The organism is Methylobacter marinus A45, from assembly GCF_000383855.1.
GTDB classification, from domain to species: domain Bacteria; phylum Pseudomonadota; class Gammaproteobacteria; order Methylococcales; family Methylomonadaceae; genus Methylobacter; species Methylobacter marinus.
This window is the reverse complement of record NZ_KB912877.1, coordinates 3850822-3966164: the sequence shown is the minus strand read 5'-3', so window position 1 is coordinate 3966164 and position 115343 is coordinate 3850822. Positions and strand designations below refer to the sequence as shown.

Sequence of the window (115343 nt, the reverse complement as noted above, 5' to 3'; positions counted from 1 at the left end):
GAGCTGATCGCGTTTCTGGATGCCGACGACACCTGGCATGCCGAATGTCTCGAGAAACTGTATCAGGCTTTATGCGCGGCTCCGTCGGCGGCGCTGGCCTATTGCGGCTGGCAGAATATCGGACTGCCCGGCGGACAGGGCGAACCCTACGTGCCGCCCGACTATGAAACAGCCGACAAGCTGGCGTTATTGTTCGAAAATTGCTGCTGGCCCATTCATGCCTGCCTAAGCAAAAAAGCATTGATTTTCGAGGCCGGCCTGTTCGATGAAAGCCTGGTCACGTCGGAGGATTTTCTGTTATGGCTGAAAATCGGCACCCGCTACCCTATCCAGCGGGTGCCGGAAGTGCTGGCGTTCTATCACTTCCATGACGGCCTGCAAGCCACGCGCAACAAGGAAAGAGCCGCTCTCAACCACTGGAACGCGCAACGGGTTTTCCTCGATCGGCACCCCCTGGCCGCCGATAAGCTGGGCGCCCGAAGGATCAGGCGCTTGATGCATGGCGAGCTGCTGCGCCGCGGTTTTGAATGTTACTGGAAACGCGACATCCGCTCGGCCCGCATCATTTTCAGGAAAGTCATGCGCCATGGCTATGGTTCGATACGGGACTGGAAATACATGCTGCCGTCGCTGCTGCCATTGCCCCTTCATCAAACCCTGCTGCAAAAATTCAGCCAATGAATGCTCCGGCCGCCGTCAAAGACCAGATTACCGTCGCGATATGCAGTTACAATGCCGCGCACTATCTGCCGAATCTGCTCGAAAAGCTGATCGCTCAGGACTGCCCCATGCCGTTTGAAATCCTGATCGTCGATAACAACAGCACCGATCATACCCAGGCGCTGGTGCTTGGCTTCTCCCCAGCCAACGGCATACCGATCCGTTATGTCAACGAGCCTGAGCAAGGCATCGCGTTTGCCCGCAACCGGGCGATCGAGGAAAGCCTGTCCAGCCGCTATCTGGCCTTTATCGATTCGGACGAGATGCCGGCGCCAAACTGGCTGAAATCGGCGCTAAAACAATTGGGCGATCAAGACATCGATTGCGTCGGCGGCAAAATATCCATTGCCCTGCCCCATCGCCCCGCCTGGCTCAGCGATGATCTGTTGCCGTTCTATGGCGAAGTCGACCACAGCGACCGGGCATTTCGAATCACCGACGCCGCCACCCCCATCTGGAGCGGCAACATTGCCTATAACACGCGCGTATTCCGGCAAGGATTACGCTTTGATACGCGCTATAACCGCAGGGGAAAAGGCATCGGCGGCGGCGAGGACGCCAGGATGCTCGACATGTGCCTGGCGCGCGGCTTCAGCCTGGTATACGAACCGGACATGGAAATTCTGCATCTGATCCCGGCGGAAAAAATCAGACGCTCGTATTTTTTGAAGCTGCATTATCTCAGCGGCAAAAAAGCAGGCCTGCATGAAATACCCGATTTCAATCGAAGCATCCTGGGCGTTCCGCCTTTTATGATTCTTCAGTTCATGCGGCATTTTCTGCTGGCTGTCGACATGGCCGTCAAGGAGCAATCCGGATCTCTGCGGCAGGCGATGAATGCCTCGCATGCGTTAGGCAGCATCTGGGGCAAGTTTCTTTGCTGGAAAAATCAACCTCTCAAATCCTGACAAGTGGCTATTATGACTAAAATATTTTTTATCCTAATCATAGCAGCATCGATCACACTTTCTAAACCAGGCATGGCCATTACCATCTGGCCCAAGAGCGACAAAGACTGGAGCATGCTTCCGCCTTTTTGCAAGGCAAGATCATACTCCGATAAACATCCGACTTATAAAAGTTGGCAAAGAAGGCTGGGCGGTGACTTTATTCATGTCCATCACTACTGCGCGGCGCTGCTTACCTTTAACGACGCGCATCGCTATACCAAAAGAGTGGATATTGCCGAACAATTAAACGCGGCCATGAGTGAAATAGATTATGTCGAGCACAGTTCACACCCCAATTTCCGTCTCTTGCCCCATATCTTCAAGACTAAGGCTGATATTTTCCTCGAATTGAAAAACGTTACCCATGCAGTGATGTATCTCAATAAAGCGATTCAACTGAATCCGAAATTTGTACCCGCTTATACCCGATTAGCCGATATCTATTATGAGCGGGGACAAAACGACGAGGCCCTGAAAGTGGTCAATCAAGCCCTGAAAATCAAGCCCCATTCGAGAGCATTGAACAAGCGCTTGAAAAAACTGCAGGCGAAAAAATAGAGCCAGAACCCGGGCAATAAGCCGGCCTGTCTTTTTCAACACTTCATGCCGGCTTAGCTCATTAACTAGAGTCATTAACCCTCGAGGACTGACCAGGATTGGCGCAATAATGAAACTGACCGTCATTATCTGTACACATAATCGTTTTCAACTGCTTGCCTCGGCAATTGATTCGCTTAACGCGGCCCATAAACCGGATCATTGCGAAATCAATATTCTGGTGATTGCAAACGCCTGCACGGACGAAACCGTAAGCAAACTTCAGCAGTACCGGGAGCTGCAACCGGAATACAATTTATTACCGCTGTCTTTTGCCGAAGAGCCGAAAGCAGGGAAATCCTATGCATTAAACCGTGCCGTAAACCAGGTGCGGGAAGGTTATCTGTGTTTTATCGATGACGACCACCGGGTTGACCTGAACTATTTTGCCGCTATCGCCAAGGCTATAAATAACTTTCCTGATACCGCGCTGTTTTGCGGTCCTATCTTTCCCGACTGGCAGGGCGATGAACCCGATTGGATACATGACACCAGCAAATACAAAATATACCCCTTGCCCATTCCGTATTTCGATCTGGGTCAGCAGCCCTTGCGATTAACGGAAAAATCCCATGCGCCGCTGCCGGGCGGCGGCTGGGTCGTCATCCATAGAGACGTGTTTAAGCGGGTGGGACTGTTTTCCGAAAAGCTGGGGCCTACGGGGCACAACCTGGTAGGCAGCGAGGACACCGATTTCTTTCTCAGGGCGTTAAGAAAAGGCGAAACCTTCTACTATATCCCCGATATCGTTCAATACCATTATGTTGATAAAAAACGCCTGCGGCTGAATTATTTAATGGCCAACTGCTTCCAGCGCAACCGCTCTTTCACCCTGACCTGTAACCCGATGCGCCGCGCCGTGCCCTTATATTTATGGCGCCAATTATTCAATCATATGATCGGGACTGTTTTTTCCTTATCCCTCAACAGAACCCGGTTTTATCTGATGCGGTGCGCCTCTACTTTAGGGGAAATTTTCGGCCTGCTTCAGACCAGAAAGCTATAACGAATGACTTTATTAGATGATGGCATTTTATGAATCCGATGCTCCGTAACATTTAAAACCCTATAACGATTATGCGTGATATCGTCGTACTCATATTCTTAACCGGCTGTATTGTCGCCGCCCTGAAAAAGCCATGGTGGGGCGTTTTATCGCTTGCCATTTTCAGCTATTTAAATCCTCATGCTTATGCCTGGGGATTTGTCAGAAGCCTGCCGGTTTATTATGTGCTTTTTTTGGTGGTCTCGGTCAGCGCCTTTCTGACCAAGGATAAGCAACCCCTTCCCAGGGACTGGCGTATTCCCGTATTCCTGATGCTCTGGTTTTATTACATTATCAGCTCCTGGCAGGCCTACTTGCCCGATATTGCCTGGAGTCGATTCTGGGTTATCACGAAAATCTACCTGCCGTTCATTTTTACCCTGATTCTTATCAATACGCGCCAAAAGTTGTATTACCTAATCGTGACTATCGGCGCTTCCATTGCCCTGGTTGCGGTCAAAGGCGGCATCTTCGCTATTTTGACCCGTTTTTCCTATCGCGTTTACGGTCCGCCCTCCACTCAGTTCGAAGAGAATAATTTATTTGCCCTGGCCGTACTGATGACAGTGCCGCTGTTGTTGATCTGGCGCAGAGAAACGGCGAACCGCTGGATTAAACTGGGAATCTACATGGCAATTCCCTTCATCTATACCGCTTCGTTGAGTTCCTGGTCGCGCGGCGCCCTGCTGTCCCTGGTCGCCCTGGGCTTCATATTGATCTGGCATAGCCGGCGCAAGTACCTTGTGGTTCCCATGATGATGATCGGGGCTTTTTTCGTTAAGGATTATTTGCCTGAAGAGTGGTTCAGCCGCATGCAAACCCTTGAAACCTATAATCAGGATGCCTCGGCAATGGGTAGAATCATTGTCTGGAAGGATGGCTGGAATCATACGCTCGACCATCCTTTTACCGGCACTGGATTCGATGGCTGGATCTATCTCACCGAACGCGACTGGCACAGTTCCTATGTCGAGATGTTCTCCGAACATGGCTTTATCGCTTTCGGCCTTTGGCTGGCGCTCATCCTGGGCACTTTAATAACCTTGACCTTGCTGCCGCGCAAAACGCGCCATGTCGAAGGCATGGAATGGGTAGCGAATTACTGCTACATGATACGCGCATCCTTGCTCTGTTTTATGGTCGGCGGCGCTTTTTTAGGGCTCGCTTATTTCGATTTTCTCTACCATCTGATCTTTATCACCGTGCTGGTTAAAAAATTTGCCCTGGAGGAATTGGCAAGCAAGCAGGAAGAAACCGTCAGGTTTCCCCTGGGCGTGCCTCAGAGCACGTGAGTATCCATAACCGGTCTGCGCCGCTTATGGTCATTATCAATAAACTGTAAATAAAAGGCATGTAGAACAATACGTTTTAGGATTTTCTCTTAAACAGTGCGTTATCAACGGACCTAGAGTTTACTATGAATTTTCGACGCCTATGTTTCAACACATTCGCTTGCTTATCGTTGATTTGCTTCATTGGTTCATCGGTTTGTTACCTGAGCTATAAAAACGATCTGGCATACCTGAAATCAGTCATACAGTCTCAAATTGGTAAGGAGCATTCGCCGCATTTATTTGCCGCCATCAATCATTGGGTTTATCAAAATCAGGGCTTCAGGAAAAATCACGACTTTTTCCTGTTCAAGTCGCTTGGTCCCACGCCCATCCAGGTTCTGGAGCGGGGCGGCGATTGCTCCGATAAATCCCGCTTGCTGATGGCCATGCTCGACTCGATCGACGTGGATTCCACACTGGTCATGTTATATGACGCGGACAATAAAACGCCGACTCACACTACCCTTGAGGTGCGTAACAAACAACTGAAAGCGGTTGCCGACCCTGTTTTCGATCTTGTTTTCCCGAACCCGGCTAACGGATTCTATGGCTTGCAAGACTTACGGGACAACCCGGCGATTTTACCTGACAGGCTGGATGAATTAATCCGATTACGGGGGCCATCGAACAAGATCGCTTTCTATAAAAGGGAACAGGAATCCTACCAGTACGCCACGACCATCAATTGGAATAAAAATGGTTTTTTACGGTTTATCGCCGACGGCTTAAAAAAAGCCGGCATTGAACCCAGGAATATCCGCAGGCCGCATTTTCTGGACGAACCCAAGCTGTTAATCAGCCTGATGCTGTTGTTGACGGGCAGCCTCTTGTTAATGCCGGTGTTAATGATCGGCAGGAAAACGCCCGTCCCGGCATATACGCCCGGCTCCGCCCGGGTGATGCCTGAACAGCCCCGGCATCCGCTGCGGGGATAAAAACCGACGTCTGACTAGCAAGCCAAATAAGTCTGTCAATGGTTAACCCGGATATTTCATGAAACCACAGAGAACACGAAGAACACGAAGAAAATCATGGCATTATCATTTCTCACAGATAACTTCATGAGCTCATTATGAAATATTTGCAAGTAATTGAATTGAAAAGCCTTCGTGTGCTCGATTGCCGTTCCAGACGCAATTCTACCGCCTCCATCCCTGGAGGCGTTCGTGTCCTTCGTGGTGAAATATTCAGGTTAAGGGTCACTGATTTTTTTACCAAGGGGATACTATGAAAGATATCTGGATGTATTGGGAAAACATGGGCAAAACCAGGCCGGAGTATATCAATTTGTGCATACAAAGCATCATGACTCATAAAGGCAATCTGCGGCTCAACTTACTGGATCAGGACAGCATCAATCAATACATACCCGATTTGCGCCCCGAATGGCACCGGCTAAAAAAGGCCGCCCACAAAGCCGACTATGTCAGAACCCGGCTGGTTTATGCCTATGGCGGCATGTGGATCGATTGCGACATGGCGGCCCTGGACAGCATCGAGCCGTTATTCGATTTTCCCGATTGCTATGATTATGCCTGCCAGGATATCGGCCAGAGCATCGGCTGTTTTATCGCCCGTCCCGGCTGCGCATTGTTAAAAAATGTCATCGAAGCGCAAGACCAGGTCCTGGATGAAAATTGCAGCGATTTTCAATGGAACGGCATCGGCAATGAGCTGCTGGCCAAATACGGAAAAGACTACGATTATTTTCAATGGCCCAAATGGACCCTGGACGAAATCCCCGGCAATGCCATCGCCAAATTGCTGTCCCCTCGTGAGTCCTTTGAGGATAATATCGATCACAATGCCGTGATCTTTCATTTCTGCAATGAATCCATAGGCCCGTTGATCCAGAAACACGTGAAAAGCCGCCGGCTTACCACATCGAACAAGCTGATTTCCAAAATTTTCAGAAAAGCCCTGAAAATCGATGAGCCCGTTGCTGAAGAAGACGCCAGACTCTTTCCCTTTTTAAGAAGAATCCTTCGGCAGCCCTGAAACAGACCTTTAGTTCAATCCAACATTAAAATTCACGGCGGGACCTACGATGAGCTCTATTTACGGCTGGCTGTCAACAACGAACACCAACGGCTTGGCGCGCGCGATCAACGCCCAGCGAGCGGCTGACCCCTGTTTAACCGCAAACGCCCAGCAGGTTTCCTGCCTGCGGCCGGCTACCGAGATCGCCGGCCACGGCTCCACCGTGGCGCCATGTATTTACCAATCGGAGTCATTACTGGCAATGATCGAAGGCTCGCCGCGCTGGCAGGACAGCGCGCTGGCCGGGATTGCCGAACGCCATGGCCCGGCCCAGGCGCTGGCCGAGGGCTTCCAGCGTCACGGACGTGCGGTGCTAGGCAGGATACGCGGGGCCTTTGCCTGCTATGTGTCGGAGCCCGGACGGCATTACGCCTTGCTGGCGAATGACCGGTTCGGCATCCGGCCGCTGGCTTTTTATGCCCGGAAAGACTTGCTGGTATTCGGTTCGCAGCTTGATCACATCATCGCGCACCCTGGCGTTCAAACCGGCCTCGATCCGCAGGCGATCTTCGATTATTTGTATTTTCACATGATTCCGAGCCCTGGCAGCATCTATGCCGGCGTTTCCAAACTGCAGCCCGGCGAGTTCGTCGAATTCAACGACGGGCATATCCAGCGCGATTTTTACTGGCAAATCAGCTACGCCGACAGCCCCGATCCGGAAAAGGACCTGCGCGCGCAACTGCACGACCAGTTGACCCGATCCGTCTCAGCCTGCGCCCCGGATAGCCACACCGGCGCCTTCCTGAGCGGCGGTCTGGACAGCAGCACCGTGACCGGCGTGTACCAGACATTATCGTCCGACCCGATCGACGCGTTTGCCATCGGTTTCGATGCCGAAGGCTACGATGAAATGGCCTACGCCCGCGCCACGGCCCGGCATTTCAAGGTCAACCTGCACGAATACTATGTCACGCCCGCGGACGTGCTCCAGGCGATTCCGTTGATCGCGCGGACCTATGATGAACCGTTCGGCAATGCCTCGGCGATCCCGGCCTATTACTGCGCCCGATTCGCCCGCGAGCATGGCATGCGGCAACTGTTGGCCGGCGATGGCGGCGACGAGATATTCGCCGGCAACACCCGCTACGCCAAGCAAAAACTGTTCGACCTGTACCGCCATGTGCCGCTGGCGCTCAAAAGCGGCCTCATCGAACCGGTCGCCCAAATCACCCCGCTGCTTGGCAAGGTCAGAAGCTATATCGAACAGGCCGGAATCACCATGCCCGCGCGCATGGAAACCTATAATTTTCTGCACCGGACGCCGCTCGCCGATATTTTCACCGCCGATTTCCTGGCCCAGGTCGATGCCTCGGCGCCGCTGGCCAGTCTGCAGCGGACTTACGACCGCGCCGGCACCGATGACCTGGTCAAGCAAATGCTGTTTCTGGACGCCAAAATCACCTTGGCCGATAACGACCTGCGCAAGGTGAACCGCATGTGCGACCTGGCCGGCGTCGGCGTGCACTATCCGCTGCTGCAGGACAATCTGGTGGAATTCGCCGCCAGCATCCCCTCCGGCTTGCTGATGCAGCGCTTTCAGTTGCGTTCTTTTTACCGGAAATCGATGGCCGGCTTTCTGGCGCCGGAAACCCTGAGCAAAAGCAAGCATGGCTTCGGCCTGCCGTTCGGCCTCTGGATGAGCGCCGATCCGGGACTTCGGGAATTCGCCGACGTGAATCTGCGCGGCATGGCGAACCGGGGCATCATCCATCCGGACTACATCAAGACCATCATCAAGGCGCAGCAACAAGGCCATGCCGCCTATTACGGCGTGATGATCTGGATCCTGATGATGCTGGAGCAGTGGCTGATTTCACATAACCAGTAAAGGCTCATGGCGCGACATGGCTGACGACATAGCGGTACTTGCCGGATTTTTCCCTGGCAATTTCATCGTGGTACTCTATGCCGACGCTGACTCCCGCGCCCAGGCGTTTTTTGAATTCACGCGCGATGATCGCTTCGGCATCGGGCCGGTAACCCCGGTTCCGGACGATCTGGACCGTCGTGCTGTCAGGGCTGTTCTGTATGATCTTGAAAGAGGCAATCCCCGGCAAATCGCGCAGCACGTAAATCAGCGCCAATCCGTGCAGCACCGTGCCATCCTGGGCGATCACGAAATCGGTCGCGCGCCCCTGGATTTCCCGCAGCAACGGCAAGCCCCTTCCGCACGGGCAAAGCTCATCGCCCAGCACGCCGACATCGCCGGTCCGGTAGCGTATGAACGGGAAATCGCGCGTGGCCAGATGCGTGACCACGATTTCCCCGGCCTGCCCGTTCGGCAACACCCGGCCATCCCTGTCGATGATTTCCACGATGATGTCCTCGGCCGTGATGTGCATGCCGCCGGCCGGGCATTGATGGGCAATAAAGCCGGCATCGCGCCCGCCGTAACCGTTGGCGACGGGACAGCCGAACGCGGTCTCGATTTTCTCGCGCTGATGGTCGTACAGCCGCTCGGAGGTCACGAAAGCCACTTTAATCCCTAAATCGTCGAGTTTTTCACCGGTTTTGCCGGCATGGTCGGCAATATGCGCCAGCGCCGACGGATAGCCGAACAGCATGCGCGGCCGCCGGGTGCGGATGTCGCGGATAAAACCGTCGAGCTTGGCCGGCGACATTTCAAAGGCCGGCAACAAACGCGTGCGCAACAGCTGGTCACGGATCAGCTTGATCCTGTCCTGTGCCCCGAGCTCTATCGGCGAGCCCCAGATCACCATTTCCGGATCGCCGATATCGACCCCCCACCAGCGCGTGGCCCGCCACTTTGCCGCGACATCGTGGCTGACCCTTTGTTTGCCGATATGGAAAATCAACGGCTCGCCGCTGGAGCCGCCGGTATTGAACCGCGACAGCCCCACGGCGTTGTCGGCTTTTAACGCCTCGGTATGGGCGCGGATGTCCGGCTTTCCCATCAGGGGCAGCCGGCGCAGATCGGCCAGCGAATCCAGCTCGGCCGGCACGAAGCCGAGTCTGCGAAACAGCTGCCGGTAATAAGGCACATGCCGCTCGACGTCGCTCAGGAAGCGTTTTAAATTCTGTAGCCGCAGTTCCCGGAGCGGTTCCGGCGCCAGCCACTGCGTCCGCTCCATGTCCCTGTGCACGTCGACGGTCGTGTGCCGCTTGAGCCGCTCGTGCAGGGGAAAAATCACATTGGCTGTCAGCCGCGTATAAAAATCCATCCGCTTCTCCTCGACGATTGGTATAAATCCAGCCACAGGTTTTTAACCTCCGGCCAGGCGTATTGCCTGACTTCCCGCTGTCCGTTTTCGATCAGCGCCTGATAAAGCCCGGGCTCATTCAGCAGCCGGCGGATCTGTTCCGCCATCGAGCCGGCATTGCCGGCCTCGGCAAATAACGCCGTCCTGTCATGCTCGACAACATAAGGGATGCCGCCGACGCTGGTCGTCACCACGGCCACGCCGCAGGCCATGGCTTCGAGCACGGAATTGGGCATGTTGTCGACGGTGGTGGGATTGAGCATGATGTCGGCCTGCCGGTATAGCCGGGCGATTTCGTCCGGCGTCAGCTTGCCCGTGAACACCACGTTGCGCTCCAGGTTTTCCGCTGCCACCAGCTGCTGCAACGCGGCTTTTTCAGGGCCGCTGCCGGCGATCGTCAAAGTGATGCCGGGCACTGTCCGGCGCAGCAGCGCCAGCGCTTCAATGGCCGTCGCTATGCCGTAGATGGCTTCGAGATTACGCGTTATGACCAGTTTCGGGCTGTCGGCATTGAGGCGCCGGTCTTTTTCCGCCGCAACAAAACGCTGCAAATCGATGATATTGGGGATCACCCGCGCTTCTATGCCGAAATCGGCAAACACCTGCTTCAGGTAACCGGAGGGCACGACGACCGCGGCGGCTTTCCTGATCGAGGGACGGACCCAGCGCATGGACTGGTTGAAATAGCGCCGGGCTTCTCCGCCGCGGTAATTGATGATGACCGGCGTGCTCCTGAGCCAGCCTATCCATAAGGCCGGCGTCGCGAACAGTTGCCAGGACCAGCCCGAATTCGCCAGCACATGCATGACGTCGACCTGGCCGGCCAGCCGCCACAACCTGACCAGATAGGGCAGCAGGCGAAACAGCGCCCTGACGCCCCGGAGCTTTTCGATCCATTTCGCGCCATAAGGCGCGTTGGTCCGCACCAGACTCACTTGCAGGCCTTCCCGCGACAGCAGCCGGTGCAGCTGCTGCGTCTGATTGGCCATGCCGCCATAGGGCGGCGGCATGGGGCCGACCAGTCCGACATGCAGCGTATGCTCTTTGCGCATCATGGCGGGCTTAATCGGGAAAATACGTCCTGATAATGGCCGACGCTTTTCGCCCAGGTCCGCTCCTGCTCGACAAACCGCCGCGCCTCCCGGCGAAGATCCTGCCACTGCGCTTTATTGTCCAGCAAATTGATTATGGACGCCGCCAGCGCCGCGGCATCCCCGGCTTTAAACAGCCAGCCCGTTTTCTTGTCCTGTATCAATTCCTTATGCCCGCCGACATCGGAAGCGACGACCAGCTTGCCCTGCGCCATGGCTTCCAGCGGTTTCAGCGGCGTCACCAGATCGGTCAGGCGCATCGATAAACGCGGATAGACAAAGATACTGACCTGATTGTAATAGTCTTCCACCTGGTCATGCGGCACGCGGCCCGTGAGGATCACCTGTTGCTCCAGCCCCAAGTCGCGCGTTTTCTGCCTGATCAGCTGTTCCTGCGGCCCGCCGCCGACCAGCAACAAGCGGGTTTCCGGCTCTCTGGCCAATATCATCGGCAAGGCCTCGAGCAATAACGGCAAGCCTTCGTAAGCATAGAATGAGCCGATAAAGCCGAGCACGGTTTTGTTATGCAGACCCAGGCGGGCTCTGAGAATCTGGTCCGGCTCCACGCCTGCGGTGAAGCGTTCTATGTCGACGGCATTGGGAATGACGGTGATTTTGTCCGGGGCAATCCCGCGGCCGGCGATATCCGAACGCAGGCCTTCGCAAATGGTCGTGATCGCATCGGCCTGCCTGAACACGTGGGTTTCCAGGGCTTTGGTCAGGCGATAGCGGGCGCTGCCCTCGCGGGTCGTGCCATGGTCGACGGCTGCGTCCTCCCAGAAGGCGCGGCATTCGTAGACCAACGGGAGCTTGTGTGTTTTCGCGGCGTTCAGGGCGGCCAGGCCGTTCAAGGCGGGCGAATGGACGTGCAGGAGGTCGGGCTTGATTTGCGGGATGATTTCCTCAAGCCTTCGCGACAGGGATCGTATTATCGCCCATTGATCAAGGACCGGCATTTTCTTGAGCCATTCGGCCGGCCGGCCGGAACGGTAAAACCTGAGGCCCTCCACCTCTTCGATCGGCGCGATGGCAACGCGATGCTTGGCGGAGGTAAGATGAAATGTCTCCCAGCCCAGTTTGCGTTGCTGCTCCAATATGGCCTTGGTGCGGAACGTATAGCCGCTGTGCAGTGGAATCGAATGATCGAGGATATGCAGGATTCTCATCTTAATTTTTAGTCACCACGAAAATTTCAAAGTCATGTGCAGGCAGACTGGAGCTTTGGCGGAAACCCGCTTGGGCGGCTTGAAATGCCGGCTTTAACAATCCGGTCTACAGCCTTTCTCCCGCCAAACGTTTATATCCCTTTCGCAGCAGGTGCGGCACCAGTAAATAAACAGGCATTCTCAGCCAATGGGAGCGGACGAACAGCAGCCACCGCGCCAATCCCGTCCATCGGTCATTACAGCTGGCATGGTTCGGCATCAAGGCTCTGACGAACAGAAAATCCATCAGCCGGGTCCTGGCGGGAGCTTGCCGTTCCAGTACCGTTTGCACGTCAGCCGGCACCGGCGTGGCCAGTATTTTGTCCGCATAGCGGCAGGCATAAAACAACGCCCGCTGCTGGTTGAGCTCAACCGAGCGCCGCAGCAGTTTCTGCCAGAAACCGTCGGTTTTCGAGAATTCCCTCAACAATAAATCTATATCGGATATATCCCGAAAACCATGATTCAGCTCACCTTCGTGAAACAAATGCGCGGCGCTGTGCAATACCCGGTCTTCAGGCGCGAAAACCCGGAAATTCTTGCCCGGAATCCCTACCGAATTTTCGAACAGTTTATCGGCGTCGGGACACGACTTGCAGGTCTTGGGCAAGATGTTATGGTGCACGTCAAGCGATGTCTGGCGTTTCAGATGGCGCAGCGGCGGTATCTCATGCATCCACTGGCGGTAATATTTCTGATCGTAGGCATCAAACGTGCCGGCCATCCAGCCGGCACTGATCAAGGCCTGCTCGACCTCCGGCAAGCGGGCTTCCGGCACCATCAGGTCAATATCGGAAAACAGCCGTCCCCTGGCCGCCTGGTTTTCCGCCAGAGCGTAAGCCGTTCCCTTCAGCAGGATCAAAGGCACATCGAGGGCCTGCAACGCGCTCTCGATACAAGCCAGTTCCCAATGCAGGGAATGCCTGAAGCGTTCGGCATGGATGCGGGCAGCCCTCAAATGCGCGCCAGGCCTGTCCGGCACCCGCTCCAGCAACCGCCGGCTATCCAGTAAATGACTCAAGCGGGCCAGCACATTGGCCCGGCGCGCCTGCCGGATCAGCAGGTCCCACTCGGACAGGCTGAAGCCGAGCACGCTTTCAGGCTCAATGAAGGCCTGGCGGATCAGCGGCCCGGCCGTCAAGTCGCCAGCTCCGTAAAGACGGCTATCGCTTCGTCCAGTCGGCTATACTGGAATTCATGGCAGTCGCTGTCATCGATCAACCGTGCCAGGCTATTAAAGCCATGAGTGCCCAAGACGCTGTAGTTGAAACTGTTTTCCGCCGCGCGAAGCAAGGCCCGGCCTTTGCTCAGGCTCGTTAACTTCGTGCCTGAGCGCTCTTTGTAGCGTGGAAAAACCAGCTGCGCGGGCCTTGCGGGCCGCTCACCCAGTTCAACGCTCTGTAGCGGCGGCCGCATATGACCGACGGTGCCTTTTGCCGTGTCCCGTACCACAGGCCCCATGACCGAATCCGGAGAAAAAGCGCTGATGACCTCCAGCGACCGGTTTTTCAGGCTGATCGGCCGGGGAACCGGATAGAGTCCGCCGTCATCGACCGACAGCAAGGCCATTTCATCGGAAAGCAGCCGCCATCCTTCACAGACCAGCGCCGCGCACAGCGTGCTTTTTCCGCTTCCCGGCGTGCCCGCCAATACCAGGGCCCGGCTGTCCTTCGCCACGACCGCGGCATGAATAATCAGGTATTGGTTGGCGTGCCGGGCAATACACCAGTTAAGCCCCCATTCGAACAGGGCGCCGGCCTGCCCGTAAGGTAGCGGTTTGAAGGGATATTCGCCATCGAATGAAAAATTGACCTGCGGCCGCACATAGCGCCGCACGCCGAAAGGCGGCATCAATGCCACATGAAAATCACAGAAATCAGGGTCTGAAATTAATTCAAAATCCTTGTACAAACGGCGCAGATGTTCACTCACTTCACGGATTGATGAGGATAAACAGACGTTGAAACGCCCGATTTTTATCTTAAGCCCTCCGGCTGAAGATAAACACCGCCTTAATTCGGATTCAGACAAGCATGAAAGTTTCAAGTGATTAGCCTTCCCCGACTTCCAGCAAACCCGACTGCCCGCACTTCATGAGCAGTTCATCGAGAAACTGTTCAATTTCCTGGTCAGTCAATGACTTGAGCGAGGCCGCCAGCCTCTTCAGTAATGCGGCCCGCGAAAGGGGCTGCGCCGATACCGCCAGAATCAGGTCCGCACTCGCCTGGTCGAACAGATGCGTATCACCTGTTGCCGGATGGTAAAAGACATATTCATCACCCCAGCACCGATAAAGCAGCCTGCCGTTATCGGGTATGCGGATTACAGGCTCCTGCCGCATGGCGCCGGGCTGATCACCCGAACCGCCAGCGCCAGGTGGACTCAAGAAATTCATTAATATTAGTAATGGTTACGGCCATCGGAGACATGCCGGACCAGAGCTCCAGCACCTGCCTGGCGGTCAGCACATAATTGGGCACGTATTGCGCGTTCAACATGGCGGCCACGAAATGGGCTTTTATGGAAGCCGGCTCTTCATGCAGAATTTCGCGCATTGTAATCGAGCGTCTGGTCAGGCCATAATTTGCATCGAAGCGGCCGAAAGCCGGAAACACCTCATTGAACTTCGTGCCGCCGGTATAATCGTCGGGTTTGTCGGGCGTCGACTGGTCTGGCTTCGCCTTGAATTTGCCGAAGATAAAGCGTCGTTTTCCGGCCCATTGAAATACCTCTCTTCCTTGTTCGGTTCCGAATACGCGCGCCAGGGAAAAGCCTGTGTCCTCATGCCATTGAAATAATCCTCTACCGAGGCCAACCTTGCGCGCAACCACATCGGAGCCAAGCAGCGGCGCATTGGGATTGGACCAGGTTTCGATGCCAAATCCCGGTTCACAACTGCCATCGCCAATCTGGGAGACATTCCCCGACATCATCTGCGACAGGCACTGCGCCCCCAGGACAGGCCGGCTTGCCAGCGTTAAAAACACCGGCGCCGCCATGCCTGCCCGCGTGAAAGCTCGCCGGGACTTGTCAACGTGTTTCGCTTTGCCCTGAGGCGTCCGCCGATCCTGGGTTTGATTCTTTGATTCAGTATCCATAGGAAAACCTCATTGCGTTAATAACAAACAAGCCATTAATTCCCCGTCATCCGCATGCGCATCATGCATTCTGCCGCAGGAAGGCATCAAACATCAGCAAACTCCAGATCGGCGCGCTGTAATCCCGTAACCCGGACTGATGCTGGTCCACGATTTTGCGCAGGACATCGTGGTTGAAATAACCGCTTTCGGTCATGGCCGGCCCCAGCAAGGCATCCCGCACCCGCTGCTTCAAAGGGCCTTTGAACCATGCCGATAAAGGCACGGCAAACCCCATTTTCGGCCGGTACAGAATATTGTCGGACAAATAATGTTCCAACGATTTCTTGAAAATGTATTTGCCGTCGCGCCCGTTGAGTTTCATGTCCGGCTGCAGCCCCGCCATCCATTCGACCAATTGATGGTCCAGCAACGGCACTCTGACTTCCAGGGCATGGGCCATGCTGGCCCGGTCGACTTTAGTCAGGATATCGCCGGGCAGATAGGTTTTGATATCCAGATACTGCACCAGCGACAGCGGGTTGTCGGCCGGTGCCTTGTCGACATAGCGCCTGAACACATCGACCGCCTGGTAGCCCTGCAGATCCTGCTTCAATTGCTTGCTGAACAGCTGCCCGCGCAGGGCGTTGGAAAGAATGGAAACGCTGTGAAAATAGCCTTCCATCGAATCGCGGGCGATGGATTCCAGGGTCGATTTGGCCCTGAAAACCTTGGGCGCCCAGTCGGCTTTCGGGTAAGCCGCCCCTAACAGGCCGAATACGGGCTTTCTGATCGCATCGGGCAAATAGGAGCGCATGCGGTCTTCATACGTATGCCAGCGATAGCGCCGGTAGCCGGCCAGGTTTTCATCGCCGCCGTCGCCCGACAGCACCACGGTCACCTGTTTTTTCGCCAGTTCGCAGACGCGGTAGGTCGGCAAGGCCGAACTGTCCGCGTAGGGTTCGTCATAAAGGCCGGCCAATCGGTCTATCAGACTGAAATCGTCCGGGTCGACCTGCTCAACCCGGTGCGCCGTGCGGTAGCGCTCGGCGACTTCCGCCGCGAACTGCGATTCGTTGAAGGCCGGGTCGCCGAACGAGATGGAACAGGTGTTGACCGGGTCGGCCGACAAGCCGGCCATCATGGCCACGACGGCGCTTGAGTCGACGCCGCCCGACAGAAACGCGCCCAGCGGCACGTCGGCCATCATGCGGATATTGACCGCTTCGCGCAGCCGCTCGATGAGTTCATCGCCGGCGGCTTTTTCGTTCTGCCCCGGCCGAACGGTAAAGTCGACATCCCAGTATTGCCGGGGCTGACACAGACCGGCGCCCCGTTTCAGCGTTAAGCAATAGCCAGGCTCGAGCTTATAAACCTCTTTATAGATGGTCTTGGGATCAGGCACATAGCCGAAGCCGAAATAATCTTCGATGGCGCTGGCATCCAATGTTTTCGGAAACTCCGGATGCGCTTTCAGGGCTTTCAGTTCGGAAGCGAAAATGAACTGGCCATCAGCCAGCGGCGCGTAAAACAGCGGCTTGACGCCCAGCCGGTCCCGCGCCAGAAACAGCGTTTGCCGGTTTCTGTCCCACAGCGCGAAGGCGAACATGCCGCGGAACCGCTCCACGCAGGCCTCGCCCCAGGCTTGCCAGGCATACAGAATGACTTCGGTGTCGCAATGGGTCTGAAAGCGATAGCCCTGCCCTTCCAGCGCCTTTCTTAAGTCAAGAAAATTGAATATCTCGCCGTTATAGGTCAGGACGACGCTGCCGTCCCGGCTGACCATGGGCTGCTGTCCGCTGGACAAGTCGATAATCGACAGGCGCCGGTGTCCGAAACCCAGGCCGCTTTCGATATGTATCCCGCCTTCGTCCGGCCCGCGGTGAAACTGGCTTTCGTTCATGCGCGACAACAACTCGCGGTTGATTTCCCGTTTGCCATTGATATCGAAAATACCGACAATCCCGCACATAGCTCATTCCCGTATTAAAGTGAATCGTAGACCGCTTGGTATCGGTTGACCATGGCATTCAGCGAAAACTCCCGCAGCACGCGTTCGTAAGCGCGCTGCCCGTGGCGCCGCCTCAGCCCTTCGTTGTTGGCGTAGTCCAGGATTTTTTCCGCCATCGCCATGAAATCCTCTCGTTTCGTCAGACGGCCGGTTTCGCCGTCGATGACCAGTTCCGGATTGCCGCCGACCGCGGTGGCGATCACCGGCAAAGCCGTGGCCATGGCTTCCAGGATCGTGTTGGAAATGCCTTCCGCCCGTGACGGCAGGATAAACACATCGAGCCGGCGCATGATGTCGGCCACATCGTTACGCTCGCCCGGCAGCCAGGCCAAGTCGATCAACTGTTTTTCCTCGAGCAGCTTTATCGCCTGTTGCCTTAACGGCCCCTCGCCTATGATGATCAATTTAAGCGTTTGCTTCAGCGCCGGTTGCCGTTCGCAGGCTCGTATAAAGGCTTTGGTCAACGTCAGCTGATCCTTGACTCCATGCATTCGACCGACGGTGCCTATCATCAATTCATTTTTCGCGAATAAAAAAGGACATCCGGGCAACGGCGCCCTGGCGCCCTTGGGCGGATAAAAGACGGATGTATCGACGCCGTTGCAGATGCGGGTGATTTTTTCCGGCGGCACCCGGATTTTGTCCCGCAGGTAGTTTTCCAGATGACTGGAAAGCGGAATATAGCGGTGCACGGACGGCTTGATGCAACGCCGCAGCCATTGGTATTTGATATTAGTGCCGTCGGGATCAAACACATCCCAACCGTGTTCCCCGTGTACTCTGCCCTTAATGCCTGCCAGCAGCGCGGGGAGCTGGTACTCGATGGTCGCCAGATTGCGCGTATGGACGATGGCGGGCTTAAGTTGCCTTAGTAATTTATATAAGCGGACAAAAGAGCCAAAATCCTGGCCTTCGCGTTTATCGAGCGGATAGATATCCACGTCGTTGCGCTTCAGCCGCTTTTTGAAGTCCGTACTGTTTTTAAGGCAGATGATGGCATGCCGGTAGGCGCCGGGCGGCATGTGATTGACCAGGTTGATCAAACCGTTCTCCAGTCCGCCCATGCCCAGCTGATATATGATATGGGCGATCAAAGGCGGTTGTTGGCATTGAGATGCGCGGTCGGTATTCATCGGCATCACGGCTGCAACAGGGTGGTCAGCTGCTTCAGGTTTTGCTCCCAGCTGAACCTTGCTTTAATGAATTCCCGGTTAGTTCGCGATCCGAATGTTGCGGTTTCCCCCTGCAGTACCGCATCCGTGCACTCGGCAATCTTCTCGGCTTCATCCGATACCAGAACGTCCAGTGTCCGGTCATAGGGTATGCCTTCCATTGCCGCGGCGCTGGCGATGACGTATTTGCCCATCGCCATGGCTTCAAGCACCTTGTTTTGAATGCCCCGGGCGATTCTTAGCGGCGCCACGGCCAGTCCGGCATGGGCTATGTAAGGCCTGATGTCGGCAACGGCGCCGGTAACGATAACATGCCGGCTGGCCAGCGCCCTGACTTCCTTGGCGGGCCTGCCGCCGACGATATAGAATTTCGTCGCCGGCCGTTTTTTGACGATATGCGGCAACGCGTACCGTGCAAACCATTCGACCGCGTTGACATTGGCCCAGTAATCCATGGCGCCGGTAAAAACAATAACCGGTTCACGGCCGGGATAAGGCGAGGCGAACAGCTGATCCGGAGAAAAATATTCCGTATCGACGCCGTTATTGATATAGGTGATTTTTTCGCTCACGGCCGGCGCCAGTGTTTTAAACAGGTCGGCTTCCTGCTCGGAGACAAAGATGCCGGATTTGGATTTTTCCGCCAGTTTTTTCTCATAACGGAGCAGATAATCCGACTCGCGCCGGTAAATCCATGCGCGCAGGCCGCTTTTTTTATCGGCGTATTGCCGCCATTTATCGGAGTCCACATCGACATAATCGACAATCAGGTCGACCTTATGTCTGTCATGGATAAACTGGGCCATTGCCGAGGAAAAGACCAGCACTGTGTCAATGCGGTATTTTTCAATGACGTTATCGACCCAGTCCTGCATGGCCTGGCTCTTATAATACGGCAAGCTTAGCGCCTGGCCGGTCACTAATCCTTGCAGGCTTTTTATCTTGGCGCGGAAAGGGTTGATGCCCAGAAAACAGGTTTCCGCGCAAAGGGCGCCAAGTTCGCCGGTATATTGCCAGTCATTGCTGTCATCAATAAAAGCGCCCAAGTGGACACGGTAGTGTCCCGCCAAATGCTTTAAAAAATGATAGGAGCGGATTTTATCGCCTTTATTCGGCGGGAAAGGGATTCTGTGTACAAGGAAAAGCAGGTCTTTCATGACCAATACCCTGAATAGTTAAACTGAAACATTAACCCAGATCTTTCGCCAGCCAGGGGCCGATCATCTGACTGACAGCCAATGGCAAACGCTTCCAGGCGGCTATAAACAACTGGTATTTCGGGTTTAGCGGATTGATGTCGGGCATGGTGTCGGATTTGACCAGATGGAACTCATAAAATAGCGGCTCCGGCTGAAACCCCCAGTTTTTCTTGAAACTGTACGATCCGGTTCCGACTTTACTTCGCCCGTAGTCAAATATTTTGATGCCTTTTTCCACGGCCCGGCGCATGACTTCCCAATACATAAAGTCATTGCCTTTAACATCCCTCGCCTTGGCGGTCCCGCCGCCATAATACGGCAGCACTTCATCCCTGTAGTAAAAGTTCATCACGCTGCCGACCAGTTGCCCCTGGTGCTCGACCGTCAGAATTTCGCATTGGTCTGCAAAAACATCCTTGATAATCTGAAAGTATTTTTTCGGAAAAACCGGCGTGCCCAGATTTCTGACGCTTTCCGAATACGCCTGATAAAACCGTTCGACATCGCTGTCAATAACGCTGGTCAGCCCGGCCTCGATGCCCTTTCTGACCATGGCCCGCTGCTTGCGGGGAATTGCCAGCAGGTTTTTTTCCACTTCCGGGTCCAGCGCTTTTCTGAAGGTGACATATAATTCCTTGTACGGTTTATCGGGATATTTGCGCACCCGGTTCCTCATTTCCAGATAGTCCACACCCAGCGCTTCCGCCAGTCGGCAGGCTTCTTGATCAAGCGCCGCATAGGCCGGCTCGTCGCTGGCGACAATACCGCCGTAGACGCAAAACGCCGACGAAAGCAAAGCATTGCCGAACAGCGGGCTTTTTACATGCACCAACGGCAAAACACCGGTTATCCGGTTGTTGTCCTCGGCGTAAAGGAAATAGGTTTTATGGCCAAAAGCCTTGTCGATGATCTCTTTCCATCCGGACTGATGAAAGAATGTCGCCTCCGCCGCCGCGTCAACAAAACTGTCCCAGCGGGAGTAATTTTCTCTATCCAGTGTTTTAATCATAGGTATTGATCGCCTCTTGTCTGGTTCCAGTCTGGCCGACTCCCTGCGCATGTTTTATTTCAAGAATACGTTTTCCATGGTATCCCAGCTAAAGTCTTTCAATAGCCTTTTCACCCTGTGTTCCATCCGGTCAAGATTCAGGTAATGTCGTGTCCGGGCTTTCCAGCTTAAGCCCGCTTGCCGGGGCTGCTCCGGATCGATTTCCCAGGGGTGAAAATAGAAAACACCGGCCTGTTTTTCATCGTTGTTGACTCTGTTGAATGCCCATCTTGAAAAGGCGTAGGGATAGAATCTGAAAAATCCCCCGCCTCCGCACGGCAGGTTTTTATTGCCCAACCTGACCGTGGTAATCGGGATCTCCTTGAAGCCCTGATTTTTGAACGGCTGATAGGTAAATCTCGGGGCCTCGGGCATGCCGTACAAATCATGCTTGACCGGATAAATGCTGGAGCTGTATTGAAAGCCCTCTTCCTGCAAAACCTGCAACGCCCAAAGATTGCTTGCGCCGATTGAATAGCTGGCGGCCCGGTAGCCTTTAACTTCACAGCCGCCGATATCCTCCAGTATTTTTTTGGCCCTGGCGATATCATGGCGAAATTGCACCGGGGATTGTTCCGTCACGCGGACATGTTCATAGCCATGACAAGCCAATTCATGGCCGTTCTCGATAATGCGCCTGACCAGCTCCGGATATCTCTCAGCAACCCAGCCTAGTGTAAAAAAAGTCGCGTTTATGCTGTTTTCTTCGAAAAGGTCCAGGATTTTGTTGGTATTGGATGCAACCCGATGCGGCAAAGCATCCCATTGGTTTTTTGAAATATAAGGCTCGAAGGCGGAAACCTGAAAGTAATCTTCCACATCGACTGTCATGGCATTTTTCTTGGCATTATTTATTTCCGACATACGGCAAATCCTCCAGAACAGTCTGTTATAAATAAATTCTTTTGATTTCAGCCAGAATCCGCTCGGCGGCCTTGCCATCCCAATATTCCGGAATTCGGCCCGATTTGCCTCCTGTCGTCAAAATATCGTCCACGCAGGCTTGAATCTTTTCCGGATCGGTACCCACGACAGTATTTGTCCCCTGCTCGACCGTAATAGGCCGTTCGGTATTTTCCCGCAGGGTCACGCAAGGAATGCCCAATGATGTTGTCTCTTCCTGCAAACCTCCAGAGTCGGTCAACACCAGTTTTGCCGACTGCATCAGCCCTAACATCTGCAGGTAGCCGACGGGCGGTAAATCGATAATGGTCGGGGAACCGATGACATCCAGCAATCCTTGCTGCTTGATCTGGTTGTGCGTGCGCGGGTGAATGGGGAAAATAACAGGCAATTTGCGGCTGATACGGGCAATGCTCAGCAGCAATCGGGTTAATGTCCGCGGATCATCGACATTCGAGGGCCTGTGGAGGGTCAGCAATGCATATTCCCCCGCCTTGACAGGCTGCGCCTTGTCGTAGCTTTTCAGGGTTTCCGCAAAAGCAATAGCGTGTTCCAGGTTAGCCCGCAAGGTATCGATCATGACATTGCCGACGAAGTGGATGCGCCGGCTTTCTATGCCTTCCTTAAGCAGATGCTCATGCGCGCTTCTCTCGGTCGTGAACAGCGTATCGGAGATCTGGTCGGTCAGAACGCGGTTGATTTCCTCGGGCATTTGCCGGTCGTGACTTCTCAGGCCGGCTTCGACATGAATGACCGGTATGGCTTTTTTGACCGCGACCAGGCCACAGGCCACCGTTGAATTCACATCGCCGACCACCAGCACCGCGCAGGGCTTGACGTTATCGAGCACAGGTTCAAACCGGAGCATGATATGGGCGGTTTGCTCGCTATGCGAACCCGATCCCACTTCCAGATCAATATCCGGCTCGGGAATATCCAGTTGCTGAAAAAACGAAGCTTTCATTGCCTGATCATAATGCTGACCGGTATGTACCAGGTAAAACGAAACATGTTCTTGCGTTTTTTTCAGGGCTTTGATGATGGGGGCAATCTTCATGAAATTTGGCCTCGCCCCAACCACGCATACGATTGTTTTCTTGGTCATGCTATTTCGTTTCACCTCTGCTGATTCTTCAGTTATAAACGCTACCCCTGTTTAACGGGGTAAAAATAGCCAAACGCAATAATGGATGTTTCTACGGTATTTCGTATAAGTTAAAACCTGCTCTCGCGACTGATGCTTTATGAATGATTGGCAAGGGTTGGCCCTCGGTTGGCAATCAATAGTACAAACCGCCCTCTACATCATCAACCACTCTCTAGTAAGTGATTGCGTTAAATCAATAAAGTTTAATCTTTATGCTTGTTGATGGGTCTGAATCAACATAATTTCCTTAAAACAGCTCTTAACCGGCACTCGGCTTTGCAAAAACGCTATCAGGTTTCTTTCGATTTATTAAATTCAGCTGTTTTATTTAAATAAGGAATGCGCATAAAATAACTTCCTCAAGTGCGCGGATGCATTTCCGGTGTAGGTGCGGATTTATCCGCACAGTGCGAATACCCTGAAGGGCACAAGTACCCATAGGGCATAAATGAATTCGCACCTACAATTCCCTGATTTATTTCATGCCCGTTCCTAATCATCAAATGGCCCGTGCTCAGTCAGAATCTCATATTCACACTGGCAGTCGCGCGATTTTCCCGATACTCATTACTTTCAAGGTCAGATGACTGATTTATATGACGAAATTCGAGGCTGGCATTCATTCGATTGGTGATGGTTCTGTTAACCCCTATGGCAAAATCGTATCGATGATCTTTGACGGGTATGGGATTAAGCGTTGAAACAGCTCTATCGATTTGTTGCCATCTAGGCGTAACATAAGCGCTCGTTCTCGGAGCAAACTGCCATATCCATGATGCATTCAAGCCCCTGACCGTTTCCTTATAGCCGCTAACCTGGAACACCCGTCTTTCATTAAAAGCGCTGGCACTGATAGTGCTTTTTCCGGTGTTGTACGCAACAGAAAAATTCCATAGCCTTCTAACAATGACTTCATTGGTGAAATTGGGAAGAAAGGTGGCGAACAGCACGGGCTGTTTGCTTACCGGGTCCAGGATAGGGTTACCGAACGGATCCGTAATCGTAAAAGGCTGCAGCTCGAGTAAAATTTGTTGGGTTGTGGTCGTGTCATTATCATGAGTCAGTGACCAAATCGACCTTCTGGTTCGATAACTTAGCCTGGATTGCCATGTCTCGCCGGCGTTTAATCCTATGTCGCGGTTTCGATACGTTGTACTCCAGTTTACGCGTCGGATAGGTGCAATATTGACTGTCACAAATCTGTTATTGCCATAGCCCGCTTCAATGTTAAAGCGCTGGCTGGGTATCCATTGCGCGCCAAACGTGTAAAAAATGCCATTGTTGCTGCTGTCGGTATTGGACCGAAAACTGTTATTGCTATGCCCCGCCTGGGCGAAGAGATTGAATTTCCTGTGTAAATAAGCTCTGATTATGGCATTCGAGCTCTGGAATTTGACATCGTCCCCGCCGGACCTGAGGTTCTCATTATTGTTAAAAGATAACGCCCATGAAATCCGTTTGAAATCGGAACCGCTGTTTAATTGGACGATTTCCTCAAGATTGATGGTATCAGTGGCTGTCCCTTCGTCGGCTGAGATACCGGTTGTTATTGTATTGAAGTTGACCCGGAACAATCCATTGGCAAAACCTCCAAAATGCGGCGTTATATACGGCGACAAACTAAATGTAGTAACCGTTGTGGTATCACCCGAGCCTGCAATATTGTCAACGGCGAGTCGATTATTATTGAAGTTTTGTTGGCTTATCGAACTTTCAGAATCCAGAAACAGTAAATTCCTGACGAATGTATTATGCGAATTATACTGTAGCTGATTTGCTATTCTCAGGCCGTCATCACCACCGGAATTGTATATATTCTGCATTCTATAGTCTAAGTTCAATGTTGACTTAGGGGATATATAACGGGCTGAAATGCCCGGACTTACAACCGTCACTAACGCCCCTTTTTCACGACCAGGCGGCAACAATTCAATATTATCGGAATAGATCTCCTGTAATTGAAGAGATGGAATGGCTGTCCAGCTACCTGCGTAAAGCTGAGTTGAGTGAGAGAGAATGTAGATAGTAATGGTAAATCTTATAAACAATAAACATAATTCAATTTTTCTTGTTAAAAAAAATACCTTAATGTACATGCTGTCTGGATCCATAAACATTATTAGTACTTGCTTTATCTTTGTTTAATAAAGCCAAGACTATCTCGCATCGATTTAATTTTTCAGCCGCTTCCATCACTGAAGACCGCAATGTTTTTTCCGCTTCGATAACCAATACGACTTGGCCAACCAGATTTACCAATACATGCGTCTGACTGGCGACTAATAAGGGCGGTGTATCAAAAATAACGATGCGATCAGGGTATCTTTGACTGAGTTCGTCCGATAACTGAACCATCCTATTGCTTGCAAGCAGTTCCGTTGAATGGCGGTGTTGCTTTCCGGCGCATATTATCCGCAGATTAGGAATATCGGTTTCCATAATAATATCGGAAAAATCCGTTTGCTCATTTTCCAAATAATCGATCAGCCCAACGCCTTCTTTTATCCCAAGATACCTTGCAATCGAAGGTCTGGCAACATCCGCGTCAATCAGCAATACCTGTTTATTCATTTCCGTTGATGTACTTATTGCCAAATTTATTGCCGAATAAGTTTTTCCTTCCCCAGGCAAACTGCTGGTTACTAAAATCAGATTCGACTTGTGAACGTTTTTTTTGCCTTTTCCGGTGGCATTATCTATCAAAGGCCTTTTGATTATCCTGTATTCCTCGGCTTTTTGTGTATGCGCATCTTCTCTGGTAAGAAAACCATTTTTTTTAAGTAATTCCCAATTGATTCGGGTTATTCTGCTCTTGCTTTTTTTTTCAACTATTTTTTCTTTATCCGCTTTAATGGAGACGTGCTCCGGATCACGGACGAGCGAAACTGGCTCTTCTTCGTGAAATGTTAAATCCGCTAAGTTATCTGTTTGATTTATCGGATCAAGATCCCACACAGAATTTTCAATTTTTGCTTTCTCTAGTGCTTTTTCGATAATATTCATCAATCACTCCTATAGCAAAAACGACAATTTCGCATAAATCCCCTGCACCAGCCCCTCTATATCAAATAGAGTGGATTTAAATGTTTCAAAAAGTAACGATCCGATATACATGATTATCAGTCCTAGAATAGCGCCACCACTTTTATAATCGATTTTATGGCCATTGGTATCGGGAGAATCAAACGACATGGATACGGTTCCTAATATAGGAATACCGGTATCCGCTCTGACCTGTTGCGTAGCGACAAAAGTAGGCCGGATAAATGTCACCAGGAGACTTGATCCCACTCCTAACAGAATAGAAACAAAAAAGACCACCGATGTTAAAAGTAATCTATTGGGCGAAGAAGGTTCCAGTGGTTTATTGGGAGGATCAGCGATTCTAAATTTGAGTGCATTGACTTGACTATCTACTTTCGTAGAAATATTGGCTTGTTCCCTGCGCTGAATAAGATTGGAATAATTTCTTTTAATCGTTTCATAATCCCTGTTGAGATTATGAATTTCCGTTTCAATGGAAAGCCGGGTATTCAGCTCTTCTTGCAACTTCGCTAATCGGGTATTGTAATTATCAACGCGCGATAAAATTGATGCGACATTCGCATCAGCTTCATTCATTGCGACCTTTATCGACTGAACATAAGGATTCGCCATGACTTCCAAATCAAGCCCTTCGTTTTCTCCCGAATTCTGTTTCTCATCCTCGCGCCTTTTCAACTCTTTGATGATGTTGTCAATGTTTTTGATTTCTGGATGATTTTCCTTGTATTTAATCAGCAGCTCATCTTTTCTTTGCTCAAGCGCGCTTATTCTTTCGTTCTTTGAAGAGGATTCCGTACCGATTAAGTCGCTCCATTCATCTTCGGAACCTAACGCTTCCTCTAATTGTTCACTCAGAGCCTCTTTTCTTGACTTGGCTTCTTTTAAACTTAATTCGGCTTCTTCCAATGCCGTTTTCATTCGCTGAATCTGACTGATTTGATCCACTCCCTGACCGGGCAACAATCCCAAATTAGCGCGCTTGAAATTTTCCCGGGCTTTTTCCGCATTGCGCAGGCGGTCCTCATATTCCCGTATCTGGCCCTCAATAAATCGTTGAGCCTCGGCCGTGTCTCCTAGTGAACTTCTTTGCGTCTGTTCGGAGAAAACAGCTAACACGGCTTGTACGACATTTCTGGCTTCTTCACGATTTTCCGCTTCATAACTAATTGAAAATATTTCGTTATTTCCTCCCGAAATCTTAATATTTTCCTTTAGCCTGTCATGGGATTCCAAGCCATTCAAACCCGACAGTTTTGCTATTTGTTCAAGGTTTTGTTGAGTAAACATTAATTGTTTCATCACCCGGAGCAAGCCGTTGACATCGACTTGAATCGCCAAGCCGCTCAGCAATGGCCGTAGCATAGTCCGCGTATCAACATAAACCCTGGCTTCTGAACTATATTTATCAGGCATGTTGTAGATAAAAATCCATCCGGACAAACTAACAATCCAAGCCATAATTATTGCGATCCATTTGTATCGTAGTATGCCTTTGGCATAATAAATCACTTCAGAAATCTGTTCTTGCATTGTTTTTTGCCTACTCTGATAATTTAAACTTCATTGACCCTATATAAATCATCTGTCAGGTCAGGCTTAATTAAAAAAATGCCTCCGGTATTATGACGATATCGCCGGGTAATATTTTTACGTTCGCGCGCATGTCCGTATCATCAATTAAGTCATCAATTCTGATGCCGAACTGCTCGGTTTCTCCATCAATATCACGAATGATGCTGGCTCTGTTTCCATCGGAGTAAGGTCCCAGTCCACCGATTTTTATCATCAGATCGAGCAGCGTCATATCCCTTTCATAGGGAACGGATTTTGCAGTATATCTACCGACGCTACCACCTCCGAATCCGCCGCCAAAGCCTCCGCCGCCACCGAATCCGCCGCCACCGCTACCGCTTAACTGGCCTATGATTCTGACTTGCTGGGTAGGAATCCCTTTAAAACCACTGACCATGATGACGACCTGCGGATCCCTGACATATTTTCCCAGCTCCTTTTCCATTACTCTGGCCAGCTCGGACGGTGTTCTTCCTCTGGCCAAAAGGTCCTCGGCAAGTGGAATGGTAATTTTTCCATCAGGTCTTACCGTGGCTGTTGTCGAAATATCCGGATTTCCCCAGACAAAAATAGTAACACTATCTCCCACCCCTATTTTGTAGGTGTAATCCGTAGAGATCTCCTTATCCGCCTCCTCGCTCATGGGGGGATAGGCGCACCCCGAACACAACATAATAGACATTATCAATAATGGCTTTATTATTTTTAGACACTGCATACCAATCACCTGAGTTCTTTAAATTTACATTCAGTAACTAAAACAATCCTTGATTTTTGATTTAAAGCCGCCAGAGTTTAATTCCTTTCGGAGTCTTGTTTCTTTCAAGCTTGGCTTTAATATCCATGACGATACCGGTATTGTCGTGTAATAGATTCTCTAAATAGGACCAGTCCTTAGTCAAGAAATAATCATGTGGCACAGCCAGTAGTACTGCATGGGCCGGTTTCAATTGGTTTTCAGCTGATAATTTAATCCCATATTCCTCCATGATTTCATCTGGATCAGCCATAGGATCAAACACTTGCACATTAATGCCATAAGTCAGTAATTCTTTATAGATATCGATAACACGTGTATTTCTTATATCAGGTACATTTTCTTTAAATGTAAACCCTAAAATAGTGACAATACTGCCTCTTACACATTTTTCAGCCTTGATCAATTCCTTGACTGTCTGAGCTGCAATAAAATTACCCATACTGTCATTAATACTACGTCCGGAGAGGATGACCTGCGGGATATAACCTAAGACGGCGGCTTTATACGTAAGATAATAAGGATCAACGCCTATGCAGTGCCCCCCGACCAAGCCGGGATCAAATGGTAAAAAATTCCATTTTGTCGAGGCTGCGGCGAGTACATCCCTCGTATCAATTTCCATTTTATTGAAAATCAAGGCCAATTCATTCATTAATGAAATATTTAAGTCTCGCTGAGTATTCTCAATCACCTTTGCTGCTTCCGCGACTTTGATTGTAGCGGCTTTATGCACGCCAGCCGTGACGACCGATTCATAAACAGCGGCTACGGTTTCCAGTGTTTCGGGCGTATCTCCCGATACTACTTTAGAGATGGTTTTAAACGTGTGAACCTTATCGCCCGGATTAATCCGTTCAGGTGAATATCCAACATTGAAATCAACACCCCAGGTTAAGCCCGATTCCTGCTCCAGGACTGGGATGCAATCTTCTTCCGTAGCCCCCGGATAAACTGTTGATTCATAGACGACAATATCGCCTTTTTTAAGTTGTTTGCCCACAGTTCTTGAAGCCTTGATGACCGGCCTTAAGTCCGGCTGTTTGGCTTTGTTAACCGGCGTTGGCACGGCAATGATATGAAAATCCGCTTTTTTTAAATCTTCCGCATTACAGGTATATAAAATATCGGCTTTCGTCAAATCTTCCGCGTCTACTTCATTAGTGCGCTCAATGCCCTGCTTTAGCTCTTCGATGCGAATTGAATTTATATCAAATCCTATGACCTGCTGGTTTTTGCCAAACTCGACCGCGACAGGTAATCCGACATAACCTAAACCAACCACTGATATTTTTCTGTTATGCATAGTGATCTCCAATTTTGTAAAAACTTCGATACCACTCAACAAAATTACTGATCCCGGTTTCTAACAAAGTGGTGGGCTTATAGCCCAAATCATTTACTAAATCAGAGACATCCGCATAAGTATCGGGAACATCCCCTGGCTGTAGAGGTAGAAGATTTTTTATGGCCTCTTTACCTAAACATTTTTCGAGTATCTCGATAAACGTTAATAAATGAACTGGATTGTTATTACCAATGTTATAGAGACGATAAGGCGCCTGACTTGTGCCCGAATCAGGACTTTTGCCCGACCAGTCCCTATTTATCCGCGCCGGTTTATCAATGACTCTGATCACCCCCTCGACAATGTCATCTATATAAGTAAAATCCCGCCGATGATTACCATAGTTGAAAACATCTATCGGTTTACCCTCAAGAATATTACGGGTAAACATAAATAAAGACATATCCGGGCGCCCCCACGGACCGTAAACGGTGAAAAACCTCAATCCCGTAGTCGGCAGGTTATAAAGATGACTATAGGTGTGAGCCATCAGTTCATTTGCCTTTTTACTTGCCGCATACAATGAAACCGGATGATCGACATTATCATGGATGGAAAAAGGCATTTTGGTATTTGCGCCATACACAGAGCTGGAAGATGCATAGGCCAGATGCTCGATACCATTATGTCGGCACCCTTCCAATATATTGATAAACCCTACCAAATTCGAATCTACATAAGTGTGCGGATGAGTTAAAGAATATCGCACGCCCGCCTGAGCGGCCAAATGCATGACTCTTTGCACTTTTTCCCTGGCAAAAAGCGCCTCTACTGCTTGTTTATCGGCTATTTCTAGTTTTAGAAAATTAAATCGATGATAATTGTTTAACCGCTTCAATCTTGCCAGTTTCAAATTGACATCGTAATAGTCGTTAAGATTATCAATCCCGACAACTTCATCTCCTCGTTCCAGCAATCTAATACTAAGCGCTGCCCCTATAAATCCAGCCGCTCCTGTTACTAGTATCTTCAAAACTTCCTCCTCGTTTATAACCAGCTTATATTAGCCATCCTCTAGCCCAAGAGATTAGCCGCCTTATCTCGCGGCGATAATTTCCTGCAATAATTCTTCAGCGGCCTTTTTATCGGAGAAATATCCTTTTCTTTTGGTTAACTCAAGCGCTTGCTTCAATTCTGACATCGCCGCTCCATGATTCCCGCTTTTATATTGCGCAACGCCCAAGTGATACTTGAATACAGGCACATCCGGTTCAGCAATGCTGATTTGGTTCAATATATTTAAACCCTCGGATATATTGCCTTGCTTGACTAGCGCCCAGGCATAAGTATCTCTATAGTAAGCCTGCTTTGAGTCTTTAAATTTTTCAACCAACTGAACTGCTCTTTTTAAAGTTTCTTCTTCCTCGAAATGTTCAATCAAAATAGCAGCCAGATTATTTGCAGCCAGGTCTAAACGAGGATGTTTCCGCAGTAATGCTTCATAAATAGCGATAGCGGCATCATAATCTTTCTGTAATTCATATAATGATGCCAATGACAGTGATAACTTGATGTTATCCGGATTCTGTTTTAGCCCTTCCAGATAAACAGATATAGCGGCTTTGGATTCATTCTGCACCAATTTGACATTGGCCAGGGACATATACACTTGCGGAATTTTAGTTTTATTTTTAATCAGCTTAGTTAATACCGCGGAAGCCTTGTCAAACTCTTTATTGATTAAATATAAATCGCTCAGTACAAGGCCGGCCGAGATATTATTGGGATTCTTGGAAAGCAGTCCGTTTAAAAAAACAACCATCTCTTCTTGCTTGTTCAAGCTTTGATAACAACGCGCCATGTTGGTTATAGCATCCCGGTTACCGGGAAATTTATCTAATAATTCTTTATATATCGCGATCGCTTTGACAAAATTGCCTTGCTCTTGCTGAAGTTGTCCTTCTAAATACTTCGCCAAACGTGGGGCTAGCGGATTTGGGCTTTTTGCAATTTCCTTGATCGTTACCTGTGCATTATTCCAGTTCTTTTCAACCAGATTTAGTTTCGCCAGCTTTTCCAGCAAAACAATATTACCGGGTGTCAGCCTTATCGCTTTTATAAGGACTTCTTTCGCATACTTAATATTTTTTGCCTTCAGCGCTTTATCGTATACATAGGCTAGCGCCTGTAAATTAGCCGGGTTGATTTTCAAGGCCCTGGTAAAGCTGTCATTGGCCTGTTTGTGATCTTCTTTAACTAGAAATGATTGACCCAGCAAAACCAGCGCTTCTTCCGAATCCGGCCGATTCCAAAGTACTCTATTTAGTAAATCAATCGCCTCATCATATTGTTCTTTTACAAGCAGTAATCGGGCTTGCAAAATTTTCGCATCATCATAATTTGAATTCGCTTTTAATATTTCTTCGATAAGCTTTTGTGATTTGTCAAAATCCTTCTCTTCTAATGCCAGCTTTGCCAATAGCGTCTTTGCGGAAAGGCCAACATTCGAATGATCTTCAATTTCTATGATTCTGTTAAGTGTGCTCCTTGCCTCATCAAAATTTTTTCTCGCAATCATCCAGTTTGATAGTTCAAATAGTATCTGTGACTGATCTTTATGCTTTTCAGCGAATTGGTGAAATTGCTCCGAAACTTTGTCGCTAGCTGAAGCCGATAAAAAATCAAGCAGCAGCAATTTTAGCTTTGCCTTGTCAGGGTCGGCATCTACAAGCATCCGTAAAAGATTTTCCGCTTCTTTTTTCTTGCCGGCCTGCGAATAAATCTTCGCCAGCGTGATTTTAAAGTCCTGATTATCAGGGGATAACTCAATTAGATTCTGGTAATCATCAATAACGGCATCTATATTTTTTGTTTTCGCATCTAATTGAATTTTAAAAAGACGCAATGAAACATCATGGTCATTGGATTTTATTGCGGCATTTATTAAAGCCAGAGCTTCATCGAAGTTCTCCTTTTCCATATAAATGGCAGACTTCAGCGATAAGGCATCCGTGTAATTAGGATCTATGTTTAGAACTTTATCTACAATGAGAAGTGATTCTTCCGGCTTTTGTTGCCTTGATAAAGCAGAAGCTTTTAGCGTAAGCGCACCCACATTCTGGCTGGAATCCTGCAAAATGGTTTCTGCCTGCTCTAATGCTTTATCCACTTCGCCGAGCCGAAGCTGTACTTTCCCTAATTTTAGTCTCGCATCAATATTACCTGGGGCTAACTCAATGGCTTTTATCAAGTTATCGCGCATTGCCTTGAACTGCCTGTTTTTTTCATCCATTAAAGCCAGATAATAATAAGTTTCCGCAGCATTTTTATCTGCCTGACTGGATGTCTTTAATTCAAGTTTTGCTTTATCGAACTCTCCTTCCTTAAAAAGCTCAATCCCTCGCTGCAAATGATCCTTAGCCTCTTCTTCAGGATTAGTACATGCATTTAGTACCCATAAAACGGTAAACAATAAAGCGATAGTCAGTTTTCTGTTAATGCAAGAATAATCCATCATCTTCTTAACCTTGTTTATGTAATTTGATAACTTTACGAGTCGATATAGAATGTATTCAGCAAACCTAACACATCCAATAATCATAGTTTTTCATAGAGCTGTCCGTTAAGTTTCAGTATCTAACCTTCAGAAAATTAATTGCATCAGACTTTGGATTCCGCCTAGTACATAACGTATTGATTCACTCACAGACAGAAGTACGGCTGTACCAGCCCCTCATAATGTTGCAAGAAGGATGGCGTTTCCAGTTTGTACTCAGTGTTTTAATTAAGCACTAATGGTTGAAAATATATTCCATTCATACAATGGGCGGTAGTCTGCATAGGTATCTTCACCCGGTAATGTCTTTTGTGCCATGGCATCAACCACTCGGTATAACTTGTCCTACATCCGGTGTTTGTGGGCATGGAACTGCGAATTTCCAATATCTTCAAATACGCTTTTAAGTTTAAAGAACAAGAATATCTAACTTATTAAATCAGTTTTAATTTGATCTTTATAAAGGGATCAATTAACTCAGACTAAAAAGTTGCCATGAACCGCTTAATCATTATTTCTACTAATAGTTTGTCATGCCGATTGTTTTATTGCGCAAACTATCAAATTCAGCTGTCTGGTTTTCAGCTCCGGATTTGCGAGCCTGCTTATGGAACGGCTGTCTACAAAAATGGAAGTTTCCCTCAATATGCGTTTAAACCTTTTTCCCGCTACTCCTGGAATCATTTACGCGGCTTAACGGTTTCGATTTGGTATGGTTTGTTGTGATATAACAAAGTCTAAACAAACCTTTCCAGATTAGGCAAAAAAGTGTTTATAACCTTATTGTCTGTTTGAGCTTAAAATACTCTCTATCCCTAATTTTTCAATAGGTGATATAACGTATCTTGGCAGACTTTTTAATTTTTAAACTTTATTGCCCAGTTTGAGGGCATGCGTTGAACCAGACATACAACCAAAATTTAGCCAATCAGAGTCAGCAACGAATTTAGTAAATGAAGTAGTTATGCCGGTCGGTTTAGAACTGATTGATAATTGGATATAAAATTGAATTAATCAAATATAGGCTGGACTGTCGGGAATTACGACGCCAAATGCCCATCATCAATCATTTTATATTCGCATATCAAGATAGAGAGTGACTTAATTTAATGATATCAGGCATTTTTTATCTGCTCATGGACGGCTTCATTCCCTTCATCATAAGCACGTTGAAGTATCGAAACCTGTTTTCTCGAGGATAGCTTTATGGAACTTCTCCGCTTCGGCAATACGTTCACTCAACCCTAGATCGGGAGAAATGGTTCCTGTAAATTGATTAATGCCGCTTGTTTTTCTTTCATTCACCACTTCCAATATGGTTTTCCAGCCAATTTCATGTGTATCGGTAGCAAAAGCAAACACCATTGCCAAGTCGCAAATATTGTTAATTAGTCGAGGAACGCCTTCAGTATAATAAAATACTGCCGCACAGGCTGATTCCTTAAACACAGACGGCCTTCCGCCGGCAGCCTGGATACGATGCGCTATGTAATGCTTTGTTTCTTCAAAATTAAGGGGCTTTAAATGATATTCAATGGAGATCCGTTGTGCAAATTGAGCCAGTTCGGGCAAATTTAGTTTATCGACCAGTTCCGGTTGTCCTACCAGTATAAGTTGAAGCATCACATGCCGGCTTACATTGATGTTAGACAGCAACCTTAACTCCTCAAGCGTTTCAATATCCATGTTTTGAGCTTCATCGACAATTAATACAACACGTCGTTTTTTTTGATTTTGTTCCGTTATGTATTTAACAAAGGCTTGATAGCGCTCGGTTTTATTCTTGGCATCATGCTGTATATTAAACGAAGCCAATACCCATGTTAGCAAATCACCAAAACTACTATGCGTATTAGTGATTAATCCTACCGCGCATTGGTCTTTAATTTTGCTTAACATACACCTGATCAAGGTTGTTTTGCCCGAACCTATCTCGCCGGTAATAACTGTAATACCCGCTTGACTGACTAAACCGTAGTGGAGTGTGGTTAAGGCTTTTTTATGTTTAGAGCTCAAATACAGAAATCCAGGATCAGGAATAAGAGCAAATGGTTTTTTCTTGAGTCCAAAAAATTTTTTATACATATTTATGGCAATAAGTTCGTTTAAAGGTTTATCCAAGCTTATCATCAAGAACTCGCCGAGAGCATTTCGGAGAACAGACTACCCTGCATGATTGGATAAGCTGATTCTATGGAAATCCATGGCAGGATATTAAATGATACAACCAGGCTTTCCGCTATGTCCCATATCAGAATAAAAACAAACTACACTGCGTTCCCTGCTTTTTTTATAACACACTTCTAGAAATTAAAGTAATCATCTTAAAATGAGACTTTCGAGTGTTACTGAAACAGCATTACAACGAATAAAGAATTTTGAATTAAGAAAAAACATTCTAAATAAAAAGGCTACCGGAAATGCAGCCTTTTTGTTTTAACCAGAATAATTTAATTACCCAGAGCTCCTCCGGTTATCTTTACAGGATTAGTCTTAGATTTTATGCATTTTAGTCAAATTTTTTAGATACGCTAAAAAGTCGTCTTTAAGCTCTTTATGCAGCAATCCATGCTCTACCGTTGCTATTAAAAAACCCAGCTTGGAACCGCAGTCATAGCGTTTTCCTTCAAACTCATAAGCCAATACCTGTTCATCAAGCAATAAATCAGCAATAGCATCGGTTAATTGAATTTCGCCGCCCGCTCCCCTTCCGGTTTTTTCAATTTTGTCAAAAATAGCGGGAGTCAAGATATATCGACCTACGACCGCTAAGTTTGATGGCGCATCCACTGGTTTGGGTTTCTCGACAATAAGTTCGACAGGAGCGAAAGAGCCTGAAAACTCACCTGTCTTGACAATACCGTAACTACCGGTTTCAGAGGGATCGACTCTTTCCACGCCAAGAATAGAGGTGTGCATTTGCTCATAGAGGCGCACCATCTGTGCCATGCATCCCCTGCCGGCGTCTGCGATCAGGTCATCCGCCAATATAACGGCAAAAGGCTCATTGCCAACCACAGATTTGGCGCAATATACGGCATGGCCTAAGCCCAATGCTTCAGATTGTCGGATAAAAACACATGAAACATGGGCAGGCAAAATTTCCCGAATCATATTTAATGTTTCAAATTTACCTTTTGCTTCAAGTTCTTTTTCAAGTTCGTAAGCTTTATCGAAATGGTCCGGTATAGCTCTTTTATTACGGCCGGTAACAAAAATCATAGTATCAATACCGGCTGCAACAGCTTCCTCTACAGCGTATTGAATCAGCGGCTTATCAACGATCGGCAGCATTTCTTTCGGGCTAGCCTTGGTCGCCGGTAAAAAACGTGTGCCTAATCCCGCCACCGGGAAAACCGCCTTGGTAATCTTTTTATTCATTAATTTTTTCCTTATCAATATAATTATTTGACTGTTTATTTAATGTTGTTTTGAATTTAACAGGCTGGAAAACTTATACGCTGCCAAGGCGCTGCAACTAGAAATTATTAATCACGCCCATAAGAATCTTCAAAGCGTACAATATCATCTTCGCCCAAATAACTACCCGATTGAACCTCCACCATTTCCAATGGAATGATACCCGGGTTTTCAAGGCAATGCACCGTCCCCAAAGGAATGTAGGTAGATTCATTTTCGGAGAGTAAAATCTTTTCAGTCCCCTTGGTTACCAAAGCAGTACCTTTTACCACAACCCAGTGTTCAGCACGATGGTGATGTTTCTGTACTGATAACCTGGCTCCTGGCTTGACTACAATACGTTTAGTCTGATACCGCTCGCCGCCGTCCACTGAATCATAATGGCCCCAAGGTCGATAAACCTTACGGTGCAATTCCGCCTCACTGCGTTTAAGTTGTTTTAGCTGAGCAACAATATCCTTTACTTCCTGTACTCTGTCTTTCGGGGCGACCATCAATGCATCAGCGGTTTCGACAACGACCAGATCCCGCAATCCAATAATTGCAACCAGCTTATTTTCGGCCCGCACAAAAGAATTTTCGGTGTCCACCGTTAACACATCACCGCTAATAGCGTTGCCGAACTCATCTTTATCGGCAACATCCCATAAAGCCGACCAAGAACCTACGTCATTCCAACCGGCATCCAACGGAATCACTACAGCTTTATCGGTTTTCTCCATCACTGCATAGTCGATGGAATCAGCCGGGCATGCGGAAAAGAGTTTTTTATCCAAGCGGATAAAATCCAAATCCACTTTAGCGGCGTTAAGCGCTTGTTGGCAGGCTAGCAATATATCCGGATTAAACTTATTCAGCTCTTGTAGAAAACTACCCGCTCTAAAGGCAAACATTCCGCTGTTCCAGAAATAATCACCACTTTCTAAATAATACTTTGCTGTATCTAAATCTGGTTTTTCAACAAAAGCTGCAACATTAAAAGCGTTTCCCTGTTGCAATTTATCTCGTTTGATATAACCATACCCTGTTTCAGGCTCAGTAGGTACGATACCAAACGTCACTAATCGCCCCTGCTCAGCTAAAACCCGTGCTTGGTCAATAGCATGATGAAAGGCTTCCAGATTCGATATGACATGGTCTGCCGGCAATACCAACAAAACATCATCCTCGGATTCCGCTGTTAAGGCCGCCATAGCGACAGCCGGTGCAGTGTTTTTGCCTATAGGCTCCAGAATCATTGCAGCTGGCTTGACACCAATTTCCCATAATTGCTCCGCCAACATAAAACGATGATCTTCATTGCAAATAGCGATTGGCGCTTGCATTTCTGCTACGCCATTGAGCCTGAGCACGGTTTCCTGCAATAAAGTATAATCAGAAATTAACGGCAGAAATTGCTTAGGAAACTGTCCTCGAGATAAGGGCCAAAGTCTTGTACCTGAGCCACCGGATAAGATAACGGGGATCATATCGCTTACTCCTTCCTTTGTTTTATGAAGAGTTTCTTAAATCCTAATTGAAAATTATTTTAACACTTCTTTATTAAGCCTAACTTGTTTTCAATCAACTACTGAAGCCAGATATCCAGAAGAAGAGGCAAAGCCATATCTGCAAAAGTTGATATTTCATTTGTCCTCATTCAGCTATGTTTACACCTATCATTAAATGGCAAATTAAAACTATTGTTGTGAACGCTTATATGACTTTGCCTTAAAAAAGTCTCGGGCATATTTTACTGCCTACTTGAAATAATGTATGCAGTTACCATTGAGATGAAACAGGTGGCGCTTATTTATATTCTAATGATGTGCAGTAAATACAAATAACTTAGGAACGGGAATGAAATAAGACCCGCGTGTGACAGGATTTCTGTTCCTGTTCAACGACAGCATGGACAGGAAATGATCCCGTCATTTCTCTGCATTCACCCCATCCATGGGGCTCATGCAGAAGGTAGGTAGAAAACCGCTCCTGCGTTGCCTACAGGGATGTAGGTACTTAGCGTGAGCAGGAGCGGAAGCTGCGCCTAAAGCGCCTACTGTTGGTGCGCTACCTCCTGCAACCATGCAGTCATGCTCACGCCCGCCCCTTAACTAACTTAGTAATGGGCATGGAATAAATCAGGGATTTGTAGGTGCGAATTCATTTATACCCTATGGGTACTTGTGGCCTAGAGGGTATTCGCACTATGCGGATACCCTCTAGGCCACAAGTAAATCCGCACCTACACCGGAAATTCATCCGTGCACTTGAGGAAGTTATTTTATGCGCGTTCCTTCGTCAGAAGCAAAAGACAGGAAATTTTGAGGTCGTGTATGGATGGCTTGTAGAAGTTCGCCTTATCGAGAACTGCAAAAAGCCTGTAGTCATTGCATCGGCTTTATACGCATGACATAGCCAGTTGCATGAAGTAGATAATGAGAGCGATTTTTTTGATAATACTGATTTTAAATATTGATGATTCACGAATTTTTTGTGTTCATCTATCCGGGCCAACTGTTTTAGCAACATAACCGCGAACAACGCGATACCGGTCATCAATATTCATCACTGGTTTTAGACCTCGGCCTTCAGGCCGAAAGGAGCGCCCTGCAACAAGCGAAGTTGCTTTCTCGGGCGCGGATTGGGAAGGAGATGCAGACCCTTCCCAAGCATTGGCTTCATCCCGCAGGGATATTTCCTTATTGCTCTCGAAAATACCACTCATTAATATCAACAAATGTTAGCCGCATTCTTTAATAAGATACGCAATCGTTGGTTTAACCGTTTTCAAAGATTGAAATTTTTACTGATGCTTTAAATGATGAGCACAGGTTCAGCAAGGGATTATCCGCACTCTTGAATTCGGATCGGCTCTGTGATTTGTCTCATTTGATAAGTCTACTTTAGATTAGGCTTAAGGAATTATTCATCGGAAATAAAAAAGCCGCGAGCATACGCGGCTTTTTTTAATATATTGGAGCGGGAAACGAGATTCGAACTCGCGACCCCAACCTTGGCAAGGTTGTGCTCTACCACTGAGCTATTCCCGCATTTCAATTTAACGAATGGAGGCTGCGAGCGGAATCGAACCGCTGTAGATGGCTTTGCAGGCCACTGCATAACCACTTTGCTACGCAGCCTTAAAAGGTAAAATAAAAAAGCCGCGAGCATACGCGGCTTTTTTTAATATATTGGAGCGGGAAACGAGATTCGAACTCGCGACCCCAACCTTGGCAAGGTTGTGCTCTACCACTGAGCTATTCCCGCGTTTCAATTTATTCGCACATTATATAGGCTTTTTTAATATTGTCAAACTTTGTTATTTATTGAACATTAATTGATAAAACCCAGCCATCTCTACCCTGGCATTCGCCTTCCAGCATTTGAACTTTGGCAAATGCATTTTTCTTTCCAGAAAAATCCTGCAAATCTGTGACAGTCACAGGAGTCCCTTGAGGCATATGTTTACAAGCCGCGTTTCTGTCATCTTCCTCTGTATCATCGTATGCGGCTATAGTACCCGGCACAGCAACTAAACGGATGGTTGCCGCTTTATCATATGTATTTGGGCTTTTTAAAACATATTTCTGTCCTACTACAAGATTCTTAATCGCAGGCCCGGAAACAGATTTCGAGGAACCGCCACCGCTCATCATGACAATTACTAGAAGGACAACGACCCCGCCAATGGCGCCAAAAAAAGCTTTTGGGTTTTTTTCTTTTAAACTCGACATTGAAGAAATCAGGTTTCCTACTATATTTTTTGCCGAGCTTTCAGGTTTGTTAACATTTTCTTCCGCTTGGTTAACATTTTCTTCGGTTTTGTTAACATTTTCTTCGTTACTCATTTTCATCCTCACGATATTGTAATTTTATTTATTATATTTATTGAGACTCCGCCCAAAGTATCATCATCCGCTTGCTCGGTAATCCGAAACAAGAACTGCCTGACTAGCTTCCTGGGTTAAAATAATGAAAAACAGTTAATAAATTTTTACTTAGAGCAAGAGCTTCTATTTCATCCAGCTTTAAACAATTTTAAAAGTCAACAGTCCATTGATAGATCCAAATGAATGCACCAACTTACCATGATGAAAAAACTTTTCAAGTGCTATGTGCGCTCTTATTTTATCTAATTAAATAAAGTCATAGCCTTTTTTAGTTTGGGCCGGTTTTTCTTTTTCCGCTATACGTTGGCATTCGAATTGCCAATAACCTAATCCGACATTTTTCCTGTTCTTTAATGCAACAGGAAAGCCTTCTTCGTCGTGCACAAACAAGTGAATACTATCGCCTTCCAGCATGCAAGTCTCGGTAATGATATAGCTTTTTTCGCTTTTCTGCTCATTTCCTGTATATAGCAAGGCTTTTTGCGGCTCATCTTTTTCCGACGCATCGGCCTGTCTATAAGATACAGCGGAAGATTGTTCCGCTAACAACTGCATGCCAAAATCTATCTTTCCATTCTGCTTCGATACAACAATTTTATTGACTATCCCTAAGGAACGCTTATATTCCGGCATATCTGTTTTTCGGAAACTAACCAGACTACCCACAGATAGAACGCCGGTTTTCTTAAATACACAGGATAACAACTGATCAGAGCTTGACTGAGCAAGAAACTCCAGATTTTTTTCAGTATCCGTTTCCAATGAATTCTGTAGATCGAAAGTCGTATCCAGGCCAATAGCGATATAGCGATCCAGTCTATCGCTAAAAAAAAGAGCTCCTTGAAAATCAATGCCAGACCATCTTTGTCCAAGATAGTCAAGTAGTTCTGCCGATAGCTTTACACTATTATTTTTTGACACATACATTGGGCTAAATCTTGCTTCGATCGCACTAATCATCTTCTCCTTCTGCTGTAAAGCTTTAAATAGCCTAGTAAAATCTATATACAGTGCAGCCGGATCATTTTTAACACTTATACTGTCCTGATAATACGGTGGTTTATCTTCATCCGTTGAGATAATACACTGCATCTGCTGACCAGCAACAGGTTCGCTTTTCAAGCTCACTAGAAAATCGATGGTTTCAATGAAGCTATAAACCAACAAAATTTCTTTTTGCATCAAGCCGGTCGGATCAGCAAGGCTGAGTAACAGGATTTGTTTATAACATTCTTCAGGAGTACTTGTTTTATTGGACTGATTTATGTCATTGACAATTTTAGTCGTATCTTTTTTTATTTCGATACTGAGCTTATAAAGTGAATGAAGATCTATCCATACCCAATCCGGAATAGACATTCCCATAAGAAAATGACTGATTACAATGCTACTTAATCCGCTAATGCATCGCTGAATTGCTAATGCTGCATTTTTTCCCTGAAACCAGCTGACATTGCGCCTGGTTAACTCTTTAAGTACTATCCAGTAGCCGATAGTAAATTCCTTTTCAATTGAAACTAATACATCGAGAATTTTCTTGTCATTCTCTTCTTTCGGAAATCCTGTTTTAATGAGTCTTGAACGAAGATAGTCCTCAATTACCAATGCACTGGGCCTTACAAGCTCCAAGGCATCCAGCCTCATCTGACTATCCATCTCAATAGCATTACAATCTTTAATAAAATCGTAAAGCAGGCGGGTAGCCAAACCAGGATTGGCCGTCGGCAATTCGGTAATCCATTGTTGCAGTGCCTTAATTGAAAATTCTTTTAGACGCAGAGGATTATTCTGTTGCGTTGGAATGACCAGAAAAAAAGAGTTCTTCACATATTCACCGATTTTAACTTCGCTCTTTAGTAATTAACAAAGCCATTATCCCATACTCAAATAGCGCTCACCGGTATCATGGACAATGGTTACCACCGTTTTTCCTGGCCCTAATTTTTTAGCCACTCTTAATGCGGCACAGACACTGGCACCCGATGAAATGCCGGCAAGAACGCCTTCCTCCTCAATTAACCGCTTGCGCATTGCGAATGCTTCGTCCGTGCTGACTAACTCAATAGCATCCAATAAATCCACGTTCAGATTTTTGGGAATAAATCCGGCACCGATACCTTGAATTTTATGTGGGCTATGGGTACCACCGGATATAACAGGAGATTCAGCGGGCTCTACTGCAATAACCTGAAAATTTTCTTTTCTTTTTTTAATGACATCGGCAACGCCTGAAATCGTTCCACCGGTACCAACGCCACACACAAACGCGTCAATGTTTCCCTCGGTAGCGGACCATATTTCCTGTGCCGTTGTCTGTTTGTGTATTTCCGGATTAGCGGGATTTTCAAACTGTTGAGGCATAAATGCGCCTGATGTATTCGCAACAAGTTCTTCGGCCTTACTAATAGCACCTTTCATCCCTTCGGGACCAGGAGTTAAAACAATCTCCGCCCCGAACAACGCCATTAGATGACGCCTTTCCACCGACATGGTCTCAGGCATGGTCAATATGCACCGATAGCCACGCGCTGCGGCGACCATTGCCAGAGCGATGCCAGTATTGCCTGAGGTCGGTTCGATTATAGTACCGCCCGCCTTAAGCCGCCCCTCTTGCTCGGCCGCTTTTATCATGGCGAGGCCAATTCTGTCTTTTACGGAACCGCCAGGGTTGCGATACTCGAGCTTAACCAATATATCGGCAGAACCAGCCTCTGCAATATGCCGTAATTTCAATAAACTGGTGTTGCCAATCAATTCACCAATATCCTGAGCGTAAGTCATTTTTCCACCTCTATAAATTTATAAATCTAAGGTAATGAGACAATTTTAGACCAAACTAGCAAATCAATTTGAATGAGAGAATAGGCTGTCACCCCCCACCTTTTCTCACCATCATGCCCCTCGAAGGATTATAACCAATGATTGCTGCTATCATAAAAATAACAAAAGCGACAAAAGTATAAATAAAAGCCTCCTGATTAAACTGCTCATACAAGGCAAATCTTGTCAACTCGACCGCTTGCGAGAAGGGATTGTATTTAGCCAGATTATGCAACAGCTCACTGGACTCTTTGATTTTCCATAAGGGATATAACGCTGTGGACATGAAAAATAAAGGGAAAATCACGAAATTCATAACGCCTGCAAAATTTTCAAGTTGTTTTATGAATGACGACAAGAGTAGTCCCAAAGCTCCTAGCATCAATCCTGAAAGCATAAGCGCCGGCAATACCCACAAGTAACCTTGCCATGGTGCTTGTATTTCGTAAAACCACGCAATGGCTAAAAATACATAAACTTGTACAATGGATACTGCCGTACCGGCTAATAATTTACTAAGCAATAAAAAACCTCTTGGCAACGGGCATACCATCAGTATCCGCATGCTCCCCATTTCCCTATCATAGACCATTGACAATGAACTTTGCATACCATTAAACAGCTGTATCATGCCGATCAACCCCGGCGTAATATAAACTTCGTAAAGTATATAAGTTTCATAAGGTGGAGTGATAGCCAGACCTAATGCGGCTCGAAAACCGGCAGCGAATACAAATAACCAGACCAAAGGCCTGACCAGAGCCGAAATAAAACGCTCACGTTGGGTAACAAAACGCCACAATTCACGCCAAATAATGCCCCACATTGCGCGCCAGTAATGCAATAGTTTCATGCCTGCTCTCCTTGCGTCAATTTGTAAAAAGCTTCTTTAATCGTTGCGGCATGGGTAAGTGCCTGAACTTCATCAACGGTGCCTTGCGCTTTAATGCGGCCTTTATGAAGCACGATCAAGCGATCCTGCGGATAAATCTCATCTATTAAATGACTCGCCCATAAAACCGCCATCTGTTGCTCGACGGCCAATCTGTGCACGTGTTCTACGATATCGTGGCGACTGGGTACATCCAGACCGACAGTAGGCTCATCCAATAACAGCAACGACGGCTTATGCAATAGCGCCCTTGCAATCTCGACTCGCCTTCTATGCCCACCGTTAAGCTCGCGAATTTGCTCAAAACGACGATCGACCATATCCAGTCGTTCCAATTCTTCCTGAATCCGTTGCGTGGCCTGCTTCCGGCTCATGCCATGCAAGGATGCGTGATAACGCAAGTTCTGCATGACTGTCAGGTCCATATCCAAGGTCGTCTGTTGAAAAACCACGCCCAGTTTTGCCAAGGCCTTGCGCGTTTGCCGCTTGATATCGAAACCGCATAATTCGATACGCCCGCTGCGCGTATCATACAGCCGCGTAATCAATGAAAATAACGTACTTTTACCGGCGCCGTTAGGGCCTAACAGAATGGTACATTCCCCTTGCTGAATCTTGAAGTTAACGTCATCAAGCGCTTTCTTGCCGCTATATGAAAAGCTTAAGTTTTTAACCAACAATGCTATAGGCGCTTTCATGGCTTGACTGCAACTCCCCAAGGATAAAGCCCCACGCCGACCGATTTAGTCACTTTTTGACTTTCAAGATCAATAATGGAAATGTCATTACTGGTACCGTTAGTGGTATAGAGCCTTTTCTGGTCGGGAGAAAAGGCCAGATTCCAGACACGCTGTCCAACCAGCAAATATCTTTCGACTTCAAAAGTCTGTGCATTAATCACTGCGACACGGTTTGCAGGTCCCAATGCCACATAACCTCTGTTCCTGTCCTTGTCGATTGCGACGCCCACCGGTTGAATTTTATCGTTACTGACGCCGGGGATTTCAAAGCTGATGCTTTTGAGGATTTGTTTCGTATTGGCGTCCAGAATTGTCAGCGTACCAGCCATTTCCGATGTCGCCCATAATTGCTGGCTGTCCGCCGTAAAACTGACTGCGCGCGGACGTGGATCAACCAGCGTATTATCTGAAATCGCCAGGCTTTGAGTATCGATCCAATGCAGCATGTTCGTCGTCTCGGAGGCACTGATCACCCAGCGGTTATCTGGACTGACTGTAATGCCTTCAGGCTCAACGCCTACCTGGATCTGCTTGATGGCTTTTTTGCTAGCGGTATCGATGACGGTTACCAGACTATCATCTTCATTGGATACATAAAGCCTGTCGCCAGCCGGATTTAACGCAAATGTTTCGGGATCATCGCCGGATGGCAACTCACCCACTACCGCTAAATTAGCCGCATCAACGATTTTGATCGTATCGTCATCACTGGTGGCAATATACAAGTATTTATTATCGGGACTGATAGCGATACCCCGGGGGCGCTGACCGACGGGTACTGTTTTGATCAACTTGCCTTCCAATGGATCAACGACAGCCAGGGCGTTATCTTTTTCCAAGGTGACGAAAACAGTCTCCGCCTGTACCGCTCCTATGGATGCCGCCGCCAAAAACAGCGCTAAACAATTTTTTTTCATATGTATCTGCCTCACTTACATGTCGATTCGGATTGATCATAACCCAACGTATCAAGTTCGGTTCTTGGATGCAAAAAACCCTCAACTGGCGCCGTGGTAACCAATGACCTGGGAGCTGCCAGCAAAATCGGCTGCCTTAATTGCCCATTCCAGGCGCGGAAGGACAAGGGCCTGCCTTTATACCCCTGCAATGTAAACTGTTCGCTCAGCAGAAATTCCTTAACCGCTTTCAATTCATTGGATTTCGTACGTGTAGCCGCCTCGCCTATGGTTCTGACCGCCAGGTAAGCCGCATAGTCCTGCTCTTCCATCCAGCGTCCCGATTGCTCTTTAAAGCGATTTTGAATCTGCACGGCGCCCCATTGTTCATGCGTCCGGTGCCATGCCGTGGCAATCAAGCCCTGAGTCCCGACTACCGGCCGAGGGTGCCAGGTACGGTAGTCCAGATATTCCCCAAACAGCCCTTGCTCATCGGCAACAACCAAGACATCATAGTCATCCACTTGAGTAAACACGGGCACATCCGATTGCGCCGTGCGTCTTGCATCATAAGTATGCTCCCAGATTTTTTCTTCCACTATTTTCATGCCGAATCGCTTGGCGGCTCGTTTGATTGCATGTGCAAACAGCCGATCCTCCGGATTCGGACCGATCACCAGAAACCATTTATTCCAACGCTTTTTCATCATATATTGCGCCAATGCATCGGCCCGCATCGCCCTGCTGGGCAATATGTGCAATACGTTTTTACGGCATTGCTCATTGCGTAAGGCATCATCACGCGTGGATGCATCGAGTAACACCATCTGCTGGGCCGCGGGTAAATCGGCAATGCCGATCATTTGCTCGGCAGGCAATGTGCTCACAACAAATTGAAACTGACCATCGATGCTTTTGTTGAACACATCAGCAACATTGCCATCAATCGGTACAATGAATTTTTTCAGGGAAAATTGCTGACCGGTAAACTGCCCTGTCGTATTATTGTCGCTAATCGCCAGCTCTGCCCCTAACACCCCCTTGTTTTCAATGAAAGGGTCTAAATTGGACAAAGCCGGAGGCACTTTTTGCTCTTGCGCCAAATAGGCAATATTGACCGTCTGTTTAGCTTCCGCATAAACCGGGCTAGTGATAAGCAGTTGAAAAACCAATAAAAACTTAACAATTATCCGAAGAGACACATTATAAAACACGGTATTTCCCAGCAATAAAAAACAAACAGGATATTAATTTTAACGGATTCAACGACATTTTTTAGCTTTTCGTTGAAGTTTCAGCGCATCGTTATATTGAAATTTATCAATTTACGGACAATACTTGACCTTAGATCTAAATAACAATGCCAACCAATGCTTCATGAACGTTGATGATAATACCGAAATGCCAGATGATTTATTTGACTTTGATCCGTCACGGAATCAACTGATCAATAATCGTATAACGACCCGATACCTAAGAGAAGACATCAAAGCCACACTCTGTAAAAAACGCTTGTTTCATTTAGGGCGTGAAACGCCAGTTGACTTAATCGACATCAGCAGTAAAGGCGTATTAGTCCTCAGCAATCAAAAATTCAGTATTCATGACAAGGTCACGTTGAAACTTGAGTTCGACAGCGGAAAGACATTTAAAATCAAGGCTGCCGTGGTTCGTAAATCCACCCCGCAAGGTAATCATTACGGGATAAGATTCGATCGCTACAATGATGAACTCGGTGATTATCTGCTCGAAACGCAAAAAAAATTAGTCTTCAAATAAGCCATTCCCCTCTGGGACTTCCATGTAAAATCGCTGCCTCAAGCATTGCCGATATTCAACAAACCGATGTCCTTCAGCTCCCTAATACCAATTAAGCTAAAAAACGGTTAAATCCGAATGACACATTTCACATTAAGCGGCCTGTACATCTACCCGGTGAAATCACTGGCGGGTATCAATGCGGCCCGTTGGCAAGTGACTAAAACCGGACTTCAGCACGACAGAAAATGGATGCTTATCGATAACGACGGGCAATTTCTCAGCCAACGCCAACATCCGCGCATGGCCTTGATTAAAACCGCGCTGTCCGATAAACACCTGACACTGTCCGCGCCGGGCATGGACAATCTAATGCTGCCGCTGATGCCCGTCGACGGCGAAATCATCAGCAGCACCATCTGGCGGGACCGGTGCGATGCCCTGCGCGTATCAGAGCAAGCCGACCGATGGCTGAGCCGTTTTCTAAATGCCGATTGCCAGCTTGTTTATCAGCCCGATAACGCAATCCGCCAGGTTGACCCTGATTATGCCCATGCCACTGATCAAGTCTCGTTTGCCGACGGTTTTCCTTTTCTGATTATTTCGGAAAATTCGCTGGCGTCATTAAATCATGAGATGCAACTGGATTTACCGATGGCCCGCTTTAGGCCCAACCTGGTCATTAGCGGTTGCCCCGGTTACGCCGAAGACAGTTGGCGCGAAATCCGCATTGGCGCTATCGACTTCAGGCTTACCAAGCCGTGCTCCCGCTGCGCTATGCCAACCATAGACCCTGAAACCGCGCAAACAGGCAAAGAACCTCTTACAACACTTAACCGCGTCAGGAAATGGGAAAACCAGGTCTATTTCGGCCAAAATGCCTTGCATGATCAATGCGGTGTACTGGCTGTCGGCGATATCGTGCAAATCAAATTGACCGGCCCGAACCAGCCGCCTATTTAGCCGCCCCTCAAGCAAATCCAACCGCCTGCGTAAAATCAGGCGTTTAAAGGCGCCTTCACATTTAACCTGTGCCATTTGTTAAAATGGCTTCCCATCAGCCTTTGCCTTATTTTTTTACTCAAACATGCCCAAACCCTTTCTGCTTGTTGTTATCCTTCTTTTGTCTTACGGTTTCTGGCTGAGCGATGAATTTAAAGGCATTGCCGCAGGCATCTCGATTTTTCTCTTCGGCATGCTGTTACTGGAACAAGGCTTCAAAACCTTTACAGGCGGCATACTGGAACGAATTCTACAAAAGACCACGAATACAGCCTGGAAAAGTCTCAGTTTTGGCATCGTTTCAACAACATTGATGCAGTCGAGCTCCCTGGTTTCGATTATCACCATTTCCTTTTTAAGCGCCGGCCTGCTTGATTTAGTCGCAGGCATCGGCATCATATTTGGTGCCAATCTTGGCTCGACCGCCGGCGCATGGCTGATTGCCGGACTGGGATTAAAAGTCAAAATATCCACTTATGCCATGCCCCTGCTGGTTTTCGGCGTTTTATGCAGCTTCCAGAACAGCAAACAACTGAAAGGCATCGGTTACATCCTGACCGGATTGGGCTTTCTTTTTCTTGGCATACACTATATGAAAGAGGGCTTCGAGACTTTTGAAAACACGATCAATCTGGCCGATTACGCCATGCCGGGTTTACAAGGCTTACTGATTTACACTCTGTTAGGCACCATCGCTACCGTGATCATGCAGTCCAGTCATGCCACAATGGTATTGATCATCACGGCATTATCCGTGCATCAAATCACATACGACAATGCGCTGGCCCTGGCCATCGGTTCCAACATCGGTACGACCATTACCGCCATCATCGGCGCCCTGAGCGCCAATGTTCAGGGTAAGCGACTGGCCGGCGCGCATCTGCTGTTTAATCTGCTGACCGGCATTATCGCCTTGACATTCATCAAGGAATTTATGAATGCTGTTGATATGATCAATGCATGGCTGGATATTCCCGCGGCCGACAATACCTTGAAACTGGCGACTTTTCATAGTTTGTTTAACCTGGTCGGCGTTGCCATTATGTTGCCATTTATCCACCAACTGGTCGTCTTGCTTGAAAAAATATTCGTAGAAAAGCGCCCCAACCTTTTCAGGCCCAAATATTTAAACCTGTCCGCCGTCGAATTTCCTGAAACGGCCGTCGAGTCCGTCAGGCAGGAAAGCATTCATTTATATGATCACGCCATTCATATCGTTCTGCATACGTTTGGTTTGCGCAAACGCCATCTATCGGATCAATCCGATCTCAAACAATTGATAGAGCTCAATAACGACCCCGTCGAATACGATATTGACGCAGGCTATGAAAAAAGAATAAAAGGCATCTATAGCGCCATCATTGCCTTTATCAGCCAAGCCGCTTTCTCTTGGGAAATGAAACAATCGTCCAGGCTCTCCTGGCTGCGCGATGCCAATCGGACTCTGGTCGAAGCCATTAAGGACACCAAGCATTTACAGAAAAACTGGGCTCGATCCCGAATTTCAAATAATGCAGCCATCAAAAACGAATATAAAAAAATCGCTTATCAGATAGTCTTGCTGATCCAGCAGATAGAACAATTCAGGAAGGAGATAGCAGAGAACGAATTGCCGCTGTTATCGCTGGATATTTTAAAAGCCTCGATTGAAGACGAGGACATGCAGATGAATCGCTCCCTTGACTTACTGATTCGGGAGCGGAAAATCACGCCCGAAACCGGCTCGTCATTAATCAATGACAGTACCTATATGTACAACATCAAGAAAAACCTGCTCAAAACCGCCGAAACGCTATTCGTGCAAGACAATACCCGCTCCATACACGTTGAACACCAATTAACACTGAACGAAACCGAGATCAAGGAAGTCGTTCAGGCGGTGGATGCGCAATAGAGACTGTGAGAGAACTCATTTTTAACTTGGCAGGGACAATACTTTCACATACTCAATAACGATAATTCGTGAATTATTACGACTATACTGAACGCTACCTTTTAATTCTTGCGTCTACCAGCCATGCATAAAGAAAAGTTACTGCTTAAATTACAGGCCTTTTTTGATCCGGCCCAAAAAAGAAAAAAACACCATATAGAAGAATTAAAAAAGATCTTGAAGAAACTCAAGAAGAAAGAACGGACAATCATGGATAAAATCGAACAGACGGATGATGACTGTTTGAAAAAACAATACCAAACCGAACTGGAAATCATCCGTCTGCAACGCAAAAAAGGCATTGATGTATTGCAACAGCTTAGGGAACGCAGTCGCCCGTCGGATTAAATCGCCCCATCGTGTTGTTCTCTCCCTACAGGCATGGTCTTTACTAAAATGAGCACGTACAGTAGTATGCTCGCCAAACAATCCCATTAAAGCCAAAATGCCTCCAATAGCTTGAAAAGCAAAAAACTTACGAAGAGTTTACCGGCTGATTTAGCGATAATGCCTGACTATTAAATTCCATAACGCGACAATTACATATAGACATCATGTCCACAAACGAAAATCCGCCCTCGTCTAATTTTATCCGTCATATCATCGACAATGATCTCAAGGAAAACAAAAACAACGGTAAAGTCGCTACCCGATTTCCGCCTGAGCCCAATGGCTATCTGCATATCGGCCACGCAAAATCGATCTGTCTGAATTTCGGCATTGCCGAGGAATACAAAGGCACCTGTAACCTGCGTTTCGACGATACCAATCCTGAAAAAGAAAGTGACGAATATGTGCAAGCCATCATGCGCGACGTGCAATGGCTGGGCTTTCAATGGTCGGAATTACGTCACGCCTCGGACTATTTTGAACAGCTCTACGATTATGCCGTTCAACTGATTAAAGACGGCAAAGCCTACGTTGACAGCCTGTCGGCCGAGCAAATCAGAGCCTATCGCGGCACCCTGACCGAACCCGGCAAGGAAAGCCCGGACAGAAACCGTTCTGTAGAAGACAACCTGGATTTGTTCAAACGCATGCGCGAGGGAGAATTCGCCGATGGTCAGTACGTGCTGCGCGCTAAAATCGATATGGCTTCGCCGAATATCAACATGCGCGACCCGGCTTTGTACCGCATTCGCCGCGTTCATCATCAACGTACCGGCGATAAATGGTGCATCTATCCAATGTACGATTATACGCATTGTATTTCCGACGCGCTTGAAGGCATTACGCATTCACTGTGTACGCTGGAGTTTGAAGATCATCGTCCGCTTTACGACTGGGTACTGGATCAACTCAAAACACCCAGCCATCCGCAACAAATAGAATTCGCCCGGCTGCAATTAAAATATACCATTGTCAGCAAGCGCAAACTCAACCAACTGGTCACTGAAAAACATGTCAGCGGCTGGGATGACCCACGAATGCCGACCATTGCCGGTCTGCGCCGCGCAGGTTTTACGCCTAAATCAATACGCGATTTTTGCGAACGCATCGGCGTCACCAAACAAAACTCATGGATAGAAATGGGCGTGCTGGAATACTGCATCCGCGAAGACCTCAATGAAAACGCGCCTCGCGCGATGGCCGTACTGAGACCTTTGCGCGTGGTCATCGAGAACTACCCTGAAGACAAAACCGAATATCTGGAAATCAGCAATCATCCGCAGAAACCCGAATTCGGCAAACGCGAAATTGCCTTTTCGAGAGTTGTGCTGATAGAACAAGATGATTTTGCCGAAGTACCGCCTCCTAAGTACAAACGCCTGGTAGAAGGTGGTGAGGTCCGCTTGCGTGGTACCTATGTCATTAAATGTAATCAAGTCATCAAAGACGCCGACGGCAACATTACAGAACTGCGCTGCACTTACGACCCTGATACACTGGGCAAGAACCCGGAAGGCCGCAAAATCAAAGGCGTAATACACTGGGTTGCCGAAGCGCACTCACGGCCGGCCGAACTGCGCCTGTACGACCGCCTGTTCAAAGTGCCCAATCCGGATAATGAAGAAAATTTCCTTGAGGCACTGAACCCGAATTCGCTGGAAGTACTGACGGACTGCCGCGTCGAAGCCAGCCTGGCTGATGCGAAGCCTGAAAGCCGCTACCAGTTCGAACGCACCGGCTATTTCTGCCTGGATGCCAAGGACAGCGTTGGCGGTAAGCTGGTATTCAACAGGACGGTGACTCTGCGCGACACCTGGGAAAAAAACTGATCCTTTAAAATCTAAACCGGCTTCAATCAAGGGTTGTCCCGTTCATAGCCAGGACAACCCTTTTCTTCACTTTGCCTTGAGGGCATGATAAACCGTTAGTCGGCCATATACATTCCGTATCGCTCTACGCTAAGCACTACCTTCTGAATTAAATCGCCCTCAACGGATCGCTCCTGAGCCTGAGATTCATGCACCGGAATGCCAAAGTCTCGAAAAAATTGTTGAAAGCCTTTGGGACGCCAGCCCGTGATCCACACAACCGCTTCTTCCGTATTGTTGATGAATGTGTGAACAGTGTTGGGCGACAGATCGACAAAACTGCCGGCGGAATGTTTTTGCCATTCCCCATTGCTCATAACATCCAAAGTTCCCTTGATGACCAGGAAAAACTCATTTTCGCTCTTGTGGTAGTGCGGAGGCGGGCCCGGTACATGAGGCGGCGAGGTAACTTCTATCAAGCCATAAGAATCATCGGTATCGAGAGGGCGAATCCTATGACCAAGCACCCAAAGCGCTGCGCTGTCGTTGTTCATTAATCTTTATTTCCTTCCAAGTATTGATTGACGTGAAGTAACCGGCCGGCTATACAATTTCTTTTTAATTCTATTGAGGAATCAGCGCGCCTTTTTGGCCTCGGCCTCCATCAGCACAGCCATTGATATAGCCTCAGGGTTTCCGCACGTCCTTAACCCGGAAATGATGCTGTCCTGATTTCGTTCCGGCTGATTCTGACTCACTTTCCATTTTCCTGACAATTTTGTAATGTTAATTTCGATGCCGACGATAGACCCGATCAGTTTTTCGATAAATTCAGAGGGCGCATCCGATACGGCCCATGGCTCGGAAAAAGCCGACTCACTATGGGTAGTCAGCGCCTCAAGCTGAGAACGCAACCATGCTGTATCGTCGATAACGCGCAGCCAGCCGTAGGCATGGACAACGGCATAATTCCAGGTCGGCACCACTTTTCCGTTTTCCTGCTTGGAAGCGTACCAGGATGGAGTAATGTAGGCATTAGGGCCATGAAATACAGCCAGTACCTCAACATCTTTTGCCAAGTCGAGCCACATGGAATTGGAGCGAGCGACATGGCCCTGCAAAACGCCAAACGGCGATGGCGCTGTCGATAAGAGCAAAGGAATGTGATTCGCATCCAGTCCACTTTTGGACAGCGTAATCAAAGTAGCAAGAGGATGGCCCCGGATCAGGTCATGCATGACTTCGGTCCTGGGTTCTTCAAAGTGCTTCGGTATGTACATGGATTTTCACGCTGATATATTCCCTTAAAAATAAGCAGGAGCTGAGCTCATGCTGGTCAAAGTACGCTTTTTATAAGAAGCCAAGCTTGCCGCCTAAGCAACTTTTTCTGCGCCATTTTTACTCCCAGCTATTACAGCTTTGAAGCGTCGATATACTTCTCACCGTTAAAAATGTAAATCACATTCTTGGCGGGCATTATGGAAACACCGTTTTCACCGCTTTCAGTGCCGGTACGAGTGACTAGCAAATCAGGGTATTCAGTATTTTGGCCGGAAACCGTCGATATGGCCCCCGTATAACTCCAGCACGGTATCGAGCCGCCTTCAGCAGAAGATGCCCGTTCAGATGCTTCGTCGCATATGCCGGAGTTGTCCGCATCCGTTTGAACGTATCCAAGATCGCGCCAGTTGTTTTTCGAAAAGGCAAACAGTGCTTTTCCCGACTCGAAAAATCCCCCCATACCGGCCCCGGTATCAATCATAAATGCGATGTTATCTGGCGATAATTGCAGAACTTCCGCCTGTTTGACTTCCGAGGCATCCCCCCACTCTCCGAAATCGCCAAATTTCGGTTGTTTTGACACGACCTGCCAGCGGCCGTCGGTCTGCTTGTAAGTGACGGCACCCACTTTAACACCTTGCGCGTGTGCTTCAACGATTGCTCCGGTTTGCGGATCGACTTCCTGAGTTTTCGCGAATACGACATGAAAATCATCGCTGCCCAACTTGAATGATTGCTCAAACCAGATACTGCTCAATTCATTAGCCGAAACTCTCGCCTTGCCGCTTGGATCGGCGGCGCCGAATAAGTCTTTCAAAGCCGTTATATGATCGGGCTTGCCGGAGTGATTTTTCAATAAAAATCCCGAATTTTTCTTACTTTCTTCAATATAAAAAAATACAGAGATTGCTATGGTAATAATCAATACTCCTGCCAAAATGGCGATGAGTTTTGATTGTTTCAATGATAATTTTTGGTTCATTTTCTTTCTTATTAAATCCGTTAATTAAAAGATCGAAGCCTGACGCTACGAGATAACCGGCCTCAAAAACATGTATTAATTTTTATGTCGAATTAAAGATTTTTTCTATTTAGCAGCGCAAGTTTTCAATATTCTACCGCCCAGATATTACTTCATCCTTATGCATCGAGTATATTTTGACCGAATGTCTGTATCAATAAATAGGCGAACAATAAAACTTTTGTAACCCATTAAATCCAGCTCAAGAAGTCTTGTTGGCATTTTTTCTGTTTGTCATATTCTTGTAATAAAGGCACCCTATTCTTGCGGAACAACAGAAGTCTCCAGCAATTATTCTTCCAAATGATTAATGAATTAATCGCCATTATAGGCGGCAAAAAATTAACCCCCCATTTTCAGCCCATCGTGTCTTTAACTCAAAAAAAAATCATGGGTTATGAAGCATTGATTCGGGGGCCTTACGATAGCCCGTTGCATAGTCCATTCGATCTGTTTGCCGCCGCCGAAAACTTCGATTTAAGCACCAAACTGGAATTCATCTGCCGGGAAATCACTATAAAAAGCTATGCAAATTTAGACATCAAGGAAAAACTGTTTATAAACGTAAGTCCTTCTGTACTTTTGCAACCGAAATTCAAAAAAGGCGAAACTCTGAGGCTTCTGAAACAATTTGGCGTTGATCCGCACTCTGTCATCATTGAACTCACGGAACATCAGCCGACTGATGATTATGAATTGATGCGGGAAGCTGTCATTCATTATCGGAACATGGGGTTTGAAATCGCACTGGACGATTTGGGTGCCGGTTATTCGGGATTAAGGCTATGGTCGGAATTACTGCCCGACTATGTAAAAATAGATAAACACTTTATTCAAAAACTGCACGAGGACCCGGTCAAGATGAATTTTGTCAAGTCCATTCAAAACATAGCGACGGCATTAAACTGTAAAGTCATTGCCGAAGGTATCGAAACAGCCGATGAATTTAGGGCCATAGAAAAAATCGGCATTGCCTATGCCCAAGGCTACCACTTCGGCAGACCGATGGTGACCCCAATAAAAAAACTCGATAGCTCGTTATTTGCAGCTAGCTATGTAGGATATTACGAACCCAATCTGTTTAACCTGAGAAAAGCACCTTATCTAGCCGAATATATAAAAACCGGGGCATCCGAAACAGCCATCAGTGAAGCATGAGCAGAATTTTATTCGTGATGATTGAAATGACGAGCATAAATTAGCTAATCATTCTGAATTGACTTCAAAGGCGACGCATAGCGCCATTGAAGCAAATCATTGAACGAAACTTTTCAATCTTCTTCCGGGCTGCCAATGAAACGGTAGATTACCGCACCCAGCAGAGCACCAACGATAGGCGCCGCCCAAAATAGCCATAACTGAGCTATAGCCCAATCGCCAACATAAATGGCGACGCCGGTACTACGTGCTGGATTTACTGAAGTATTGGTCACAGGAATGCTGATCAGGTGAATCAGAGTAAGGCAAAAACCGATAGCAATAGGTGCCAAACCCAACGGCGCGCGCGCATCTGTCGCGCCAAGAATGACTAGCACAAACATCATTGTCATGACAACTTCCGTGAGCAAGGCCGCGGACAAGGAATAGCCGCCAGGAGAATGTTCGGCATAGCCATTGGAAGCGAAGCCTGCCGAAACATCAAACCCTGCCTTGCCGCTGGCGATCAAATAAAGAACACCTCCCGCCACAATGGCACCAAGGACTTGAGCGACGATATAAGGCAGTAATTGGCTCGCCGGGAACCGGCCGCCTGCCCAGAGCCCGACGGAAACCGCAGGATTCAAATGACAACCGGAAATATGCCCGATTGCGTAAGCCATGGTCAATACCGTCAAACCGAAAGCCAGCGAAACTCCGAGAAAACCGATACCGACATCTGGAAACCCGGCCGCCAATACCGCACTGCCGCAGCCACCGAGGACCAACCAGAATGTTCCAAAGAATTCTGCAAAATATTTTTTCATACTCATTTCCTTTTTATGGTTATTGTTATGTCCTACGTAATAACTAAGCAGCCATTACGGCGAACAGGATATAAGCTTGCTTACTACAAAAATAATGCATTATCTAGATATAATATAGCGCCCAAGTCTAAACTCTAGGTTCAGCATGTCAAGAAATTAATCAACATGCTTGACTGGACTAATTTATACGCCTCCGTGTTGTTCGGCGATCCTCGGAATGGTTTCGATCGGCGTATCAACCAAAGTGGACAGCAGCAAACGGATCTCAATCCAAGGCTGACTCAAGCACTTCAAGCACTGGTATCGAGAGAACGAAGTTTTAAGCTATTGAGCAATAAGGAACCATCTCTGCGGGATGGAACCAATTATTGGTAAATGGTTTCCCAATCCGCAACCGAGAAAACAACCGCGCTTCGCTTTTTGCGGAGCACTCCTTTCAGCCTGAAGGCCGAGGTTTAAAACCAGCAAGGGATATTGATTAAAGTGGATCATTCTGTTCCAATTTGTATAAACCCCTCCCGATTCGGCATTTCAACCTTGGGTAGTGTTTCGGCATTAATAATATCAGTTTCCTTAATAATCCCGTTCAGGTAGAGCAAATAGGCAGTGACGGCATAAAGTTGATCATGGCTCAGACTGCCGGGCGCATTCAATGGCATTGCCCGGCGCGTGAAATCGAAAACTGTCGTCGCATAAGGCCAATAAGTACCGATTGTCTTATCAGGTGGATTATCGGTTAATGAATGTCGGGCTCCGGCCAGTTCATCGGCACTGCTGCCTTCACCATCGACACCATGACAGGACAGGCAATGCGCTTCGTAAACCCGTTTACCTGTGACGGCATTGCCGTTACCTGCGGGCAGACCTTCACCGTCAGGAAAGACATCGATGTTCCAGTTCTTTATCAGATCCTCGGAGGCGGCCCTGCCCAAATTGGGTCCGCTCTTTTCCGTCTGCACCCCATGACAAAGACAGAAGCAAAAACAGAGCATCAAGCTACGCGAAAACATGGCTGACACTCCCTTCCGGCGATATTTCCCAGCTGACGATGGCATTGTAATGAAAATAGCCATACCGGCCGCGCCGCATGATCAGTGCGTCGCGCTCCGGCTGCACATAGCCTGTCTCATCAATGGCGCGGCTTTTCAATATCATTTTCTTGCCATTCCACTGCCAGGGAATTCTGAAGCGGGTAAAACACTTGGGTAACACCGGTTCCTGAAGTTGAGCCTCGGCCCAGGTCTGGCCACCATCCGCCGAGATTTCAACCTTGCTGATCCTGCCCCGCCCGCTCCAGGCCAGGCCGCTAACCTGATACAAACCTTTGTTATCGAGCTTATGGCCGAACGACGGACTGGTGATCAGCGATTTGGCATCCATGACGAAAGTAAACTGCCGTGATTTTCCGGAAGGCATTAATTCGGTATATTTTGCGGTTTCATTTCTGGCCATGACTGGCCTGTTGGTGATGTGCAGGCGTCTTAACCATTTGACGTTCAGCACGCCTTCCCACCCCGGTACGATCAGGCGCAAGGGATAGCCGTTCTCCGGCCTGATGCGCTCGCCGTTTTGATAGATAGCCAGCAGGCAATCATCAAGCGCTTTTTCCATGGGAATACTGATATTCATGACGGCAGCATCGGCGCCTTCCGCAACCATCCATTTCGCCCTACCTTTTAGCTTGGCTTCGTCAAGTATTATCCGCAAAGGCACGCCTGTCCATTCACTACACGAAGCCATGCCATGAAAATAACCAACAGCAGTTTGAATCGGCTCTTCGCGCCAGCCGGCATTGCTGTTGCCACCGCATTCGACAAACGCGTAACAGGACTGCATCGGGTAACGCTGCAAAGTTGCCATGTCAAAAACCAGTGGCTTGTTGACCAGACCATGGATCAACAATTGGTGTTTATCGGGATCGATTTGTGGCACGCCGTTATGATGGCGTTCAAAATGCAAGCCGCTGGGTGTTATGATGCCTTCCATATCCTGTAATGGCGCCCACGATACTCCATTGCCAGGCGCCATGCTGTTGCCCATGGTCCAACGGATGGTTTTGCGCTCGTGCGGCGAAGGCTGGCCATAATTGGAAAAAGGTTCGCCCGGTTTTTGCATCCACGCCAAACGTTCATTATCGCTGGCCGAAGCGAGCGTTTCGGGCGCTAAAGCGACAGCAACGGAAAAAGACAAACCGCGCTTTAAAAACAAGCGCCGGTCCAATAGTCCCCCGCCTGCAACGGGTTGCAAATCGGTTTGCCGTACCATTTATCAAAACTCCTGCCAATCGTTAATTGGAAAACTATTTATTGCAAAATAATAAGGCAAAAACGCGGTTTAACTATAAAATAGGCGTTATTTTTTAACTCGAACGATAGGATCACTATGAACCAAGACAGCATCAAACTGATTGAGCAATATTATGCCGCTTTCAACAGCGCGGACATGGATACTTTTCTGAGCCTGCTCACCGACGATGTCATTCATGACATCAACCAGGGCAAACGCGAAATCGGTAAAGAAGCTTTCAAGCAGTTTATGGGAGGCATGAATAACAATTACAAAGAGCAACTTATCGATATGGTTATCATGGCGACTCCGGACGGCAGCCGTGCCGCAGCTGAATTCGTCGTCCTGGGCGAGTATTTGAAAACCGACGAAGGTTTGCCTGAAGCAAAAGGTCAAAAATACCGCCTGCCGGCCGGTGCTTTTTTTGAAATCCGTGATAACAAAGTCGCGCGCATCACCAACTACTACAATCTGCAAGACTGGATCGCTCAGGTCAGTAAGTAATTTTACTGACTTTCTCTGATCTGTCGTATTTGCCGAGTCAATACGAATCCGATAGCGGCGAAGTTGATCTATATAAATTCACTCAAAGTGCTGGCTATCGTATCAAGAACGACCTGGCAAAAATGCTGACGCCAGCACTGCATTAAAAAATCGGTACAGTGCTGGCAAAAAATCAACTTGCGACTTTGCAATGAGTGCAGCGTTTTGGAATCGTCGCGCATCAAACCTGCAAAAATATATCCTAAGACTGACCGGCACTCTGTTTAATCTGGCGATTGAAGTGCCCTGCAATATCTTTATCAGCGCTAATTCAAGCGTTATCAAATACAACAAACGCCATATAAAGTCTCTCAGCTTTAGGCCGATCAGCTATTGCTGAAGGCTTGTTCATCCCCCGCGACTATATTAAAAATGAGACAATAAATGCTGTTTTGGATTATTCTCTCAATCTGAACTTCTTTTTATATTTGCATTTTATGTTCAGGAAACTTTTAGAAAAAAGAAAGCTATTAACGGAATTTAAAAAGTCTTCTGTAGCTACTATAAATCCAGAACCCGAACTCGCTGATCGCATTAAAACCGATATTGCTGACCTGCCGCTTGATTTTTTGAAGCAGTTAGTTCCGGTATGTTACTTGTCTTCCGAAAAGTTGCGGCAGTTACCCATCCATTCGGCAGTATTTCGCTCAGGTTCGATAATTTTCAATCAGGGCTCTCGAAATGAGTGTTTGATATACCTTTTTAAAGGCACCGTTTACCTGGAAGCCGGTAATGGCACGGGGCAGGAAATCACTGAAAATACATTACAGGCCTATTACCCTTTATCCAATGGCCCAGAGCATCTACTCACCGCAATCGCAAAATCCGAAACCACGGTTATTTACATAGCTCAGTCCGATATTCCTCGAAATAAAAATAAAATAAATCCTCTGATTTGCGATTCATTTATTCCGGAGCAATTAGAAAACAACGCCTTTTTTACACTGTTTTCTTATCATTTCAAACAAAATAAACTGGAAATTCCGAGTATTCCCGATATCGCTTTAAAATTACATGCCGCCATACAAAAAAATCTCGGTACCGGCGAAGCCGCTAAAATTATCAGCCTGGATCCTGTCATCACATCAAAGTTGATCCACTTCACGAACAGTCCTTTATACCGAACCATAAATCCCACCTCCAGCTGTCTGGATGCAGTCAATCGACTCGGCATAGCCACAACCCGCAATATTGTCACCAGCCTCAGCATGAACAGCCTTTTCCGGAGTAACAAAAAAAGCTTCAACACGAGAATTCAAAATCTCTGGAAAGAAAGTATCCGGATTTCCAGCATTAGCCATGCCTTAGCCGTCCTGACCCAAAAAGCCGATCCTGAGGAAGCGTTGCTGGCCGGACTTTTACATAACCTTGGCTCCTTGCCCATCCTGAAATTTGCGGAAAAACTGAGCGATGATGCTTATCAGCCTGAGGAACTTGATCAATGCCTGTTATTGATACAAGGCCATCTAGGTTCCTGGATTCTTGACAAATGGGGATTTTCTAATGGATTGGCCAGAATTCCTTCAGACGTTGAAGATTGGTATTACGACAGCGGTAAATCACTAATCTTGAGTGATATCGTTTTATTGGCGAAGTTTCATAGCCTGATAGGCACTCATGAAGCGGCAACCCTGCCGTTAATCAGCACCTTGCCGGCTTATCAAAAATTCGGCAATAAAACATTATCGCCTAATATGTCATTACAAATTCTGCAAGATGCTAAACAACAAATTTCAGATACCATCAATCTATTTGTCAGTTGATAGATACAAAGGCCAGTTTTTCTAGTTATCTAACTTAATAACTGGGCAGCCTGATGCATCTGTCTGAATATTTGCTTATCCAATAAAAAACCCGCCTATACAGCGGGTTTTTTATTCATGACAAAAATTCGCCTAGCCTTTCGGCTTCGGGATTTTTAATCACCAATCCAGATTAATTCCACGCGACGGTTTTGAGCTCTGCCTTCTTCCGTGCTGTTATCCGCTATTGGGAAATCCTCGCCATAACCTTTAGCATATAATTTGTCGGTAACGCCTTTACTCTTGAGGTAATTGGCAACCGACTGCGAACGACGTTGCGACAATTTCAAGTTATACGCACTGCTGCCTTCGCTGCTGGTATGACCTTGTACTTCAATATCCTTTTTCTGGGAAGTTTCAATCAAGTTCGCAGCGACACCGTCCAGAATCGTTTTCGCGTTTTCAGTCAACTGGGCTGAATTATATTCGAAGTTGACGCCTTTCAGTTCGATACTCATAGGACAGCCCGAATAATCGACCTTGGTACCACTCATTGTGTTCGGACATTTGTCCAGGCAATCGTTGACACCATCGTTATCAGAATCAAGCGCTGAGCAATCGGGCTCAGGAGCTGCTGCAACAGGCGCCACAGGAGCTTCGGATCTTACTGCCGCTTTCGGCTTGTCGCCGAACGGAATAACGAAACCAACATTAACCGTCATGTCATGATATTCGTCGGTTCCTGGGAGAAAATGTGCGTTGAAATTGTTGTTGTAACGGTAACGCACATCGCTGCGTAATAAAAAGTTATCATGTAGTTCATAGGTAAAGCCGACACCGCCCTCACCAATAATGGATGCTCCGCTGTTGCCTCCGACGCTAGTATTCATGCCACCTATACCCATTACCGCATATGGCGAGAATTTATCGCGGAAGAAATAATATTGAAGATCCGCAGTGCCGCCGGTTAAATCCCAGCGCCCGCCTTGGTCAGTCACAGGATCGGAGTAACCGCCAAAGCCCTGGTAGAAGCCTCTCAGCTCAATGTTAAAATGTTCATCGAGCATTTTACCGAAGCCCATACCGCCGCCCCAGCCATCCTTCGCGTTCCGGTCACCGCCGGATTTAATAAATGTACCGAAAGGTGCAACATACCAACGATCATCAGTAACCGAATCATGTTCCCGGTAATCTTCAGCCTGAGCAGCCGACACCACGCTCATGCCTGACAATGCAAGCGCCAGTAAGCGGGTTTTTACCAGAGCATTTTTCTTTGCAATTCCAGCGTCGGTTTTAACGCTCAACTCATGCAGTTGGTTTGTTTGTTTTTGTTTGTACTCATCTTGTGTTTGCATAAATTAATCCTTAAATGTTGATCTGCGTTAGCATGTTAGTTTTGGTTCGGCCAGTAATGCTCCAAATGCCGAGAGTCGACGAAGAACGATCTTCCTGTTAGACAGTATACCCGTTGTTTAAAAATAATAAAATGTAGTTTAATCGCAACAGTAAAAAAATATGTGCGTTATCGCACACAAAAATACTTATGAAAATATTCCCATACTAGACGAATAGGCTTTGTTTTCGCTTAATTGCCGATCAGCACTCTAGCCCCAAGTGCTTCGCTAAACTAAAATTTAAACGAAGGTGAGATCTGAGAGCTACCCGCTTAATAATGACAGATACTCTTCTTCACTGATGACACGGACGCCTTTTTGCATGGCGGCATTGATTTTCGCCGCCCCCACCTCGGCGCCTGTCACCAGATAGTCGGTTTTTCCCGTGACCGAATCGGCGACTTTCGCCCCTAGGCGCTTGGCTTCTTTTTTCATATCATCGCGTTTGCCGTGCTGCATTGTACCGGTAAACACGATCGTTTTACCTGAAACCGGACTGCTTGTTTGCTGTTGCTCGCTTATCAAAGGCGTTGGGATCAGATTGAAGCCTAATTGATAAATTTGCATAAAGTCATGTTCAACTTTTTTTAGACACTCTACCACCGCCACGGCGGTTTTTTCCGCAAATCCTTCAATAGCGGTGATATCTTCAACCGTCAGTTTAAAGATATCCGTCAGGTGATAGTGCTGAAGCAGACGCTCACAATTACCGAGCCCCATTCTGTAAATCCCGAAGGCACCCAGAAACCGCCAGTCTTCGATCGCTTCATTTCTGCTGCGTTGCAATTGATCTAATAAATTTTGAGCGGTTTTATCGCCAAACCCCATCTTCTGAAGCTGTTCCATATCCAATTGATAAACCGCATAAACCGAGTTGACTCCTGCAGCATGCAGTTTTTCGATTGTTTTAAGGCCAAAACCGTCGACATTCGCCAACGTCCTGAAAAAATGCTCAATTGTGTTTTCAATTTGGGCTGGACATTGCGTTGTGTTCAAACAATACAAATAATCACTGTCCCAGACCAGCTCGCTGCCGCAACTGGGGCATCTGTCCGGAATCTGCGGAGATTGTGGTGTAATGACGCGCTCAATTTTAGGTATAACGAGACCACTGCGGGTCAATTCTATAATAGTGCCAGCGCCTATGCCCTGCCCTTTGACCATGCCATAATGGTGCGCTGTCGCCCTGGAAATCATGGCACCGCTGAGCCTGGTAGGCTCCAACTCGGCAACCGGATTAACGCGCCCGGAACGTGAGGTTTGCGGCGTGACTCTCAATACCTTGACCGTGGCCGTTTCGATATTGTTTTTATAGGCAATCTGCCACCGGTGATGATGCCGCGTTGCGCCCATGTGCTTTTTTACCGCATCATGCGTTACTTCGAAAATCACGCCATCAACATCATAATCGACCATTGAACGCACTTCTTCAACAATATTGGAGAAATCAGCCCGGATCTCCGCGGCAGAGACGTGTCTCCCGGGCAACTGCGAAAATGGATAAAAAATCGCGGCATGATTTCGTATCGCTTCCAGCGCATGTGGTTCCAGCTCTTTTTCCCGGATAATGCTGGCCTGGAAATTACGGGCATTTTCGAAATAATCGGCCAGGTAAGTATTGAAATAGTTTTGGCTGACGACAATTTCGCCCGCACCTTGCCCTCTTTGACCGTTACCGCCAACGATCAGTCCTCGTTCAAAAACCCGGCTAATGTCGGTGCCCTTACGGCCATCCCCGCGCGTGTACAGGATCTTCCCGTCATCGTATGCCGCATAACCATCCAGTTTAGGGGTAACTCTAAACATTAACCCGGATGGATCAACATTGATTTCTTCAGCGGCTTTCTCTATGCGTGTTAACCAGCGATTAATCTCGTCCGGCTTGTAGGCTTTATCAGTGGATAGCATTTTCTCGGGCAAAGCGACCGTCTTGCCGACAAAGGCTTTTTCCGGCTCCACCGCTTCCAGATAAGGATGATGCGGATGTCTGCGCTGCAGTTCAGCCAAAAACACCGAATCATAGAGATAATCGGAAATCAGCGGTTCACCGCCGCGATATAGCACATTGCAGATTTTTAAAAACTCAAGCAGTTGCTCATCCGTCAGTTGACTGGCATCGGCCTGGGCGGCGATTTGTCCGATAAGATCGGGTGATAATATTGTATCCGGCTCGGAGTCATGAAGAATTTTTAATTGCACGCTGTTAAGCATCAGTGATTTACAAGCTTTGCCGAATCAGTCGGGTTGTGGTTTCCGTCAAAGGCTGCCTTTGATGATCACGGATCACGCCATTCAATTCTGCAGCCAATAATTGGATGGTTTGCACGTAGTCGTCAAAAACGGCCTGCGCATCGTCAACTGCTTCAGGCTGCATAAAAAACACGATGCCCGGGCAATAGAATGTATCCAGATCCGTGGACGGAAAAGTGCCTGGCTCAACCATGCTGGCAACGCCGAAATCGACCAACCGGTTAGCATCCAGTCGCTCAAAGATTTTCAAACTGCCATATTCAAGCCCGACCATTTCAAACGCTCTCACCAGATCCACACCGTTAAAACCTTCCTCGTTTTTGGCCATCAGGCTGAACTGGATAATTTCAGGAGCGACAAACCGAGGCGGCGGTTCGACATAATCATCGTCTTCCGGCTCATAATAGTCATCATCGCTTTCATCATGATGATTCGATTTTTCGGCATAATGAGTGCCGCGTTTAGTGGAATTTATAGGCCTAATTTCAAAGTCATCGCTGTAATCCTCTTTGAATGACAGCGTTTCGTCGGCACCTTTAGGCGCTTCTCCGCCACCATAAAAATCCATGTCATGTTGTGTTTTTCTGTTTCTTAAAAAAGCCCAAAGCAACATGCCGATAATGACAACCAGTCCGGTTGCTATAATTACAATTCTCAATATTTCTTTATCCATTAGTTTTCCGCCAAACTCACTGCTTCTTCAATATCAACCGCGACCATCCGGGAGACGCCCGGCTCTTTCATAGTAACACCTGCCAGTTGTTTTGCAATTTCCATGGTGGCCTTGTTATGGGAAATATATAAAAACTGAACAGATGCCGACATTTCTTCAACCATTCGTGAAAATCTTCCAACATTTGCATCATCCAAAGGCGCATCGACTTCGTCCAGCAAACAGAAAGGCGCCGGATTAAGTTCAAAGATCGAAAACACCAGCGCAACGGCCGTTAGCGCTTTTTCTCCGCCTGATAACAAATGAATGGAGCTGTTCTTTTTACCGGGAGGCCGGGCAATGATGTTGACACCCGATTCCAGCAAATCCTGCTCGGTCAATTCCAGATAAGCTTGACCGCCGCCAAACAACTTGGGGAATTTTTCCTGCAAACCGCCGTTTATTTTATCGAAAGTTTCTTTAAAACGCAGCCTGCTTTCCTTATCAATTTTGCTGATCGCCTGATCCAGCGTCTGCAGGGCCTCAATCAGATCCGCGTGCTGCTCATTCAGGAAATCCATGCGTTCCGACTGCGCTTTGTATTCTTCTATCGCGGTCAGGTTAATTGTACCCAAACGTTCAATTTGAGCCGTCAAATCGTCGACTCTTCGTTTCCAGCTTTGCTCTTCGGCCTGCTCGGACAGGTTTTTCAGCACCTGTTCGGCATCGGCATCGATTTCCTTAAGCTGTTCATTGACTGTCTGCTGGCGAACCTTGCTTTCCTTGAGCTCAAAACGTATTTTATCGAGCGCTTCCTTCTCGCTTTCGAGAGCCCTTTGTACACGAACCTGCTCTTCCGATAAATGGGTAATCACCAATTCGAGTTCATCCTGGGCCTGGCGTTGTGTTTTCAGATCGGCCTCCAGCCGGTCCTTGCTTGAGTACAATTGCTCCAGTTGCTGCTTCTCTTGGTCCAGCGGCGCCAGGGTTTGCTGTAGCTTTTTCTCCAGCTCGCCAATGCGCTCAACCGCCTGCTGATGTTGTACCTGCAAACGTTCAATCTGTCTGGCGGTCAGGTTTTCCGACGACTTTAATGATTCAACCTGCGCCTTGATGCTATAGACCTGCTGCCGGGCTTCATGAACGGATTGTTCGGCCTCATGCTGCCGGGACTGCAGTTCCTGGTTCAGCGCTTCCAGGCTTTGCCTTTCCTGATCCAGTGTTGTCAAAGCCTGTTCAGCTTCTTCCCGCAGCAAGCGGGACTCCGCAATCAACGCCGCGTTTTCGGTAGTCTCGTGGACGATATCGTCTATTTCTTGGCGAACTTGGTCGAGCCTGCGCTGCTGATGCTCCCAACGTGCCGAATAGGCACTGAATTCAGCATTTTTAAGCGATAACTCAGAACCCAGACTGCTATCCTGCCGCTGCATGGACTCGCGATTGACTTCCGCCTCTTTCAAGCTCGCTTCAGTTGTTTCCAACTGATCTTCGAAGCCTTCAATTTCAAACTGTAATTCTTCCTGCCTATGCTTCAGCAGGCGCAGCTCTTTCTCGCGCTGCAACACGCCGGTTTTACTGTCCTTGGCGCGGATAATTTTCAGCCAGCCCGGTCCGAACCAAGTCCCGTCCGGCGTAATGACGGACTCGTACGGCTTGAGCCGGGTCGACAGGGTTCTTGCCGCTTCAGCCGTGTCAGCGCAATAAACCCCGGACAGCAGATCGCTTAAATCCCACGGCGCCTTTACTTTATCAAGCAATTGCGTCTGCGGCGCACCTGCTTCTGCCGAATTTCTGCGACTGGTCTCAACCAACGTCAGCGATTCGTTTGCCAAATGCGGCAATCCCGGCATGACGGCATCGGCGCTGTCGATGCAGATCGCTTCCAGATAACCGCCCAACACGGTTTCCACGGCCGTCTCCCAGCCTGAATCCACTTCCAGAAATTCCGCCAGGCGCTGGCTATCGGCCAGATTCATTTGCGCCAGCCAGGCAGTCAGATTTTTATTATCCTTGCCCATGGCATGCTGCTGAAGTAATTCCAGCGAGGTGATCTTGCCTTTCACGCCATGCATTTCCGAGCGGCGCGCATGCAGCTCATCGTGCAAGACATTGACCTGCTGGCGCTGCTCGCGAATTTGCTGATGGAGCTGCTCCAGTTGGCTCTGCAGATCGGCGCGTTGCGATTCAATCAGCTCGATGCCGGCATCCAGCGTCTCGATATCCGTTTGCAGCTGGCTGGCCGACAACTCATCACGCTCGCCATGCAATTTATCCAGACGGATCTGCAATTGCCGGCTCTGGCTTTCCAATTGACCGGTCTTTACCCGATGCACTTCAGCCTGTTCCTTGTATTTCGCACTTTCAGTACGGTACGCTTCCCATTGCTGCTGCCAGGATGTTCTTTGATGCTGCGATTCCTGCTGAAGATGCAAAACCTCATCTTGCCTTTCCTCAGCGACAATCAAAGCTTCTTCGGATTCTTCCAGAGCCTGTCGTATTTCTTCCAACTGCTGCACATCGGCCTGAAGTTCGCTTAATGCCTGATCAGCCTGCTGACGGGAACGGTTGATTTCCAGCCGGGTTTCCTCATGGCTCATCTCATTGTGCTTGATTGCCTGTTCCAGACCGCTGACTTCCGCGACGACCTGATAATATTCGCCCTGAGAGCTGGCCGTATGCTGCTGTTGGACTTTATGCTCTACACGCTTGTCCTCCAGGCTGTTATTGATATCACGCAACTGAACGAACAGGCGGTTATGCTCGGCAGCCACGGCCTGCAGTTTTATTTCCAACTGCTGCGCGGCCTGATGATAGGCATTCCAGCGCATGGCCAGCAGTTCCAGCCTGAACTGGCGTTCCTGCTTTTTAAGTTCGGTGTATTTTTCGGCTTTTTCCGCTTGCTTTTGCAGATGCTTGAGCTGTTTCTCGACTTCCTCGCGCAGATCATTCAACCGCTCCAGGTTTTCGCGCGTATGCTTCATGCGCGCTTCGGTTTCATGACGACGCTCCTTGTATTTGGAAATACCGGCCGCTTCTTCGATATGTATCCTTAAATCCTCGGGTTTGGCTTCGACCATGCGCGAGATCGTGCCCTGTTCGATAATGGCATAACTGCGGGAGCCCAGACCCGTACCCAGAAATATGTCGGTGATATCCTTGCGCCGGCAACGCGAGCCGTTCAGCATATATAAAGATTGACCATCGCGACTGACCTGGCGCTTGATGGCAATGGTATCGTATTGCGCATACTCGCCGCCCAACTTGCCTTCGCTGTTGTCGAAAACCAATTCGACGGAAGCGGTGCTGACCGGCTTGCGCCCGGATGAACCGTTAAAAATCACGTCCGCCATACTGCCCCCGCGCAGGTGCTTGGCGGAACTTTCACCCATGACCCAGCGTACCGCATCGATAATATTGGACTTCCCGCAGCCGTTAGGCCCGACTATCGCCGTCAAATTGCCGGTAATCGGGATGACCGTCTGATCGACAAATGATTTGAAACCTGAAAGCTTGATTTTTTCCAGTTTCATAACTGGTATGAATATCCCTGCACTTGAATTAAAATAACCGCGTATTATTAACGATATTCTGCTGAGTTTCGACTTTTTATTTACTTTTTACTTATCACGCAACAATGACAACACAACCGAGCAAAGACCTGGAAATCTTCGATAACCCGCAACGGGGCCGCGATTATACGATACGCATCGATATTCCTGAATTTACCTGCCTGTGCCCAAAAACCGGCCAGCCGGACTTCGCCAAGATTACGATCGAGTATGTGCCGGCCGCGCTTTGCGTGGAATTGAAATCACTGAAGCTGTATATGTGGTCTTTCCGCGAGCAAGGCGCTTTTCATGAAGCCGTCACCAATGAAATACTGAATGATATCGTCAAAGCCATATCTCCCAACTTCATGCGCATCCGCGCCGAATTTAATGTGCGCGGCGGGATTTACACGACTGTCGTCGTAGAACATAGAAACAGCGACTGGCGCGCACCGGAACTGGTCAGCCTACCCTGATCGGATATGCCCAAGACCTATTTCACCAGCGATATCGCCATCGCGTTGAAGTACGATGGCACGAATGCGCCGAAAGTGACCGCCAAAGGTCAAGGCCTTACAGCCGAGCACATTCTGCAAATCGCCGAACAACACGGAATCCCGCTACAAACCGAGCCGGAATTGGCAAGAATTCTGGCTCAAATTCCGTTAGGTGAAGAAATACCCAATGAACTCTATATTGCCGTCGCGGAAGTCATCGCTTTTGCCTATTTCCTAAGCGGCAAAATACCCGACAGTAATCATTCATGAATATAAAAGAAGCCCTGACGACCTTACCGCAATATGCTTTACCGCATCACACCTTATCCCAAATGATGAGCGTGCTGACGCATTCTGAGAACCGCCTCTGGAAAAACCTGTTCATCAAACAGATCATCAGGCATTACGGCGTCAATATGAATGAAGCGCTGGAGCAGGATATCGAAGCCTACAAAAGCTTCAACCATTTCTTTACCCGCGAACTCAAGCCGGGCATCCGGCCTTTCTGCGCCGACAGAAACGCCATTGCCTGCCCCGCGGACGGTGCCGTCAGCCAGGCGGGCGCCATCACCGACGGCGATATCTTTCAGGCCAAGGGCAAAAGCTTTACCGCCACGGATTTGCTGGGCGGCAGCCCGGAACGCGCCGAACCTTTCAATAATGGTTCCTTCACCACCATTTACTTATCGCCGAAAGACTATCATCGCCTGCACATGCCCTTGACCGGCACATTAAAAGAAATGGTGCACATCCCGGGCCGCCTGTTCAGCGTCAATGCCGCCACGACCAATTCCGTACCGGGGCTGTTCGCCAGGAACGAACGCGTGGCCGCCATTTTTGATACGGAGGCAGGTCCCATGGCACTGGTACTGGTCGGAGCCATTTTTGTCTCCAGCATTGAAACCGTCTGGCATGGTGTCGTGTCACCGCCGACCATACACTCCGTACGCAGTTGGCAGTATCAGGATGATGCTCCTACGTTGAAAATCGGCGAAGAGGTCGGCCGTTTCAACATGGGCTCCACAATTATTGTTTTATTCGGCCAGCATAAAATGCAATGGGAGGCCGAATTCAAGGCCGGCAAGACGGTTAGATTGGGCGAATTGATAGGCAGGACATTGGGATAACCATCAATCACCTGCATAGCTTGAGATGGAAACAAAAAACAGGCTGCCATTCTTCACTCTGGGTGGTAGCCTGATGAATGCCGGTACGTTCCGTCCAAGACCAGGATCGCAAGCCGAAGAAAACAATTATCGGCCATAAGCCGCCCCCCCCTCCCCCGGCTGACCACCGCCAGTACTCAATCAATTTTATTTTGGCGGGTAAATTATAGATGCGAACTCACTCGTGCCTTGAGGATATTCGTACTATATGAATATTGTGCAAATTTCGCTTGTCAGAAACAAGGATGACTAAGTGCTTGGACTGTGCCTTAGACGGTCATTAAAGGTCCCTTAACGAAGTGCAAACAAACCAAGGAGCAACTACAAGTATGTGGCAAGAGATATGGAACACCGTGCTATTGGAATTCTCCGATATTCCCGATGCGACCCAAGCAACCCTTATTACTCTGCGCCTCCTGATTTCCGCGGCCCTTGGCGGCCTACTGGGATACGAGCGGGAAATGAAGGGCAAGGCGGCAGGGTTGCGAACGCATATGCTGGTTGCCCTCGGAGCGACACTCTTCATCCTCATTCCCCAACAAACCGGCGCCTCGACTACGGATCTAGCGCGCGTGTTGCAGGGCTTGATCGCGGGAGTGGGATTCCTTGGGGCCGGTACCATTATTATGGGCAATCAACCCAAGGAGGTTAAGGGATTAACCACGGCCGCTGGCATTTGGCTAACGGCGGCAATCGGCGTGGCCGTAGGCATTGGACGGGAAGCGACAGCCGTATTGAGTACGCTTCTGGCCTTGGCGATTTTGTCCTTGGTTCCCATGGTCGAGCGCTTCTTTGAAAGCCGTGGGAAGAAGAACGGATCGGAACCGGAGTGAAGCGATCGGATGTGTCAAATTCCATGCATTTCAGGAGTATCCGTAAAAAACAGGCATAACGCCTGTACCGACACTTTGAATGAGATTAATCCCTGGCTGCCCTTGCGGGATTGACCGAGGCTGCGCTTAACTGGCAAGCCATTCCGCCCCCGTATGCCGCTTTAAGCAGGCAAACGCCGCAACGACAGGGATCGAATCCGGCCGACCCGATGCGGTCAATACAGAGAAACAGTGGAAATAAACCAAAGGGGACTTGATGAATAGTTGGCTGGCCCTCAGGGATTCGAACCCCGGCAGCTGGAATCAGAATCCAGAGTCCTACCGCTAGACGAAGGGCCAGTAATTGCTGAAGAGGCGCCAAGGCGGCCTCCATTGAGTTCGCGTATTCTACTACGATAAGAGAGTAATGTGGTAGTACCAAACGTTCAGGTTTTTCAAAAACTGGAATAGTGACAATAATTGAGTCTTGAAATTCAATATTCGACCCTGCCGATACCCGAGGCAATTGTCCGCGTAACATCAGCCAATAAATCGGATTGTTCCTGACGATCATGGCAAGCGACCGTCAAGATTAATCCGGACGGACAGAATGGCACTTGTTAAACGCCAACCGCTCGCGCAGTCACTACAATCGCCTGCATGGTTGCGCGAAATGGAGCTTCCCCGCCGGCCTGCGCAAGGGCTGCCGCAACAGCCTCGACAATTGGCTCGGAGGAACCACCCCGCTCTTGAATTTCGGCAATCACCGGCGCGCCCTCAACCAGTCCGGTTGCAAGCGACTTGGCGGTATCGCTGTATACTGCCAACGGCACGGCCTCAATCTGTATTTGATCAAATCCGTTTGCGCTCAATAAAGTCCGCAAGAGGTCGACATCATGAAATCCATGCGGCACCTCGAAAAACTTCGGCGGGTTCTCAGGAAAAAATTGCCCGATGGTTTCATGTGCGATGAGATTCTGCGGATTATCCTCGATACGATCCCACACATTGAAGGCAAGCAAGCCACCCTTGACCATCACCCGGCGGATTTCCTGAAAGGCTGCGTGCTTATCCTGCACAAACATCAGTCCGAATTGACAGGCCACTGCGTCAAACGAAGCATCGGAGAATGGCAGGTCGGCGATATCCGCCTGTTGCCAGTCGATACCTTCAAGCTTGTGCAGTTTTGTCCGTGCATAATCGAGCATCGCCTGGCTGATATCGGTTGCAACCAGAGAAACGCCGGACGTAAGATAGGGACGCAACTGCTCGGTGAGAATGCCGGAACCGCAGGCCATCTCAAGCACGGAACCATTGGCCAATTTGGGCAAGCGACAGACGAGATCGGCCGCGTACGGCTCGAACATGACCGGTCCGAGACACCGGTCGAAAAGCTCACAGATAGCCGAATAATCTGTGTGGGATGCTGACATGATGATTCTCCAAGGTAAAAATACAAAATGATCCGTGCCGTTTTAAGAACGCAACATTAGAAATTCATAATATTAAATACCCTTGTGAGGTGTCAACGGCCAGGACCTCGTCTGTTGACAGCGCCCAAATCCTTATTCCCGGCATGCTTGACGAGCATGGGCAATGACAACATTAGCCGCATCGACCTGCCCGACCTCTTCCTTACATGGCAAAATTGCCAAAATTGTGGCTAAATAAATCCTTTCGAAGCGATTTGAGCGCCCCAACCATGACACCTAAGGATTTGGCTAAAAATGACTTCCTGAAACTGGAATCTTGCATAGGATGCGCTGACCAAAAGTAGGCGCTCCAGGCGGCACAGCGAAGCGCATCGCTCGCGAACGATGCGCCTCCTGTCGTCGGCACATCCTATGTTTAAACAGGGAAATTATTGACGACCAAATCCTATTCAGTCTTATACATATTGTGATTTTGTTTTCTGGAGTTAACTTTATGCCAGGTTCTTTATATGCGGGTTTTCGCTGGAGCATGTATGCGTTTATCAGCTTTTGGGGCGCTTATTTGTTATTCCAGCTCGAACCGCTCATCGGTAAATTCATCTTGCCCTGGTTTGGCGGAAGCCCGGCGGTGTGGATTACCTGCATGCTTTTTTTCCAGGTCTTTTTGCTGGCGGGCTATGCATACGCCCACTTCAATCTCGATTTTTTCTCCGCTCGCCGCCAGGCTGTCCTGCATGTCGCGTTATTGCTGCTTGCACTGTTGACATTGCCGGTGACACCCGACCCATCCTTCAAGCCCGAGAGCAGCGAGCAGCCTACCTTTGATATTCTCATACTGCTGGTCAGCAGCATCGGCTTACCCTACTTCATCCTTTCGACCACCAGCCCCCTGCTCCAGGCCTGGATCGTCCGGATCAATCCGTATCGTTCGCCCTACACATTATATGCTCTATCCAATTTCGGTTCCTTGCTGGCGTTATTGAGCTATCCGTTTTTGTTTGAGCCCTATTTTAAATTGGGGGGACAGACGCTTGGCTGGTCCGTGGGCTTTGTCATTTATCTGCTGCTATGCGCTGGTGTCGCACTGGATTTTCGCCGCCTCGCCGAGGCGGAGGCCATTGTTGCCAGGCCGGTTGCCACTGACGATGAAACGCTGATCTCGGACCGGATGTCTCCCGCCATGTTGTGGCTGTTTTGGCTGGCCTTGCCTGCCGCTACCACGACATTGTTGCTGGCGGCCACCAATCAGCTTTGCCAGGATGTGGCAAGCGTGCCGTTTCTGTGGATAGTACCGCTCAGCTTGTATGTGCTGTCGTTCGTTTTCTGCTTTGCCCGCAAGGATTGGTATCAACGGCGGATTTTCATTCCCGCCCTGTTTGTTGCGGCGATCGCCCTGGTCATGGTGCTGTATGGCAGGGAGAATTTCACGCTGGAAGCGCAAATTGGCATTTACAGCGCCGGGTTGTTTTGCTGCTGCATGACCTGTCACGGCGAGCTTTATCGCATGCGTCCCCAACCCAACCGGCTGACCGCTTATTATCTTGCCCTTTCAGCGGGCGGAGCATTGGGCGGCGTTTTCGTCGCCCTCCTGGCGCCCTTGTTGTTTCCGCTTTATTTCGAATTCCATATTGCCCTGTTCGCCTGCTGCCTGCTGACCTTATGGGCTGTAGCTGTCGACAAGCAATTATCGGACGATAAACGCCGCAAGCCGCTGGTCTGGTTATCGGCGGGCGCCGGCTTGATCTGGCTGGGCGTGAATCTGGCCAACCATGCTTTTCAGACGGCCTCGGAAAAAACGCTGGTTAACCGCAATTTTTACGGGGTGCTGCGCGTCGAGGACCGTTCCGTAAACAATCCGGCACTGGCCAAACGTGTCTTGAGGCATGGCGCCATTGATCACGGCTTTCAGTTTCTGGTGGCCGACAAGCAGCATTTGCCCACGGCTTATTACGGCAATGAGTCGGGGGTCGGCCTGGCGCTGACGCATTTTATCCGGGATCACGGACGGCGCATCGGCGTGGTCGGTCTGGGTACGGGCACCTTGCTGACCTATGGCAAACCGGACGACTATTTCCGTGTCTATGACATCGATCCTGCCGTCGTCGAACTGGCGCAGACCTATTTTACCTACCTGAAAAATACGGCCGCCAATTACGACCTCGTCGTGTCCGATGCGCGCCTGGCCCTGGAGCGGGAAACGCCCCAGGGCTTCGATTTGTTAATTCTCGATGCCTTCAGCGGCGACGCGATCCCCATGCACCTGCTCACCATGCAGGCTCTGGAACTGTATCTGCATCATCTACGTCCCGATGGCGTACTGGCCATTCACATTACCAACCACTACCTGGATCTACGGCCCCTGGTGAGAGGCATGGCCGAGCATGCCGGCTACGACTATCTATTTGTGCAATCGCAACCATCAGACAGTCTGGGCTGGTATCGCGCCGACTGGGCCTTGCTCAGCAACAACCGGAAATTTCTGCAAAATCCGGTATTGCAAAAAGCTAAAAGCGCTAGTACAACACCCGTCAAGAGCATCATGTGGACTGACGACTTTTCCAATCTGTTCCGCTTATTGAAATGAACTGGCGCGAGGCCCCGATGGGTTTTCGCGTGACCAGCCGAGCGGTCAATTAAGTCGAAAACTACCGATCGCAAGCATTGCAGTAACCGGGGACAACCGTTCCCGGCAACATAATAAACAGCCTCTTTTCCACAATGAGCTTGATCAATCAAGAGGTGGCATATGAAAACAGCGTTAGCAATTGTTCTTATGGGTATTTTCTCATTCTTACTGGTTTTCAGGTCGGATTCAACTGAGGAGCCGCCCCCATCCGGCTATGATGTTTATCAATACGTCAAGGAATGCAAGGCCGAGCTTGGCATCACCCGCGACTTGCCGTTACTGTCATGCCTGGACGGCAAGCAGGTTCCAATTTATGTCGATAAACAGGAGATAGAACAAAACAACTGGGAATTACTCTCCACGTCAAAAAAATGCGATAACCCCCATTGGCTGGGTGGCGACCAGGGTTGCTGGACCTATTCGCATCTTCAGGTAGTCAACCTGGATGATCAAAATATCATGGTGGTCAATTGCCGCCAGAAAGGCAATCAACTGGAGAAAAACTGGTTCCGCGAAACCAAGGCGAATCTCGGCATGAACCAGGCACAAAGAAAGGCGCAGTATGAAAGTGCCCCCGCTGCTGAAAAGAAAGAATTTTATTATCTTTACAATACCTTCAACGATATCGGCATTATTCTGCGCAATACAACGACCGGAAAAAGCTGCTACCTCACGCAATACGGCGATGCCGTGGCCGGCTTTTTACCGCCGCTTGACACTCCGCTGCCGGCAAAAAACGAATTTTTAGCCAAATTCAATCCCGAACAGGCAAAACCGCCCCTGGATTTCCCCCAGGAACTCTGGTATCGCGATGCCAACAAGGCCTTCAAATCCCCCGAATTTACGGCATCCGCCGGATGCGTTGCCTGCCACAATGCGCACGGCGTCAAATACAGCCCCTACATCAATTCCAGGCACGGCTTGCCAGATATTCGCTCTATGGCCAATTTGCCTTTTTTACCGGTAGGCGAACCTTTCAGGAATTTTTTCTACAATCATGAAATCCTGCAGGTGACGACCGACCCCATAGACGGTGCCAATCAGCTCTGCAACCAATGCCATAACATGACCACCTCCGGAACCTGCGGCTATATCATCGATTCCGCTACCGATCATCCCGACACGATATTGAGCGCGTGGCTGACCACCAGCGCCCGAAACAGGTGGATGCCGCCCATGCAGGTGGATTCGGCGCTGTTTAAAAAGCACGTCGCCGCCATGAAGTGTTGTTGCGACGCGCCTCATTCCCAAGGCTGTAAAACCCGGAAATTCGGCCCTACCCTGGCCGACCTTCCGGAAGGCTTTGATGAAGGCAAAGGCTGGATCGAAGGCGAGGAACCCGGTCTCTGCAAAGGCATTATGGAAAGCCCTCAGTGGGGTGCCGATAAATTTTAATAGGCATTTCAAGTGGACAGCTATGCGGCACGGTTTCGGCACGGGAGTATTGCTGCTGCTCATCAGGTGATTGATGGCTTCTCCAAGTGCATCAATGATGCGGGATTGAAGCCCCTTGTCGTAACTGGGAAGCCGTCGTACCGGAAAAAGAATTTATCAGAACATGGCTATCATTTAATAGCGTTCGAACATGGTTATATCGTCTTTTGTTCTCAGGTCTGCGAATCGATCAGAGCCACAATCAATGACTTATAGGCCATCTTGCAGCAGACGCTGAGCCGCTCGCCATACATATACAGCCTTTGTATTCCGACCAGGCGGACATTTTTTAAGCCATTGTTACAACAGTGCGAGATTAAAATTTATCGAAAACGTGATGAAGTTCAAAAAAATACCACAAGAATCGGACCGCGCCCTATTGACAAATTGAATGACTTTCATTCCCCTCATTCAGCGTACGTTTAATTCATGAATGATCTACTACGGCTTGCTTATTTGGGTTGGCCGCTAGCAAATGTGGTTTTCTAACGCCATTTAAGCCCGTCGCCCATCAGTGGCATATCATCGTTAACAACAAGAAAAACGCTATGGAAAGAATGGACACAATCAAATCAATTGATTCAGTAGAGCATCACATTGAGAGGATCAAACAGGTATTAGTGACTATCAACGTATTAAGCGATTCGTTGAGCAAATACAGATCAGACCCGGATAATGATAACGGGATTTCGAGCCAGATTAAGACAGACCATTTCGGCGTAGCCATGATGGATGCAATTTACTTGCTATCCGCTTCCGGCATTCGATCAGCAGAATATTTAGAAACCGAACACCGGCAACGGAAAACTTCACAAGGAAACGCTAATAATATTGACAAGATATGACGGGGAAATAAACGATACCTAGTCTTGATATTGACAGTCTAGAGCGTTTATTCATTAGTCGGAAACATTACCTTCAGACATACGTCGCCATGAAAACAAGTCATTCACTGACCGACAGGGCACCAGAGGTTTTCATAAATCCGGTAGGGTACGCATCGCGTACCTTTTGAGATGACTTTCACCGGAACCGCTGGAAAAGGTACGAGACTGTGAAAGAATTCAGAAACGAGTATGGCTCTACTGGGTGAATACCGCTATTTTCATTAGCGAATTTTCATAAGGTATGAAAATTCCACCTCTTGGCAGCGCGGAATTCGCCAATTAAGCCGGGTTTTTCAGCCATTTTAGGCAAAAACCTGGTTTGTTTCGCTATTCCCTAAGCGCTGGGCGCAGTAATCCCTAAAGGCCGCCACACCGAGTATATTCAGCACTCGGGTAAAGTTGTAACACAAGGCCATTAAGCTGAATTCGCCCCGGCATTTCTCAAGCCCGCGCATCAGAAAATGGTGCATACCGGCTCGATGCTTGAGGGTGCCGAAGGGATGTTCAACATAACTGCTGCGATTGATCATCATCGGCCGGGTGCCTTTCATGTGCTCCCGGTGCTGATCAACCAGGGCTTCATGTTCCCAGCGCTCGAGTTTTTTGTAGGTTGCATTTTCCTTTAAACACTGCGGGCGTAACGGACAGTTTTTGCAGGCGGACTTTTTACTTTTGTAAACCGAGACGTTCCGCGTACCTTGCGGGCGAAGTTTGCCGCAGCGGGCAATCTGTTCGCCTTGCGGACACCGATAGCAATCATTTTCGCCATCGTAGGTAAATCGGTCTCGGGTGAATCGGCCTTCTTTCCCAGCCCTGCCTTTTTTGTTGGGAACCGGCACATAAAGCTGAATGCCTTGCTCGTGGGCCTGCTTGATCTGTTCGCCGCTGTAATAACCGGAATCGGCCAATCCGGTTAGCTGTTCCGATTGCAATACCGCTTGCGCCTTCTCCAGCATCGGCATGAGTTGCTGAGTATCGTTACCATCCTGAGTCACCTCTACGGCTACCAACAGTTTGTGTTGACTGTCTACCGCAATCTGGACGTTGTAACCGGCCGTGGTTTGACCGCGCTTGGTCAGCAAGCGGGCATCCGAGTCAACCGTTGAAATTTGGCGGTCTGACGAGGCGTTTAGCTGATTCTGTAAGGCTTTTTTCTCGGCTTGCTTCGCTTTAATACGGGCAATTTTGTCGGCTAAGCCCGGGTCGTCAACCAAACTGCCAAGACCTGCTTTGGCGTCAGTGGCGTCTTGTTCCGCCAATTGTTGCTGGTAGGCCTCGATTTTCTTGTCCAGTTCCGCCAGTTGTTGTTCCAGTTTTTTAGCGGTATAGATGCTGTCTTTATTGGCATCGGCCTTAAAGAAACTACCGTCGACAGCGACTTCGTCCCCCNCAAACAAGNTGAGCTGTTTACAGAGCAGAATAAAATCTTTGTTGATCGCCTTTAAGGCGGCGCTGTTGTCTTTCCGAAAGTTAGCGATGGTTTTATAACTGGGCCGTAGGCTATCAACCAACCAGATCACCTCAAGATTACGGGCCGCCTCGCGCTCCAGCTTGCGGCTACTGCGTATCCCATTCATATAGCCGTAAAGATAGAGCTTGATCAGCAGGCTTGGATGATAGGCCGGTTGCCCGGCTGTCAGACCTGAGCTGCACTTTTGGATTTTCAAGCGCACTAAATCAAGGGTGGTCACGTATGCATCAATCGCGCGTACCGGATTATTCTCGGATACATACTCATCCACGCGGGGGGGCAGCAACGATGACTGGTAGCGATCTTGACCCACTTTATAGTTCTTGGCAGTCATTTATTCTTTTTATATCAATGGAATAATAAATAATATTATACCATTGAGGAGTCTTGAATACTTTCACAGTCTCGTACGCGATGCGTACCCTACTGTATTTTTCAGGCAGGCCAGTCAATAACAAAACTCAACTTTCACAACAGCTTTAGCTTTCAAGTAACGGCTGATTGCTATAGATAGTAGGACTGATCGTATAAATCAAACAGGGCCATGATTAAGCGGGCTATGGCATCGTAGTCGAAGACGACTTCCCGGAAAAATCGTTGCAGCCGGCGATAGCGCGATTTTGGGTCTGCCTGGCTCGCGAAAGCCAACGCCAGTTGCGTCAGATTAATGTGCTTCATTCGCACTAACGCCAACAGCATCCCAATAAAACAATCCAATCGGCACTTGCCCAGCCTAAATGTCCTTTTAGAATCACTCTTAGTCCATCGCTTAATTTCATTTCACCTCCTGTTTGGTCGCAAGAGAGTGAAATCGATTAGCGATGGACTTTCAAGTCCTTTATTTTTCCTGCCTTGTAAATCAAACAGTTAGCTTTTTTTGTCGTGTACAGAGGATGTCTGCATAAGGTCTTATCGCCCATAGTATGCATTTCCATAATGGAAAGCACATCTCCCGTGACTGGACCAGAGTTCGAGAAGAAGCTGACCTCCAGCCCAACAGGTAAAAGATTACGAGGTATACATTCAAGATTTACTTAGAAACTTTAGCGCTCGATGATATTTTTTTACTCTTGCCAGATCTATATCATTAATTGAGTCGATTCTGGTCAAATCCATATTATCTTTAATGTCTTCGATTTTTATTTTTCTAGCCAAATCATTAAGAGATACTCGTGAAATAAATTCTTCATAAGTTTCCTCGCCCCTCTTTGTCAAACAACCGATAGCCTCAATAATTATCGTCGAGAAACCTAACCTCTTTAAATCATCAAGCGAAATCTCACTATCTTCGATAACATCGTGCAAAACAGCAACAATTCTTTCGTGCTCGTTTTGAAATTTTAACATCACCCTCAGCGGATGCAGGATGTAAGGCTGACCCGCTTTATCAACCTGACCAGTATGAACACGAGATGATATTGCAATGGCTGTTTCCAAATTACTCACTTTCTTATTTTTCCTTTGTTATATTCCTCTTGAGTAATTTCATGACCTGACAATAACGCTTCATTATACAATTTATTATCATAATTTATTGGCACAGGATTTTCGTTTTCCCCATAAAATTTTCTATATATCAGTCCGTTGGAGCAGGTGCGTCTGAACATAACTTCTTCATATGGATAATCAATATAGATATCTTTTGTGTTCAAATATTCGCCTGTCTTAATTGCCATTTGTCAAATTCCTGATTGATTCATAATAAGCTTTGCTTTGAGATTCTATTATTGGTCTCATTGGATCGCCATCTGCGAGCGTTCTCCATTGTTCATAAAATTTGTGGCCTTGCCCACCAGCAATACCGGTTTTAGTTGCGACAGAATTATATATTTCATCTCCTAGCAATGCTCTAGCCATAGTCTCAGATTCCTTTGCATAAATCATTGCTGGTGTATTCACCTGCACTTCGCCAACAATCCCTGCTTGGGTTTTAATTGTTGAATTGACTCCACTGTAACCCAATGGATCTGTTTCTCCGTTGATAACTTTAACATTAGCACCACGATTAACTAATTCATTTACTACAACGTCCATTTTGTCAGGCGAAACAATGATTGTATTTCTTGCTAAATCCTTTATTCGAGTAGCATCCCCATCATAATCGTTCATAATTTTTTCGATTGCTCTCTCACGAGATTTGAGAGGAGCTTTGGCTACTTTACCATTAAACTTTTCGGCAATCTCATCAGCCATGCTATCTATTTCTTTTTTGGCAGCGGGCGCTTTTTCATATATTGGTTCGAAATTTCTTGGAATATTTGCATCTTTTTGGCTGTGCTTTCCTCGCGCCGCAATATCATTTTTCTTCTCACATGCAGCGGTCGCCTTATTGGCGATTTCCGGGTTACCTGATGTTTTGGACTTGCCAAGTGCAGCTTTGGCTTTGCCAACGGCCTCTTTTGCTGCCTCAGCCGTGGCATTGACGGCAGGCTTCAAAGCTGCGGCGGCTTTACCTGCACTTTTAGCCGCCCCCACTACGCCCACTCGAGCACCCTCAGCCATCAACACGGCATCCGTCACCGAACCGCCCAAGGCCCGCATGTCACCCTTCTGGACAGCATCAGCCACCGCATGGGCCATATTGCCAGGCATGCTTTTAACCGCATCGCCCAAGCCTTCATAACCACCTTGGGCGGCCGCCTTACCCAGAGCGCTCAAGGGCTCGATATCCTCGACCATAATTTTGGCGGCGGCTTCATTTGCGCCTATGGCCGATAAGCCTTCCTTAGCGGCAATTTTAGCGCCACCTATAGCCACCTGTCCGAAGTCATAGACTCCATAAGCGCTTTCTTCAGCAATATTGACGGCTGAATCGCCAACCCCTTTCATGTATTCGACAAAATTTACTGCCGGGTTGTCACTTGCCATGATATTCCTTCCATGATTGCTTGGTTGTTCAAAGTTCTATCCCCCATTCCAGCTCGACGCACCCTGCCAGCGTGGCGCCGCGCAGTTTTGGCAGAATGGCAGGATCACTGAAAATAGGGGCCAGCCAGGATTTGGCATGCATTAAGTAAAAGTCTTTTCCCAGCAGACTCTGACATACGGCAAACGCCGTCATGCCCGCCGCATCAATGATCTGATGCCGACGAGCCATCTGCATGGACTGCCCGATAAAGGCATTCAATGCCATTTCGTCAGGAGGGGTCTGGGCCTTGGATTGTCGCGCGGCTAATGCCGCCATGGCCCAGCAAGTGCGTGCGGCCACTTGGTCGGGCAATCGCGCTGGGTCCGAGGCGAACCAGTCTCGTCGCCTTGCTTTCTGCGCCGCGTCTGCCCACGCTGCATCGCTTACCAGCTCAGGCAACCGATCAGGAATATCATCCGGGTACAATGACAAATCATCCAGCACTGCCTGAATTTCAGGCTGTAAATCAAAAGCAGGACCAATGGCGCAGCAGTAATGCAGATAGGTTGTCAGCGCATTTTGATAATTAATTTCGTAGCGTTCTTCAGCGTAATCAATCTTGCCAGCCACCATTCGTTGAGCTAAGCCTTGGGGCAGGATCTGAAACAATTCCGGGTAGTCAGGCCGTAATTGCTCGGTTAACCTGACGGCAAACCGGGTCCTTACATCTTTATTGAATTGCTGCATCTGGCCGGGAGTGATAACAATCATCTGCTAAACCTTTGGCGAACGTGTCGAGGTCCCACGCAGACGCAAGTATCGCCGACTCGGGCGGCCGACAAGTCGCCGATCATCACGGTCGGGCAGATATGCATATCGGAAACTCTGGCGGCGGGGGGCATAGACACTCCTTTTGATTAATTGAAATTTTGAAGATCTGCGATGGACCTCACATCCTCAGGCCTTATCGACAATAACTTGCATCCGATCCAAAAAAAAGCGGGCCAGACGCTCGCGCCATCGTCTGTATCGGCGAACCTGGGATTCCATGAGGATGGATTTGACCCGCAGGTCGGCTTTCGGCTTCTTGAAGTCGTAATCAGTGAGTTCATAGGCGCCCGGCCGGACTTCACGCGTAAAAGACCAGGCGTGGATGTGGTCATTGCGGGTACGATCCGTCGAGCCGGAGTCGGCCAGGACCAGGTAATGCTTGTCCTTTTCATGGGTGAAATAATAGTAAATGCCTTCGTTTTCCATCAACCGGCTGACAAAGTTGAAGTCCGTCTCGCAATATTGCACGCAATATTCGCGCGTAGTATAGTTGCCATTCAGCTTTACTTTGAAGTCGCTGAATCCGTGATCCTGAAAGACTTGTTTGATAATTTCGGGAACGGATTTGTTCTGGAAGATCCGGCAGTTTGAGGTTCGGGTCAGAAACCACAACCAGGGCCGGTCAGAGGTAAAGTAGTGAGCAAACCCGTTGAGATCGCCGTATTGGCTAAAACGGCTGACATAGCCATTGAAGTACTGCCAATTGCCATTATCCAACTGTAGCCGGACATTGATAGGTTCGCCCAGTATTTTTTGGGGATCGATGGCCCGGTCTTCGCTCACCAGTTCAAGACGGTACTCGAACGGTTCACTCAAGCCCTCCCGGCCATACATCTGGTAAAACAACAGGGTATCTTCAGCCAGAGGTGTGGATACTTGAATCTTACGATTTTTTTGTGTAACTGCCATGTTTTTTATGCTTCCTGGAACAAAGGTTCATTCAACACTAAGCGTCAGAGTATAAGTAAGCGATAGATTCAATCTTAGTCGTTTATACCGTTATCTTTGTATGAGATAAATGTTATTAGAAAGTTGACAAAAGTCAATGTAAATTGATTTAGCTCATTTTGAGACCTTCCCTACTCCAATGTTTATATAGTAACAACTTAAATTAACAACTTTTTCAGCGATCTAATTCCAGATCTTTTACTTAAGCCTCGTGAGCGGCTTCCATAAAGCCGCTGACACATCAAATTTGCTTGCCCACAGAATGGGATACTGTTTTACAAATAATTTTCTCCGAAATCTGATAACCATTGATTGCCAGTAAACAAGAGCCGTCAGCTTTGATACTCAAATGCATGTCAATTATCATCGGGCTACCACCCAAGGTGTTTCCAAGCCGGACAACGATGCCTGATTTAGAACTCATCGGAATTGACGAAATCGGCCATAAAGATTTTGTCGTCATCGTGTCAGGACTGACGGCTCAAGGTCAAAAGTTTATCTTGGCCGTGTTGCCGGATCGTAAAAAAGAGACGGTCAAAACGTTTTTAAAGGCGCTGCCACCTCGGCAATATAACAGCATTCGCCGTGTCTGCATCGATATGAACGAAGGCTACTGCAATGCGGCTCAAGAAACCCTAGCCAATGCGCAAGTGGTAGTGGATCGTTTTCATGTCGCCAAACAGTATCGTGATTGTGCCGACCAAGCGCGCAAAGCGGAAATGAAGCGACTGAAACAAACATTACCCGAGTCAGACTATGCCCAATTGAAAGGCGCTATGTGGGCTTTTCGCAAGCCTTGGTCGGCCCTGACCGAAGAGCAGGAAGTCGTCTTATTGCGGCTGTTTGAGCAGGCACCGATTCTGAAAGAGGTCTATGTCCAGCGAGAAGTCTTGACGAATATCTTTGAGACGCATCAAAGTAAAGCACAGGCCGAACTAGCCTTAACACAGTGGCTGAACCGAATAACGGATTTGGGGCTGAAGTGTTTCTCGTCCTTTGTGACGACATTGGATAACTGGCTTGATGAGATCACTAACTATTTCATTCGGCGAGAAACCAGTGGTTTTGTCGAAGGATTGAACAACAAGATCAAAGTGATTAAGCGCCACTGCTACGGCATTTATAACCTGGGTCGATTGTTTCAGCATATTTGGCTTGATGTTCAGGGACGGCGAGTCCTGTTTGCGGAACACTAGATATTGGGGTTACCACGGGAAATTCGGAAGAGCCAAATCTTTACTTTCGGAGGATAGGCAAAAAGTCCGGATGCTTATATATAATAAAAAACATTATCCTCTGTACATAACAAAAATCAAACCTTATAAACAGGTTCAATATAATTACGATATCAAATCCAATATTTAAAACTATTAGGTATTGGCAATATATTGATATTACCAGGAGACATTTTTGAAACAATCCTTTTATGACCTAAATTACTCTGATTTACAAACGGTTATAAATCAAAATAATTTAAACCCATCGGCAGCGTCAGTTCTTTTTAATTGGCATTATAAGAAAAAAGAAAATACTCAATGCTTTGATAAAATTGCCCAATGCTCATTGGCCTTTTTTCAAAAAAATTTCGACTTTTCTCTGCCCGAAATCGATACGGTTTATGAGTCAAAAAAAGATCGAACAGTAAAGTTTCTTTTTAAGCTTAAAGACAATCATAAAGTTGAAACCGTCCTTATTCCTTTTCATAACAAATATTCAATTTGCCTTTCATCGCAAGTTGGCTGTGCGATGAATTGTTCTTTTTGTTTTACCGGAAAACAAGGACTTAAAAGAAATTTGACTACAAGTGAAATTGTTGGTCAGTTTCTACAGGCTTGGCATTGGTTAGCAACAAACAGACCTGGAGAAGAGAGGATTTTAAATATTGTTTTCATGGGGCAAGGCGAACCTTTACATAATTTTGATGCCGTTAAAAAAGCGTGTGAAATTTTTTTATCACAACACGGAACTTCAATTGGCGTTCAAAAAATCACTATTTCAACGGCTGGTTATATTCCTGGACTTGAAAGATGGGGCCAGGAAATTCCGGGAGTGAACCTTGCACTATCTCTTCATTCGCCCTTTGAAGAAAAGAGAAATGAACTTATTCCCATTAATAAAAAATATCCGCTAGATGAGGTATTGGCATATATTGACAAGATACCTTTAAATAAAAAACAATTTATTACTTTTGAATATATTCTGATAAAAGATTTTAATGATTCTCCAGATGATGCTAAAAAATTGGGGACGATACTGGCTGGAAAAAGTGCCTATATAAATTTAATTCCTTTTAACTCATTCCCAGGATCACATTACGAGAGTCCGGATTTGGATAAAATTGAAAAGTTTAAAGAAGTTTTAGATACTTTCAAAATCCCGACTTTAATAAGAAGCGCTAAAGGCGATGATGTATTAGCAGCATGTGGCCAACTCAATTCTAAAAATTAAATAGCTTTCAAGTGCCAGTGAATGGGACCGGACCAAGTCAACAATATGTTTTCATGGAAAAAATACATAAAACCTGAAATTTAGCCGATAAATCACCGGATGAGTCTGTGATTTATCGGTTACTCCTTTTTAGAAGCAGTTTATCGACTAACTGCCAAAGGGCGTTAACCACCCTACGAACAAAGAGAGCCAACTTCTCTCAATTTTTGATCAATCTTGATGGTTGTTGACGCCGGTCAATTCATGCGTCCGATTACGCTGCGCTAATCGGACCTACGCGGGTTGGCGAATTTGGAGTCTTATAAGATGAACCAAGGTTAAACTCTCTGAGGGATAATGAAATGTGACGAGTTTCAATGGTATCCGATTATCAAAGGGTTTAGCCTGTATTTATCACTCTACTTCTTTGAAATAAAATAGCTTTTACTATTTAAGGTAGGGAGGCAGAAGGGTCAGAGGCAGAAGGGTCAGGTCTAGATTCACAGCTTTTTTGGAAATGAGAAATAAATGAGCCGGGTTTATTTTATAATTCAACCCGCTCCTTTTTTTCAAAGCGAAGAGTTTTGAAACGCCCAGCACGGTAATTCCGCACTCCGGTATTTGTCAGGGGGGGCTGGCTGTTCAACCTTGATGATTAGCAAACAACACTACTAAACTAGACCTGACCCCACTAGCCCTAAACTAGACCTGACCCCACTAGCCTAACTAGACCTGACCCCACTAGCCTCTTTTGAATTGAAAGCTTAGCGGGCTATTAATCAAAAATCAAAGGGGGCAGACCCTGAGGTATCCCCAGAAAATATCGATAGAAAACAAAATGTTCTGGGGTATTTTGCCCCATTAAACTCTCAAGTGGCGATAAAATAGGATTTTCTTCCCAAAAAAGCATCAGCGGGAGAGTCTTATGTCGTTCGTTAACACCCTGCATACTTTGTTAAAACAATCACTCCCCAACCTTCATGGCGCCCGCCTCAATGCGTTAATGGCAGCGGTCGAGGCAGGTCTAACCGGTGCCTCGGTATCCATTACGGCGCTGGGACGGGCGGTTTCCGGAGCTACGTTTATCAAACATAAAATCAAGCGCCTGGATCGGTTGATTGGGAATTCTCACCTCAAGTCCGAGCGCTTGGCGTTATACGGAACCCTCACCGGATTTTTACTGAAATCCCTGCCCTTACCCCTGATCATAATAGACTGGTCGCCGCTGACTGACGATCAAAGCCAGCAGCTTTTGCGTGCTGCTCTGCCTGTCAGTGGGCGCGCACCATGACTTTATACGAGGAAGTTCATCCCGGTAAGAAACTGGGGAACCGCCGAGTGCAACATCAATTTTTGTCGACCTTGCAACAACTGCTTCCAGCCCATGTCACCCCTATTGTGGTTGCAGATTCCGGGTTTCGCACCCCATTCTTTCGCGAAGTGGAACGCTTGGGCTGGCATTGGCTGGGACGGATTCGCAATCGGGATTTTATCGCCTTTGCCGATCCCCCGGATGACTGGCAGGCGGCAAAATGGCTGTATGCTAAAGCCACTCGCAAAGCCAAGTTGCTGGGATCGGCGCTCTGGGTGCGCAGCAATCCGTTGTCCGGGCAGCTGGTGAGTTTTTACCGTCCCGCCAAAGGCCGTAAACAGTTGACGGTTCATAAGCAGTCAGCCAAATCCAAGCGGAGTCGGCAGCAGGCCAACCGCGAAAAAGAACCGTGGTTGTTGATCGTATCGCCGTCCCTTAAAGCCTATTCGGCAATTCGTGTGGTGAATTATTACCGGGCACGGATGCAAATCGAGGAAGGTTTTCGCGACACCAAAAGTATCCGTTATGGCTTGGATTTAACCCGTGAAAGCAGAATTCAAGCCGACCGCAGGGCAAACCTGTTGCTGATTGCCGAGCTGATCATTTTTGCACTTTGGTTGGTTGGACTCAGCCTAAAAGGCTCTGCTACCGAACGGCAGATCAAGGTGAACAGCGGCACAAAACGTTCACCCTATTACTACAGTTGTAATTTCAGGGATATTGATGTTGCCCGCACAGTCTAATGTGTTTTTGATCGTAAGCATTGGCGAGGTGAATGATGAATGCGATGGCAAAGCAGTTCGTGACCCAGGCGGCGAACTGGCAATCGGAGCTGCAGACCTGGTTTGTCAGAATAGGCCGGCACTTTGGCCGGCAGGCCATGCGGCAACGGGCACTGGATTACGTGACGGGCTTGCTCAGCCCGGTTGAGCGCAAAACCAGCTGGCAATTGTCGGAAGCGGTCAAACGACAGACGCCCTATAGCCTGCAGCATTTGCTGGACCGGGCACGCTGGGATGTCGATGCGGTGCGTGATGACGTGCGGACGTATATGATTGAGCATCTGGGCGAGCCCGATGCCGTGCTGGCGGTCGACGAAACCGGCTTTATCAAGAAAGGCCGACATTCGGTCGGCGTGCAGCGCCAGTACAGTGGCACGGCCGGGCGCATTGAGAACTGCCAGATTGGCGTGTTTCTGGCCTATGCCAGTACGCGGGGGCGTGCGTTGATGGACCGCGAACTGTATTTGCCCAAGGAGTGGGCTGACGACATGGTCCGACGGGCTGCCGCGAAAGTGCCTGAAGCAGTCGACTTTGCCACCAAGCCGCAGTTGGCGCAGCGCATGATCGAGCGAGCCGTTGCCGCGCAGGTACCGTTTGCCTGGGTCACTGGCGATGCCGTGTATGGTGACAACCGCAGCCTGCGCGCATGGCTGGAACAGCAGGACCTGCACTTCGTGCTGGCGGTGGCGAGCAACCAATACGTGTGGCCGGACTCGACCGGCCAAAAGACCGTGGCCCAGCTGGCGGCCACGGTCCAGCCGCAAGACTGGACCAGGCTGTCGGCGGGCGATGGCGCCAAGGGGCCGCGTTGGTATGACTGGCTGAGGCTACCTTTGCTGTCCTGGCAGATGCCGGGGGAACGCTGGCTGCTGCTACGGCGCCGGTTGACTGATGGGGAGCTGGCTTATTACGTATGCTATGTACCGCCTGGCACGGACCTGCAGACAATGGTGCGGGTAGCAGGCACGCGCTGGACGGTGGAAGAGTGCTTTGCGGCGGCCAAGGGCGAAATCGGGCTGGATCACTATGAAGTGCGCAGTTGGCACGGCTGGTACCGACACATGACCCTGGCAATGGCCGCGTTGGCGTATTTGGCGGTGTTGTGCCGCCATGAAAAAGACGCGTCATCGGCAAAAAAAACCGGAAACTGCTGAGCAAGCAAGCCTGGAAGCAGCGGCAGCTCTGATCCCGTTGACGGTACCGGAAGTGCGCAAGCTGTTGTGGCAATGGCTGTGGCGGCATCCGCCGAGAATCATGCATATCGTCAACTGGTCGCTATGGCGAAGACGCCATCAAGCCGTTGCCCGTGCCTGCCATTACCGACGACGCAGGGAGAAAAATAATCTACAACTGTAGTACTATTCGTTGATTTTTCTCGGTAAAATCGCCTGCCGTTATGCTGTGTTTGAATTGCCGGATGATTATTTAGAGCTGGCGCAAGCCCTGTTAGTCGGCTATTTTGAAAAATTGGAGAAAGAATAATTTGTGGGGATACATCAGAGTCTGACCCCTTTGATTCGTAGATTTTGCAGTAACTTGAACAAAAAACGATTTGTCGCCGGACGATGAACGCGGACCATTAGGTGCTGAACCAGTGGCATTTAGTGACACAATACAATCTTATCTAATCCATCTTGAAAATCCTTACCCAGACCATCAGCACACTTATAATCGAGCAAGACTTTACAGCATCCCTTGCGCAGAATTTCTCTGGAAGAAGATATTAATTCTTCGACGGTTCCAAACGGACTACTTGCCTTTCTTAAAAGCGAGACAAGCTCTGCTGTTCCTCCATGCACAATTCTGCTCCGTGCATCATAAAGGAAGCATACTTCTCTATATTTATTCCAACGCATGTCTGAATCTGTTTCTTGATGAGCAGCGGCTCGCATGGCAAGCCGAAACTTTAGCTCTGCATTAAGACCATACAAGTAGAGCGCCTCTAAGCCAATCATTACGTCGATCAATTGATCCCGAGTGGCTGGTCTCGAGTAGGCCATGTTTAATCTCTCAAGTGAAATTTGCAGCCATGGTGGGAGTTTGTACCCCAGTGCAACAAAAAGTTGTTTCACAATTTTCGCGCTATTTTTATCAATCTCTACGAACATGCCAGCCTGAATGCTACCAAAAAGTTGCTCGTGATAAGAACTACTTCCACCAATAGCAGGTACACCAATAGTAGGTGACGCAGGTAGCGAATGTTGCACTGCTGGATGAGTATCACACGTAATAGGTCCTAGACATCTTATAGGGGAATGATGAAGCAACCTTATGGACGTTACTGCTCGAACTATCTGGTCACGGACTTCTTGATAGCGGCTGTTCCAAATTCGTGGATCATTCTCAGCATAACCACTTTCTAATACACAGTCGGAATGTTCACGCACTCGGTAGTGGGGCAGGCTATAGCCTCCGATATCCATGATATCGGGGCTAAATGGCGGAAAAATAGAATTTCTATCTTCACTAATCTTCGCGTTCCATTCTCGCCCGGACAATGCCTTTGAGCTGTTAATCGCATCTTCACCAAGCACATAAACCCCAAGAGGATCTGATATATCTTTAATTTTTTTGAGGCGAAGAAAATCCGAGAATACTATTTCATTTTCCTCGCATAATACATGGTCAAGGATGCATACACCATAATGGTAATAAGACAACCTTTCAGAGTCCATTGGCGGATGTGTTCTAGTCATATCGTGAAAAGTTCTTTGTCGGGGTAAAATCAAGTGAATCGCGGGCTTTTCGCCTTTCCGAGCCTTCTACTGCTCTTTTTTACGGGTAAGAAAGTTATTCGAGTGCCCTTGTGCATATAAGCGCCTAACGCTCAAATTAACCCGCAGGCCCGTCGGAGGCAGGGCTGTTGAGTTGAATGTCTGGTTGGGCCTCGCCCTCGGATAGTTCAGATGTGTTCCATCCAGAAAAACGGATAATCCGCTTTGTTACGCGACGCCCTTCTCCACCAACACCAAATGAAACTGCTTCCTTTTCAGCTTTGGCCCCTGCGTGCCCCTTTCCCGATATGTCATAATACTCCTCAATTTCAACCTCGCTCGACACCGAAATTCGCTCAGCTATAGCAAGTTCCTGAGCGACACGAGCTTGGTGGGCTTGAAATTCCATGAGTATCTGCTGCTTTCGCGCTTCTTCCTCAAGAGTAGGAATGCCTTTGGATTCGGCCGCTTTCACGTCGCTCTGCGAGTCCGATAAAGCTGAGTATATGGCTCTGACATAATCTGGAACAAATATTCCGATTGCCACATCGCCGGCAATAGATGTAAGTCTTTTTGTGTCCATGCGATTTATCTTTGTTGTAAAAGTCCAATAACTAACTAAATAGTTTTCTATATATAATCCTTGATTACTTCATTCTGGGCAATAAATTTAGCGCATGCCATCAAAACACTAACGCTATATCTTCTTGTATCGGAGGTTTTGATATATCGCCAATAGAGTTCCGCGCCTATAATCGAATCCTCGTGCGTATAAGAGCCAATTTCCATTCGGAGACCGGCAGAAGGGTCAGGTCTAGATTCACAGCTTTTTTGGAAATGAGAAATAAATGAGCCGGGTTTATTTTATAATTCAACCCGCTCCTTTTTTTCAAAGCGAAGAGTTTTGAAATGCCCAGCACGGTAATTCCGCACTCCGGGATTTGTCAGGGGGGGGCTGGCTGTTCAACCTTGATGATTTGTAAACAACACTACTAAACTAGACCTGACCCCACTAGCCTTTTGAGGCGGGCGCCATGAAGGTTGGGGAGTGATTGTTTTAACAAGGTATGCAGGGTGTTAACGAGCGACATAAGACTCTCCCGCTGATGCTTTTTTGGGAAGAAAATCCTATTTTAGCGCCACTTGAGAGTTTAGTGGGGCAAAATACCTCAGAACATTTTGTTTTCTATCGATATTTTCTGGGGATACCTCAGTGTCTGACCCCTTTGATGATGCGTTGGTAAGCATTTTGCGCCTTATCGCGATTCATGCTCTTTTTTCTGTAAATAATTTTTATACTGTTTTTCCAATTTTACTTTTGGATTATTCAAAATCTTTAAAAATGTTGCTTCATCTCGAATTGAGTTTCGCCAAAATTTATGCTCAGTTGCCCACCTATAACAAAGTTGTTGTTCTCTAGTTAATTTGGGAGGTTTACCTTGCTTTTTATCAGTCTGAGTTGAAAAGGCTAAATCCGTATTTACGATTATTAATGATATAAACATAAACATAAACATTCCGAGTACAATCTGCCAGCCAAAATACCAAATTACAATTACAAGAGCTACTATTGCCCGTAAAGTTGGATAAAAGATGCAACAGAATAATAAAAGTACTATTAATTGCGCCACAACTAAATCTCGTAAGCGTTCTTAATTGAAAACATTGTAACCTTCGTCTGTTTTGATGTGCTAACTTTTGAATGCCTAACGCAAAGCTAAGGGGCGCGTAGTGAAGCGGAGCGTCACCTTGAGCGCTGTGTTATGTTGAACTTTTTTCATTCCTGTATGCTTGGTTCGCATTTTTAATTAAAGCCCTCAAACAGTAAACAAACAGGCAAACAAACAACACTGCTGATAATAGTGCTCCACCAGCCCATAATCCAGCTTTTGTAGCAGACCAACGTTCAGAATTGGCTGCGTTAAGCCACGAGTAAAAAACAACACTTATTCCGGCATACCCCAATGCCAGGAACGACAGGATCATCCCACGCCCAAAAAATATTTTTCGCCGCTTAGTCATTATTCGACATAACGCCCGGCTCACCAGACAAATTTCCGCTGTCACCTTTTGTGCGTGTTTTTGCACAAAAGGTGACAGCGGAAATTTGTCCGGTGCAGACGTTTGTTAGGCGCACTTTGTCACGCCTTGGCCTGCTTTAATTCGTTCCTGTATGTGACAAGAAGTTCACCTAAAATGGACAACATTTCATTGAAACAGGCCACGATTTCTATCCAGCTTTCTTCTGGGAAATTATTATCTTCTTTGCTGACTTGGAATGTAACAGTTCTTTCTTCATCATCGCCTAGCGAACAAATTGAATCGAAAACCTGCCTTTCAGAAAAGTGTACATAGCCTGATGTATACTTATATACATCCTTAACCCAAGGATGTTTTTCACTCATCTTGTCGATTAGATAGCCATCTCGGAGTTGCTTGCCATCACGACACTTAAATGAACTAAGTGCTTTGCCACTAATAATAGACTTTGCCATTTCAGATGGCTCATCAACATATGTGTATGCCAATAATCGGCTTACGGTATCTAGTTCCATTCTCACAATGGCACGACAACAAGTCATGTTCTTAGATTTGACTAAATCATGCAGCCCGCTTGCTAAGCTCAGCGAACGTTTGATAACGCCTATGATTATGAAATCCAATATATACATTGGCTTACCATCGCCACCTAAGGTTTCCATACCTATCTTCGGAAGATGTGAAATCCACTTTTCAAGTGTTTCTATCTCTAAATCGATGCTCATACTTCGCCTAACGCAAGCGTAATGGGCTGGTTTGGAGCGCCAGCGGAAAACCAGTCCCAATTGACGCGTTTGTTATGTTTTTATTACTGAACGACAACTTCCATTCCCCTTGACTCACTGGTGTTTTTATTAACTAAGGTAATGGTAGTTCAATTTTATTATTTGGCCAGTAGCCAGGCTGTCATTGAGAGCGTCAAGATCATGCCCATGTCAAACAGGTGCTTTAACTTGAGGCAGAAAACTTGAGTAAAAATCTTCTTCTGACTCAATTATTTTCCAATCAACAATAATAATTTCCATCCTTCATTCTAGAAGCATAACGCCCGGCTCACCGAGCAAATTTTGTTGGCGGCTTTTTTGGAACAAAAAAGGTGACAATAAAATTTGTCCGGTGGAGCCGCTTGTTATGAGTTTATTTTTTCTGCGCCTTTTGTTGAGCTTGATACTCTAGAATCTGTGGGAATTTTTTCTTTACGTCATCTTTGGCGCGGGAAATACTCAAATATAAACCTTCAGCAAACTCTTTGATTTGCGTTTCAATCCTTTCTTGCATGCTACTTTTGCTTCCGGTCAATATGATGCTACCAATTGGAAAAGTAATTGGCGCTAGGGTGTTCGGCCCATCAGGTACTGTTTGAGCATATGGCACGACCACACTACCCCAAAACACGAAGTTGGCATCAAGGTGCACAGCACAGGAAGATGAATTTGTTGCAAACCCCAAAGCTGTAATAGTTATTTTATTTGGAAGAAATGATTCCTCTGCGGCAATTGAGAAACCATTTTGTCTAAGTACAAGCTCCATCTTGTCTTTCATTTTTGAGGGCTGAGAAAGGCAACCATCTGACACTTGATCACTATACTCGATGAAAAAATTGTCTCTAAGTGCGATCAAACTTCCTAAAGACCCCTCTAGCAGAAGCGATGCTCCATCCTCTGCCACAGCCCAAGTAGGGGTAAGTATTAGGACTACCAAAGCTAATATATATTTCTTCATTTTCTCTCCTTGCTCATAACGTTCAACTCAGCGCAGCGAAATTCGATCCGCTGCAGTTGCTTGTTATGTATTTACTCTGCATCCAATTCTTTCTTGAACTGTGATTTATTATAAACAGAGATGTTAAAACTCCTGAAGATTGAGAAATCATCTTTTACTTTATTTGACCAAGCATCACCAACAATTAAGAATGTTTCACCATCCGACATCGATCTATGTAAGCTCTCTTTGGCTAGTTGCAGCCTAGGGATATATACACGCCTTTTTTTATTCTCTTCATTTATCTGGCTGTAGCACTGAAAACTCCATGGAAAATATCTGGCTTCCTTGTTAAGCCCAACCGTTCCTTTTAGCGTGACACTTACAGCAACTGGATGCGGAAGGTTTCCTTTTGCCAGCCTGTTAAACAGTATATGATATCTCGTGTCGTCATAGTAAAAGTCATTCCAGGAAATGAAGCCATTTTTATACTGAATTTTTACGAGCCTTTTTAGCTCTTCAACATCAGAGGACTCTTGAATCAGCGACCTTAACTTGACTATTCCAGCAGCGGAGCGAAAATAAGAGGCTAACTGTTCCTCAGAACGAATGTAGTTTCTTCGAGTTGATAAATGCTCACTAGATTCGAACCTACCTCCAGACTCTGTTATGTTCTGAGCTACTTTTTGTGCATCTATCAGGATGTTCATTCTGAATAGATAGCTTCCATCATTCTGCAACACAAATATAGGGTTGGTGTTTTCTACGGACTTTGAATCGGCAACTAAAAATTCAACAGCTCCTTTTACTGAATAACCGCAACTATTTCTATGCTCTGCATCCTGCCATAGTTTTAGGTGTGCTGATACAGGCGTTTTTGATGCACCTCTAGTATGAGCCGATACATACTGAATATCAGCTCCACAATACCTACAACCCAAATTTTCGTTGTCTGATTTCTGTAATTTTGAGACATGGAAGACCGCATCACCTGAATCTTTCTTTTTCGCGAATTCCATTTTTATCCCTTTCCCCAAAACACGCTCCTTAGTTAATCAAACACATAACAAGTAATTCTCTAGATCTGCATATCTTACACACTGCACCACAGCATCAAAACAATTTTTCCGAAAATGTTGTGGCTCTAAACGGGATAACATACGCCATTTTCACGATAACCAGATCCAGATAACTTCAATACTTTAATACTTTTGTTTACAGCTGATGTGTCCAAGCAACTCAGCAACTGGCCGCTATACTGCTAATTATTGCCATTCAAAAAATCCGAGTGAAAGACTGCAGCGGGTCGCTATGTTAAGCTTAACATAGCGACCCCTATGTGTAGATGCTAACTATGTGCAGTTATAGCTATCGACGGCAGGCCGGCTCTTGCATCGGGCCGAAAGCATCTATACATAGTTTCTGCTCCTGAGGGAGCACCGTCAGCGCATCACTTGATAAGAAATCGCTTATTTTCTATATTTTGGCTCTTGGATTCGTGCCAAATTTATAGCTTTTCTGAGTCAAGCCAGTCTCTGCGTATCGAAGCGAGAGATTTCGGCTTCAGATCAACAGCAAAAACTATGTTCAGCTGGTAAGCTTTCGGCTTCCTTATAAGCCAATATGATTGTGGTTTTCAGCCAGCAAATATCATCGCACTACACATAGTTAGCATCTACACATAGGGGTCGATATTTGACTATCGTTGTTATTTCAAAGATTCGTGAGCACTTTTCTAGTCGCAATTAATGAGAGCCTGCACTAATAAAATGTAAGCTCATTTGCAGATATTGCGAGCCCGGCCAGTTTCGAATGCGAGCCACTACACCTAACAGTAACGGATCTTAACGAAATGGAACGAACAGCCAGCGACTCATGCGGATGCATCGGCGCCTGGCTTTGCTGGCATGTGCAAGGTCATCAGGCGAACTGAGTAAATTAAACATTGAGAATCCCGAAGCGTTCGAGGAAATGTTAGACAATATTGAAGCATTTAAAGACCATGCTCAGGCATTGGCTGAAATTGCAGAAACAGCTTGTCAAAGAATGTCGATAGCCGGGCGCAGGCAGTGTGAGGAGGGGATATATTTGGCACAGTCAGAGAATCAGCGGAATGATGCGGAATGTGGCCGAACGTGGCGGAACGACTGGGCTTCAGTGAATTTTTGGCGTTTTTTTCATTTGTGCGTTATTTGGCACAAATTTGGCCGGCTTAAACCAAATTTGTGCGTTATTTGACACAGCAATTATCCAATCTTTAACGATAAATCAAATTTCATGGCCGTACCAGCGGACGCGGCCGGTGATTTTTAACTCCCTGGCCCGCTCCGGGCTGATGACCTGCTTTTCATAACGCGGATTGTCGCTGATGATGATCAGCGAACCGTCCAGGGCCTGCTGGACGCGTTTAACGACCAGATGATTTTCCGACTCTATTATATATATGGCGTCATCCTTGATGGAGACGATGCGCCGGTCTACCAGGAGCAGGTCGCCGTCGTGGATCGTCGGCTCCATGCTGTCTCCCCTGGCTTTGATCAGTGTACATTTGCTTGATTGCAGGCCACGCTGAATCAGCCAGTCCCGCCTGAACGCCATCTGACTGGTCTGAAGCTCCTGATCAATCAGGCTGCCGTTCCCCGCCGATGCTTCTATATCCAAATACGGCACCAGTTCGAATTCTGAGTCGTCTATTTTCTTTTCCTGCTCCTTGATGGATGCGACGCCAGGCGGAGCAGCTGCACCGACGGCTTCACTCAGCAGCATTTCACCTTGACCAGTCAGCAACCAGTTAGCGTTGATTCCCGCGCGAATAAAGCCTTCTATTGCTTCAGCACCAGGCAAGCTGCTATCCAGTTCGTACTTTTGATATGTACTGTATGACACCCCGGATATGGCGCTTGCTTCCTTTTGGCCTATCTTTTTAAGCGATCTCCATCGCTTTAATCTTTCCCCGACCGTCATGAAACGCTATATATGGCGTAGCGTTGCACAAGAGCATCATCTAGCGTTGCATTTTTATATGATGCAATTTCTTGATTTTTATAGTTATTTTTCACATTAAACCCAGGTAGTAAGATTTGGTTAGCGTTGCGCTCTAAATATTGCGCAAAATGCGTTGACAGTACGCCATATTTGGCGTTAAATATTCACTCGTTAGTTATTTTTTAAGGATTCCACAACATGAATACAGAAGACCAAAAAAATGCCAGCACTGGCGAGGAAACCCTCGCGCAGGACTGGCACCCTGCCGATATTCTCGCCGCCTTGCACAAGGCGGGCTGGACATTGGCCTCCCTAGCCGAGCATCACGGCCTGAAAAGCGGCGGCACGCTTTCCAAAGCCTTGCGTTTCAGTTTTCCAATCGCTGAAAAACGTATCGCCGAAGCCTTAGGCGTTCACCCCAAAGTGATCTGGCCCAGCCGTTATCACGACACCGGGGAGCGCAAGCTTCAGGGCTTTCACGCTATTCAGTCTACTAGAAGAACCGGCCGTGTCAATGATCATAACGGCCCGGACAAGGACGATGCGGCCGAGTAACGGAGCCGTGGACAATTCATTGAGGGCAGAAACTATGTATGCAATAGAACAGCACTATATCAGTTATACGCACCCTGAAAAAAGCTTCACTCGATTATTAAACCGTCGCTATCAAACAGCGCAACGGGCCGAGAGAGCGGCCAAGCAATGGCGATGGGTTTGCCGGCCTGATGGCGGCCAGACGACCGAAGAGAGTGATGCCGTGGTCGTTACGGTCGCCGATAACGCAGGCGTTCAGTCATGAGCAATATCAATAGGCCGGCCACATTGGATGAGATAAAGGATGCGATCGGTAAAAGCAAAAGCACGATTTCGCGCATGGCAAAAGCGGGCGACTGGAAATATACGGAAAAGCCAGCAGCAGGCAATCATATAAAGGAGTACGCCCTGGCCGATTTACCCAGTGACGTCCGCCTGGCGGTCATGAACCAGCGACTGGACGCCAGATCCGGCGCGGCAGCCGAACCGGAAGTCGCGCCGCCCGAGGCGATCAGCGCCGAACCACAGGCCCCGGCCATCGTGACGACCGCCCGCAGAGACCTGACGCTGCCCGGCAGCGAGCTGCCGCCGCTGTCGTCGGCACAGTTAACGATCCATCGCGCGATCAGCAATATCGTCGATTTCGTAAACGGCAGCGGCTTGTCAACGGCCAAGGCGTTAACCTTCCTGAATCAGGAATACGACGCCGACCGTCTGGCTCCCACCCTGCGCTGGTCGTATGAGCACGCCTGGGAAAAGCGCCGCAGCAGCAACCGGCTGAACCGCAACACCTATATGAAATGGCGGGGCAACTTCAAAAAGCGCGGCCATTACGCGCCGATGAAGCGCGAGAAGGACCTCTCGATCAAGGCATGGCATACGCTGGCCGTGGCCTTGATGCAACGGCCCCAAGGACCGGACCGCACCTGGGTGCATGCGCAGCTTGAGGCACAGCTGGGCGCCGATGCACCGGGCTATGACGCCATGTGCGCCTGGTTTCGTGACAAGTTCAGCCAGAAGGACCTGTTAAACGGCCGCTATTCCGGCTCGCAGCTGCGGGCGCACCGGTTCTATCAGCATCGGACCGCCGAAGGCCTGGCGCCGGCTTCATTGGTGCACGCCGACGGCTGGAACACGCACTTTTCGGCGCCGCATCCGGTGACCGGGGAGTTCGTGACCTATGAAGTCTGGCATTTTCGCGACATCGCCACGCGCTACGTCACGACCCCCGGCATCAGCCTGACGGAAAACGCCACGGTCATCGCCAAGGGCCTGGAAAACTTTGTGCGCGAGCTGGGGGTTCCGGCCCGGCTGCAAACGGACAGCACCAAGGTGGTCAGGGGTTCCGACCGGTTCACCAAGGCGCTGCACTCACTGGAAGAGCGGCTCGGTTTTACCTGGACGCATCCGGCGGAGGTCGGCAACAGCCAGGCGAACGGCACCCCGGAAAACTTCAATACCAGCTATCTGGACAAGCGCTCGCGCGAGCTGGCGACGTACCAGAATAAAAAACGCATGGACGACCTGACCTTCAAGCGGGTCAAGAAACTGACCGCGCAGATGGTCAAGGCAGCCAACAGCGGCGATCTGGCCTTGCGGGAAAAGAAAAAGCGCGAGATTGAAGCCATGGGCAAAGGCCATGTCTTTGCGAGTTTCGACGAGGCCTGCGCCTGGATCGTGCAGATCTGCCATGAGTACAACGACCGGCCGCACCGCTCGCTGAAAAAAATATTCGACAGCGAAACCGGCAAAAGACGGCACCAGACGCCACGCGAGGCCCTGAACGCGTTCATCGCGGACGGCTGGGAGCCGGTGGCGCTGGACGATCAGGAGATGATCGACGCGTTCAGGCCGCATGTTGTTGTGAAAGTCACGCGCGAGACGGTGACGCCCTGGGGCGGCATGCGCTACCGCAACCCGGACATTCTGAGCCACTGGAACGGCAAGCAGGTCATTGTCGCTTATGACATCGCCGATTACCGGCAGGTCTGGGTCAAGGATATGAAGGGCGCGCCGATCTGCGTGGCCGAGTTTGTCGAGGCGACCCGCTACATGGCGGTAACGGCCCAGCAGGCAGACGAGGAAAAACGGGCCAAGGCCGCCTTGCAGCGACTGGAGAAGAAACGCCAGACGATCGTCGCGCGCACGCCGGGCGAGGTCATTGAGCATGAACCGCTGAAACGCGTGGAATTTACGCCGGCCGAGACCGCCGAGCCGTTAAAGCGGGTCGTGATCGATGCGGAATTTAACAGAGAAGAACCCGACGAGCCGAAAAGCTTCGTCGACACCATCAACTTTTTATATGGGGAGAAGACCGGAGAAAGCTAACCGGCGGCCTTGTGGGGACCGCCAATTAACCGCCCAGATGATGGGCACTCAAAAACAATAAGTGAAGGAATATATCAATGAAATTGCAATACGTCAAAACTTCCAATCATGATCGCGGCCTGGCTTCCATTATGGCGGTCGAGAACGGGGCGGCCCGCGAGGCCAAGATCATTCTGCTGGCCGGGGAGCCAGGCACCGGCAAAAGCCGCTTCGTCGATCACTTCGGCAGCGAGCGCAACGCCATCCATATCGAGGGCCTGCCGGGCATGAGCGTGGCGTACCTGCGTGAGCTGATCGCGTATGAATTGGGCTGCGCGGGCGGTTCGCGCTTTGCCCAGCAAAAGGCCATCCAGGAACTGTTCGTGCAGCGTCGCCAGACCATCATCCTGGACGAGGCGCAGCACGGCCTGGACAAAAAAGCCGAGTGCATCGAGTACCTGCGGCGCATCTGCGAACAGGCCGGCAGCCTGATGATTCTGGTCTGCCATACGTCCGAGCGGCACCGCTTTGGCGAGCACCGCCTGGCGCACATCGCGACCCGCATCAGCGCCCTGGTGGAGTTTACGCCGGCGACGCTGAACGACTGCAAGCTGTACCTGAATCAACTGTGCGAGGTGGGCATTGATGACGGCATCGCCGAACTGGCCTTGCAGCAGTCGCGCGGCCGTTACCGGCTCCTGACGTCCGCCTGCGCGACGCTGGAGGCGCTGGCCGACCGACTGGGCAAAGACGCGCTGACGATTGCCGACGTGAAGGGATACATGCTGTGCGAAGACGCCATGAAGGCCTTGCGTAAGGGGGGCAATGTTTGATGAAAGCCGGCCAGATCGCACCACGCACCAGGACCCAAGGGCTGCGCGCCCGAGCGTGGTGGATGCTCCGAAAGAACCGGTCAGCCACTTTGCAGGAATTGTTGCTGACCTTGAATGACGGCAAATACAAACGCCCAGACAGTAATTTAATCAAATACTTAAGACGTTTATCACATGCCGGCATATTGGAACGCGAGCGGATTGACGACGGCAAGCTGACAAGCAACGGCGTTTACCGCTACACGCTGGTGAACGATCTGGGGCCTAAGGCTCCGGTCATTCGCAAGCAAGCGATCTACGACCCAAACGCAGAGGAAGAGTTATGAACGAACAGGATTTACTGGCCTTGATGAAGGCCAAGCGAGACGAAATAGGCACCAAGGCCCTGGCCGTGGCGCTGGGCGTATCCGAGCCGACGGTCCGCTCGGTCTGTACCGGCAATTATCCCGGCGAACCCGGCAATGTGTTAGACAAATTCGCCCGCGTGTTCGTCGATGTCGTGTCCTGCCCGCACGTGGGCCGGACGATCGAGCGCGGCGAATGCGAAACCCGCTCCAGAGGCCCCAAGCCCTTCGGCGGCGCCAGCAAACTGGCCTGGTGGGAGGCTTGCCAGCGGTGCCCGCACAAATGAAAAAGCCAATCAAACTAATGAAGACCAACCCGAGGGGGGTAAATACGATGATGAAAGACTATTTGATGCGCATCTCGACCGACGATGCCGACGTGTCCATTGAGCCTAGAAACGACATTGATACCATTTTGTTGAGCATTGAGAGCGAGCACAGCCGGGAGACTATCGCGCTGGACGCGCACCAGGCCGAAAAACTGGCCGCCCTGCTGAACATTGCTGCCGGCATCGCCGAAGGGCGGAAATCATGAGCGTGCAATACGACCAAAACCAGCCGGGCTTTGTTGAAATGCGCTCTTTGGAGCGCCTCCCGGCCCCTGGCGGCAACTCCGCGTATTTAATGACGGTCGTCGTCCGGCCCGACACCCAGATCACGCTGAATTTCGGCCCCGAAACCGATGACGAGGAGGATGCATGAACACGTTTTTAAACAACCTGACGGCGCGCATCCGGCGCGCCACCCCGGCACTACAAGTGGGAGCGAATCCAATGACACAACCAGATAGCACTCAATTGGCGGAACTCGCCGAACACGTCAGCAAACTGGCCTGCCAAGGCTTTGAAGTGGTCGACATGGACATCAGCGGCGACGCGCCAACCTTTACCGTTCGGCCCATGCCGCGCGAACTGCCCAGCCTGGCCGGCTATAGCGTACAGGAGTTTTAACGATGATCAGACCGCATAACGAACTGCTGAAACACGCCGGCCGCCGCGCCAGCCTGGACCTGTTCCTGGATCGCTGCACGGGGATTTTTGAAACCCTGCAAGACAAACGCCGCTGGAAAACCCGCCGCCGCACGGCTCGCGACCTGTTCAACAAGGGGGTTTTATGATGCCTCATGAACAGAACCCCGGCCAAGTCGCCCAGGTGGCCGAAAAACTGATCGCCCTGGGCTTTACCATCGTGACCGCGCGCTTCGGCGACGCGCCCTGCATCACGGTACTGGCCACGCAGGCCACCCGGCAGCTGACATCGTGCTACAAGGGCCAGGGCTTTGACGGCCGCAGCCATTACCGGACGTATGGCACGGTCATCGACGGCGTTCAGGTCGAGTGGCACCGGCCGCAGGTGGCGCCGGCCATGAAACCGAGCCGCTGGCAGTCGCGCCGGCCCTGGCGCACGCTGAGCCGTAAAGCGCTGCACTAACACCCACCCGCCCATGCCGGCCGACGGCATGGGCACCTTGACGCATTTGATTTAGGTAACACCATGAGTACAAAACAACTGAACACGCCCTTCCCTCCCGGCTACCGCGCCGATTCTTACGGCCGCCTGGTGCCGGTCTCCGCCATTCAGCCGCTGGATCTGCTGCGAGACGACACCGTCGCGACGATCATCGACAAGGCCCGCAGCGTCCAGGCGCAGATGAAAAACTTCAAACGCCAGGCCATGGACGATATCGCCGCATTTCTGGCGATCGCGGCCGAGCAGTACCAGACTACGCTGGGCGGCAAGAAAGGCAACCTGTCGCTGGTCAGCTACGACGGAAAATATAAAGTGATTGTGGCCGTCAGCGATTCGCTGAACTTCGACGAACGCCTGCACATCGCGAAGCAATTGATCGACGAGTGTATCCACGAATGGACCGCCGACAGCAACGCCAATATCAAGGCGCTGGTCGAGCATGCTTTCCAGACCGACAAGCAGGGCAACATCAACACCGCGCGCATTTTCGGCCTGATGCGCCTGAAGATCGAGGACGCAAAATGGCGGCAGGCCATGGAAGCCTTGAAGGACAGCATCCAGATCACGGCAACCAGCCAGTATCTGCGCCTGTACGAGCGCGTCGGCGAGTCTGACAAATATCAGCAAATCGCCATGGATATCGCGGGGTTATAGTCATGAGATTAACCCAACATCAAAAAGCGCTCTTAAGCGATCTTGAGGATGTCTTTCCAACTGGTCGAGTCCCGGTGGGTAATGTTTTTTTTGCTGATCATTCATTACGCACCGCCAGATCCTTGGAAAGAAAAGGCTGGCTGACGCTGGAAGAAGACGCCGGCGGCGTTTACGCCACCTTCAGTTCCGATAATTATGCCGATTGGCTTGAGTTTAAGCATCCAGAAACCGAAGAGGATTGATCCTATGTCAACAAACACACAGAACCGAGAGCTGTTGCTGGACCGTATCGTCGATTTAAAAACGCCGCTCTTTGAAACCGTCACCCGGCAACAGATCGCCGAAATGGCCTGCGTACCGAAGTACAAAGTTATGATGGCCGCGACCCTTGTCCGGCTGAAATTTCCGCAGCCGGTCGGCAAACAGAGTCGGGAGCTCTTATATGACCGCACCGCCGTCGAGGACTGGCTGGCTAAAAACGATCTGAAAAAGATGCCCATCTATTCCCAGCGCTATTCATCCTCGCATGACCGGCGCCAGACCCGCCTGATCGGCCACCCGCATCTGGATCAGGAACTGGCCCTGGCGTTCATCCGTGGCGCCTATGCGCCGTTAGCCATCAGAAAGCAGCACTGGCGCCGGTGCCGCCGGGCGCAGCGCAACCAGGCCGCAACCCAGTGCGTGCATGTGAAAGAGGCGCCGTGCGAGCGCGAAGCGCCGCGCCGGGATCTGGACGTGCACTCGGGGCCGGAGCGCCCGTCACTGGCCTCGCTGTCCGGCAGCGGTCGGCAGTTTTACTAAACCCTCCCCGCACGGGCGGCCCGATCGCGGCCGCCTGGCGTCAATCAAAAAAGCGAGCAGTACAATGGCTATCATCAGAAACAGAGACTATAAAAACCCCAAACACGACGCCCGCCGCCGGGCCGCCGTGGGCAAAATCCATATCGGCAAGCAGCAGCTGGGCATGGATGACGACACCTATCGCGCCATGCTGCTGACCATCGGCGGCGTTAAATCGGCCAAGGATTTAACACCGGAAGGCATCAGTAAAGTTGTTGCACACCTGGAGCGCGCCGGCGCCCGCTTTACCAGCCCCAAACGCGCCGGGCGACGGCCGCATTCGATCGGCAGCGGCACGGAGCGCGCCGGCCAGCTGCGCAAGATCGAGGCGCTGCTGGCCGATGCCGGGCGGCCGTATGAGTACGCCGGCGCCATGGCCCGGCACATGTATAAAAAGGATCGGCTGGAGTTCTGCGACGGGCGGGAGTTGGCCGGGATTATTGCGGCGTTGATGAAGAATGCCGAGCGTGAAGGGCGGGAGGCGAGATGATAATGAGACCTGAAACAGAAGCCGCTTTAAATGGCATATTTAATCAAGCATTAACTAAAGAAGACATGGCAGAGCACCTGACATTAATAACCACTATGGTGATTTTGGCATTGCGGCAGATAAGTGGCGATGAGTTCATGTTGGGGTTTTTGCAAGCTGCCAGCGACGATGTCACTAATGGCGTCGAGTATGACGTGAAACCTTTGAACGGTTCCAGGAGGGCGCACTGATGGCAACCATATCAAAACCAACCAAAGAGCAATGGGACGATGTCAAATTGAATCTGAGATTGCCCTATAGCAATGTTTACTTCTTAATCGACGGCTATAAAGTCGCCGCATCCGTCCAGCAACATAAGATGCGCCTGGTTATCACCGTCTATGTCAATGGATACATACGCGGCAATGATTTATGGCATGGCCAGGAAAACGAAATAGACCAGATGCCCGAGATCGCCCGGCGGTTTTATGCGCTCAGACGCAAAGCCATGTATTCCGCCAAGCAAGTCAGAGCCGACGAACGCATTTTCGGCAAACGGGACTGCAAGAAACGTGGCATTTATGATAAATATCTGTTTGTCTCGCCCCATTTCAGCACGGCCGGCGCCTTTATCGCCCATATTAAAAAGCATAATCAATCGATAGAAATCATTGATTACGAAGCTTATAAAAAAGCCATGGAACCGCTGCAACGAGACGCCGCGCCGGAGGTCGCCAGCGTATGAAGCACACAATAATCTCACCAAAAGAACCAGCCGGAACCGGCTGGGTAAAGATGCCGCCTATTCCACAGTGGATAACAATGGGATTCGATGGTGTAGCGTTCCAACATATTGAATCTGGGCTTTGTGCGATATCGGCTGTTGAAGTTGCGCAAGCCGAGCCAGGAGCCGAACATATTGGCCCCGAATACCATATCAGCATCAGTAAGCGTGGCCAGCGATGCACGATGCAAGAGGCTAAATGGGTATTAAAACAGTTCAATTTAGAAGACGCAGAGGAAGATAATCACGTGCCTGACGGTAAAGTCAGGAACTTCTGGAGGCCTGTTGCCGATCGCTTATCGGGCTATCAATGCCCGTGCAAAGATAGCGAACCCGCCATAAGAGAAGATGGGGGCGATTATGTATGGCGAGGGATTCCAAAATGAGCAAGAAACGTTTCATCCAGGCCGTGATCGTCCGCAGCTTGCCGGAACCGCCCAAACTGCCCGATGCGATACGCTACGCCGAGGATCTGTGGGATGCCCTGACCCGGCACGGTTATGGCCAGCCGGTTGAGAGCAAGCCGCAGGCCGGCAAGGACTGGTACCGGGAATTGAGCGACAGGCAGCGCAAGTGGTTCTCTGCATTCTGGCTCGCCTTCGGCTACAAACAGGGCCGCAATGAGGCCGCGATGCGCTGGCACCAGCTCGGCGATCTGACCGATGAGCAATACCAGCAGATCGTCGATGCGGCCAGGAAGGAAGCCGGCAAACAGCTGGCACCCGGCCAGGTGCGCAAGATGGCCCAGGGCTGGCTGTTTGAAAAACGCTTTCTGGATTATGCGCCGGATGAGCGCGTTAAACAGGGCGAGAAGAACCACGTTTTAACACGCCTGATGGGCGAACTGAACGGCATCAGGCAACTCCACGCGGCCAGCGGCGACGAGGCGCTGCTGGAGCAGATCAATAAACTAGAAGGCCAGATCAGGCAGGAGCGGCAGGCAGGCCGTGGGAGCGACGCCCACGTCGCGATCTAGGGATCGCTCCCACGCTTGATAGGCCGTTTATAAAAAACGTTAACAAAGCCCCGCCAGTCGGGGCTTTTTTGTGCCAATATATCGCACTGAATCAATTGTTCATCTATAATCAATTTTTATTAACATTCCATTAACGGCATTTTTATCAGATGAAACCTGCTCAATTCCAAGTGGTGTATGATGGCCCCGCGCTGGAACACCACGAAATGAACGTCAACGACTTGGCACCCGCCTTGTTGGCCATTGGCGTTTTGATGGAAGAAGTGGGCAACGCCTTGCACGGCGATAAGTTCAAGATCGGTGTCAGCGTTAAAGGTTCGTTTAAAACCGGCTGCTTTGGTGTAGAGATGGTGGCATCGGCTAAGAGCCTGATTCTAGACGCCATTGACATCTTTAATCACGGAAATACATCAGCAGTGCTCAATGCTGCCGCTATCGTCGGCTTGATTAAATGCTCGTCGGATTCATTGATCGGCATTTTGCGCTGGCTTAAAAACCGCAAAATCACCCATACCGAAGTGATTGATGATGGCCGAGTGCGTGTATTTATCGATGAAGACCATTACGATACCGAGCAAATCACGCTGAAGCTGCTGCAAAACTATAAAATACGCAAAGCTTTTGAAGATATGCTGGCTAAGCCGCTCTTCAAAGAAGGTATTGAATCGGTCGCAATCATCGATCCAACAGAACCTGAAAATCCTATTGTATTTATCGAAAAAGCAGAGGCAGGGTTCTTTGTCGCGCCCGAGATCGGCGAAGAAGAAATCAATGATCAAACCACTACGGTAAATTTGCAGATTGCCAGCGCGGCTTTTATTGATGGCAATAAATGGCGATTCTCGGATGGTTCACAATCATTCTATGCGGAAATTCTAGACGAGGGTTTTTTACGACGGATCAATAACAATGAAGAAGCTTTTGCGAAAAATGACATTTTGAAAGTCAAAATGCGAATCAGGCAATGGCTGACCGCTAAAGGCATGCGCGCGGAATATTCGGTTATTGAGGTTATCGAACATCGCAGTTCTCTCAAACAAATCGACTTATTCAGACATTAGCCGCCGTCTAACTTAAATATCAAGACAGACCATGTCTTCAGAAACCCGCCCCAGCGGGTTTTTTAATGCCCATAACAAACTCCTAGTTTATAATACAAGCCGCTATAAACTCATACGCTAGCTCAGGAGACCGTCATGACTGCATCCCTTGATCACTTCCCCGACCATTATCCGGAAATCCTGGCCGACCTGAAAGCCATCGTCGCCGACAGCCTGACCGCCGCCGGCATCGATCCAGCGCAATCCAGCCAGTGCGCGCACCAGGCCGCCGAAAAGATCAGGAAGAGCTGGGGCGGCCAAATGGTCTACATCGCCAAAGGCAAGGATTACGAACTGTCCCAGCGCGACCTGGAAATCTGGGAGAAGTTTACCGGCCGCAATCACGGCCAGCTGTGCCGGGAATACGGCATCAGCCTGCAATGGCTGTACAAGATCATCAATCACCAGCGCTCTGAAGACATCAAGCGCCGGCAGAATGACCTGTTTGCGTGATTGTGTTAACAAGGTACGCAGTGCGTACCCTACAGAACTGGTGCCTCGACGGTACAACAACGCGGAGTGTCAAAGAGCACGGCAATGGCTGCCGAAAATCAGAGACATTCTGAAGCGCCAGAAAGGCGCGGCAATAAATGGGTAGGTTGTAGATGCATAACTAACCCGCTTTAATTTCACCCCCGCCCCGCGCCGCCTACACTGGCGGCATGAATACAAACAATCCGACCACCGTTACCGCCGCCTGCGCTGACCTGATCAAGGCTTCCGAAAGCCTGAAATTGGTCGCGTATCTGTGCCCATCCAACCGCCTGACCATCGGCTACGGCCATGTGCTGATGCCGGCCTGGGATGCCAAACTGTTCCGTAATGTCTCGACCGAAGCGCTGGCCCGCATCGTCAGCGAATGCCAGCGCACCCGGATCGTCAGCCGCGAGTACAGATCCCGCCTGCGCATCGCTGAAGACCAGGCCGACCACCTGCTGTTCCGCGACGTGGCACAGACCGCCCTGTTCCTGCGCTCCGTGACGCCGGTCGCGCTCAGTCAACATCAGTTTGATGCGCTGGTCTCGTTTATTTTCAACGTCGGCCAGGGCAACTATGCGACGTCCACGCTGCGTAAAAAACTGCACGCCGGCGACTATACCGGCGCCGCCGCCGAATTCGATCGCTGGATCTACGGCACCGTAAACGGCAAAAAACAGAAGCTGAACGGCTTAATCACCCGCCGCGCCACCGAGCGCGCCTTGTTTGAAGGAAATTCCCAATGACCACCGACATAAACGAACTACTGGCAATGCATAGCGAGCTGGCCGAACAATTGCATTATGCGCACGACAGGATCGGCGTTTATTCCGCGCTCGCGGATAAAATCCGCGCCGAAGGCCGCGCCGTGCAGTTCCAGTTGCTGCTGCACATGCCGTGCCGGCAGTTCTTCAAACTCTTCAACATCAACCGAGAGGCGGCCTTATGAGCTGGGTGACGAAAACGGCCGGCTGGATGGCCATTTTACTAGGCGTGGGCGGTTTTGCCCTGGGCCTGTTCGACGCGGATGCCGCCGCCATGATCGTGACCAACGGCATGGGCTACATCGGCATTGACCGCAAATTTAAACGCGCGGGGCTGAATGGCCAGGGCGGTCAGTCATGATCGGATTTCGCGGATATGGATGGATGGCCATGGCCGCCTTGGTCAGCGTGCCGGTTATTTATGCGGGGTCGGTCCCCGCCGTAGGCCGATACCGATCAAAACGCCGCCGCAGCCGTTTCGAGATCAGGGGGCGCTAATGTTCGCGACCCTCGTTTTATACCTGGCCCCGGCCCTGGCCGCGCTGATCGCGATCGTCGCATTTCTGATCAACCGCCGCCAGGCCCGGCGCCTGGCGAAAGTCAACGGCGCTTTGCAGGCCGCCGCCGCTGCCGCCCACCGAAACATCAAACGGCGCCAGATGCTGGACGCCGATCTGGAACACCTTCAAGAACAACACCGCAAGGAGACGCTCGATGCTCAAACGCCTGACGCTGACCGCGCTGATTTTGACAATGACTGGCTGCCTGAGCCCCGCCCCGGCGCCGGCCCTGGTTCCGACTCCGCTGCCCCTGCCCGCGCGCCCGGTGCTGCCGGCGGTCACGGGCGTTGAGCTGGCTTGCCTGAGTGACGACGTTTACCGGCGCCTGGCCGAGCGCCAGCGCCGGATGCGCCACTATACCGAAATCCTGGAACTGATCATTCAATCGACAAGGACGCCATGAAAGAATTGGAAACGCTGCTCAACCCGCTCGAGCACATGAACGACGACGAACAAATCGATCATGCCGCGCAATTTCATCACGACCTGGCCCTGCTCCAGCACCGCCAGCAAACGGCCATCGCCCCCGACGCCGTCTCGGCCGAATGGTGCGAAGCCTGCGGCAACGAGATACCGGAACTGAGACGACGGACCGTGCCGGGCGTGACGCTGTGCATAGACTGCAAGCGCGAACAAGAACAACAAGAACGGATGTACCGATGAGCGTGAATTTCGATTTCAATTTCTGGACCATGCTGCTGTTCATCATGAATTTCAGCCTGGCGCTGTTCGTTTCGATCAGCAACCGCAGCAAGGCCGCTAACGACGAGCTGAAGACTATGAAAAACGATCTGCAAACCGACATCAAGCAATCAAAAGATTCGATCACCCGGCGCATCGAGCAGCATAGCGAGCGGCTGTCGCGCATCGAATCCGACATCGAGAACGCCATCGGCGTCGAGGACATGAAAGCGATCCACCGCCGCGTTGACGAAGTGCTGGCTAACTCAAAAATGATGGAAGGCCAGCTGTCCGTGATTGCCGATAATTTAAAAGACATCCACAACATCATGCTGTCGGGAGGACTGCACCATGGCCGATAACCGCGCCGATCTACGCCTGCTCATTCTGCAATTGCTGCGCAACCAGCCCGGCTACATGGCCCACCAGGAAGTCCTGGTCGGCCAGCTGCGCGAGCGCGGCCACGCCATCAACCGTGACCAGCTGCACATCGAACTGTCCTGGCTGGATCAGGTTGCCGACGCGATCGTCGATAAAGTCTCCGGCGGCGTGCACATCGCGACGCTGACCGGCGACGGCCTCGATGTCGTGGACGGCGTGCGCGAGATTCCCGGCATCCGCCGGCCGCGCCCGGACGAGATCAACTGATGGCTCGCCGCTCACGGATCAAGACCGAAGTCCCGAGCGCGATCCAGGACGAATTTAACGCGCGCCTGGTGGCGGGCGGCTTCGCCGATTACGAGGGCCTGACCGCCTGGCTGAACGAACGCCTGGCCGAGGAAGGCTTGTCCGTGCGCATCAGCAAGACCTCGGCGTTCCGTTATGGCGCCGAGTTCCAGGAACAGTTCGAGCGCGACATGGCCGAACAGCGCCAGCTGTATCAGATCGCCAAAACCTCGCTGGCCGACAACCAGGATACGGAAGGCGTGGTGCGCGAGGCGACCATCAGAACCATGCAGACCCGGCTGCTGCGGTTGTCGATCGCGCTGCGCGATGCCGAGGAAGCCGGCGACGATCCGCATTTGCTGGCCAAGACCAGCAGCCAGATCGCCAAGGCTATCGCCGATCTGGGCCGCACCGACATTATGTCGCAGAAATACAAGGCCGAGATCCTGAAAGAAGAACGGGCAAAACAAATAGCAGCCGCCAAGGCGGCTGAGCCGATCGCCAAAAAAGCCGGACTGTCTGAGGACGATTGGGCAGCGATCCGGGCCAAATTTCTGGGCGTCGAGGTCGCATAATGAGCGAGGCCGCCGCCACCGTCGAGCCGGTCGACTTATCGGCCGGCGAGAAAAAAGACCTGCTCGGCCTGGTTGAAGAGCATCAAGCCCTGCGTGCGACGCGCAAAATCCCGGCCGATGAAATCCCCGGAATTCTGTTGCCTTACCAGGTCCGCTGGCATCTGGATCGATCCAATGTGCGCATCGCCGAAAAGTCGCGCCGAATTGGCTGGTCGTGGGGCTGTATTGCGGCCGAGGGCGCCCTGGAGGCGGCCGCCGACAAGGGTATGAATCAGTATTATATGGGCTACAACATGGGCATGGCCGCCGAGAATATCGGCGACGCCCTGACGTTCGCCCAGGCGTATGGCATGGCCTGCTCGGAGATCGACATCAGCCGCGAGCGCGAAGTCCTGGGCGATCGTAAGCAAGACATTACCCGGTTTCGTCTGACGTTCGCGAGCGGGCATATTTACGAGGCGCTGTCTTCGTCACCGTGGAACTGGCGGGGCCGTCAAGGTCACGCGCTGATAGACGAGGCCGCATTCCACCGCGATCTGCAAGAAGTTATCAAGGGCGCCCTGGCGTTTTTGATGTGGGGCGGCCGCGTCGACATCATCAGCACCCACAACAGCGAGGAAAACTATTTTTTCCAGCTGGTCCGCGATGTCAAGGCCGGCCGCCTGCCGTGGTCGCTGCATCATATCGACTTTGACCAGGCTATCCGTGAAGGATTTTATAAACGCATTTGCCTGGTCACGGGCAAAGACTGGAGCCCCGAGGCCGAGCAGGAATGGCGCGATAAACAATATGACAGTTATCCAAGCATCGAGGATGCCGAGGAAGAGCTGGGCTGTATCGCGAAAAAAGGCTCGGGCGCTTATTTCCCGCGCATGCTGCTGGAGCAGTGCCAGATTCCCGACGTGCCGGTCATTAGATGGAGCAAACCGGCCACGTTCGTGACCGACCCGAATCGATTAAAGGAAACCGAGGACTGGATCAAGGACAATCTAGCCCCCGTGATCGATGCCATGCCGGGCCTGCGTACCGTCTACGGCCAGGACTTTGGCCGAAACGCCGACAGCTCGCCGACCTGGATCATGCAGGAATACGAGCCCGCGCGCTGGCGCATGGCTTTCTCCCTCGAATTGTGGCGCATGCCTTTCGATGTCCAGGCGATGATCCGCGACTATATCCTGGACAATGTGCCGTTATTGCATCATGCCAGCTTTGACGCGCGCGGCAACGGCCAGAGTCATGCCGAGGGGGCCCTGCAAAAGGAAAATCTCGGCCCCGAGATGGTCTCGTGCGTCATGGCCTCCAGCAGCTTTTATGCCGAGTATTTCCCGAAGTATCGGCAAGTTTATGAGGACCGCAGTTTCTTGATCGCCGACTGCGAAGACTTTATCGCCGACCATCGGCACATTATCCGCGTTAAGGGCAAACCGACCATGGACGACAAGCGCGACAAAGGCAGCAACGGCGAAATGCGGCATGGCGACAGCGCCTCCGCCGGCTTAATGGCCTATCACGCCACGCAGCAAGACGGGCCGAGACGCGGCGACACCTACACCCCCATGAGGCTGAAATGGCTATAGACAGAACCTCCGACCAATTCCTGCTCGACGCGTACAGCGGCCAGGGCGGCTTTGCCACCGGCGAGTATTTGATCCGGCATCCGCGCGAACTCGACGACAAATTCACGCGCCGCCAGGAGCTGGCCGTCTACCCCAATTTCTGCCGCAAAATCACCGACGTATTCATGGGATTCCTGTGGAAACAGGCCCCGAGCCGCGAGGTGGATGATCTGTACACGCAATTTTCGGCCAATGCCGACGGCGCGGGCAGCAAGCTGGATACGCTGCTGTTTTGCTACCAGCGCCTGGCCATGATCCTTGGCAGCGTTTACATCATCGTCGACAAGCCACAGCAGCAGGGCAGCACCCGTGCCGATCAGGCCCTGCCCTATCTGGCCCTACGCATGCCGGCGCAATTGGTCGCCGAAACCAAAGACGCGGCCGGCACCTGGCAATCGGTCACCTTTTCCGAAACCCTGGGCGGCAAGCCGGTATTTCGGACCTATACCCAGACCGGCTGGAAACTGAGCCGAGATATCGAGGGCGCCGACCTCATCGACCAGGATGGCTACGCGCTGGGCCGCGTGCCCGTGGTACGCCTGCACATTGCCAAGCCGCTCAATCCGGCCAGCAGCCGCAGTGATTCCTGGTTTTACGATCTGGCCGGTTTAAACTGGGATTTGTACAACACCCGCTCTGAACTGCGCGAACTGTTCCGCGCGCAAACCTTTGCCATTCTGGCGCTGCCGGTGGCCGACGACAAAGAGCGCGAGCGGCTGAAGGACATGACCATCAGCACCGAGAATGCCTTAACCTACAACCCGACCGGCGGCGGCCAGCCCGGCTTTATCGCCCCGCCCGCCGACCCGGTCGAACTGTATATGAAGCAGATCGCCGACACCACTACCGACATTTACCGGGTCGCAAACCTGGAATTTGTCAGCGGCGCCGTGGCGCAATCGGCCGAATCACGGGCTTTCCATTTCCAGGAAGCAAACAGCAGCCTGCGCGGCATGGCGGAAATGGGCGAGCTGGCCGAGAACGAAATAGCGGACCTGGTGTATCTGTGGCAGGGGCAAACCTTTAACGGCAATATCGCCTATGCCAGCGAGTTCAACATGGCCGATCTGCAGCAGGCTATCGCCACCGCGCTGGACTCCGTCAGCTTGCGCATGGGCTCTGAATTCGACCGGGCGCTGAAAAAACGCCTGGCCAAGCAGATCCTGGGCAACGATACGGCGCCGAGCACGATGGCGGCGATCGATGACGAGATTGATGCCATGGGGGATGCTTATGGCGACCGGATTAAAAAGCAGGCGGGAATATGAAATGCAAATTATGGTGAATTATGAAATATGAAATCGGACAAGATGTTTTTATATGCGTTAATCCTTTACATATGGATGTTATTGAAAATAGCCCAATAGTTGACGGCAAAATAGAACGAATTAGAAAAACAATATTAATAACAGAGGAAGGCGAATCAGAAAAAATCGAATATAACTTCGAGGCTTTGTGTTTTGAAAGATGGATGCAGGAAGATGAAATTTTCAAAACATACGATGACGCTGCTAAGTACGCAAAAATTATAATCCCAAACATCCTAAAGAAGCGATTGGCAGTTAATTCAAAAATTGAACAGGCAC

Annotated in this window: 117 protein-coding genes and 4 tRNA genes (2 of these 121 only partly in view); 61 read left to right on the top strand and 60 right to left on the bottom strand. The window is 49.2% G+C overall.

From position 1 onward, the window contains the following. The 8 genes from METMA_RS0118745 to METMA_RS0118710 all read left to right on the top strand — a co-directional run. On the top strand, nucleotides 1-681 hold the 3' portion of the coding sequence (locus METMA_RS0118745) for a glycosyltransferase family 2 protein (protein ID WP_020160647.1). The gene continues 252 nt to the left of window position 1, outside the view; 681 of the gene's 933 nt are visible here — the last part of the coding sequence; its start codon lies beyond the left edge, outside the window; it ends in the stop codon at nucleotides 679-681. Further along, the gene (locus tag METMA_RS0118740) at nucleotides 678-1628 is read left to right on the top strand and encodes a glycosyltransferase (RefSeq protein WP_020160646.1); all 951 of its coding nucleotides are present in this window, start codon (nucleotides 678-680) and stop codon (nucleotides 1626-1628) included. Before METMA_RS0118745 ends, METMA_RS0118740 begins: the two co-directional genes overlap by 4 nt. A 12-nt stretch (nucleotides 1629-1640) precedes the next feature. Beyond that, on the top strand, nucleotides 1641-2228 hold the full coding sequence (locus METMA_RS0118735; RefSeq protein WP_081917788.1) for a tetratricopeptide repeat protein: 588 nt from the start codon (nucleotides 1641-1643) through the stop codon (nucleotides 2226-2228). Between the two features lie 109 nt (nucleotides 2229-2337). Further along, a complete protein-coding gene (locus tag METMA_RS0118730) occupies nucleotides 2338-3273 on the top strand; it encodes a glycosyltransferase family 2 protein (protein WP_020160644.1) in 936 nt (311 codons plus the stop codon). A 71-nt stretch (nucleotides 3274-3344) separates the two neighbouring features. Next, complete coding sequence (locus METMA_RS0118725) at nucleotides 3345-4604, top strand: putative O-glycosylation ligase, exosortase A system-associated (protein WP_020160643.1); 1260 nt, start codon at nucleotides 3345-3347, stop codon at nucleotides 4602-4604. 125 nt (nucleotides 4605-4729) lie between these two features. Further along, complete coding sequence (locus METMA_RS0118720; RefSeq protein WP_020160642.1) at nucleotides 4730-5581, top strand: hypothetical protein; 852 nt, start codon at nucleotides 4730-4732, stop codon at nucleotides 5579-5581. 292 nt (nucleotides 5582-5873) lie between these two features. Beyond that, complete coding sequence (locus METMA_RS0118715; RefSeq protein WP_020160641.1) at nucleotides 5874-6644, top strand: capsular polysaccharide synthesis protein; 771 nt, start codon at nucleotides 5874-5876, stop codon at nucleotides 6642-6644. A gap of 49 nt (nucleotides 6645-6693) precedes the next feature. Then, nucleotides 6694-8517 (top strand): asparagine synthetase B family protein, encoded by a 1824-nt coding sequence (locus tag METMA_RS0118710; protein ID WP_020160640.1) that lies wholly within the window; start codon nucleotides 6694-6696, stop codon nucleotides 8515-8517. A gap of 4 nt (nucleotides 8518-8521) precedes the next feature. Here the strand turns inward: METMA_RS0118710 and METMA_RS0118705 are convergent, their stop codons facing one another. The 33 genes from METMA_RS0118705 to METMA_RS0118540 form a co-directional block, all read right to left on the bottom strand. Further along, entirely contained in the window at nucleotides 8522-9871 is a 1350-nt protein-coding gene (locus METMA_RS0118705; RefSeq protein WP_020160639.1) for a phenylacetate--CoA ligase family protein, read from the bottom strand. Beyond that, nucleotides 9850-10965, bottom strand: coding sequence for a glycosyltransferase family 4 protein (locus METMA_RS0118700; protein WP_020160638.1), 1116 nt, complete (start codon nucleotides 10963-10965; stop codon nucleotides 9850-9852). The genes METMA_RS0118705 and METMA_RS0118700 overlap by 22 nt, the downstream gene beginning before the upstream one ends. Further along, a complete protein-coding gene (locus METMA_RS0118695; protein ID WP_020160637.1) occupies nucleotides 10962-12167 on the bottom strand; it encodes a TIGR04063 family PEP-CTERM/XrtA system glycosyltransferase in 1206 nt (401 codons plus the stop codon). Before METMA_RS0118695 ends, METMA_RS0118700 begins: the two co-directional genes overlap by 4 nt. Nucleotides 12168-12273: 106 nt before the next feature. Next, a complete protein-coding gene (locus tag METMA_RS0118690; protein ID WP_020160636.1) occupies nucleotides 12274-13347 on the bottom strand; it encodes a nucleotidyltransferase domain-containing protein in 1074 nt (357 codons plus the stop codon). Then, complete coding sequence (locus METMA_RS0118685) at nucleotides 13344-14237, bottom strand: HprK-related kinase A (RefSeq protein WP_269634245.1); 894 nt, start codon at nucleotides 14235-14237, stop codon at nucleotides 13344-13346. The genes METMA_RS0118690 and METMA_RS0118685 overlap by 4 nt, the downstream gene beginning before the upstream one ends. Before the next feature lie 19 nt (nucleotides 14238-14256). Further along, the gene (locus tag METMA_RS0118680) at nucleotides 14257-14592 is read right to left on the bottom strand and encodes an HPr-rel-A system PqqD family peptide chaperone (protein ID WP_162181887.1); all 336 of its coding nucleotides are present in this window, start codon (nucleotides 14590-14592) and stop codon (nucleotides 14257-14259) included. Further along, the gene (locus METMA_RS0118675) at nucleotides 14561-15304 is read right to left on the bottom strand and encodes a hypothetical protein (RefSeq protein WP_020160633.1); all 744 of its coding nucleotides are present in this window, start codon (nucleotides 15302-15304) and stop codon (nucleotides 14561-14563) included. Before METMA_RS0118675 ends, METMA_RS0118680 begins: the two co-directional genes overlap by 32 nt. A 61-nt stretch (nucleotides 15305-15365) precedes the next feature. Continuing rightward, the gene (locus tag METMA_RS0118670; protein WP_020160632.1) at nucleotides 15366-17255 is read right to left on the bottom strand and encodes an XrtA/PEP-CTERM system amidotransferase; all 1890 of its coding nucleotides are present in this window, start codon (nucleotides 17253-17255) and stop codon (nucleotides 15366-15368) included. A gap of 14 nt (nucleotides 17256-17269) precedes the next feature. Beyond that, complete coding sequence (locus METMA_RS0118665) at nucleotides 17270-18427, bottom strand: TIGR03088 family PEP-CTERM/XrtA system glycosyltransferase (protein ID WP_156830557.1); 1158 nt, start codon at nucleotides 18425-18427, stop codon at nucleotides 17270-17272. Nucleotides 18428-18432: 5 nt separating this feature from the next. Then, complete coding sequence (locus tag METMA_RS0118660; RefSeq protein ID WP_020160630.1) at nucleotides 18433-19623, bottom strand: TIGR03087 family PEP-CTERM/XrtA system glycosyltransferase; 1191 nt, start codon at nucleotides 19621-19623, stop codon at nucleotides 18433-18435. Between the two features lie 31 nt (nucleotides 19624-19654). Further along, nucleotides 19655-20674 carry a FemAB family XrtA/PEP-CTERM system-associated protein gene (locus tag METMA_RS0118655; RefSeq protein WP_020160629.1) on the bottom strand — a complete coding sequence of 340 codons (1020 nt, stop codon included), beginning with the start codon at nucleotides 20672-20674 and terminating at the stop codon, nucleotides 19655-19657. Between the two features lie 54 nt (nucleotides 20675-20728). Then, on the bottom strand, nucleotides 20729-21577 hold the full coding sequence (locus METMA_RS0118650; RefSeq protein ID WP_020160628.1) for an XrtA system polysaccharide deacetylase: 849 nt from the start codon (nucleotides 21575-21577) through the stop codon (nucleotides 20729-20731). Between the two features lie 25 nt (nucleotides 21578-21602). After that, nucleotides 21603-22721, bottom strand: coding sequence for a non-hydrolyzing UDP-N-acetylglucosamine 2-epimerase (wecB, locus tag METMA_RS0118645; protein WP_027147449.1), 1119 nt, complete (start codon nucleotides 22719-22721; stop codon nucleotides 21603-21605). A gap of 560 nt (nucleotides 22722-23281) precedes the next feature. Then, nucleotides 23282-24859 carry a TIGR03016 family PEP-CTERM system-associated outer membrane protein gene (locus METMA_RS0118640; protein ID WP_020160626.1) on the bottom strand — a complete coding sequence of 526 codons (1578 nt, stop codon included), beginning with the start codon at nucleotides 24857-24859 and terminating at the stop codon, nucleotides 23282-23284. Next, nucleotides 24849-25766, bottom strand: a complete 918-nt coding sequence (locus tag METMA_RS0118635) for an XrtA-associated tyrosine autokinase (RefSeq protein WP_020160625.1) — start codon at nucleotides 25764-25766, stop codon at nucleotides 24849-24851. Before METMA_RS0118635 ends, METMA_RS0118640 begins: the two co-directional genes overlap by 11 nt. A 9-nt stretch (nucleotides 25767-25775) precedes the next feature. Continuing rightward, complete coding sequence (locus tag METMA_RS0118630) at nucleotides 25776-27338, bottom strand: XrtA system polysaccharide chain length determinant (RefSeq protein ID WP_020160624.1); 1563 nt, start codon at nucleotides 27336-27338, stop codon at nucleotides 25776-25778. A 70-nt stretch (nucleotides 27339-27408) separates the two neighbouring features. Then, nucleotides 27409-28023, bottom strand: a complete 615-nt coding sequence (locus METMA_RS0118625; protein ID WP_232216386.1) for a polysaccharide biosynthesis/export family protein — start codon at nucleotides 28021-28023, stop codon at nucleotides 27409-27411. Nucleotides 28024-28159: 136 nt separating this feature from the next. Continuing rightward, nucleotides 28160-29443 (bottom strand): nucleotide sugar dehydrogenase, encoded by a 1284-nt coding sequence (locus METMA_RS0118620; RefSeq protein WP_020160622.1) that lies wholly within the window; start codon nucleotides 29441-29443, stop codon nucleotides 28160-28162. After that, nucleotides 29436-30458 carry an NAD-dependent epimerase gene (locus tag METMA_RS0118615; protein ID WP_020160621.1) on the bottom strand — a complete coding sequence of 341 codons (1023 nt, stop codon included), beginning with the start codon at nucleotides 30456-30458 and terminating at the stop codon, nucleotides 29436-29438. The genes METMA_RS0118620 and METMA_RS0118615 overlap by 8 nt, the downstream gene beginning before the upstream one ends. Nucleotides 30459-30521: 63 nt before the next feature. Further along, nucleotides 30522-32942, bottom strand: a complete 2421-nt coding sequence (locus tag METMA_RS0118610) for a tetratricopeptide repeat protein (RefSeq protein WP_020160620.1) — start codon at nucleotides 32940-32942, stop codon at nucleotides 30522-30524. Between the two features lie 1197 nt (nucleotides 32943-34139). Next, nucleotides 34140-35111: an ExeA family protein gene (locus METMA_RS0118605; protein ID WP_020160619.1), complete on the bottom strand. Its 972-nt coding sequence runs from the start codon at nucleotides 35109-35111 to the stop codon at nucleotides 34140-34142. A gap of 363 nt (nucleotides 35112-35474) precedes the next feature. Then, the gene (gene galU, locus METMA_RS0118600; protein ID WP_020160618.1) at nucleotides 35475-36362 is read right to left on the bottom strand and encodes a UTP--glucose-1-phosphate uridylyltransferase GalU; all 888 of its coding nucleotides are present in this window, start codon (nucleotides 36360-36362) and stop codon (nucleotides 35475-35477) included. Between the two features lie 107 nt (nucleotides 36363-36469). Next, entirely contained in the window at nucleotides 36470-37870 is a 1401-nt protein-coding gene (locus tag METMA_RS0118595; protein WP_020160617.1) for a mannose-1-phosphate guanylyltransferase/mannose-6-phosphate isomerase, read from the bottom strand. A 1488-nt stretch (nucleotides 37871-39358) separates the two neighbouring features. Further along, nucleotides 39359-39433 (bottom strand) — tRNA-Gly (locus tag METMA_RS0118585). A 16-nt stretch (nucleotides 39434-39449) separates the two neighbouring features. Continuing rightward, nucleotides 39450-39523 (bottom strand) — tRNA-Cys (locus METMA_RS0118580). Between the two features lie 52 nt (nucleotides 39524-39575). Next, nucleotides 39576-39650: transfer RNA gene (locus METMA_RS0118575), tRNA-Gly, on the bottom strand. A gap of 56 nt (nucleotides 39651-39706) precedes the next feature. Continuing rightward, nucleotides 39707-40231, bottom strand: coding sequence for a hypothetical protein (locus METMA_RS0118570; protein ID WP_020160616.1), 525 nt, complete (start codon nucleotides 40229-40231; stop codon nucleotides 39707-39709). Nucleotides 40232-40519: 288 nt separating this feature from the next. Beyond that, nucleotides 40520-42100: a hypothetical protein gene (locus tag METMA_RS0118565; RefSeq protein WP_020160615.1), complete on the bottom strand. Its 1581-nt coding sequence runs from the start codon at nucleotides 42098-42100 to the stop codon at nucleotides 40520-40522. A 45-nt stretch (nucleotides 42101-42145) separates the two neighbouring features. Beyond that, nucleotides 42146-43054, bottom strand: coding sequence for a cysteine synthase A (cysK, locus tag METMA_RS0118560; protein ID WP_020160614.1), 909 nt, complete (start codon nucleotides 43052-43054; stop codon nucleotides 42146-42148). 88 nt (nucleotides 43055-43142) lie between these two features. After that, complete coding sequence (locus tag METMA_RS0118555) at nucleotides 43143-43946, bottom strand: ABC transporter permease (protein WP_020160613.1); 804 nt, start codon at nucleotides 43944-43946, stop codon at nucleotides 43143-43145. Next, the gene (locus METMA_RS0118550; protein WP_020160612.1) at nucleotides 43943-44683 is read right to left on the bottom strand and encodes an ABC transporter ATP-binding protein; all 741 of its coding nucleotides are present in this window, start codon (nucleotides 44681-44683) and stop codon (nucleotides 43943-43945) included. Before METMA_RS0118550 ends, METMA_RS0118555 begins: the two co-directional genes overlap by 4 nt. Further along, on the bottom strand, nucleotides 44680-45642 hold the full coding sequence (locus METMA_RS0118545) for a PQQ-dependent catabolism-associated beta-propeller protein (RefSeq protein WP_020160611.1): 963 nt from the start codon (nucleotides 45640-45642) through the stop codon (nucleotides 44680-44682). The genes METMA_RS0118550 and METMA_RS0118545 overlap by 4 nt, the downstream gene beginning before the upstream one ends. A gap of 11 nt (nucleotides 45643-45653) precedes the next feature. Then, nucleotides 45654-46793 (bottom strand): ABC transporter substrate-binding protein, encoded by a 1140-nt coding sequence (locus METMA_RS0118540; RefSeq protein WP_020160610.1) that lies wholly within the window; start codon nucleotides 46791-46793, stop codon nucleotides 45654-45656. A 205-nt stretch (nucleotides 46794-46998) separates the two neighbouring features. Between METMA_RS0118540 and METMA_RS0118535 the strand changes: the two genes are divergently transcribed. The 5 genes from METMA_RS0118535 to METMA_RS0118515 all read left to right on the top strand — a co-directional run bounded on the left by METMA_RS0118535 (nucleotide 46999) and on the right by METMA_RS0118515 (nucleotide 52533). After that, a complete protein-coding gene (locus METMA_RS0118535; RefSeq protein ID WP_040590692.1) occupies nucleotides 46999-47400 on the top strand; it encodes a PilZ domain-containing protein in 402 nt (133 codons plus the stop codon). A gap of 117 nt (nucleotides 47401-47517) precedes the next feature. Further along, nucleotides 47518-48342, top strand: a complete 825-nt coding sequence (locus tag METMA_RS0118530) for an MOSC domain-containing protein (protein ID WP_020160608.1) — start codon at nucleotides 47518-47520, stop codon at nucleotides 48340-48342. Nucleotides 48343-48502: 160 nt separating this feature from the next. Further along, nucleotides 48503-50275, top strand: coding sequence for a Na/Pi cotransporter family protein (locus METMA_RS0118525; RefSeq protein ID WP_232216384.1), 1773 nt, complete (start codon nucleotides 48503-48505; stop codon nucleotides 50273-50275). Between the two features lie 123 nt (nucleotides 50276-50398). Beyond that, nucleotides 50399-50662 carry a hypothetical protein gene (locus METMA_RS0118520; RefSeq protein WP_020160606.1) on the top strand — a complete coding sequence of 88 codons (264 nt, stop codon included), beginning with the start codon at nucleotides 50399-50401 and terminating at the stop codon, nucleotides 50660-50662. 206 nt (nucleotides 50663-50868) lie between these two features. Continuing rightward, entirely contained in the window at nucleotides 50869-52533 is a 1665-nt protein-coding gene (locus METMA_RS0118515) for a glutamine--tRNA ligase/YqeY domain fusion protein (protein WP_020160605.1), read from the top strand. A 95-nt stretch (nucleotides 52534-52628) separates the two neighbouring features. On the opposite strand, the gene METMA_RS0118510 is transcribed toward METMA_RS0118515, so the two are convergent. From METMA_RS0118510 to METMA_RS0118500, 3 genes are all read right to left on the bottom strand, one after another. Continuing rightward, complete coding sequence (locus tag METMA_RS0118510) at nucleotides 52629-53066, bottom strand: cupin domain-containing protein (RefSeq protein ID WP_020160604.1); 438 nt, start codon at nucleotides 53064-53066, stop codon at nucleotides 52629-52631. Between the two features lie 81 nt (nucleotides 53067-53147). Further along, nucleotides 53148-53792 (bottom strand): FMN-binding negative transcriptional regulator, encoded by a 645-nt coding sequence (locus METMA_RS0118505; RefSeq protein WP_027147447.1) that lies wholly within the window; start codon nucleotides 53790-53792, stop codon nucleotides 53148-53150. Nucleotides 53793-53923: 131 nt separating this feature from the next. Then, nucleotides 53924-54775, bottom strand: a complete 852-nt coding sequence (locus tag METMA_RS0118500) for a hypothetical protein (RefSeq protein ID WP_020160602.1) — start codon at nucleotides 54773-54775, stop codon at nucleotides 53924-53926. Between the two features lie 270 nt (nucleotides 54776-55045). Between METMA_RS0118500 and METMA_RS0118495 the strand changes: the two genes are divergently transcribed. Beyond that, entirely contained in the window at nucleotides 55046-55972 is a 927-nt protein-coding gene (locus tag METMA_RS0118495) for an EAL domain-containing protein (protein WP_232216383.1), read from the top strand. 113 nt (nucleotides 55973-56085) lie between these two features. Here METMA_RS0118495 and aqpZ read toward each other — a convergent pair whose 3' ends face one another. From aqpZ to soxC, 3 genes are all read right to left on the bottom strand, one after another. Next, complete coding sequence (gene aqpZ / locus METMA_RS0118490) at nucleotides 56086-56778, bottom strand: aquaporin Z (protein WP_020160600.1); 693 nt, start codon at nucleotides 56776-56778, stop codon at nucleotides 56086-56088. A gap of 488 nt (nucleotides 56779-57266) precedes the next feature. Further along, complete coding sequence (locus METMA_RS0118485) at nucleotides 57267-57788, bottom strand: c-type cytochrome (RefSeq protein WP_232216453.1); 522 nt, start codon at nucleotides 57786-57788, stop codon at nucleotides 57267-57269. After that, on the bottom strand, nucleotides 57775-59043 hold the full coding sequence (gene soxC, locus METMA_RS0118480) for a sulfite dehydrogenase (protein ID WP_020160598.1): 1269 nt from the start codon (nucleotides 59041-59043) through the stop codon (nucleotides 57775-57777). Before soxC ends, METMA_RS0118485 begins: the two co-directional genes overlap by 14 nt. Nucleotides 59044-59160: 117 nt before the next feature. Between soxC and METMA_RS0118475 the strand changes: the two genes are divergently transcribed. Together METMA_RS0118475 and METMA_RS0118470 are read left to right on the top strand one after the other, a co-directional pair. Then, entirely contained in the window at nucleotides 59161-59568 is a 408-nt protein-coding gene (locus METMA_RS0118475; RefSeq protein ID WP_020160597.1) for a ketosteroid isomerase-related protein, read from the top strand. A gap of 383 nt (nucleotides 59569-59951) precedes the next feature. After that, on the top strand, nucleotides 59952-61370 hold the full coding sequence (locus METMA_RS0118470) for an HDOD domain-containing protein (protein ID WP_020160596.1): 1419 nt from the start codon (nucleotides 59952-59954) through the stop codon (nucleotides 61368-61370). 155 nt (nucleotides 61371-61525) lie between these two features. Here METMA_RS0118470 and METMA_RS0118465 read toward each other — a convergent pair whose 3' ends face one another. The 4 genes from METMA_RS0118465 to smc all read right to left on the bottom strand — a co-directional run bounded on the left by METMA_RS0118465 (nucleotide 61526) and on the right by smc (nucleotide 69175). Further along, nucleotides 61526-62704 (bottom strand): OmpA family protein, encoded by a 1179-nt coding sequence (locus tag METMA_RS0118465; protein WP_020160595.1) that lies wholly within the window; start codon nucleotides 62702-62704, stop codon nucleotides 61526-61528. 303 nt (nucleotides 62705-63007) lie between these two features. Next, the gene (locus METMA_RS0118460; RefSeq protein WP_020160594.1) at nucleotides 63008-64954 is read right to left on the bottom strand and encodes a helix-hairpin-helix domain-containing protein; all 1947 of its coding nucleotides are present in this window, start codon (nucleotides 64952-64954) and stop codon (nucleotides 63008-63010) included. Nucleotides 64955-64961: 7 nt separating this feature from the next. Beyond that, entirely contained in the window at nucleotides 64962-65666 is a 705-nt protein-coding gene (locus tag METMA_RS0118455; protein ID WP_020160593.1) for a cell division protein ZipA C-terminal FtsZ-binding domain-containing protein, read from the bottom strand. After that, on the bottom strand, nucleotides 65666-69175 hold the full coding sequence (gene smc / locus METMA_RS0118450) for a chromosome segregation protein SMC (protein ID WP_020160592.1): 3510 nt from the start codon (nucleotides 69173-69175) through the stop codon (nucleotides 65666-65668). Before smc ends, METMA_RS0118455 begins: the two co-directional genes overlap by 1 nt. Nucleotides 69176-69279: 104 nt before the next feature. On the opposite strand from smc, the gene queF reads away from it, so the two are divergent. From queF to METMA_RS0118430, 4 genes are all read left to right on the top strand, one after another. Next, nucleotides 69280-69669, top strand: coding sequence for a preQ(1) synthase (queF, locus tag METMA_RS0118445; RefSeq protein WP_020160591.1), 390 nt, complete (start codon nucleotides 69280-69282; stop codon nucleotides 69667-69669). A gap of 6 nt (nucleotides 69670-69675) precedes the next feature. Next, complete coding sequence (locus METMA_RS0118440; RefSeq protein WP_020160590.1) at nucleotides 69676-69960, top strand: EscU/YscU/HrcU family type III secretion system export apparatus switch protein; 285 nt, start codon at nucleotides 69676-69678, stop codon at nucleotides 69958-69960. Continuing rightward, a complete protein-coding gene (gene asd / locus METMA_RS0118435) occupies nucleotides 69957-70817 on the top strand; it encodes an archaetidylserine decarboxylase (protein WP_020160589.1) in 861 nt (286 codons plus the stop codon). Before METMA_RS0118440 ends, asd begins: the two co-directional genes overlap by 4 nt. A gap of 368 nt (nucleotides 70818-71185) precedes the next feature. Continuing rightward, nucleotides 71186-71689 (top strand): MgtC/SapB family protein, encoded by a 504-nt coding sequence (locus METMA_RS0118430; protein WP_020160588.1) that lies wholly within the window; start codon nucleotides 71186-71188, stop codon nucleotides 71687-71689. A 265-nt stretch (nucleotides 71690-71954) separates the two neighbouring features. Here the strand turns inward: METMA_RS0118430 and METMA_RS0118425 are convergent. Together METMA_RS0118425 and METMA_RS0118420 are read right to left on the bottom strand one after the other, a co-directional pair. Beyond that, a tRNA-Gln gene (locus METMA_RS0118425) sits at nucleotides 71955-72028 on the bottom strand. Nucleotides 72029-72288: 260 nt separating this feature from the next. Next, a complete protein-coding gene (locus METMA_RS0118420; RefSeq protein ID WP_027147444.1) occupies nucleotides 72289-73101 on the bottom strand; it encodes a class I SAM-dependent methyltransferase in 813 nt (270 codons plus the stop codon). A gap of 493 nt (nucleotides 73102-73594) precedes the next feature. On the opposite strand from METMA_RS0118420, the gene METMA_RS0118415 reads away from it, so the two are divergent. The 3 genes from METMA_RS0118415 to METMA_RS0118400 all read left to right on the top strand — a co-directional run bounded on the left by METMA_RS0118415 (nucleotide 73595) and on the right by METMA_RS0118400 (nucleotide 78006). After that, nucleotides 73595-75685: a spermidine synthase gene (locus METMA_RS0118415; protein ID WP_152565022.1), complete on the top strand. Its 2091-nt coding sequence runs from the start codon at nucleotides 73595-73597 to the stop codon at nucleotides 75683-75685. A gap of 162 nt (nucleotides 75686-75847) precedes the next feature. Further along, entirely contained in the window at nucleotides 75848-77122 is a 1275-nt protein-coding gene (locus tag METMA_RS0118410; protein WP_152565023.1) for a hypothetical protein, read from the top strand. 587 nt (nucleotides 77123-77709) lie between these two features. Further along, on the top strand, nucleotides 77710-78006 hold the full coding sequence (locus METMA_RS0118400) for a hypothetical protein (RefSeq protein ID WP_036249409.1): 297 nt from the start codon (nucleotides 77710-77712) through the stop codon (nucleotides 78004-78006). Between the two features lie 344 nt (nucleotides 78007-78350). Here the strand turns inward: METMA_RS0118400 and METMA_RS0118395 are convergent, their stop codons facing one another. The 7 genes from METMA_RS0118395 to METMA_RS0118365 form a co-directional block, all read right to left on the bottom strand. After that, nucleotides 78351-79853, bottom strand: a complete 1503-nt coding sequence (locus METMA_RS0118395; RefSeq protein ID WP_020160583.1) for an IS1182 family transposase — start codon at nucleotides 79851-79853, stop codon at nucleotides 78351-78353. 170 nt (nucleotides 79854-80023) lie between these two features. Next, nucleotides 80024-80197 (bottom strand): hypothetical protein, encoded by a 174-nt coding sequence (locus METMA_RS27180; protein ID WP_156830555.1) that lies wholly within the window; start codon nucleotides 80195-80197, stop codon nucleotides 80024-80026. Nucleotides 80198-80542: 345 nt separating this feature from the next. Beyond that, on the bottom strand, nucleotides 80543-80965 hold the full coding sequence (locus tag METMA_RS0118385) for a guanosine-3',5'-bis(diphosphate) 3'-pyrophosphohydrolase (protein WP_020160581.1): 423 nt from the start codon (nucleotides 80963-80965) through the stop codon (nucleotides 80543-80545). Beyond that, nucleotides 80962-81195 (bottom strand): hypothetical protein, encoded by a 234-nt coding sequence (locus METMA_RS0118380; RefSeq protein WP_020160580.1) that lies wholly within the window; start codon nucleotides 81193-81195, stop codon nucleotides 80962-80964. Before METMA_RS0118380 ends, METMA_RS0118385 begins: the two co-directional genes overlap by 4 nt. Then, nucleotides 81185-82387 carry a hypothetical protein gene (locus METMA_RS28060; protein ID WP_020160579.1) on the bottom strand — a complete coding sequence of 401 codons (1203 nt, stop codon included), beginning with the start codon at nucleotides 82385-82387 and terminating at the stop codon, nucleotides 81185-81187. Before METMA_RS28060 ends, METMA_RS0118380 begins: the two co-directional genes overlap by 11 nt. Nucleotides 82388-82415: 28 nt before the next feature. After that, entirely contained in the window at nucleotides 82416-83138 is a 723-nt protein-coding gene (locus tag METMA_RS0118370; protein ID WP_020160578.1) for a hypothetical protein, read from the bottom strand. Nucleotides 83139-83324: 186 nt separating this feature from the next. Next, nucleotides 83325-84107: a type VI secretion system Vgr family protein gene (locus METMA_RS0118365; RefSeq protein ID WP_020160577.1), complete on the bottom strand. Its 783-nt coding sequence runs from the start codon at nucleotides 84105-84107 to the stop codon at nucleotides 83325-83327. 443 nt (nucleotides 84108-84550) lie between these two features. On the opposite strand from METMA_RS0118365, the gene METMA_RS26635 reads away from it, so the two are divergent. The 6 genes from METMA_RS26635 (at nucleotide 84551) to METMA_RS26625 (ending at nucleotide 90023) form a co-directional block, all read left to right on the top strand. Continuing rightward, nucleotides 84551-85342, top strand: a complete 792-nt coding sequence (locus METMA_RS26635; protein ID WP_020160576.1) for an ISL3 family transposase — start codon at nucleotides 84551-84553, stop codon at nucleotides 85340-85342. A 214-nt stretch (nucleotides 85343-85556) separates the two neighbouring features. Further along, complete coding sequence (gene rlmN, locus METMA_RS0118350; RefSeq protein ID WP_020160574.1) at nucleotides 85557-86594, top strand: 23S rRNA (adenine(2503)-C(2))-methyltransferase RlmN; 1038 nt, start codon at nucleotides 85557-85559, stop codon at nucleotides 86592-86594. 904 nt (nucleotides 86595-87498) lie between these two features. Then, nucleotides 87499-87864 carry a hypothetical protein gene (locus METMA_RS25920; RefSeq protein ID WP_020160573.1) on the top strand — a complete coding sequence of 122 codons (366 nt, stop codon included), beginning with the start codon at nucleotides 87499-87501 and terminating at the stop codon, nucleotides 87862-87864. Further along, entirely contained in the window at nucleotides 87861-88628 is a 768-nt protein-coding gene (locus METMA_RS26630; RefSeq protein WP_020160572.1) for an IS4 family transposase, read from the top strand. The genes METMA_RS25920 and METMA_RS26630 overlap by 4 nt, the downstream gene beginning before the upstream one ends. Before the next feature lie 44 nt (nucleotides 88629-88672). Next, complete coding sequence (locus METMA_RS0118335; protein WP_040591051.1) at nucleotides 88673-89821, top strand: IS701 family transposase; 1149 nt, start codon at nucleotides 88673-88675, stop codon at nucleotides 89819-89821. Continuing rightward, a complete protein-coding gene (locus METMA_RS26625; RefSeq protein WP_036251846.1) occupies nucleotides 89778-90023 on the top strand; it encodes a hypothetical protein in 246 nt (81 codons plus the stop codon). Before METMA_RS0118335 ends, METMA_RS26625 begins: the two co-directional genes overlap by 44 nt. A 245-nt stretch (nucleotides 90024-90268) precedes the next feature. On the opposite strand, the gene METMA_RS27170 is transcribed toward METMA_RS26625, so the two are convergent. The 7 genes from METMA_RS27170 to METMA_RS25065 form a co-directional block, all read right to left on the bottom strand. Next, nucleotides 90269-91363, bottom strand: a complete 1095-nt coding sequence (locus METMA_RS27170; RefSeq protein WP_156830552.1) for a HEPN domain-containing protein — start codon at nucleotides 91361-91363, stop codon at nucleotides 90269-90271. A 136-nt stretch (nucleotides 91364-91499) separates the two neighbouring features. Continuing rightward, entirely contained in the window at nucleotides 91500-91964 is a 465-nt protein-coding gene (locus METMA_RS25075; protein ID WP_020160569.1) for a hypothetical protein, read from the bottom strand. Between the two features lie 673 nt (nucleotides 91965-92637). Further along, on the bottom strand, nucleotides 92638-93012 hold the full coding sequence (locus METMA_RS25070; RefSeq protein WP_156830551.1) for a hypothetical protein: 375 nt from the start codon (nucleotides 93010-93012) through the stop codon (nucleotides 92638-92640). Between the two features lie 510 nt (nucleotides 93013-93522). Then, complete coding sequence (locus METMA_RS0118315) at nucleotides 93523-94146, bottom strand: hypothetical protein (RefSeq protein WP_020160568.1); 624 nt, start codon at nucleotides 94144-94146, stop codon at nucleotides 93523-93525. Nucleotides 94147-94558: 412 nt separating this feature from the next. Beyond that, the gene (locus METMA_RS0118310; protein WP_020160567.1) at nucleotides 94559-95143 is read right to left on the bottom strand and encodes a hypothetical protein; all 585 of its coding nucleotides are present in this window, start codon (nucleotides 95141-95143) and stop codon (nucleotides 94559-94561) included. Nucleotides 95144-95214: 71 nt separating this feature from the next. Further along, the gene (locus METMA_RS0118305) at nucleotides 95215-96141 is read right to left on the bottom strand and encodes a hypothetical protein (protein ID WP_156830550.1); all 927 of its coding nucleotides are present in this window, start codon (nucleotides 96139-96141) and stop codon (nucleotides 95215-95217) included. 1249 nt (nucleotides 96142-97390) lie between these two features. After that, the gene (locus METMA_RS25065; RefSeq protein WP_198014543.1) at nucleotides 97391-97966 is read right to left on the bottom strand and encodes a S24 family peptidase; all 576 of its coding nucleotides are present in this window, start codon (nucleotides 97964-97966) and stop codon (nucleotides 97391-97393) included. A 339-nt stretch (nucleotides 97967-98305) separates the two neighbouring features. Between METMA_RS25065 and METMA_RS25060 the strand changes: the two genes are divergently transcribed. The 24 genes from METMA_RS25060 to METMA_RS0118175 all read left to right on the top strand — a co-directional run bounded on the left by METMA_RS25060 (nucleotide 98306) and on the right by METMA_RS0118175 (nucleotide 110020). Beyond that, complete coding sequence (locus tag METMA_RS25060; RefSeq protein WP_020160563.1) at nucleotides 98306-98662, top strand: helix-turn-helix domain-containing protein; 357 nt, start codon at nucleotides 98306-98308, stop codon at nucleotides 98660-98662. A 34-nt stretch (nucleotides 98663-98696) separates the two neighbouring features. Beyond that, nucleotides 98697-98906: a hypothetical protein gene (locus METMA_RS0118285; RefSeq protein ID WP_020160562.1), complete on the top strand. Its 210-nt coding sequence runs from the start codon at nucleotides 98697-98699 to the stop codon at nucleotides 98904-98906. Continuing rightward, entirely contained in the window at nucleotides 98903-100969 is a 2067-nt protein-coding gene (locus tag METMA_RS0118280; RefSeq protein WP_020160561.1) for a Mu transposase C-terminal domain-containing protein, read from the top strand. Before METMA_RS0118285 ends, METMA_RS0118280 begins: the two co-directional genes overlap by 4 nt. 77 nt (nucleotides 100970-101046) lie before the next feature. Then, the gene (locus METMA_RS0118275) at nucleotides 101047-101781 is read left to right on the top strand and encodes an ATP-binding protein (protein WP_020160560.1); all 735 of its coding nucleotides are present in this window, start codon (nucleotides 101047-101049) and stop codon (nucleotides 101779-101781) included. A gap of 62 nt (nucleotides 101782-101843) precedes the next feature. Further along, nucleotides 101844-102107, top strand: coding sequence for a hypothetical protein (locus METMA_RS0118270; protein WP_156830549.1), 264 nt, complete (start codon nucleotides 101844-101846; stop codon nucleotides 102105-102107). After that, nucleotides 102104-102412: a hypothetical protein gene (locus METMA_RS0118265; RefSeq protein ID WP_020160558.1), complete on the top strand. Its 309-nt coding sequence runs from the start codon at nucleotides 102104-102106 to the stop codon at nucleotides 102410-102412. The genes METMA_RS0118270 and METMA_RS0118265 overlap by 4 nt, the downstream gene beginning before the upstream one ends. 47 nt (nucleotides 102413-102459) lie before the next feature. After that, a complete protein-coding gene (locus tag METMA_RS25055; RefSeq protein ID WP_040590677.1) occupies nucleotides 102460-102660 on the top strand; it encodes a hypothetical protein in 201 nt (66 codons plus the stop codon). After that, on the top strand, nucleotides 102657-102827 hold the full coding sequence (locus METMA_RS27165; RefSeq protein ID WP_020160556.1) for a hypothetical protein: 171 nt from the start codon (nucleotides 102657-102659) through the stop codon (nucleotides 102825-102827). Before METMA_RS25055 ends, METMA_RS27165 begins: the two co-directional genes overlap by 4 nt. Continuing rightward, nucleotides 102824-103075, top strand: coding sequence for a hypothetical protein (locus tag METMA_RS0118250; RefSeq protein ID WP_020160555.1), 252 nt, complete (start codon nucleotides 102824-102826; stop codon nucleotides 103073-103075). Before METMA_RS27165 ends, METMA_RS0118250 begins: the two co-directional genes overlap by 4 nt. Nucleotides 103076-103077: 2 nt before the next feature. Continuing rightward, on the top strand, nucleotides 103078-103242 hold the full coding sequence (locus METMA_RS27160; RefSeq protein WP_020160554.1) for a hypothetical protein: 165 nt from the start codon (nucleotides 103078-103080) through the stop codon (nucleotides 103240-103242). Then, nucleotides 103239-103556, top strand: a complete 318-nt coding sequence (locus METMA_RS0118240; protein ID WP_020160553.1) for a hypothetical protein — start codon at nucleotides 103239-103241, stop codon at nucleotides 103554-103556. The genes METMA_RS27160 and METMA_RS0118240 overlap by 4 nt, the downstream gene beginning before the upstream one ends. Before the next feature lie 63 nt (nucleotides 103557-103619). Further along, nucleotides 103620-104249 (top strand): DUF3164 family protein, encoded by a 630-nt coding sequence (locus tag METMA_RS0118235; protein WP_020160552.1) that lies wholly within the window; start codon nucleotides 103620-103622, stop codon nucleotides 104247-104249. Between the two features lie 2 nt (nucleotides 104250-104251). Beyond that, on the top strand, nucleotides 104252-104491 hold the full coding sequence (locus METMA_RS27155) for a hypothetical protein (RefSeq protein ID WP_156830548.1): 240 nt from the start codon (nucleotides 104252-104254) through the stop codon (nucleotides 104489-104491). A 4-nt stretch (nucleotides 104492-104495) separates the two neighbouring features. Further along, the gene (locus METMA_RS0118225) at nucleotides 104496-105050 is read left to right on the top strand and encodes a hypothetical protein (protein WP_020160550.1); all 555 of its coding nucleotides are present in this window, start codon (nucleotides 104496-104498) and stop codon (nucleotides 105048-105050) included. 64 nt (nucleotides 105051-105114) lie between these two features. Further along, nucleotides 105115-105579, top strand: coding sequence for a gp16 family protein (locus METMA_RS0118220; protein WP_020160549.1), 465 nt, complete (start codon nucleotides 105115-105117; stop codon nucleotides 105577-105579). A gap of 2 nt (nucleotides 105580-105581) precedes the next feature. Next, nucleotides 105582-105809 (top strand): hypothetical protein, encoded by a 228-nt coding sequence (locus METMA_RS0118215; protein WP_040590674.1) that lies wholly within the window; start codon nucleotides 105582-105584, stop codon nucleotides 105807-105809. Beyond that, on the top strand, nucleotides 105809-106303 hold the full coding sequence (locus METMA_RS0118210) for a hypothetical protein (RefSeq protein ID WP_020160547.1): 495 nt from the start codon (nucleotides 105809-105811) through the stop codon (nucleotides 106301-106303). The genes METMA_RS0118215 and METMA_RS0118210 overlap by 1 nt, the downstream gene beginning before the upstream one ends. Continuing rightward, nucleotides 106300-106728 (top strand): hypothetical protein, encoded by a 429-nt coding sequence (locus METMA_RS0118205; RefSeq protein ID WP_020160546.1) that lies wholly within the window; start codon nucleotides 106300-106302, stop codon nucleotides 106726-106728. The genes METMA_RS0118210 and METMA_RS0118205 overlap by 4 nt, the downstream gene beginning before the upstream one ends. Then, entirely contained in the window at nucleotides 106725-107318 is a 594-nt protein-coding gene (locus METMA_RS0118200) for a hypothetical protein (protein ID WP_020160545.1), read from the top strand. Before METMA_RS0118205 ends, METMA_RS0118200 begins: the two co-directional genes overlap by 4 nt. Nucleotides 107319-107467: 149 nt before the next feature. After that, the gene (locus METMA_RS0118195) at nucleotides 107468-108379 is read left to right on the top strand and encodes a hypothetical protein (protein ID WP_020160544.1); all 912 of its coding nucleotides are present in this window, start codon (nucleotides 107468-107470) and stop codon (nucleotides 108377-108379) included. Between the two features lie 135 nt (nucleotides 108380-108514). Continuing rightward, nucleotides 108515-108871, top strand: a complete 357-nt coding sequence (locus METMA_RS0118190) for a Mor transcription activator family protein (RefSeq protein ID WP_020160543.1) — start codon at nucleotides 108515-108517, stop codon at nucleotides 108869-108871. A gap of 209 nt (nucleotides 108872-109080) precedes the next feature. Then, nucleotides 109081-109641 carry a lysozyme gene (locus METMA_RS25050; protein WP_020160542.1) on the top strand — a complete coding sequence of 187 codons (561 nt, stop codon included), beginning with the start codon at nucleotides 109081-109083 and terminating at the stop codon, nucleotides 109639-109641. Then, complete coding sequence (locus METMA_RS0118180) at nucleotides 109638-109844, top strand: hypothetical protein (protein ID WP_020160541.1); 207 nt, start codon at nucleotides 109638-109640, stop codon at nucleotides 109842-109844. Before METMA_RS25050 ends, METMA_RS0118180 begins: the two co-directional genes overlap by 4 nt. Further along, a complete protein-coding gene (locus tag METMA_RS0118175) occupies nucleotides 109841-110020 on the top strand; it encodes a hypothetical protein (RefSeq protein ID WP_020160540.1) in 180 nt (59 codons plus the stop codon). The genes METMA_RS0118180 and METMA_RS0118175 overlap by 4 nt, the downstream gene beginning before the upstream one ends. Nucleotides 110021-110174: 154 nt before the next feature. On the opposite strand, the gene METMA_RS0118165 is transcribed toward METMA_RS0118175, so the two are convergent. Beyond that, nucleotides 110175-110348, bottom strand: coding sequence for a hypothetical protein (locus METMA_RS0118165; protein ID WP_156830547.1), 174 nt, complete (start codon nucleotides 110346-110348; stop codon nucleotides 110175-110177). A 25-nt stretch (nucleotides 110349-110373) separates the two neighbouring features. On the opposite strand from METMA_RS0118165, the gene METMA_RS25045 reads away from it, so the two are divergent. The 8 genes in view from METMA_RS25045 to METMA_RS0118125 are tightly spaced (at most 20 nt apart) and all read left to right on the top strand, a layout consistent with a single transcriptional unit that may run on beyond the window. After that, nucleotides 110374-110622, top strand: a complete 249-nt coding sequence (locus METMA_RS25045; RefSeq protein WP_020160537.1) for a hypothetical protein — start codon at nucleotides 110374-110376, stop codon at nucleotides 110620-110622. Beyond that, nucleotides 110619-110882, top strand: a complete 264-nt coding sequence (locus tag METMA_RS0118155; protein WP_020160536.1) for a TraR/DksA C4-type zinc finger protein — start codon at nucleotides 110619-110621, stop codon at nucleotides 110880-110882. Before METMA_RS25045 ends, METMA_RS0118155 begins: the two co-directional genes overlap by 4 nt. Beyond that, entirely contained in the window at nucleotides 110879-111262 is a 384-nt protein-coding gene (locus METMA_RS0118150; RefSeq protein ID WP_020160535.1) for a hypothetical protein, read from the top strand. The genes METMA_RS0118155 and METMA_RS0118150 overlap by 4 nt, the downstream gene beginning before the upstream one ends. Further along, complete coding sequence (locus tag METMA_RS0118145) at nucleotides 111252-111548, top strand: VpaChn25_0724 family phage protein (RefSeq protein ID WP_020160534.1); 297 nt, start codon at nucleotides 111252-111254, stop codon at nucleotides 111546-111548. The genes METMA_RS0118150 and METMA_RS0118145 overlap by 11 nt, the downstream gene beginning before the upstream one ends. Further along, nucleotides 111548-112141, top strand: coding sequence for a phage protein Gp27 family protein (locus tag METMA_RS0118140; RefSeq protein ID WP_020160533.1), 594 nt, complete (start codon nucleotides 111548-111550; stop codon nucleotides 112139-112141). The genes METMA_RS0118145 and METMA_RS0118140 overlap by 1 nt, the downstream gene beginning before the upstream one ends. Next, nucleotides 112141-113718 (top strand): terminase large subunit domain-containing protein, encoded by a 1578-nt coding sequence (locus tag METMA_RS0118135; RefSeq protein WP_020160532.1) that lies wholly within the window; start codon nucleotides 112141-112143, stop codon nucleotides 113716-113718. Before METMA_RS0118140 ends, METMA_RS0118135 begins: the two co-directional genes overlap by 1 nt. Further along, complete coding sequence (locus METMA_RS0118130) at nucleotides 113709-115025, top strand: hypothetical protein (protein WP_020160531.1); 1317 nt, start codon at nucleotides 113709-113711, stop codon at nucleotides 115023-115025. Before METMA_RS0118135 ends, METMA_RS0118130 begins: the two co-directional genes overlap by 10 nt. Before the next feature lie 20 nt (nucleotides 115026-115045). Beyond that, on the top strand, nucleotides 115046-115343 hold the 5' portion of the coding sequence (locus METMA_RS0118125) for a hypothetical protein (RefSeq protein ID WP_020160530.1). The gene runs 14 nt beyond the window's last position; the window shows 298 of its 312 coding nt (coding positions 1-298); its start codon is at nucleotides 115046-115048; its stop codon lies off the right edge, out of view.

What these genes read in the sequence shown, in the direction of transcription:
- METMA_RS26635 (WP_020160576.1), top strand. Translation starts at nt 84,551, where the DNA reads ATGCCTGATTTAGAACTCATCGGAATTGACGAAATCGGCCATAAAGAT.
- wecB (WP_027147449.1), bottom strand. Translation starts at nt 22,721, where the DNA reads ATGACCAAGAAAACAATCGTATGCGTGGTTGGGGCGAGGCCAAATTTC.
- METMA_RS0118285 (WP_020160562.1), top strand. Translation starts at nt 98,697, where the DNA reads ATGTATGCAATAGAACAGCACTATATCAGTTATACGCACCCTGAAAAA.
- METMA_RS0118465 (WP_020160595.1), bottom strand. Translation starts at nt 62,704, where the DNA reads ATGCAAACACAAGATGAGTACAAACAAAAACAAACAAACCAACTGCAT.
- METMA_RS25055 (WP_040590677.1), top strand. Translation starts at nt 102,460, where the DNA reads ATGATGAAAGACTATTTGATGCGCATCTCGACCGACGATGCCGACGTG.
- METMA_RS26625 (WP_036251846.1), top strand. Translation starts at nt 89,778, where the DNA reads ATGAAAAAGACGCGTCATCGGCAAAAAAAACCGGAAACTGCTGAGCAA.
- METMA_RS0118175 (WP_020160540.1), top strand. Translation starts at nt 109,841, where the DNA reads ATGAGCTGGGTGACGAAAACGGCCGGCTGGATGGCCATTTTACTAGGC.
- METMA_RS0118670 (WP_020160632.1), bottom strand. Translation starts at nt 17,255, where the DNA reads ATGTGCGGGATTGTCGGTATTTTCGATATCAATGGCAAACGGGAAATC.
- METMA_RS28060 (WP_020160579.1), bottom strand. Translation starts at nt 82,387, where the DNA reads ATGGCAAGTGACAACCCGGCAGTAAATTTTGTCGAATACATGAAAGGG.
- METMA_RS0118520 (WP_020160606.1), top strand. Translation starts at nt 50,399, where the DNA reads ATGCATAAAGAAAAGTTACTGCTTAAATTACAGGCCTTTTTTGATCCG.
- METMA_RS0118655 (WP_020160629.1), bottom strand. Translation starts at nt 20,674, where the DNA reads ATGATTAAAACACTGGATAGAGAAAATTACTCCCGCTGGGACAGTTTT.
- METMA_RS0118215 (WP_040590674.1), top strand. Translation starts at nt 105,582, where the DNA reads ATGAGACCTGAAACAGAAGCCGCTTTAAATGGCATATTTAATCAAGCA.
- cysK (WP_020160614.1), bottom strand. Translation starts at nt 43,054, where the DNA reads ATGACTTACGCTCAGGATATTGGTGAATTGATTGGCAACACCAGTTTA.
- METMA_RS27180 (WP_156830555.1), bottom strand. Translation starts at nt 80,197, where the DNA reads ATGAAGCACATTAATCTGACGCAACTGGCGTTGGCTTTCGCGAGCCAG.
- METMA_RS0118130 (WP_020160531.1), top strand. Translation starts at nt 113,709, where the DNA reads ATGGCTATAGACAGAACCTCCGACCAATTCCTGCTCGACGCGTACAGC.
- METMA_RS0118695 (WP_020160637.1), bottom strand. Translation starts at nt 12,167, where the DNA reads ATGAGAATCCTGCATATCCTCGATCATTCGATTCCACTGCACAGCGGC.
- METMA_RS0118310 (WP_020160567.1), bottom strand. Translation starts at nt 95,143, where the DNA reads ATGAAGAAATATATATTAGCTTTGGTAGTCCTAATACTTACCCCTACT.
- METMA_RS0118280 (WP_020160561.1), top strand. Translation starts at nt 98,903, where the DNA reads ATGAGCAATATCAATAGGCCGGCCACATTGGATGAGATAAAGGATGCG.
- METMA_RS0118145 (WP_020160534.1), top strand. Translation starts at nt 111,252, where the DNA reads ATGGCCGATAACCGCGCCGATCTACGCCTGCTCATTCTGCAATTGCTG.
- METMA_RS0118305 (WP_156830550.1), bottom strand. Translation starts at nt 96,141, where the DNA reads ATGGAATTCGCGAAAAAGAAAGATTCAGGTGATGCGGTCTTCCATGTC.
- METMA_RS0118715 (WP_020160641.1), top strand. Translation starts at nt 5,874, where the DNA reads ATGAAAGATATCTGGATGTATTGGGAAAACATGGGCAAAACCAGGCCG.
- METMA_RS27165 (WP_020160556.1), top strand. Translation starts at nt 102,657, where the DNA reads ATGAGCGTGCAATACGACCAAAACCAGCCGGGCTTTGTTGAAATGCGC.
- METMA_RS0118180 (WP_020160541.1), top strand. Translation starts at nt 109,638, where the DNA reads ATGACCACCGACATAAACGAACTACTGGCAATGCATAGCGAGCTGGCC.
- METMA_RS25060 (WP_020160563.1), top strand. Translation starts at nt 98,306, where the DNA reads ATGAATACAGAAGACCAAAAAAATGCCAGCACTGGCGAGGAAACCCTC.
- METMA_RS0118660 (WP_020160630.1), bottom strand. Translation starts at nt 19,623, where the DNA reads ATGAAAGACCTGCTTTTCCTTGTACACAGAATCCCTTTCCCGCCGAAT.
- smc (WP_020160592.1), bottom strand. Translation starts at nt 69,175, where the DNA reads ATGAAACTGGAAAAAATCAAGCTTTCAGGTTTCAAATCATTTGTCGAT.
- METMA_RS0118275 (WP_020160560.1), top strand. Translation starts at nt 101,047, where the DNA reads ATGAAATTGCAATACGTCAAAACTTCCAATCATGATCGCGGCCTGGCT.
- METMA_RS0118550 (WP_020160612.1), bottom strand. Translation starts at nt 44,683, where the DNA reads ATGAAAGCGCCTATAGCATTGTTGGTTAAAAACTTAAGCTTTTCATAT.
- METMA_RS0118415 (WP_152565022.1), top strand. Translation starts at nt 73,595, where the DNA reads ATGCCAGGTTCTTTATATGCGGGTTTTCGCTGGAGCATGTATGCGTTT.
- METMA_RS25920 (WP_020160573.1), top strand. Translation starts at nt 87,499, where the DNA reads ATGTCGTTCGTTAACACCCTGCATACTTTGTTAAAACAATCACTCCCC.
- METMA_RS0118240 (WP_020160553.1), top strand. Translation starts at nt 103,239, where the DNA reads ATGATGCCTCATGAACAGAACCCCGGCCAAGTCGCCCAGGTGGCCGAA.
- METMA_RS0118620 (WP_020160622.1), bottom strand. Translation starts at nt 29,443, where the DNA reads ATGCATAACAGAAAAATATCAGTGGTTGGTTTAGGTTATGTCGGATTA.
- METMA_RS0118545 (WP_020160611.1), bottom strand. Translation starts at nt 45,642, where the DNA reads ATGAAAAAAAATTGTTTAGCGCTGTTTTTGGCGGCGGCATCCATAGGA.
- METMA_RS0118630 (WP_020160624.1), bottom strand. Translation starts at nt 27,338, where the DNA reads ATGCAAGAACAGATTTCTGAAGTGATTTATTATGCCAAAGGCATACTA.
- METMA_RS0118210 (WP_020160547.1), top strand. Translation starts at nt 105,809, where the DNA reads ATGGCAACCATATCAAAACCAACCAAAGAGCAATGGGACGATGTCAAA.
- METMA_RS0118640 (WP_020160626.1), bottom strand. Translation starts at nt 24,859, where the DNA reads ATGTACATTAAGGTATTTTTTTTAACAAGAAAAATTGAATTATGTTTA.
- METMA_RS0118625 (WP_232216386.1), bottom strand. Translation starts at nt 28,023, where the DNA reads ATGAGCGAGGAGGCGGATAAGGAGATCTCTACGGATTACACCTACAAA.
- METMA_RS0118225 (WP_020160550.1), top strand. Translation starts at nt 104,496, where the DNA reads ATGTCAACAAACACACAGAACCGAGAGCTGTTGCTGGACCGTATCGTC.
- METMA_RS0118400 (WP_036249409.1), top strand. Translation starts at nt 77,710, where the DNA reads ATGGAAAGAATGGACACAATCAAATCAATTGATTCAGTAGAGCATCAC.
- METMA_RS0118410 (WP_152565023.1), top strand. Translation starts at nt 75,848, where the DNA reads ATGAAAACAGCGTTAGCAATTGTTCTTATGGGTATTTTCTCATTCTTA.
- METMA_RS0118270 (WP_156830549.1), top strand. Translation starts at nt 101,844, where the DNA reads ATGCTCCGAAAGAACCGGTCAGCCACTTTGCAGGAATTGTTGCTGACC.
- METMA_RS0118235 (WP_020160552.1), top strand. Translation starts at nt 103,620, where the DNA reads ATGAGTACAAAACAACTGAACACGCCCTTCCCTCCCGGCTACCGCGCC.
- METMA_RS0118140 (WP_020160533.1), top strand. Translation starts at nt 111,548, where the DNA reads ATGGCTCGCCGCTCACGGATCAAGACCGAAGTCCCGAGCGCGATCCAG.
- METMA_RS0118500 (WP_020160602.1), bottom strand. Translation starts at nt 54,775, where the DNA reads ATGAACCAAAAATTATCATTGAAACAATCAAAACTCATCGCCATTTTG.
- aqpZ (WP_020160600.1), bottom strand. Translation starts at nt 56,778, where the DNA reads ATGAAAAAATATTTTGCAGAATTCTTTGGAACATTCTGGTTGGTCCTC.
- METMA_RS0118725 (WP_020160643.1), top strand. Translation starts at nt 3,345, where the DNA reads ATGCGTGATATCGTCGTACTCATATTCTTAACCGGCTGTATTGTCGCC.
- METMA_RS0118365 (WP_020160577.1), bottom strand. Translation starts at nt 84,107, where the DNA reads ATGGCAGTTACACAAAAAAATCGTAAGATTCAAGTATCCACACCTCTG.
- METMA_RS0118665 (WP_156830557.1), bottom strand. Translation starts at nt 18,427, where the DNA reads ATGAATACCGACCGCGCATCTCAATGCCAACAACCGCCTTTGATCGCC.
- METMA_RS0118650 (WP_020160628.1), bottom strand. Translation starts at nt 21,577, where the DNA reads ATGTCGGAAATAAATAATGCCAAGAAAAATGCCATGACAGTCGATGTG.
- METMA_RS27155 (WP_156830548.1), top strand. Translation starts at nt 104,252, where the DNA reads ATGAGATTAACCCAACATCAAAAAGCGCTCTTAAGCGATCTTGAGGAT.
- METMA_RS0118510 (WP_020160604.1), bottom strand. Translation starts at nt 53,066, where the DNA reads ATGAACAACGACAGCGCAGCGCTTTGGGTGCTTGGTCATAGGATTCGC.
- METMA_RS25050 (WP_020160542.1), top strand. Translation starts at nt 109,081, where the DNA reads ATGAATACAAACAATCCGACCACCGTTACCGCCGCCTGCGCTGACCTG.
- METMA_RS0118730 (WP_020160644.1), top strand. Translation starts at nt 2,338, where the DNA reads ATGAAACTGACCGTCATTATCTGTACACATAATCGTTTTCAACTGCTT.
- METMA_RS0118380 (WP_020160580.1), bottom strand. Translation starts at nt 81,195, where the DNA reads ATGGCAATTAAGACAGGCGAATATTTGAACACAAAAGATATCTATATT.
- METMA_RS0118420 (WP_027147444.1), bottom strand. Translation starts at nt 73,101, where the DNA reads ATGTCAGCATCCCACACAGATTATTCGGCTATCTGTGAGCTTTTCGAC.
- METMA_RS0118485 (WP_232216453.1), bottom strand. Translation starts at nt 57,788, where the DNA reads ATGTTTTCGCGTAGCTTGATGCTCTGTTTTTGCTTCTGTCTTTGTCAT.
- METMA_RS0118265 (WP_020160558.1), top strand. Translation starts at nt 102,104, where the DNA reads ATGAACGAACAGGATTTACTGGCCTTGATGAAGGCCAAGCGAGACGAA.
- METMA_RS0118370 (WP_020160578.1), bottom strand. Translation starts at nt 83,138, where the DNA reads ATGATTGTTATCACTCCCGGCCAGATGCAGCAATTCAATAAAGATGTA.
- METMA_RS0118675 (WP_020160633.1), bottom strand. Translation starts at nt 15,304, where the DNA reads ATGGATACTGAATCAAAGAATCAAACCCAGGATCGGCGGACGCCTCAG.
- METMA_RS0118530 (WP_020160608.1), top strand. Translation starts at nt 47,518, where the DNA reads ATGACACATTTCACATTAAGCGGCCTGTACATCTACCCGGTGAAATCA.
- queF (WP_020160591.1), top strand. Translation starts at nt 69,280, where the DNA reads ATGACAACACAACCGAGCAAAGACCTGGAAATCTTCGATAACCCGCAA.
- METMA_RS0118735 (WP_081917788.1), top strand. Translation starts at nt 1,641, where the DNA reads ATGACTAAAATATTTTTTATCCTAATCATAGCAGCATCGATCACACTT.
- METMA_RS0118710 (WP_020160640.1), top strand. Translation starts at nt 6,694, where the DNA reads ATGAGCTCTATTTACGGCTGGCTGTCAACAACGAACACCAACGGCTTG.
- METMA_RS0118190 (WP_020160543.1), top strand. Translation starts at nt 108,515, where the DNA reads ATGACTGCATCCCTTGATCACTTCCCCGACCATTATCCGGAAATCCTG.
- METMA_RS0118595 (WP_020160617.1), bottom strand. Translation starts at nt 37,870, where the DNA reads ATGATCCCCGTTATCTTATCCGGTGGCTCAGGTACAAGACTTTGGCCC.
- METMA_RS0118200 (WP_020160545.1), top strand. Translation starts at nt 106,725, where the DNA reads ATGAGCAAGAAACGTTTCATCCAGGCCGTGATCGTCCGCAGCTTGCCG.
- METMA_RS25075 (WP_020160569.1), bottom strand. Translation starts at nt 91,964, where the DNA reads ATGGACACAAAAAGACTTACATCTATTGCCGGCGATGTGGCAATCGGA.
- METMA_RS0118135 (WP_020160532.1), top strand. Translation starts at nt 112,141, where the DNA reads ATGAGCGAGGCCGCCGCCACCGTCGAGCCGGTCGACTTATCGGCCGGC.
- METMA_RS0118440 (WP_020160590.1), top strand. Translation starts at nt 69,676, where the DNA reads ATGCCCAAGACCTATTTCACCAGCGATATCGCCATCGCGTTGAAGTAC.
- METMA_RS0118460 (WP_020160594.1), bottom strand. Translation starts at nt 64,954, where the DNA reads ATGCTTAACAGCGTGCAATTAAAAATTCTTCATGACTCCGAGCCGGAT.
- METMA_RS0118205 (WP_020160546.1), top strand. Translation starts at nt 106,300, where the DNA reads ATGAAGCACACAATAATCTCACCAAAAGAACCAGCCGGAACCGGCTGG.
- asd (WP_020160589.1), top strand. Translation starts at nt 69,957, where the DNA reads ATGAATATAAAAGAAGCCCTGACGACCTTACCGCAATATGCTTTACCG.
- METMA_RS0118430 (WP_020160588.1), top strand. Translation starts at nt 71,186, where the DNA reads ATGTGGCAAGAGATATGGAACACCGTGCTATTGGAATTCTCCGATATT.
- METMA_RS0118150 (WP_020160535.1), top strand. Translation starts at nt 110,879, where the DNA reads ATGAGCGTGAATTTCGATTTCAATTTCTGGACCATGCTGCTGTTCATC.
- METMA_RS0118705 (WP_020160639.1), bottom strand. Translation starts at nt 9,871, where the DNA reads ATGGATTTTTATACGCGGCTGACAGCCAATGTGATTTTTCCCCTGCAC.
- METMA_RS0118740 (WP_020160646.1), top strand. Translation starts at nt 678, where the DNA reads ATGAATGCTCCGGCCGCCGTCAAAGACCAGATTACCGTCGCGATATGC.
- METMA_RS0118250 (WP_020160555.1), top strand. Translation starts at nt 102,824, where the DNA reads ATGAACACGTTTTTAAACAACCTGACGGCGCGCATCCGGCGCGCCACC.
- METMA_RS0118700 (WP_020160638.1), bottom strand. Translation starts at nt 10,965, where the DNA reads ATGATGCGCAAAGAGCATACGCTGCATGTCGGACTGGTCGGCCCCATG.
- METMA_RS0118555 (WP_020160613.1), bottom strand. Translation starts at nt 43,946, where the DNA reads ATGAAACTATTGCATTACTGGCGCGCAATGTGGGGCATTATTTGGCGT.
- METMA_RS0118475 (WP_020160597.1), top strand. Translation starts at nt 59,161, where the DNA reads ATGAACCAAGACAGCATCAAACTGATTGAGCAATATTATGCCGCTTTC.
- METMA_RS25045 (WP_020160537.1), top strand. Translation starts at nt 110,374, where the DNA reads ATGCTCAAACGCCTGACGCTGACCGCGCTGATTTTGACAATGACTGGC.
- METMA_RS0118515 (WP_020160605.1), top strand. Translation starts at nt 50,869, where the DNA reads ATGTCCACAAACGAAAATCCGCCCTCGTCTAATTTTATCCGTCATATC.
- METMA_RS0118635 (WP_020160625.1), bottom strand. Translation starts at nt 25,766, where the DNA reads ATGAATATTATCGAAAAAGCACTAGAGAAAGCAAAAATTGAAAATTCT.
- galU (WP_020160618.1), bottom strand. Translation starts at nt 36,362, where the DNA reads ATGAATAAAAAGATTACCAAGGCGGTTTTCCCGGTGGCGGGATTAGGC.
- METMA_RS0118220 (WP_020160549.1), top strand. Translation starts at nt 105,115, where the DNA reads ATGGCTATCATCAGAAACAGAGACTATAAAAACCCCAAACACGACGCC.
- soxC (WP_020160598.1), bottom strand. Translation starts at nt 59,043, where the DNA reads ATGGTACGGCAAACCGATTTGCAACCCGTTGCAGGCGGGGGACTATTG.
- METMA_RS0118570 (WP_020160616.1), bottom strand. Translation starts at nt 40,231, where the DNA reads ATGAGTAACGAAGAAAATGTTAACAAAACCGAAGAAAATGTTAACCAA.
- METMA_RS0118720 (WP_020160642.1), top strand. Translation starts at nt 4,730, where the DNA reads ATGAATTTTCGACGCCTATGTTTCAACACATTCGCTTGCTTATCGTTG.
- METMA_RS0118455 (WP_020160593.1), bottom strand. Translation starts at nt 65,666, where the DNA reads ATGGATAAAGAAATATTGAGAATTGTAATTATAGCAACCGGACTGGTT.
- METMA_RS0118195 (WP_020160544.1), top strand. Translation starts at nt 107,468, where the DNA reads ATGAAACCTGCTCAATTCCAAGTGGTGTATGATGGCCCCGCGCTGGAA.
- METMA_RS0118315 (WP_020160568.1), bottom strand. Translation starts at nt 94,146, where the DNA reads ATGAGCATCGATTTAGAGATAGAAACACTTGAAAAGTGGATTTCACAT.
- METMA_RS0118535 (WP_040590692.1), top strand. Translation starts at nt 46,999, where the DNA reads ATGAACGTTGATGATAATACCGAAATGCCAGATGATTTATTTGACTTT.
- METMA_RS27160 (WP_020160554.1), top strand. Translation starts at nt 103,078, where the DNA reads ATGATCAGACCGCATAACGAACTGCTGAAACACGCCGGCCGCCGCGCC.
- METMA_RS0118155 (WP_020160536.1), top strand. Translation starts at nt 110,619, where the DNA reads ATGAAAGAATTGGAAACGCTGCTCAACCCGCTCGAGCACATGAACGAC.
- METMA_RS0118335 (WP_040591051.1), top strand. Translation starts at nt 88,673, where the DNA reads ATGGCAAAGCAGTTCGTGACCCAGGCGGCGAACTGGCAATCGGAGCTG.
- METMA_RS0118610 (WP_020160620.1), bottom strand. Translation starts at nt 32,942, where the DNA reads ATGATGGATTATTCTTGCATTAACAGAAAACTGACTATCGCTTTATTG.
- METMA_RS0118505 (WP_027147447.1), bottom strand. Translation starts at nt 53,792, where the DNA reads ATGTACATACCGAAGCACTTTGAAGAACCCAGGACCGAAGTCATGCAT.
- METMA_RS0118605 (WP_020160619.1), bottom strand. Translation starts at nt 35,111, where the DNA reads ATGATAAGCTTGGATAAACCTTTAAACGAACTTATTGCCATAAATATG.
- METMA_RS27170 (WP_156830552.1), bottom strand. Translation starts at nt 91,363, where the DNA reads ATGACTAGAACACATCCGCCAATGGACTCTGAAAGGTTGTCTTATTAC.
- METMA_RS26630 (WP_020160572.1), top strand. Translation starts at nt 87,861, where the DNA reads ATGACTTTATACGAGGAAGTTCATCCCGGTAAGAAACTGGGGAACCGC.